This window comes from Saprospiraceae bacterium, assembly GCA_016716185.1.
GTDB lineage: Bacteria > Bacteroidota > Bacteroidia > Chitinophagales > Saprospiraceae > Vicinibacter.
Map to the genome: position 1 here is coordinate 288358 of JADJWV010000002.1, position 115343 is coordinate 403700.

At 40.3% G+C, this 115343-nt stretch carries 91 protein-coding genes and 1 tRNA gene (1 of these 92 running past the window's edge); 57 read left to right on the forward strand and 35 right to left on the reverse strand.

What is annotated here, in order from left to right; genetic code table 11:
• The 4 genes from IPM34_03010 to radC form a co-directional block, all read right to left on the reverse strand.
• Positions 1-453: the 5' portion of a glycosyltransferase gene (locus IPM34_03010; GenBank protein MBK8954511.1), read on the reverse strand. It extends 687 nt beyond the left edge of the window; only the first 453 of its 1140 coding nucleotides appear in the window; its start codon is at positions 451-453; its stop codon lies off the left edge, out of view.
• 6 nt (positions 454-459) lie between these two features.
• Positions 460-930: a hypothetical protein gene (locus tag IPM34_03015; GenBank protein MBK8954512.1), complete on the reverse strand. Its 471-nt coding sequence runs from the start codon at positions 928-930 to the stop codon at positions 460-462.
• Between the two features lie 74 nt (positions 931-1004).
• On the reverse strand, positions 1005-2654 hold the full coding sequence (locus IPM34_03020) for an ABC transporter ATP-binding protein (protein ID MBK8954513.1): 1650 nt from the start codon (positions 2652-2654) through the stop codon (positions 1005-1007).
• Positions 2655-2770: 116 nt separating this feature from the next.
• The gene (gene radC, locus IPM34_03025) at positions 2771-3472 is read right to left on the reverse strand and encodes a DNA repair protein RadC (GenBank protein ID MBK8954514.1); all 702 of its coding nucleotides are present in this window, start codon (positions 3470-3472) and stop codon (positions 2771-2773) included.
• A gap of 668 nt (positions 3473-4140) precedes the next feature.
• Here radC and IPM34_03030 point away from each other — a divergent pair.
• The 8 genes from IPM34_03030 (at position 4141) to IPM34_03065 (ending at position 13471) form a co-directional block, all read left to right on the forward strand.
• On the forward strand, positions 4141-4653 hold the full coding sequence (locus IPM34_03030) for a hypothetical protein (GenBank protein MBK8954515.1): 513 nt from the start codon (positions 4141-4143) through the stop codon (positions 4651-4653).
• Between the two features lie 97 nt (positions 4654-4750).
• Entirely contained in the window at positions 4751-6904 is a 2154-nt protein-coding gene (gene rnr / locus IPM34_03035) for a ribonuclease R (GenBank protein MBK8954516.1), read from the forward strand.
• Positions 6905-7011: 107 nt separating this feature from the next.
• Complete coding sequence (locus IPM34_03040; protein MBK8954517.1) at positions 7012-7815, forward strand: glycogen/starch synthase; 804 nt, start codon at positions 7012-7014, stop codon at positions 7813-7815.
• A 28-nt stretch (positions 7816-7843) separates the two neighbouring features.
• Positions 7844-9214 (forward strand): DUF4270 family protein, encoded by a 1371-nt coding sequence (locus IPM34_03045; GenBank protein MBK8954518.1) that lies wholly within the window; start codon positions 7844-7846, stop codon positions 9212-9214.
• 29 nt (positions 9215-9243) lie between these two features.
• Entirely contained in the window at positions 9244-11085 is a 1842-nt protein-coding gene (gene glmS, locus IPM34_03050) for a glutamine--fructose-6-phosphate transaminase (isomerizing) (GenBank protein MBK8954519.1), read from the forward strand.
• Positions 11086-11089: 4 nt separating this feature from the next.
• Positions 11090-11782 (forward strand): DUF4290 domain-containing protein, encoded by a 693-nt coding sequence (locus IPM34_03055; protein MBK8954520.1) that lies wholly within the window; start codon positions 11090-11092, stop codon positions 11780-11782.
• Positions 11783-11808: 26 nt separating this feature from the next.
• On the forward strand, positions 11809-12786 hold the full coding sequence (locus IPM34_03060; GenBank protein MBK8954521.1) for a KpsF/GutQ family sugar-phosphate isomerase: 978 nt from the start codon (positions 11809-11811) through the stop codon (positions 12784-12786).
• Positions 12787-12793: 7 nt separating this feature from the next.
• Positions 12794-13471, forward strand: a complete 678-nt coding sequence (locus IPM34_03065) for a rhomboid family intramembrane serine protease (protein ID MBK8954522.1) — start codon at positions 12794-12796, stop codon at positions 13469-13471.
• A gap of 140 nt (positions 13472-13611) precedes the next feature.
• Here the strand turns inward: IPM34_03065 and IPM34_03070 are convergent, their stop codons facing one another.
• On the reverse strand, positions 13612-14934 hold the full coding sequence (locus IPM34_03070) for an O-antigen ligase family protein (GenBank protein MBK8954523.1): 1323 nt from the start codon (positions 14932-14934) through the stop codon (positions 13612-13614).
• 52 nt (positions 14935-14986) lie between these two features.
• Here IPM34_03070 and pheS point away from each other — a divergent pair, with 52 nt between their 5' ends.
• The 3 genes from pheS to IPM34_03085 all read left to right on the forward strand — a co-directional run bounded on the left by pheS (position 14987) and on the right by IPM34_03085 (position 18928).
• On the forward strand, positions 14987-16009 hold the full coding sequence (gene pheS / locus IPM34_03075; GenBank protein ID MBK8954524.1) for a phenylalanine--tRNA ligase subunit alpha: 1023 nt from the start codon (positions 14987-14989) through the stop codon (positions 16007-16009).
• Between the two features lie 22 nt (positions 16010-16031).
• Positions 16032-17372 carry a histidine--tRNA ligase gene (locus IPM34_03080; protein ID MBK8954525.1) on the forward strand — a complete coding sequence of 447 codons (1341 nt, stop codon included), beginning with the start codon at positions 16032-16034 and terminating at the stop codon, positions 17370-17372.
• 248 nt (positions 17373-17620) lie between these two features.
• Positions 17621-18928, forward strand: a complete 1308-nt coding sequence (locus tag IPM34_03085; GenBank protein MBK8954526.1) for a transglycosylase SLT domain-containing protein — start codon at positions 17621-17623, stop codon at positions 18926-18928.
• A gap of 243 nt (positions 18929-19171) precedes the next feature.
• Here IPM34_03085 and IPM34_03090 read toward each other — a convergent pair whose 3' ends face one another.
• Positions 19172-19600, reverse strand: coding sequence for an Hsp20/alpha crystallin family protein (locus IPM34_03090; GenBank protein MBK8954527.1), 429 nt, complete (start codon positions 19598-19600; stop codon positions 19172-19174).
• Positions 19601-19626: 26 nt separating this feature from the next.
• The gene (locus IPM34_03095; GenBank protein MBK8954528.1) at positions 19627-20031 is read right to left on the reverse strand and encodes an Hsp20/alpha crystallin family protein; all 405 of its coding nucleotides are present in this window, start codon (positions 20029-20031) and stop codon (positions 19627-19629) included.
• Positions 20032-20221: 190 nt separating this feature from the next.
• Here IPM34_03095 and IPM34_03100 point away from each other — a divergent pair, with 190 nt between their 5' ends.
• Positions 20222-20929: a hypothetical protein gene (locus IPM34_03100; protein MBK8954529.1), complete on the forward strand. Its 708-nt coding sequence runs from the start codon at positions 20222-20224 to the stop codon at positions 20927-20929.
• 117 nt (positions 20930-21046) lie between these two features.
• Here the strand turns inward: IPM34_03100 and IPM34_03105 are convergent, their stop codons facing one another.
• Both IPM34_03105 and cphA read right to left on the reverse strand, forming a co-directional pair.
• The gene (locus tag IPM34_03105; protein MBK8954530.1) at positions 21047-22438 is read right to left on the reverse strand and encodes a vanadium-dependent haloperoxidase; all 1392 of its coding nucleotides are present in this window, start codon (positions 22436-22438) and stop codon (positions 21047-21049) included.
• A gap of 240 nt (positions 22439-22678) precedes the next feature.
• Entirely contained in the window at positions 22679-25330 is a 2652-nt protein-coding gene (gene cphA, locus IPM34_03110; GenBank protein ID MBK8954531.1) for a cyanophycin synthetase, read from the reverse strand.
• Between the two features lie 87 nt (positions 25331-25417).
• Between cphA and IPM34_03115 the strand changes: the two genes are divergently transcribed.
• Both IPM34_03115 and IPM34_03120 read left to right on the forward strand, forming a co-directional pair.
• Positions 25418-26278 (forward strand): cyanophycinase, encoded by an 861-nt coding sequence (locus tag IPM34_03115; GenBank protein MBK8954532.1) that lies wholly within the window; start codon positions 25418-25420, stop codon positions 26276-26278.
• 251 nt (positions 26279-26529) lie between these two features.
• Entirely contained in the window at positions 26530-27888 is a 1359-nt protein-coding gene (locus IPM34_03120) for a hypothetical protein (GenBank protein MBK8954533.1), read from the forward strand.
• Between the two features lie 163 nt (positions 27889-28051).
• Here IPM34_03120 and IPM34_03125 read toward each other — a convergent pair whose 3' ends face one another.
• The gene (locus IPM34_03125) at positions 28052-29077 is read right to left on the reverse strand and encodes a hypothetical protein (GenBank protein MBK8954534.1); all 1026 of its coding nucleotides are present in this window, start codon (positions 29075-29077) and stop codon (positions 28052-28054) included.
• A 264-nt stretch (positions 29078-29341) separates the two neighbouring features.
• On the opposite strand from IPM34_03125, the gene IPM34_03130 reads away from it, so the two are divergent.
• Entirely contained in the window at positions 29342-30127 is a 786-nt protein-coding gene (locus IPM34_03130; GenBank protein MBK8954535.1) for a class I SAM-dependent methyltransferase, read from the forward strand.
• Positions 30128-30308: 181 nt separating this feature from the next.
• Here IPM34_03130 and thiL read toward each other — a convergent pair whose 3' ends face one another.
• Together thiL and IPM34_03140 are read right to left on the reverse strand one after the other, a co-directional pair.
• Complete coding sequence (thiL, locus tag IPM34_03135) at positions 30309-31352, reverse strand: thiamine-phosphate kinase (GenBank protein MBK8954536.1); 1044 nt, start codon at positions 31350-31352, stop codon at positions 30309-30311.
• Positions 31345-31947 (reverse strand): RNA pseudouridine synthase, encoded by a 603-nt coding sequence (locus IPM34_03140; GenBank protein ID MBK8954537.1) that lies wholly within the window; start codon positions 31945-31947, stop codon positions 31345-31347. Before IPM34_03140 ends, thiL begins: the two co-directional genes overlap by 8 nt.
• A gap of 398 nt (positions 31948-32345) precedes the next feature.
• Between IPM34_03140 and IPM34_03145 the strand changes: the two genes are divergently transcribed.
• From IPM34_03145 to IPM34_03175, 7 genes are all read left to right on the forward strand, one after another.
• Positions 32346-35411: a DUF2723 domain-containing protein gene (locus IPM34_03145; GenBank protein ID MBK8954538.1), complete on the forward strand. Its 3066-nt coding sequence runs from the start codon at positions 32346-32348 to the stop codon at positions 35409-35411.
• Between the two features lie 6 nt (positions 35412-35417).
• Positions 35418-35849, forward strand: a complete 432-nt coding sequence (rpiB, locus tag IPM34_03150) for a ribose 5-phosphate isomerase B (protein ID MBK8954539.1) — start codon at positions 35418-35420, stop codon at positions 35847-35849.
• The gene (locus IPM34_03155) at positions 35843-37438 is read left to right on the forward strand and encodes a M28 family peptidase (protein ID MBK8954540.1); all 1596 of its coding nucleotides are present in this window, start codon (positions 35843-35845) and stop codon (positions 37436-37438) included. The genes rpiB and IPM34_03155 overlap by 7 nt, the downstream gene beginning before the upstream one ends.
• 359 nt (positions 37439-37797) lie before the next feature.
• Positions 37798-39474, forward strand: a complete 1677-nt coding sequence (locus IPM34_03160) for a peptide MFS transporter (GenBank protein ID MBK8954541.1) — start codon at positions 37798-37800, stop codon at positions 39472-39474.
• Positions 39475-39503: 29 nt separating this feature from the next.
• Complete coding sequence (locus tag IPM34_03165; GenBank protein ID MBK8954542.1) at positions 39504-41162, forward strand: peptide MFS transporter; 1659 nt, start codon at positions 39504-39506, stop codon at positions 41160-41162.
• Between the two features lie 64 nt (positions 41163-41226).
• A complete protein-coding gene (locus IPM34_03170) occupies positions 41227-43239 on the forward strand; it encodes an oligopeptide transporter, OPT family (protein ID MBK8954543.1) in 2013 nt (670 codons plus the stop codon).
• A gap of 129 nt (positions 43240-43368) precedes the next feature.
• A complete protein-coding gene (locus IPM34_03175) occupies positions 43369-44001 on the forward strand; it encodes a hypothetical protein (GenBank protein MBK8954544.1) in 633 nt (210 codons plus the stop codon).
• A gap of 892 nt (positions 44002-44893) precedes the next feature.
• Here the strand turns inward: IPM34_03175 and IPM34_03180 are convergent.
• The 4 genes from IPM34_03180 to IPM34_03195 all read right to left on the reverse strand — a co-directional run bounded on the left by IPM34_03180 (position 44894) and on the right by IPM34_03195 (position 51077).
• On the reverse strand, positions 44894-45856 hold the full coding sequence (locus IPM34_03180) for a MoxR family ATPase (GenBank protein ID MBK8954545.1): 963 nt from the start codon (positions 45854-45856) through the stop codon (positions 44894-44896).
• A 212-nt stretch (positions 45857-46068) separates the two neighbouring features.
• Positions 46069-49512: a hypothetical protein gene (locus tag IPM34_03185; protein ID MBK8954546.1), complete on the reverse strand. Its 3444-nt coding sequence runs from the start codon at positions 49510-49512 to the stop codon at positions 46069-46071.
• A 145-nt stretch (positions 49513-49657) separates the two neighbouring features.
• Positions 49658-50026: a CrcB family protein gene (locus IPM34_03190; GenBank protein MBK8954547.1), complete on the reverse strand. Its 369-nt coding sequence runs from the start codon at positions 50024-50026 to the stop codon at positions 49658-49660.
• Positions 50013-51077 (reverse strand): undecaprenyl/decaprenyl-phosphate alpha-N-acetylglucosaminyl 1-phosphate transferase, encoded by a 1065-nt coding sequence (locus IPM34_03195; protein ID MBK8954548.1) that lies wholly within the window; start codon positions 51075-51077, stop codon positions 50013-50015. The genes IPM34_03190 and IPM34_03195 overlap by 14 nt, the downstream gene beginning before the upstream one ends.
• 179 nt (positions 51078-51256) lie before the next feature.
• Here IPM34_03195 and IPM34_03200 point away from each other — a divergent pair, with 179 nt between their 5' ends.
• The 3 genes from IPM34_03200 to IPM34_03210 all read left to right on the forward strand — a co-directional run bounded on the left by IPM34_03200 (position 51257) and on the right by IPM34_03210 (position 53857).
• Positions 51257-51997 (forward strand): isoprenyl transferase, encoded by a 741-nt coding sequence (locus IPM34_03200; protein MBK8954549.1) that lies wholly within the window; start codon positions 51257-51259, stop codon positions 51995-51997.
• 210 nt (positions 51998-52207) lie between these two features.
• Positions 52208-52576 (forward strand): BlaI/MecI/CopY family transcriptional regulator, encoded by a 369-nt coding sequence (locus tag IPM34_03205; GenBank protein MBK8954550.1) that lies wholly within the window; start codon positions 52208-52210, stop codon positions 52574-52576.
• A 3-nt stretch (positions 52577-52579) separates the two neighbouring features.
• Entirely contained in the window at positions 52580-53857 is a 1278-nt protein-coding gene (locus IPM34_03210; GenBank protein ID MBK8954551.1) for a M56 family metallopeptidase, read from the forward strand.
• A gap of 271 nt (positions 53858-54128) precedes the next feature.
• On the opposite strand, the gene IPM34_03215 is transcribed toward IPM34_03210, so the two are convergent.
• A complete protein-coding gene (locus IPM34_03215) occupies positions 54129-55235 on the reverse strand; it encodes a Fic family protein (GenBank protein MBK8954552.1) in 1107 nt (368 codons plus the stop codon).
• Positions 55236-55492: 257 nt separating this feature from the next.
• On the opposite strand from IPM34_03215, the gene bamA reads away from it, so the two are divergent.
• From bamA to IPM34_03270, 11 genes are all read left to right on the forward strand, one after another.
• The gene (gene bamA, locus IPM34_03220; protein ID MBK8954553.1) at positions 55493-58018 is read left to right on the forward strand and encodes an outer membrane protein assembly factor BamA; all 2526 of its coding nucleotides are present in this window, start codon (positions 55493-55495) and stop codon (positions 58016-58018) included.
• 560 nt (positions 58019-58578) lie between these two features.
• Entirely contained in the window at positions 58579-60696 is a 2118-nt protein-coding gene (gene ligA, locus IPM34_03225) for an NAD-dependent DNA ligase LigA (protein ID MBK8954554.1), read from the forward strand.
• 74 nt (positions 60697-60770) lie between these two features.
• A complete protein-coding gene (locus IPM34_03230) occupies positions 60771-64409 on the forward strand; it encodes a T9SS type A sorting domain-containing protein (GenBank protein MBK8954555.1) in 3639 nt (1212 codons plus the stop codon).
• 185 nt (positions 64410-64594) lie between these two features.
• Positions 64595-65983 carry an MATE family efflux transporter gene (locus tag IPM34_03235; GenBank protein MBK8954556.1) on the forward strand — a complete coding sequence of 463 codons (1389 nt, stop codon included), beginning with the start codon at positions 64595-64597 and terminating at the stop codon, positions 65981-65983.
• A gap of 664 nt (positions 65984-66647) precedes the next feature.
• On the forward strand, positions 66648-68054 hold the full coding sequence (locus IPM34_03240) for a metallophosphoesterase (GenBank protein MBK8954557.1): 1407 nt from the start codon (positions 66648-66650) through the stop codon (positions 68052-68054).
• Between the two features lie 13 nt (positions 68055-68067).
• Positions 68068-69168 (forward strand): alkaline phosphatase family protein, encoded by a 1101-nt coding sequence (locus IPM34_03245; GenBank protein ID MBK8954558.1) that lies wholly within the window; start codon positions 68068-68070, stop codon positions 69166-69168.
• 283 nt (positions 69169-69451) lie between these two features.
• The gene (locus tag IPM34_03250; GenBank protein ID MBK8954559.1) at positions 69452-72751 is read left to right on the forward strand and encodes a SusC/RagA family TonB-linked outer membrane protein; all 3300 of its coding nucleotides are present in this window, start codon (positions 69452-69454) and stop codon (positions 72749-72751) included.
• A 21-nt stretch (positions 72752-72772) separates the two neighbouring features.
• On the forward strand, positions 72773-74239 hold the full coding sequence (locus IPM34_03255; GenBank protein ID MBK8954560.1) for a SusD/RagB family nutrient-binding outer membrane lipoprotein: 1467 nt from the start codon (positions 72773-72775) through the stop codon (positions 74237-74239).
• A gap of 110 nt (positions 74240-74349) precedes the next feature.
• Positions 74350-75048, forward strand: a complete 699-nt coding sequence (locus tag IPM34_03260) for an HAD hydrolase-like protein (protein ID MBK8954561.1) — start codon at positions 74350-74352, stop codon at positions 75046-75048.
• 102 nt (positions 75049-75150) lie between these two features.
• Positions 75151-76362 carry a hypothetical protein gene (locus tag IPM34_03265; GenBank protein ID MBK8954562.1) on the forward strand — a complete coding sequence of 404 codons (1212 nt, stop codon included), beginning with the start codon at positions 75151-75153 and terminating at the stop codon, positions 76360-76362.
• Positions 76349-77506: a TIGR03364 family FAD-dependent oxidoreductase gene (locus tag IPM34_03270; protein ID MBK8954563.1), complete on the forward strand. Its 1158-nt coding sequence runs from the start codon at positions 76349-76351 to the stop codon at positions 77504-77506. The genes IPM34_03265 and IPM34_03270 overlap by 14 nt, the downstream gene beginning before the upstream one ends.
• A gap of 63 nt (positions 77507-77569) precedes the next feature.
• On the opposite strand, the gene IPM34_03275 is transcribed toward IPM34_03270, so the two are convergent.
• Positions 77570-78523, reverse strand: coding sequence for a GSCFA domain-containing protein (locus tag IPM34_03275; GenBank protein ID MBK8954564.1), 954 nt, complete (start codon positions 78521-78523; stop codon positions 77570-77572).
• A 60-nt stretch (positions 78524-78583) separates the two neighbouring features.
• On the opposite strand from IPM34_03275, the gene IPM34_03280 reads away from it, so the two are divergent.
• From IPM34_03280 to IPM34_03320, 9 genes are all read left to right on the forward strand, one after another.
• On the forward strand, positions 78584-79924 hold the full coding sequence (locus IPM34_03280) for a hypothetical protein (protein ID MBK8954565.1): 1341 nt from the start codon (positions 78584-78586) through the stop codon (positions 79922-79924).
• The gene (locus tag IPM34_03285; GenBank protein ID MBK8954566.1) at positions 79921-81000 is read left to right on the forward strand and encodes a trypsin-like peptidase domain-containing protein; all 1080 of its coding nucleotides are present in this window, start codon (positions 79921-79923) and stop codon (positions 80998-81000) included. Before IPM34_03280 ends, IPM34_03285 begins: the two co-directional genes overlap by 4 nt.
• A gap of 102 nt (positions 81001-81102) precedes the next feature.
• A complete protein-coding gene (locus IPM34_03290) occupies positions 81103-82167 on the forward strand; it encodes a PorP/SprF family type IX secretion system membrane protein (GenBank protein MBK8954567.1) in 1065 nt (354 codons plus the stop codon).
• Between the two features lie 114 nt (positions 82168-82281).
• On the forward strand, positions 82282-82725 hold the full coding sequence (locus tag IPM34_03295; protein MBK8954568.1) for a polymer-forming cytoskeletal protein: 444 nt from the start codon (positions 82282-82284) through the stop codon (positions 82723-82725).
• Positions 82726-82740: 15 nt separating this feature from the next.
• Positions 82741-82956, forward strand: coding sequence for an AtpZ/AtpI family protein (locus tag IPM34_03300; protein MBK8954569.1), 216 nt, complete (start codon positions 82741-82743; stop codon positions 82954-82956).
• Positions 82953-83333, forward strand: coding sequence for a hypothetical protein (locus IPM34_03305; GenBank protein MBK8954570.1), 381 nt, complete (start codon positions 82953-82955; stop codon positions 83331-83333). The genes IPM34_03300 and IPM34_03305 overlap by 4 nt, the downstream gene beginning before the upstream one ends.
• A gap of 266 nt (positions 83334-83599) precedes the next feature.
• On the forward strand, positions 83600-83854 hold the full coding sequence (locus tag IPM34_03310; protein ID MBK8954571.1) for a 30S ribosomal protein S20: 255 nt from the start codon (positions 83600-83602) through the stop codon (positions 83852-83854).
• Positions 83855-83946: 92 nt separating this feature from the next.
• Positions 83947-84507 carry a TetR/AcrR family transcriptional regulator gene (locus tag IPM34_03315; GenBank protein ID MBK8954572.1) on the forward strand — a complete coding sequence of 187 codons (561 nt, stop codon included), beginning with the start codon at positions 83947-83949 and terminating at the stop codon, positions 84505-84507.
• Between the two features lie 9 nt (positions 84508-84516).
• The gene (locus tag IPM34_03320; GenBank protein ID MBK8954573.1) at positions 84517-85230 is read left to right on the forward strand and encodes a class I SAM-dependent methyltransferase; all 714 of its coding nucleotides are present in this window, start codon (positions 84517-84519) and stop codon (positions 85228-85230) included.
• Here IPM34_03320 and IPM34_03325 read toward each other — a convergent pair whose 3' ends face one another.
• Positions 85231-85971 (reverse strand): glycosyltransferase family 2 protein, encoded by a 741-nt coding sequence (locus tag IPM34_03325; GenBank protein MBK8954574.1) that lies wholly within the window; start codon positions 85969-85971, stop codon positions 85231-85233.
• A 7-nt stretch (positions 85972-85978) separates the two neighbouring features.
• Positions 85979-86416: a DUF5606 domain-containing protein gene (locus tag IPM34_03330; protein MBK8954575.1), complete on the reverse strand. Its 438-nt coding sequence runs from the start codon at positions 86414-86416 to the stop codon at positions 85979-85981.
• Positions 86417-86678: 262 nt separating this feature from the next.
• Between IPM34_03330 and IPM34_03335 the strand changes: the two genes are divergently transcribed.
• A complete protein-coding gene (locus IPM34_03335; protein MBK8954576.1) occupies positions 86679-87953 on the forward strand; it encodes an HlyC/CorC family transporter in 1275 nt (424 codons plus the stop codon).
• A gap of 202 nt (positions 87954-88155) precedes the next feature.
• Here the strand turns inward: IPM34_03335 and IPM34_03340 are convergent, their stop codons facing one another.
• The 8 genes from IPM34_03340 to IPM34_03375 form a co-directional block, all read right to left on the reverse strand.
• Entirely contained in the window at positions 88156-90207 is a 2052-nt protein-coding gene (locus IPM34_03340; GenBank protein ID MBK8954577.1) for an acetate--CoA ligase family protein, read from the reverse strand.
• A complete protein-coding gene (locus IPM34_03345; protein ID MBK8954578.1) occupies positions 90204-91592 on the reverse strand; it encodes a tyrosine phenol-lyase in 1389 nt (462 codons plus the stop codon). The genes IPM34_03340 and IPM34_03345 overlap by 4 nt, the downstream gene beginning before the upstream one ends.
• 10 nt (positions 91593-91602) lie before the next feature.
• Positions 91603-92991, reverse strand: coding sequence for a tryptophanase (locus tag IPM34_03350; GenBank protein ID MBK8954579.1), 1389 nt, complete (start codon positions 92989-92991; stop codon positions 91603-91605).
• 600 nt (positions 92992-93591) lie between these two features.
• Positions 93592-94035 (reverse strand): molybdenum cofactor biosynthesis protein MoaE, encoded by a 444-nt coding sequence (locus tag IPM34_03355; GenBank protein ID MBK8954580.1) that lies wholly within the window; start codon positions 94033-94035, stop codon positions 93592-93594.
• A gap of 7 nt (positions 94036-94042) precedes the next feature.
• Entirely contained in the window at positions 94043-95134 is a 1092-nt protein-coding gene (locus IPM34_03360) for a HesA/MoeB/ThiF family protein (GenBank protein ID MBK8954581.1), read from the reverse strand.
• A 9-nt stretch (positions 95135-95143) separates the two neighbouring features.
• A complete protein-coding gene (locus IPM34_03365) occupies positions 95144-95380 on the reverse strand; it encodes a MoaD/ThiS family protein (GenBank protein MBK8954582.1) in 237 nt (78 codons plus the stop codon).
• A complete protein-coding gene (locus IPM34_03370; protein MBK8954583.1) occupies positions 95377-95958 on the reverse strand; it encodes a molybdenum cofactor guanylyltransferase in 582 nt (193 codons plus the stop codon). Before IPM34_03370 ends, IPM34_03365 begins: the two co-directional genes overlap by 4 nt.
• Positions 95959-96071: 113 nt before the next feature.
• The gene (locus IPM34_03375; GenBank protein ID MBK8954584.1) at positions 96072-97205 is read right to left on the reverse strand and encodes a molybdopterin molybdotransferase MoeA; all 1134 of its coding nucleotides are present in this window, start codon (positions 97203-97205) and stop codon (positions 96072-96074) included.
• A 197-nt stretch (positions 97206-97402) separates the two neighbouring features.
• Here IPM34_03375 and IPM34_03380 point away from each other — a divergent pair, with 197 nt between their 5' ends.
• On the forward strand, positions 97403-98236 hold the full coding sequence (locus IPM34_03380; protein MBK8954585.1) for an FkbM family methyltransferase: 834 nt from the start codon (positions 97403-97405) through the stop codon (positions 98234-98236).
• A 199-nt stretch (positions 98237-98435) separates the two neighbouring features.
• Here IPM34_03380 and recO read toward each other — a convergent pair whose 3' ends face one another.
• From recO to IPM34_03395, 3 genes are all read right to left on the reverse strand, one after another.
• On the reverse strand, positions 98436-99149 hold the full coding sequence (recO, locus tag IPM34_03385; protein ID MBK8954586.1) for a DNA repair protein RecO: 714 nt from the start codon (positions 99147-99149) through the stop codon (positions 98436-98438).
• A gap of 35 nt (positions 99150-99184) precedes the next feature.
• Positions 99185-100405, reverse strand: coding sequence for an OmpA family protein (locus tag IPM34_03390; protein ID MBK8954587.1), 1221 nt, complete (start codon positions 100403-100405; stop codon positions 99185-99187).
• A gap of 75 nt (positions 100406-100480) precedes the next feature.
• A complete protein-coding gene (locus IPM34_03395; GenBank protein MBK8954588.1) occupies positions 100481-101668 on the reverse strand; it encodes an acyl-CoA dehydrogenase family protein in 1188 nt (395 codons plus the stop codon).
• Between the two features lie 70 nt (positions 101669-101738).
• Here IPM34_03395 and IPM34_03400 point away from each other — a divergent pair, with 70 nt between their 5' ends.
• The 9 genes from IPM34_03400 (at position 101739) to IPM34_03440 (ending at position 109961) form a co-directional block, all read left to right on the forward strand.
• Positions 101739-102128 (forward strand): dihydroneopterin aldolase, encoded by a 390-nt coding sequence (locus tag IPM34_03400; protein MBK8954589.1) that lies wholly within the window; start codon positions 101739-101741, stop codon positions 102126-102128.
• 190 nt (positions 102129-102318) lie between these two features.
• On the forward strand, positions 102319-103335 hold the full coding sequence (locus IPM34_03405; GenBank protein MBK8954590.1) for a T9SS type A sorting domain-containing protein: 1017 nt from the start codon (positions 102319-102321) through the stop codon (positions 103333-103335).
• An 83-nt stretch (positions 103336-103418) separates the two neighbouring features.
• Entirely contained in the window at positions 103419-104564 is a 1146-nt protein-coding gene (locus IPM34_03410) for a cystathionine gamma-synthase (GenBank protein ID MBK8954591.1), read from the forward strand.
• A 152-nt stretch (positions 104565-104716) separates the two neighbouring features.
• Positions 104717-105406 carry a succinate dehydrogenase cytochrome b subunit gene (locus IPM34_03415; protein MBK8954592.1) on the forward strand — a complete coding sequence of 230 codons (690 nt, stop codon included), beginning with the start codon at positions 104717-104719 and terminating at the stop codon, positions 105404-105406.
• A 10-nt stretch (positions 105407-105416) separates the two neighbouring features.
• A complete protein-coding gene (locus IPM34_03420; protein ID MBK8954593.1) occupies positions 105417-107417 on the forward strand; it encodes a fumarate reductase/succinate dehydrogenase flavoprotein subunit in 2001 nt (666 codons plus the stop codon).
• A 124-nt stretch (positions 107418-107541) separates the two neighbouring features.
• On the forward strand, positions 107542-107916 hold the full coding sequence (locus IPM34_03425; GenBank protein MBK8954594.1) for a four helix bundle protein: 375 nt from the start codon (positions 107542-107544) through the stop codon (positions 107914-107916).
• A 108-nt stretch (positions 107917-108024) separates the two neighbouring features.
• Positions 108025-108768, forward strand: a complete 744-nt coding sequence (locus tag IPM34_03430; GenBank protein MBK8954595.1) for a succinate dehydrogenase/fumarate reductase iron-sulfur subunit — start codon at positions 108025-108027, stop codon at positions 108766-108768.
• A 120-nt stretch (positions 108769-108888) separates the two neighbouring features.
• Positions 108889-108962, forward strand: a tRNA-Asn gene (locus tag IPM34_03435).
• A 60-nt stretch (positions 108963-109022) separates the two neighbouring features.
• Positions 109023-109961: a bifunctional hydroxymethylpyrimidine kinase/phosphomethylpyrimidine kinase gene (locus IPM34_03440; protein MBK8954596.1), complete on the forward strand. Its 939-nt coding sequence runs from the start codon at positions 109023-109025 to the stop codon at positions 109959-109961.
• 232 nt (positions 109962-110193) lie between these two features.
• Here IPM34_03440 and IPM34_03445 read toward each other — a convergent pair whose 3' ends face one another.
• The 3 genes from IPM34_03445 to rlmN all read right to left on the reverse strand — a co-directional run bounded on the left by IPM34_03445 (position 110194) and on the right by rlmN (position 112106).
• Positions 110194-110394, reverse strand: coding sequence for a helix-turn-helix transcriptional regulator (locus IPM34_03445; protein ID MBK8954597.1), 201 nt, complete (start codon positions 110392-110394; stop codon positions 110194-110196).
• Positions 110391-110858 (reverse strand): hypothetical protein, encoded by a 468-nt coding sequence (locus IPM34_03450; GenBank protein MBK8954598.1) that lies wholly within the window; start codon positions 110856-110858, stop codon positions 110391-110393. The genes IPM34_03445 and IPM34_03450 overlap by 4 nt, the downstream gene beginning before the upstream one ends.
• 201 nt (positions 110859-111059) lie before the next feature.
• Positions 111060-112106: a 23S rRNA (adenine(2503)-C(2))-methyltransferase RlmN gene (rlmN, locus tag IPM34_03455; protein ID MBK8954599.1), complete on the reverse strand. Its 1047-nt coding sequence runs from the start codon at positions 112104-112106 to the stop codon at positions 111060-111062.
• 84 nt (positions 112107-112190) lie between these two features.
• On the opposite strand from rlmN, the gene IPM34_03460 reads away from it, so the two are divergent.
• Entirely contained in the window at positions 112191-113216 is a 1026-nt protein-coding gene (locus IPM34_03460; GenBank protein ID MBK8954600.1) for a DUF3089 domain-containing protein, read from the forward strand.
• Between the two features lie 863 nt (positions 113217-114079).
• Here IPM34_03460 and IPM34_03465 read toward each other — a convergent pair.
• Positions 114080-115138, reverse strand: coding sequence for a proline iminopeptidase-family hydrolase (locus IPM34_03465; protein ID MBK8954601.1), 1059 nt, complete (start codon positions 115136-115138; stop codon positions 114080-114082).
• Between the last annotated feature and the right edge of the window lie 205 nt (positions 115139-115343).

Sequence of the window (115343 nt, forward strand, 5' to 3'; positions counted from 1 at the left end):
ATATGCCAATAGACCGCCCGCCCACTTTTCCTGAACCAGGCAATCGGCATCCGTAGTCAGTATAATTTCACCCTGGGCATGATTTATACCGTAGGCCAGAGCTTTTTTCTTGGAACCTTTGATAGTGGTTCTTTTGTAGACGCCCAGGCGCATGAGTTTAAATTGGGGATGTTCCAGATCTTTCAAAACATCGTAAGTGTCATCCTCTGATTGATCATCAACCACAATGACTTCCGGAGGAATTTGCAAATCCTTTTGCCGCAGGCAGGACTGAACACATGATAATATGTTTTCTTCCTCATTTCTTGCGGGAATGATGATGGAGCAGGTAAGTTTTTGGAATTTTTCCGGACCCGTTTCTTTTAGCAATTTCTTCCAGTGATGAATAAAATAGCCGATAACTGCAGCATATACAGAACTAATTCCTAAAAAAAATATTGAGAAGAACAGCATGCAGACTTATTCGAAAAGGTCGTCGTAACGATGGTCTGTTTCTGCCTTACGCAGCCGATTGGGATTGGATTTGTTCGGTTGGGATTCAACTTCTTCATAACTGGTGTAGGCATCATTGGAGAGGGCTGAATTATGTTCCTGGCTCAATTTTCCAAACTTTTTGAAAATCCATGATTTTAACAAAAGACCAATAAGAACAAAGGGAAGCCCCAGCAGATTGACCAAAGCTCCAGCCAGGCCTGCCAGGATATTATTGGAGATTTGATCTCCAATACTTTTGAAATGAGCCCAAAAGACTTTTCTGTCGAAGATCAGCAATGCAAGTATCAATAATGGAACGATATACCAAAGCATTACGTAAAGCTGGAAAAACAAATAAAACATTAAAGCGATCAGTCCCAGGAAGAGAACACTCCCCAAAAGCCTTTCCCAATAGGACTTTCCGGATGAATAATGATATGTTTTAAATGTGCCCATCTATGCAGCAAATGTAATAAAAATACATTAAAGAAAATAATAATATGAATTAATTAACGAAACCGTAGTTTTATTTAGTTAACGACCGGTTGAAAGTATTTTTCAAACAGCTTTCTATAAAAACCATCGGGTTTTTGAATTAGTTCATCAGATTTTCCAAATTCTTTGATTTCTCCCTGTTCCAATGCCAATATCCAGTTTGCTTTCTGTATGGTCGAAAGTCTGTGCGCGATCACGATGGCACTCCTGCCGCGGATGAGTTTTTCAAGAGCTTGTTGAATTATCGATTCTGTTTCGGTATCCAAAGAGCTGGTGGCTTCATCGAGAATGAGCAGGTCGGGGTCTGTTAATAGCGCTCTGACAAAAGAAATCAATTGTCTTTGTCCGCTGGAAAGATTGATCCCTCTCTCTGAAAGCACATAATCGTAATTGCCGGGTAAAGCCATGATATATGGATGTGCGCCAATTTTCTGACTGGCTTCGACAACTTTTTCAAAAGGGATGTCTTTATTTTTTAATGTTAAATTTTCGAATACGGTTCCCTGAAAGAGGAATAAGTCCTGAAGGACTACGGCTATTTTGCTTCGCAAATAATTCAACTCGTAATCGCGGATATCTCTTCCGTTTATAGTGACACTTCCATGACTCACCTCGTATAAACGATTGATCAGACTGATCAGCGTCGTTTTTCCGGAGCCGGTTGTACCCACCACTGCCATCATTTCGCCCTGTTTAAGTTTAAATGAAATGTCTTTGAGGATGGGACTGTTTTCGTTATAAGCAAAGCTGACCTGTTTAAATTCGAGATCTCCTTTCAGTCCGCCCGCTTGAATTTTCCCGGAATTCTCCTGTGTATCCTGGTTATCCATAAGATCCAGCACCCTCGATGCTGCAAGCAACCCCATTTGCAAGGTATTAAATTTATCGGCCAATGTCCGCACAGGCTGAAACAATCTGGTTAAATACATCGGAAAAGCAACCAGCTGGCCAAGAGTCACAACCCCTTCCAGGACACCCTGCGCACCCCACCAAACCATAAATCCCAGGGAAGCTGCAGAAATGATCTCCACAACAGGAAAAAACACGGCATAATAAAAGATGCCGTCTAGATTAGCCTGGGTGTATGCATGGTTTATGTTTTTAAATTTCTGGAAAACTCGTTGTTCTGCAGTAAAAATTTGTACGGTCTTCATTCCGCTGAGATGTTCTTGCAGAAACGCATTCATGCGTGCAACTTCATTTCTTACACGTTGGAATGATGCCTTGACCTTTTCTTTAAAAATATAACCGGCAACCAACAATAATGGAAAACTTACCAGGCAAATTAAAGTGAGTTTTACACTGGTGTAAAACATCAAAGCCAAAACAGTAACCAACGCCAGGATGTCGGCAATGATAGTTATCAGGCCTTCCGCAAATACAGAATTTACGGTTTCGAGATCATTAATGACACGGGTCGTATTGGTTCCAACAGGGGTGCGGTCAAAATAGCTTAATCTCAGCGATAACAAATGGTTGTATATGCGTTTTCGCAAATCCAGGATGATGTTTTGTCCAAGGATGTTGGTCATCATCGAAAATGCATAGCGGCATAATGATAGAAGAATTAAAACGATCAAATACAAACCAGCCAGGCTTTGCAAACCATCCAGGTCAGCAATGAGAATGTATTCATCGACCATCACATTTACCAAATAAGGCATCCAGGCATTCATTGGTGCCATCAATACAGCCAATATTGCGGAGCCCCACAGAAGCTTGCGGTATGGACTTGTAAATCCGAGTAATCTTTTTAAAACCTGGTAACCCGACACGGCTTAATTGCAAGAGGAAAATGTTTTCAGAGCATTCCTTCATCTGCAAAGCTAAAATATTTATCCTCCGTAACAATAAGATGGTCCAAAACATTCAATTCTAATTGTTGGCCGGCGGATTTCATCTTTCGGGTGAGTTCAATATCCTGCTGACTTGGCTGCAAGGATCCGGATGGGTGGTTGTGAGCCAGTATGAGTCCGGTGCATTTCCAGTCTAAAGCCCTTTGAAATATCAGTCTGGAATCGGCAACGGTGCCCGTGAGTCCACCTTTGCTGAAATTCTCAATAGCGACCAGTTTGTTTGCTCTGCTTAGAAACAAGACCCAGAATTCTTCGTGAACCAAATCTTCAATTTTCGTTTTGACCAACAGATAGGCATCCTTACTGGAAAGCACTTGTTTTTTTTCAAGGGCTTCGGCATGCTGACGCCGACGGCCTAATTCCAAAGCAGCCTCAATGATCATAGATTTGGCAGGTCCCAGCCCATGAATTTTACTCATTTTAAAATGATCCATTTTGCTCAATTCTATCAAATTGGAATTGCAGGTCTGAAGGATAAGCCTGGCCAATTCTAAAGCATCGTATTTCTTCGTCCCTGAACCCAAAAGAATGGCGAGCAGTTCGGCATTGCTCAATGCGGATTTGCCTTTCCGCATCAGTTTTTCACGCGGTCTGTCATCTTCAGCCCAATATTTAATAGGTAAATGTTCAGGGTATTTTTCTGCCATATTGAAAGGTATAGTTTTTTAAAGGCAATAAATGTAAATGGATCTGGGATCAACCTGTAAGTCAGGTAGTGAAAAATTCTTGGAGTATTTATTGAAAAAGGCCTATCGTTGATTGGAGTTGGCAACATTACCTTTTAACCTCATGCGACAACAGTGTTTTTGTATACAACGGCTTGCAGCATCCCGATCATCTTATTAGATTGGTTCTTATGGGAAGTCCGTTACAAATCGTAAGCCCTGGTTTGAAGTCAAAATATATACATTTTGGATCAGGATAAGCAAAATAAAAATGAAATCATCCGCATGAAATCAGGTTTTTTTATCAAACAAACTCAACCCGATCTGTGAAATTCTAAAAAATCAGCTCAAACTCTGTAATGTATTCATTCGATGTTGAAATTTATTTTTCTTGCGGTTGTAAGTCAGATCCAATGGACTCCCCGGGATGATGTGTGACGTCTGTTTAAATTTATGATATTTCAGATGGCTGAACCCAATTTGATCTTATTCAGATAAAATCAGATCTCATGTATTGAAAATGCTATGTTCACCTTAAACAGGATATATTTCACGATAGTATCTGACTCTTATTTTTAATTGGAGCTAAGCAGAATCGGGCTTTGATTTGAAATTGTGCCTTCAAATCATTTATCTTTGTATGATTATTCATGCCAACATCTACAAAACAACATAGTTTCCAGGATTTTCTTAGTTATTTTCCAATAGCAGAATTGCCATGTACACTGCAATACAACGACTTGCATAGTTATACAAAATCCAATGACCCACTTCCGGATAGTCTGCTGGTCCATTATCTTTTTCCTTATCTGGATTTTGAAGTAGATGAATTTACTGAATTTTTACCCTGCTTTCAAATCCAATATCGCGAAAATTGTTTTCAATTGGTGTTTTGGTCCGGGAGACTGATGCATTACTCATTTTACCTGATTACATTTGATCCTTCAGGCAACTTTGTAGCAATGACTGAAATTGCAGGCTTTTATTCTGAGCAGTCTGAAGTGTTTCAAAAAATGGCACATATTAATGAAGATTCTGAGATTTATATCGTAGAGACCAATCTTAGTAACGATGAACACAAAATTGTAACAGATCAAACAAAAAAATGGATGTTGAATATCTTGCCCGATGGCCAAATCCAAAAAATGGAAATTGAAGTTTAATTCATATTTTACCAACCAGTAATCATTCATTTCGGGAAAGAAAGATTTATTAATTATTCAGACTTACTTACCGGAATGGATTTCTTAACACCTCTCCATGAATTTCAAAAAAAAGAAGAAAATAAGTTCTAAAAAATCTACGGGTTCGCCTGCAAATAAGTTGCGTGAAAGCATTCTTGCTTTTTTTTATAAACATCGTACCAAAAAATACACAGCATTTCAAATCCTGAAAAAACTCAAAGCAAAAGATGCAGAACTGCTAATCCGTCAATTGGAGCTGTTGTGTGAGAAAAAAGTATTGTCCAAATCTTCCAGTCAAAAGTATGCGCTGAAAACTTCGGTTGCCGGTTCTTCAAGCTCAAGCCTGAGCGAGGGATATGTGGATTTGGCAAAGGCTGGTTTCGGTTACGTTATTTGCGACAAAGGCACAGGCGATATTTATGTTTCACAAAAAAACCTGCTGGGTGCCGACGATGGAGATTTGGTAAGTGTTGAACTTTTACAAGCAAAAGGGAGAAGGCCCGAAGGTCGTGTGGTTAAAATTTTGCGACGGGCACGAACACAGGTCGTGGGAATTGCGCGGTTTTTCAACCATCATAAGGTTGCTTTTGCCCAAAGTGGCAGAAGGATTTACGAAGTTCTGATTCAAATACCCGAGCATCTCGTCGTGGAAGAATACGACAGGGTGGTTATTCAGATTACCCATTACAAAGAGCGTCCAAAGGATTTACTGAAAGGCGTAGTGATTCAAAATCTGGGCCGCGAATCATCCATCGACGTCGAAATGCAGAGCATACTCGCCGACAAAGGATTTCCACTCGATTGGAATTTGAAAATTCTGGATCAGGTTCAAAAAATATCTACTAAAATTGAATTGTTACCGGGAAGAAGAGACATCAGAGCTTGGGACACATTTACTATTGATCCTTTTGATGCCAAAGACTTTGACGATGCGCTGTCGCTGCAAAAAAACGAAGATGGAATTTGGGAAATAGGTGTGCATATCGCTGATGTCAGCCATTATGTTGAGGAGGGGAGTGCGCTGGACCTCGAAGCGCGCTACAGAGGAAATTCAGTATATCTTGTAGATCGCGTTTTGCCAATGCTGCCGGAAAAACTATCAAACGAATTATGTTCGCTAAGGCCAAACGAAGACAAATATTGCTTTTCAATTGTTTTTTCAATGGACGAAGATTTTAAAATCATCAGACACTGGATCGGCAAAACAATCATTCACTCCAAAAGGCGATTCACTTATGAAGAAGCTCAGGAAATCATAGAAGGAAAAAAAGACAATTGGTCTCAAACCCTGCTTAAATTAAATACCGTTGCAAAGGATTTAAGAAAAAAAAGAATGCAGCAGGGAGCCATTGATTTTGATTCTGAAGAAATAAAATTCAGCCTGGATAAACTTGGATTTCCGGAAAAACTGCTTGTGAAGGAACGCAAAGAGGCAAACATGCTTGTCGAAGAATTCATGCTGCTGGCCAACAAATACGTGGCCGCATACATTTCAAAAAAGCAAAAAAATCAACTACCGATTCCTTTTGTATACAGAATCCACGATAACCCGGATCCCGAGAAACTTGAAATGTTCCAAACTTTTGCAAAAGAACTTGGCATATTGCTCGATTTTAGTACACCAAAACGCATATCCATTTCACTCAACAAACTCAGTGAGCTGGCCTCGAAAGATCCCAAGTTTAAAGTGCTTCAGCCTTTGGCCATCAGGGCGATGGCAAAAGCAGCTTACAGTACCGACAATATCGGACATTATGGTCTTGCCTTTCCGGATTATGCGCATTTTACTTCTCCCATCAGAAGATATGCGGATTTGCTGGTGCATAGGATCCTGTACGCAAATCTGGATGGTGTTTTTAGGGTTGATCCCAAAAATCTCGAAAGAATTTGTCTGCATATTTCCAATCAGGAAAGGAAAGCCATGGAAGCTGAACGCGAGTCAGACCGATATTTCCAGGTGCTTTTTATGAAATCTAAAGTCGGAGAAGAATTTACCGGCAGGGTTGTTGGAATGAGCGAAAGAGGATTATTCATCGAATTGGGTGAGACCAAATGCGAGGGATTTCTGCCTTATGATCAACTTGGAGAAGGAATCGGGCTCCACAGCAGCCGGCTTCATGCTTATTCAGAACAAAGTATCAAAAAATGGACCTTCGGTGATTCTATCCGGGTAAAACTTGAAGATGCAGATCTGGATCAGAAGGAATTGGTGCTTAGCACTTCCGTCTAAAGTTTTGGTTTTCAATTATTTGTCATCTAAATTGGCTGGAATCCCCTTTTTCCTTTTAATTTTCTTACCTTTGCACTCCATTTTTGAAAGCTAATGGTATTATAAGTATGAGTAAAACCAGGATTCTTTTCATAACCCAGGAGATGGAGCCCTATCTCGATCTCTCCGGAATCGGTTCTTTAATTCAAAAATTGCCAGCGTATGCACAGGACAGTGGAATGGAAATCCGGATCCTGATGCCAAGATTTGGAACGATTAACGAAAGAAGACACCGCCTGCATGAGGTAGTCAGGCTTTCCGGTATGAACATCATCATCAATGACGATGATTTTGCGTTGATTATCAAAGTCGCCTCTTTACCAGGGTCCAGAATTCAGGTTTATTTCCTGGATAACGATGAATTTTTCAAACGCAAAACTGTTTTTGAAGACGAATCCGGTAAATTATATGACGACAACCAGGATCGAATGATCTTTTTCTGTAAAGGGGCCCTTGAAACCGTCAAAAAATTTGGATGGCCACCCGATATTGTTCACTGCCATGGATGGATGACCAGTCTGATCCCATTTTATCTGAAGAGCAGTTATAAAAATGACCCTGTTTTTAAGCATTCGAAAGTGGTATTTTCGGTTTATGACCAGGAAATAGAAAGCAGTTTCACGGAAGATTTCTTAAAAAAGGCGGCGATCAATAATTTAAAACCCGAACAACTAACAGCATATAAAAATGGAACGGGAATCACACTCGATAAAGGTGCGATCCAGTATGCCGACGGACTGATTCAGGGAAGCCAAAATCTCAATGCCAATGTGATTTCCGCAATCCAGGCATCTGAAAAACCATTTATCAAAACGGAAGTTGAGGAATATTTACCTTCTTACGTCGATTTTTATAAGAATCTCGTTCAATAAGGCGTTACACTTAGAATTCTTCAATCAGATGAGCATTTTATCGAAGGGAAAATACTGGCTATTCGCACTGGGCAGTATGATCCTGTTGTATGGTTCCTGCAACGAATTTGATTCCTTCGGATCAGATATTCTGGATACAGGATGGCTGGAAGCGAAAGGCGATGAAATTTATGATTTTTCTATCGGACCTGCTGAACCGGATTCTATTGTCAGCTTTGCGGAACTTACCACCCTTGGTGCAGCGGGATTTCTAAATGCTGCTTTTCCTTTGGGTTCCATGAATGATCCTGTTTTCGGCCAATCATCAGCTGGTTTAGGAACGCAACTTCGATTTATCCCTACAAATAATCTGGATTTTTTACATAATGCGATTGATTCGATTGTGCTTTCATTGCGATTTGATACCAGCCTGTTTTACGGATCCTATGTGGACCCTATGAACATTTCAGTTTACAGGCTTTCAGAAGCATATGATCCACTAAAAACATACTACAGCACTTATACCTTGCCAGTTGATCAAAATACAAAATTAGGAGAAGTCAGAAATTATGAAGTCAATAAAAATGACAGCATAACCATCCGGGAGGATACCCTTGATAAAGTCTTGTTCCCTCAATTGAGAATTTCGATAGATACAGCAAAGTTTATGGGTATTTTGCGGACCTATCCGGATACCGTTTATTTTGTAAGTGATAGTTTTACCAAATTGTTTTTAGGCCTGGCCGTTATTTGTGAAAACGGCAATGGATATCTGTCTATATTGCCAGAACATGGTGATAGCAAACTTACTATCTATTATAAAGACACAACCCAGAGGCAAAGCAGAGTAGAACTTTTCATGAGCAATCTGGCTGTCAAAACACCTTATTATCAAAGAGATCCCGGGTCAACTGTAGTGAATCAGTTTTATAACGGAACCATCAGTGGCGATAGTCTGTTATTTATACAAGGTGCGGGTGGAAGAGATTTGCGCCTGAGAATGCCTTACCAAAATAAGTGGAATGGCAAATTCATCAATTATGCAGTTTTAAACTTTGAAGTGGCAGTTTTACCTGGTGACAATCTCGATTTATATAAATTGCCTGGTTTACTTCAGATTTTTGATATCAGTTCAGGTTCCAGGGTAGCCATAGATGATGTCATTTTGGGAACAGCCTCTCAAACTACATACAGACGTGTATTTGGTGGTTATCCTATAGTGGATTCAACTGGCAATCAGATCGTTTATCGGTACAAAATGAATTTAACCCGCCATTTTCAAAAAGCACTCCGAAAAAATGCGGATTTGGATTTGGTGATTTCTCCTTTTGCAAAACTTGAATCTCCGGCGAGATTGGTGTGGAATGGTCGAAACCTTCGCCCATCAGGGGCAAGATTGGAACTAACCTATTCAGAGTAAATTAAAAATACATTACATTTACACATAATATGTGTGGAATCATAGCATATCTTGGTCAAAAAAATGCCTATCCGGTTTTACTGGAAGGACTCAAACGACTGGAGTACAGAGGATATGATTCAGCAGGCATAGCTTTGCTCAATGGCAATCTGGATATCTTTAAAAAGAAAGGGAAAGTCCAGGAATTATGTGAATATACCGAAACTAAAAATCTTTTCGGAACAGTTGGCATGGGGCATACGCGTTGGGCCACACATGGAAAACCAGATGATATTAATGCGCACCCGCATTTATCGGGCAATGGAAGTCTGGCGATCATCCACAATGGAATCATCGAAAATTATGCGACCCTGAAAGAAGCCCTGTCGCGGCTGGGGCACAAGTTTACCAGTGAAACCGATACCGAAGTCCTCATTCACCTGATTGAGGAAATTAAAAAAAGAGATGAGCTGCCCATTGAAGAGGCTGTACGTAAAGCGCTCAAAAAGGTAGTTGGTGCTTATGCCATTGTTGTCATGGATAAAGATGATCCGGGTAAATTGGTTGGAGCCCGCAAATCGAGCCCTCTGGTTATAGGTTTAGGCGAAGGGGAGAATTTTTTTGCTTCAGACGCTACTCCCATTATTCAATATACCAATAAAGTAGTTTACCTCAACGATGAGGAAATTGCTGTCCTGACCAGAGAGAAGGGTCTGGAGATTTCAACCATTTCAAATGAAGAAGTACAGGAGCCACTAATCCAGGAGCTCGATATGAGTATGGATCAATTGGAAAAAGGGGGGTATGAACATTTCATGTTGAAAGAAATCAACCAGCAACCCCAAACCATTTCCGATTGTATGCGCGGAAGACTCAATGCCACGGAGGGCTGGGCAAAGCTGGGTGGTATGGAAGAGCACATCAATCGCATCTTAAAAGCGAATCGCATCATCATCGCAGCTTGTGGTACATCCTGGCATAGTGCCCTCATTGGTGAATATCTGATCGAAGACCTGGCCAGAATTCCGGTCGAAGTGGAATATGCATCGGAATTCAGATACCGGAATCCTATACTTACAGAAAACGATGTAGTACTTGTTCTTTCTCAGTCTGGAGAAACGGCAGATACACTCGCAGCAGCAGAATTGGCGAAAGAAAAAGGGGCCTTGGTCTATGGGATTGTCAATGTAGTGGGGTCGTCAATAGCTCGGATGACCCATGCAGGTTCCTACATCCATTGTGGCCCCGAAATCGGAGTTGCTTCCACAAAAGCATTCACCGGTCAGGTCACGCTTTTGACCTTGATGTCTCTGGTATTGGGACATCGCAATGGTTCCCTCTCCAATTCATACTATCATCAACTTATAGCAGAACTGGCAAGCATTCCGGATAAAGTTGGAAAAGTACTGCTGCTTAATGAACAGATTAAGTATTTGGCAAAGGAAATCCAACAAAACAACAATGCACTTTATTTAGGCAGGGGATACAATTTTCCCGTTGCACTGGAGGGAGCCCTGAAGCTCAAAGAGATTTCATACATCCACGCAGAGGGTTATCCTGCAGCCGAAATGAAGCACGGACCAATTGCATTGATCGATGAAAATATGCCCGTCATTGTCATCGCAACCAATGTAAGTTCCTATGAAAAAATTATTTCCAACATCCAGGAAGTCAAAGCAAGGAAAGGCATTGTCATTGCAATCGTTACGGAAGGAGATAAAGAAATCAAAAAAATTGCCGACCATTGTATTGAAATTCCATCAACGATAGATCCCTTGACACCTCTGCTTAGTGTGATACCTCTTCAATTGTTGTCTTATCACATTGCTGTATTGAGGGAATGCGATGTGGATCAACCAAGAAATTTAGCAAAATCTGTTACCGTAGAATAAATTTATGAATCGATTCGAAGACGTTCAATTCAGTTACAACACTTCACAAGTAGAACTGATCATGCCAGAATACGGCAGAAATATTCAAGACATGATCCTTCATTGTAAGTCTATCGAAAATCCTGTATACAGGCAGCATTTCGCTGAAGCCGTGATAGACCTCATGCATATCATAACCCCTTACAATAAAAATATGGATGAGCACCGCACAAAACTGTGGCACCATTTTTTTAGGATTGCCGGTTATGATATCGATGTCATACCGACCAGCGGAATTAAACCAACATCCGATGATGACAAACTGAATCCTTCTAAAATCGAATACCCGGGGGGTACTGACAAATACAGACATTACGGAAATTATGTCAACCAACTCATCAAAAAAGCCATAGAACTGGAACCAGGGCCCAAGCGCGATGCATTCTCACACATCATTGGGTCTTACATGAAAATGGCTTTTAAAAACTGGAATAAAGAACATTATGTGAGCGATGATCTTATTAAAAACGACCTGATTGTGATGTCCGGCGGACAATTAAAACTCGATGACGATGTACAGTTTAATACCCTCGTAGATTCACAGTCCAGAAGTCAGAAACGGACTTTCAGAGGTTCCCACAAGCAGAATTACAAAAACAAAAAAGGAAGTGGGGGAAATAAACACAGAAATAACAACAACAACAGAAGACGCGGTTGATTATAAAATTCCCGTGTTCATCAGATATGCTCACTGATCAACAACAACAGCTGATACGCGAAGCTGCGCGTTCTTGTGTAGAAATTGAACGTGCTGTACTGGATCAGTTACTGCTAAGCCTGGATGATGAATTTATAAAAGTTATTGAAGCACTTTTTAACATGAAAGGCAGAGTAGTAATCACGGGTATCGGGAAAAGTGCCATCATCGGACAAAAAATTGTAGCAACTTTAAATTCTACCGGCACGCCTGCATTATTTATGCATGCAGCTGATGCCATTCATGGCGACCTGGGTATGGTCAAAAAAGAAGATGTCGTTTGGTGCATATCTAAAAGTGGGGAGACACAGGAAATTAAAGTTCTGATTCCATTATTGAAATCTTTGGGATCTCAATTCATTGGGATGGTTGCCCATAAAAATTCGACTTTAGGAAAGCATGCAGATTTTATTTTACATACGCCCGTTCCGCATGAAGCCGAACCCAATAATCTGGCTCCCACCGCAAGCACTACTGCACAGGTTGCATTAGGGGATGCTGTAGCTGTTGCATTATTGGCCCTAAGGGGCTTTACACCGGAAGACTTTGCAGTACTTCACCCAGGAGGATCTTTAGGCAAACAACTTTATTTACGGGTGAGCCATATGATCCCTTTGCATGGGAAACCCCTTGTTGAACCCGATACAAAACTCAAAGACGTCATCCTTGAAATGACCACAAAAAGATTGGGTGTTACTGCTGTTTTAGATAGTGCTGGAAAAATAATTGGGATTATCACGGATGGAGACCTCCGAAGAATGCTCCAGAAAAGTACGGATATCAGCAATATATGCGCAAAGGACATCATGAGCATGCAGCCAAAAACAATTGAGGCAGATGCTTTGGCAGTTGATGCATTTCGGATAATGCGCGAAAACAATATATCGCAACTGTTGGTGATCAACAATGATTGCTATGCCGGTGTTGTTCATATCCACGACTTGATCAAGGAAGGAATAATTTAATAAAGACATGTTTTTCCCCATAGGCGATGACAATGTAAAAGGCGGGAGTAAACCCTTGTTTTCCTACAGCCTTATTCTGATGAATGTCCTGGTATTCCTGTATGAAATTAGTTTGCAACATTACGAAGCAGAAACTTTTGTCATCGAATTCGGAAACATTCCATTAGAGTTGCTTTCAGGGATAGATTTGTTCACTGTATTTACTTCCATGTTCCTTCACGGAGGATGGATGCACCTCATCGGGAATATGCTTTTCCTTTGGGTGTTTGCCGACAATGTGGAAGCCATTATCGGAACCTTCAATTTTATATTGTTCTATATTTTGGGAGGAATAGCCGCTACTTTGATCCATGCTTTGTTTAATCCGATCAGTGAAATTCCCGTCGTAGGAGCCAGTGGAGCCATATCAGCAGTCATGGGTGCTTACCTCATTATGTTTCCAGCGTCGCGCATCCGCGTATTTATACTTTTTCTTTTTACTTCGGCTTCTGTACCAGCTTTGCTTTTTCTAGGATTCTGGATCTTGCAGCAAATGATTGCCGGATTCGGAACACTCGGACTTGGAACTGAAGAACAAGGCGGTGTTGCCTGGTGGGCTCATATCGGAGGATTTATTTTTGGGATCATCTGCGGTTTTATTGCAAGAAAAAATTACTCTGGCCGATACAAATATGTAGATGATTGATGTTAGTCCGTTTTAATGAATGAATTTTCGACCTCCCGATATAATGTCCATGATTATTTCTATTATAATATGCAATTTCATTTTATCGGGACGACCTTTCGATCTTTCGACCTTTCGACCATCACTCCTCGCTTTCAGCTTTATGCTTTCAGCTTCTCGCTTCCCGCTTTCAGCTTCCCGCTTTCAGCTTCTCGCTTTAAGCTTCTTATCCATGCCCACGAAATCAAGGTTCCAAACACATAGAGACTGCATCCGATTTGTGTTCCCAAGGTATATTCTACCAGAAAAGAAGTCAACAGGATCAATTGTACTGAAAAAACAAGCGGATGTTGAAACCAGGCTTTTTGAAAAGCACTGTGCCAGATAATTGATAAAAGGCTCAATAAGCCAAATATACCCGTAAATGCCCAGGTAAATATGAATTGGTTATGTGGTAATTTAAAATCAGGATGGTTCAGACATTCCTGATAGACATTGGCAGTTGCAGTATTCAAATCTCCCATCCCAAATCCAAAAAATGTTTCCTGCTTGATCATTTCAATCCCCATAACAATAGAAACCCATCGTTCGATATCGGAATAATTCAACCATTTTCCACGGCTGAATTCGCCAATTTGCCACCAACTGTAATAGAATTTTTGTTGAAGGCTTGGAAATATTTGAAAGCACATCAACATCACAACAATCAGGAGTGCAAGGGTTATAAACTTCGATTTCCAGTTCCATTTTGGAATCCCGAAAAGAATATATGCAAATAGGGCCATGTACATGGCGATCAATCCCGTTTTTGCGCTAAGCAAATGGTTAAAAGCGAAAAAATAAAGAAAGAGAATAAATATGGCGGCGTTATTGATTTTACTTTTTGAGTTTCCAATAAAAAATGCATGAAGACAAATCAACGATGAAATGGCAATCATCATGCTGTAACGAATGTGCGAAATATGGGTGACAAATGGTTTTCCTTTCAGCAGTTGTAAATTGTAGGTTTCAGAATGCCGAAAATAATCTGCAAGGATGAAAATCGAACTGCCAAAGCAGCTCAGGATAAAAATGAAAAGCACCCATCTGATAATCCAATTATTCAAATAGGGATGTAAAAGAAATACAAATGGTAACAGCAGGAAGGGGAGCATCATCCTGCTGAACCAAATCCAGTCTTTTAATTGGTCCGACCAATAAATACTCATCACATGTGCAGAGAAAAACAAGATCATAGATAACAGCAATGGTTCCTTAAAAACCTTTCCCAGATCTACCTTCCAGGTTGAGTTTAGGCTGGGTACAAATTTTGATCCGGTGTGTATGAAAGGGATCAACAAGCTGAGTATAATAACGCTATTTGAAACAAGAAATACCGACCAGCTGATACCCCAGGCAAACAGACTCAAGCCTACGAAAAAGATCCAATGACAGAGCTTCCAGTCAGCCGTATTTATTCTCCAATCAGACATTAGTAGCTTCATTACTTAAAATACCAGAGTTTGAGGTTTAACTTTGCCGCGAAAAATAATAAAAATGTCGTCAGACAGGTTTGCAGAAGTAGAACGTTTGATCGAAGAAATAAATTCTTTCGAAATTCAGGATACGGCTTCGATGGAAGCGTTCAGACTGCTTTATTTGGGAACTAAGAACAAGATCAAACCCCTTTTTTCATCATTGGGGCAGATAGAGAATGACAGAAAACGAGAGTTCGGGCAACTTCTGAATCGAGCCAAGACCCTGGCAGAGGAAAAATTTGAGCAATCTCAGCAAAGCCTGTCCGGCTCTACAGTTCAAAATTTGGAAATTCCGGATCTGAGTCTTCCGCCGGTTCAATTGAATAAAGGCAGGAGACATCCGATTTCACAAGCCATGGACAGAATTGTAGAAATATTTTCGAAAATTGGTTTTGAGGTGGTCGAGGATAGGGAGATTGAGGATGATTGGCATAATTTCTCTGCCTTAAATACCCCTGAAGACCATCCGGCTCGCGATATGCAGGATACATATTACCTGAAAGATTTCGGTGGATTGCTTTTGCGTACACACACCTCCTCGGTTCAATCCAGGTTCATGAGTCAGAATAAACCTCCCATACGCATCCTTGCTCCTGGACGGGTATATCGCAATGAAACTATTTCTGCCCGGTCTCATTGTCAATTTCATCAGGTCGAAGGTTTGTACATCGATAAAAGAATTTCAATGGCCGACCTGAAACAAACCCTGCTTTTTTATGCCCGCGAAATGTACGGTCCGGATGTGCAAATGAGACTCAGACCCTCGTATTTTCCTTTCACTGAGCCTTCTGCGGAAATGGATATTTACTGGGGGCTGAAAGACGAAACCGATTACCGGATCACTAAAGGCACCGGATGGTTGGAAATTCTCGGGTGTGGAATGGTAGATCCTGCAGTACTTGAAAATTGCGGAATTGATCCGCAGATATATTCTGGCTTTGCTTTTGGTATGGGCATTGAACGGCAGGCGATGTTGCAACATAAAATCCCCGACATCCGGTATTTCTTTGAAAACGATACCAGATTTTTAAACCAGTTTTAAATAATTTGGAAGCAGATCTGTCATGAAAAAAGCTACGCTGGCCAAAGGAACAAGAGATTTTCTGCCACTACAATCCAGGAGGAGGAAATTTATTTTTGAGACCATAGAAAAGCATTTTGTGCTGTATGGTTACCAGCCTCTTGAAACACCGGCCATGGAAAATCTGGAAACACTCATGGGTAAATATGGCGACGAGGGCGATAAACTTTTATTTAAAATTTTGAACAGTGGTGATTTTCTCAAATCAGTCGACGAAGAATCTCTAAGCTCAAAGGATGTCAATAAACTCGCGAACACAATCTGCGAAAAAGGTTTGCGGTACGATTTGACTGTACCTTTTGCAAGAGTGGTTGCCATGAATCAAAATGAAATTCATTTTCCTTTTAAGCGATATCAGATCCAGCCGGTCTGGAGGGCAGACAGGCCACAACGTGGGAGATACCGTGAATTTTATCAGTGCGATGCCGATGTAGTTGGATCCCGATCCTTGCTCTACGAAGCCGAACTGATTCAGATTTACGATAAGGTCTTTGCAGAGTTAGGGATACCGGTCAACATCCATTTGAATCATAGGAGCATTCTGGAGGGTATTGCAATGGAAGCCGGTATTCCGGAGAAGTTTATGGAAATGACAATTGAGATTGATAAATTGGACAAAACCGGACCCGAAGCTTTGTTTAATGCACTAAAAGGAATGGGAGCAAGCCAGGCAAAATGCGAATGGATCCTGTCTGTGCTCAATAATAAAAATCTCGATGATCTTTGTTGCAATGAAGTTGCAGACAAGGGAGTTTCGGAAATTAAAGAAGTCTTGGAATTTAATAAAAATTACAAGGGGCATAACGCATTAGTATTTGATCCTGCTTTAGCCCGGGGTTTAAGCTATTATACAGGTTGTATTTTTGAAGTAAAGCCCAATAACTTTCAAATGGGAAGTTTGGGTGGTGGAGGGAGGTATGACGATCTCACAGCAGTTTTTGGATTGAAAGGAGTATCCGGTGTCGGAATTTCATTTGGGGCTGACCGCATTTACGACGTTTTGTCTGAATTGAATTTATTTCCATCCAGGTTGGGTAAAGAGCCTATGGCCTTATTTTGTGCATTGGATCAGGAATCCTTGCAATGTGCATTTGAGCAAGCGGGGATATTGAGAACTGCTGGTATACCCGTAGAAGTTTTTCCCGAGGCCCAGAAGCTCAAGAAACAATTTCAACATGCCGAAAAACTAGCAGTCCCTTATGTTATAATTATTGGAGAAGAGGAAGTGAAAATGCAATCGGTAAACCTGAAAAATCAGTCCAATGGCGAGCAATCCGTCCTTAAATTTTCAGAACTCATTGAGTTTTTTGTTAAAATGCTGTAAAAATCCCTCCTGGATATAAGAAAACCAGAAAGTTCTACGCTATTAGCGGACAGACTTAAATACATATTAAAAAATATCTTTATATGTATTAACATTGTATTTAGGCTGTTAACTTTTTATTTTAAGCTTATATCCGTATCTTTGTGATCCTTCAGATTTTAGATATAACTTTTTTGGCATATATTTAGGGAAGTTTTCTAAAGCTGAGGAAAGAGAATTGGTATAATCCTTTTCGATCCATGAACAACATGAAATCCATTTTCAGTATTCTCATTGTCGTCGCATATTTCCAACATGCGTCATCCAATTCTGGAGTGGTTTCTTTATTTTCCATCGGTAACTTAAATAACAATCCTGCTGTTTTAGAAGACCTGATCATTACCAGGCTTGAAACGATGCAATGTCTGGTTGATCCCAGGACCGACGATGATGTCATTGACCAGGTAAAAAGATTTGTTGGAAGAAACCGCAGCAGGGCTCTCGAATTGTTGCATCGAACAGAAACGTATTTTCCACTTATTGATAAAATTCTTGCTGAATACGGACTGCCTAATGAGTTGAAGTATCTTACGATCGTAGAATCTTCATTGGTGATCAATGCAAAATCATATGCAGGTGCCGCCGGGCTTTGGCAATTGATGCCTTCAACAGCCAGAATTTTAAATCTCAGGGTGGATGATAAAATTGACCAAAGGTTGGATCCGGTTTTATCTACCCACGCAGCTGCCAAATATTTTAAGACTTTGTATGGGATGTTCAATGATTGGTCATTGGTACTTGCTGCTTACAATTGCGGAGAATATAAGGTCAAGAGGTTGATGCAGAATTCAAATAAAAAGGACTTTTGGAGTTTGCGCAGCAGCTTACCGCGTCAAACTCAATTGTTTATTCCGGCTTTTATTGGAGCTACCTATTTTATAGAGTTTTCTGAGGAGCATGAAATGATCATTGATGAAGAGCATGTTGAATCGAAAAGGCTCACCTTCGCAAAAATTTTTAAGGAAGTCCGTTTAAAGGACCTTTATAAGAAAACAGCGATTACATCAGAAGTATTTAAATTATACAATCCGGGATATAAAAGGGCTCTCATCCCCGCGAATGTAAAAGGTTATTATGTCAGCTTACCGGATAGTCTGATGGTAGAGTTTATTGATTTTTATACGTATAGCAATCATAGCAATAAATCCATGAGCGATGTTCAACCGCTTTTGGAGGCATCTTCATTATCCGACGCTCAAATCATTTCTTTTTGCAGACCTCAAATTAACTATCCCGATAATATTGGTATTGTACAGGTTAATGAGCATAGCGTCGATTATAATTTCGAGCTAAAATCTATCGACGAAATTCCAATTCCGGCCATCGAAGAACAACCTGCATATGTTTATCATATCGTTGCAGCAAGAGAGTCTCTCTACGCTATTGCAGAATACCATCAGGTCGATTTAGAAGACCTCATCAGTTGGAATGAAATAAAGCAACCAAATGCATTACTTACCGGCACCGTTCTTAAAATTCAGGTCGTACGTCAACCGCTTATAGTAAGCAATCCTTAAACAATTTGTCGTCTGGGCTCGAAGAAAATTAAGAAGCATATAAGCTCTCCATAGGTATAGTGCCGCTTCCATTTTTTGTACGAAGCCAATAACCATTTATGAAGTAATGAATTTCAAATGAACAACGGATAGCCGGATGAACTGAATTCAGTTTTGACCTTATACAATCAAAAAAAAGAGGACCATACCCTCAGTATGATCCCCTCTTTTCAACTAATCCCCGTAATTGTTTAAAAAGACGATTTAAGCTATTTCAATTGTTTTGTTGGATTTCTGCTCTACCACAGATTTAGGAATTGAAATATTCAGAATTCCGTTTTCGTATTTGGCTACGATGGCATCGAATTGAACATCCTTGGGTAATTCCAGAGATCTTTTAAAACTTTGGTAACTGAATTCCCTTCTGCGATAATTGTCCTTTTCCTCATTCTTTTCTTCTCTCTTTTCAGCGGAGATCGTTAATAAATTGTTCTCCATCTGTATTTTAAAATCGCCTTTTTCTAAACCCGGCGCTGCAAGCTCGAGCCTGAATTCTTTTTCGAGTTCGAGGATGTTCATAGCCGGAGTTTGGTTGCGAAACATGGATCCACCGTTTAGTTCACCAAGATTTCTTGAAAACAAATCGTCTACGATTTGAACGAAAGGAGCAAGAGCATTGAAATTGTTTCTCATATGATTAAAATTTTATGGTTAAATAATTATTTTACTTCAATTGAAATTTTTGAAATGGGCTTTTTTGCAATTTTAATGTAAAGCACACCTTGGTCGAATTTTGCATCAATGGTTTGCATGTCTAAAGCATCTCCAATTTTGAATTCCGATTTAAATTTCCGGTCCGCGAATTCGCGATGTTTAAAGGTCATCCCTTCCCTGGACATTTTTCGTTCTGCAGTTACAGTCACCATATTTTCTTCGATATGTAACTTGACATTTTCTTTTAAAACTCCTGGAAGTGATATTTCAATTACCAATTCATTTTCCAAAACGCGCTGATTCATCAGGGGCACATGAAAATATTCACGGTTAACCGGTGAATTTATTCCAGATTTTGCTGTGGTTTTACAGCTTTTGGGGGAGCAGGCATAAAAATTTGTGTACATCATTTTTAATATATTTTATAAACTGCTGGGATCAATTGTTGTACCAGCTGAGAAAAAATAATAATTTGTCACAATTCTTTAAATAATATATGCCATAATGACAATATATTACAAAATAAGATGACAATTTGACATTAAATAAATTTACCTAATTCCAACTTGGCTTAAATTTGTATTCAAGAAATTATTTCGCATGAAGATTCTTCCTAAACTTCCCATCTTGGCATTGGTGCTTTTGATCAGTTTTCAAAACGATGCATTCGCACAAGCTACCGGATTTGGCTTAAAAGCGGGACCTTCTATGGGCTTTCAAAAGTGGGGCGGAGGAAACCAATTGGACCCTTTATGGAGATGGCATGTCGCTGCATTTTTGGATTCTGAAAGCTCCGACGGTAAAAATATTTTATATGGACACCTTGGTTATCATGTCAAAGGGGCTGCCATCCGATTCAATGCCATTTACGATATTAATGGCAACCGATATCCCGGTGCAAGTTTTGCAATGGAGTTCCACAATCTTTCTTTTGAATTGGGCATGAAAAGATTTTTAAAAATGAAACGATGGAAACCATTTTATGCAGTTGGCCTCCGCGGAGAATATACCCTGAGTACCAAGTTTGAAGTTTATCCCGAATTGCAGGAATGGACCAAAAAATGGAATTACGGGGTAAGCTTAAGACTGGGTACCGAGTATGCAGCTAAAAAACTGGTTCATTATGGACTTGAACTCAACATAGCTCCCGATCTTTCCAAACAAGTCTATGTCCCAGCTGCCATCAGAAGAATTGATCCCTGGACCGGGCAGGTCATTCCCGGTTACGAACAATCAACAGTGAACACAACCATTGAATTGAGCTTTTACGTAAGATTTAAAAGGATCATCATTTACGAAGACGAATAAGGTGTAGGGTCCTCTGGGGGGCCGCTTTTAGAGCTTTCGACCACTAGTTTGTATAGGTATAAAAAAAAAATGGAGCCCAAACGGACTCCATTTTTTCTTATGAGCTTAAGATGCTTTTTACTTCTTCCAGGGAAGTTCAAGGACTTTTCTGGCTGCCAGGGTACCACAGAAATTTCCACTGTCGTAATCCATTCTAAAATGCACGCCAAGAGGCAAGCGGCTGTATGCATTTTCATTTGCGAGATCGCGGAGTGTATTAAAAGATCTTGCCCTTCCTAGAAAATCGGTTCTGTTGGCATGACAATTATCTGTAAAAGGATAACTTCCACCTACGAAGGCTTCGAGTACCGCAACACCGGCAAAACCAAAGGTTGAATGACCTGAAGGATATCCGGGAAATGGTGGCGTAAAGCCTAACCAGGGAACAGTCCAGTTGGGGTCGATAACTCTATGAATATAACTGATGGGTCTCTCCACGTTATATTTGTATTTGTTGTACCAGGAAATCACAGCAGCTTCATTGAGTGCTATACCCAACTGCGCATAGAGTACACAAGTTTTTTCTAGATCCATAGTTTCATTTTCTACGATCTGGTCAGCAATTGCAACCAATCTCGTCGGCGGACTGAAAGTCCAACCAACGCGGTCATCGCTCCAGAATTCTGCCATATGTTCCAAATCACCATTGGGCTCATTTCTAGCGAGATTGGAGAGGATATAACACTCCTTCGCATGCAGGTAATAAATGGAGCCTGTATCTGCACTGCATGGGAATGGCGCTACCAGAGCATCCATATCGCTTTGGTTTATGGCAAATCTTCTTACTTTTCCCCATTGTGGATAAAGTGCTCTGTCTGTAACAGTGAGGGGGTCTGTAGGAACCCATTCACATCCTTGAGCGTTGACGGGATCCGGATACGGGTTTAAATGGGCGTTGTGTCCTATTGGATCGGTAATCGCAAATCTCCAAATTGCAGCAGCAACTTCTTTGCCATAAGCCTCAGAATTAATGAGGATGGTTTCAACTGCATATTTTCTATAAATGGACCGGAGTTCTACTTCCTTGTTCTTTATCAAATTCATAAACTGGCGGTGATCTAAATCATTTCCACTCTTGTCTTTAAATTTGACATTTTCAAAAAATTTGTTCATCAGATATCCATAGGATGCATTGATTACCGCTGGCCAATACAAATTCTTTTGAACTTCCGGCAAATCGTTAATCCCTAATCTGTATCGTAACGACTGGTATTCGGGCATTCCTCCTAAACAGGCTTCGTATGCACTGAGGCCCAGGTAAGCTAATGCCCTCGGAGCAGGACCAGGTCTGAAAAAGGAAGCATATCGCTCTACCTCCATAAAAACATTGTTCCACTCGTGGTAAACTTCGCTATCCTGAGATTTTAGCAATTGATTGCCTTCTTCGACGACCTCAGATTTATTACAGGAAGCAAATGTCAGCAAAACAAATGAAAAGCTGATCAGCAGCTTGTTCATGAGACTTTTCATATAAATCAACCTTTAGTTAAGTTATGTAAGTTTAAGTTTGTTTGGATATCGTTTAAAATCAGAGCGAAATTACACTTAAATTTATAAATCGTCCGGAAATTGCAATTTTCCAATCGAACATTGACAAATATTCAAAAGATAAAATGTATGTAAATATTTTTAAATAAATATTTTATACATAGAAAAAATACTACATATGATTTTTACAACCATGCCGGACGATTTTTAATATATTTTTTTCTAGGTATTTGGAATGTCTTCTTTTTTGAATTTGTAGAGATTTCCCGCTTCAATTTCTTTGTATTTCTGAACCTGCTCCAGAGCATCGGGTACCACATCGCTGCAAATTACGATCAGCGAACCTTCGGTTGCACTTTCAATAGCATGAGCAATTGCATCGCTCTCTTTCTTAATCACCGTTAGCTTCGTCTCTTTTCCTGCTTTTTGGATACCTGCTGTGAGCATATCGATAATCTCTTTATCTGACTTTCCTCTCAGATTTTTGTCCTGCCTGATGATGATCTCATCAAACATTTCAGCGGCAACCTTTCCGATTCCTTCGTTGTCTTCCTGTCTTCGGTCCCCTATACCTGCAATGATTCCAATTTTAGTATGGGCGTCAATTTTATCCACGAAGTTTTTCAAAGCTTGCAAGCCTGCCGGATTGTGTGCATAATCGAGCATTACTGTAAAGTTTTTAAACTCGAACATGTTGAGCCTGCCGGGAGTTTGAGCCGGAGAAGGAATGAAAGTTTCGAGAGCCGTCTTAATATCATCCAATTCAAATCCATGTAAATATCCGGTCAACACGGCAGGCAATATATTTTGGATCATGAAACTTGCCCGTCCGCCATAGGTCAGTGGTACGTTTACAGCTTTAACCACACGGAGTTTCCATTCTCCTTTACAGATGGTTATAAATCCATTTTCATAAAGTGCACAGATCCCATTGTTTTTCATGTGTTTTTTAACTCTGGGATTGTTTTCATCCATGGAAAATAATGCTATTTTTCCTTTGTGTAATTCCCGCATGGCATAAACAAGATCGTCGTCTGCATTTAGAATAGCATAGCCATCGGGAAGTATGGATTCGACTACCACAGACTTGACTTTTGCAAGTTGTTCCAAGGTATGAATTCCTTTCAAACCCAAATGATCTGGTGCTACATTGGTGACAATGGCAACGTTGCAATTTTTAAAACCGAGTCCGGCTCTTAGGATTCCTCCTCTGGCTGTTTCAAAAACTGCAAAATTTACGGTAGGATCCTTCAATACGAATTCAGCGCTGCCGGGACCGCTGCAATCTCCTTTCATCATCAAATGATTCTGAATGTATATTCCATCAGTGGTGGTATAACCAACGGTATAACCCATCATTTTTACCATATGGGCAATCAGTCTGGTTGTCGTTGTTTTACCATTGGTTCCGGTGATGGCAACAATTGGGATCCTGCTGTTTTTTCCGGGAGGATAAAGCATGTCGATAACAGGTGCAGCAACATTTCTGGGCAGCCCTTCAGCGGGAGCCAGGTGCATTCTGAATCCGGGTCCGGCATTCACTTCAATTACGGCACCACCGGTCTCTGAAACGGGCTTGCTGATATCGCGGGTCAGGAAATCAATGCCACAAATATCAAGGCCTACTATTCTTGAAATCCGCTCTGCCATAAATATAGTACCCGGATGAACAATATCTGTGACATCGATGCTTGTCCCTCCGGTTGACAAATTCGCGGTATCTTTTACGACCAGAATCTCACCTTTATCGAGTATCGTATCCAGGCTGTAATTTTTTAGTTCGATGAGTTTACGGGTAATATCGTCGATGTTGATATAAGTCAGTACTTTTTCATGGCCAAATCCTCTTCTGGGGTCTGCATTTGTTTGATCAATCAACTGTTGAATACTTGATTTTCCGTCGCCAATCACCCTTGCAGCCAGCCTTTTTGCCGCAGCTACCAATTTGTGATTGATCACCAATAACCTGTAGTCATCGCCAATAATATATTGCTCTATGATTACCGAGTTGGAAATTCGCTTTGCAGAATGAAAAGCTTCTAAAGCCTGATCCCAATTGACGACATTGGTAGTAACTCCCCGGCCATGATTTCCATCAATAGGTTTAATGGCCAACGGATACTTCAAATATTCGACAGCTTCTTTGAGTCCTGCTTCCGTGCGAACAATTTCACCTTTTGGAACGGGAATTTCTGCCTGACTGAGCAAGTATTTGGTGTCCTCTTTGTCACCGGCAATATCGACTCCAATAGAAGAGGTGTTGCTGGTTACCGTAGCCTGTATTCTTTTCTGATTATACCCATAACCCAATTGACAAAGGCTGTATTTATTGAGTCGGATCCATGGAATTCCCCTTGCTACGGCTTCGTCTATGATGCTCGCCGTACTGGGTCCAAGCCTTTCCGATTCCCTTAACTCCCTCATTTCCTGGATATCCGCAGCAAGGTCGTATTCCTGGTTATCGATGATCGCCTGAGCAATGCGAACGGCAGCTTTCGCTGCATAAACGCCCACTTTTTCTTCGAGGTAATCAAAGACCACGTGATAAACACCATCCTCACCATAAGTCCTGGTTCTTCCAAATCCAACCTCCATTCCGGCCAAACTTTGAATTTCAAGCGCAATGTGTTCGACGACGTGTCCCATCCAGGTCCCTTCCGTAATTCGGAGAAAAAATCCTCCGGGTTCGCCAACCGAACACCGGTGTTCATACATCCCAGGTAAAAGGGCTTTCAACCGGTCCAGAAAACCTTCAATGGTGTTGGTGGGGCGCTGTTCCAATTCTTCCAGGTCAAGCACCATTACAATGAGCTTATGCCGTCTTACAGACCAGTAATTCGGACCCCGCATTACATTGATTTCCCTAATACGCATTTGTCTAAAATTATGGCTTTAAGGTAATAATTTTGTGTTATTCTTTGTATTACTTATACATTTGTGCCCATTCAGAAAGCGTTTGGCATGGATTATAAAGGAACACTTATTCCGGTGGGGGGGAATGAAGATAAGGGTACCGGGCTCAATGAAATGTACACGATGGATTTTATTGAACAGGGAATTTTATCCAGAATTTTAAAAGAAAGTGGAGGTAAAGATGCCCGGGTCGTGGTCATCACGAGTGCTTCTTCCATTCCTGTGGAGGTAGGCGATAATTATTGTAAGGCGTTCAGTGCTCTGGGATGTGATCAAGTGAACATTATCGACATTCGCAGGCGAAGTGAGGCGCAGTCCAAGGCTTATTATAAAGCAATAGAAGAGGCGGATTGTGTCATGTTTTCCGGTGGAGACCAATCGAAAATAACGAAATACCTGGCGAATACCAGTATCCACGAGTTACTCCATTTAAAATTGAAAAGAGAATCATTTGTGTTGGCTGGAACAAGTGCCGGGGCTATGGCCATGTCACTGCAGATGATATCCGGTGGCAGTACCTCCGATTCCATGCAAAAGGGAAATGTCCGCATGGCACTGGGAATGGGCTTTCTGGAACAAGGTATCATCGATACCCATTTTATTCAAAGAGGAAGATTCGGCAGATTGGCAGAAGCTGTCGCCAGGTTTCCTCAAATATTGGGAATAGGCCTCGCTGAAGATACCGGTATCGTTATTAAGAAAGGAAATTTGTGCGAGGTGATTGGATCGGGCATGGTAATCCTCTTTGATGCCAGGCAATTGAGTCATAACCGATACGAGGACTTGGAACCGGGAACACCCATGTCTCTTTCAAATTTAACGACGCATATTCTTGCAAACGGCGATAAGTTTAACATCAGAGAACGAAGTTTAAAGATCCTTCCCCTGAACGTCGCTATTTCGAATTAGATAGAAATTTTTTAAAATTTTTTAGGAGTCCCATGTAAACAGATACAAAAATGTTAATATATAATTGTTTTGAAACCTTGTATTTAGTCGCAATTAAATCATTCAATTAATTTAAGATAAATAAATCTTAATTAACCATCAGAAAATTTTTGTGATTGTACCCCCTCTGAATTCAAAAAAACCCCTAACTTTGTTTCTGGCACTTTAATAAGTTACTGATTTTTAATCCCTGATAATTGGTCCTTGTGAGTATGAAATATCCCTCCGTATCATTTGTATTGTTACTGATTAGTATAGTATTTATTCAGTGCAGCCGCGAAGAAGTAATCCAGGATTATTCCCTTGATGACAAGTTGACAAAACTGCTGGAATCCAATTCTGCTTCTGGAGATATCCGGGATTTTGTATTGGTAGATGGGGAAAATTTATCTGAAATTCCTAATCAGGATCCCAAGAATCCTCTGAATCCTACTAAAATTCAACTGGGCAAAATGTTGTTTCACGAACCGGCTATTGGAGTTCTGCCAAATAAGCCGGAAGGGATGATGACTTTTACTTGTGCTTCTTGCCATATTGCTGAAAAGGGATTTACAGCCGGAAGATTTCAGGGCATTGCAGATGGTGCTATTGGCTTTGGGCATTTTGGAGAAGGAAGGGAAAAATCACCCTTATATCAAGGACATGAAGTTGATGCGCAAGGGGCCCGACCGCTGCCAACTATCAATTTGGCTTATGTCAGAAATGCCCTATGGGCTGGTTCCTTTGGTTCTTTTAGCATGAATGAAGGCACAGAAGCCGTTTGGAATCAGGATACCTTGACGGCAGTCAATCATTTAGGCCTGGAGGGTCTGGAAGCTAATAATATCAGGGCATTACAAGTCCACAGGATGACGATGAATGAAAAAATGGCTACCGATCTTGGTTATAAAAAGCTGTTTGATGAAGCATTTCCAGAAATACCGGTAGCTGAAAGATATAATCTAATTACCACTTCATTTGCAATAGCCGCTTATTTCAGAAGCGTTACGACCAACAAAGCGCCGTTTCAAAATTGGTTAAAAGGCGACCTCACAGCCATGACTGAAACCCAAAAACGCGGAGCGATTCATTTCTTTGGAAAAGCTGGATGCGTTCGGTGTCACAACAGTCCATCATTAAACAGTTTTAATTTCTTTGCGCTTGGAGTTTACGATCTGTATCAAAATCCTTTTGGGGAAACATTCAGGACCGGGCCCACTGATAAAAGAGTAATAGGGCGTGGTGGTTTCACTGAAAGACCAGATGACTTATACAAATTTAAAGTACCCCAATTATACAACCTTAAAGACGTGGGATTTTACTTCCATGGTGCCAGTAAAAAATCCTTACGTGAAGTCGTTGAGTATTTCAACAATGCGGTTCCGGAAAATCCTTTGGTTCCCAAATCTCAGATCAGTGGTTTTTTTACTCCGCTTAAATTGACAAATAAGGAAATGGACGAACTTACCGATTTCCTTGAAAATGGCTTGTACGATCCAGATCTGACCAGATACCTGCCAGACCATAACTTATCGTTTTTGTGTTTTCCAAATAACGATGAGCTTTCCAGAAAAGATATGGGCTGTAATTAAATCTTGAAAATTATCAATTAAAGAGAATAAACTTCTCATTCCTTATACGCGAGCCCGATATTAAGCTAAGCCAATTATCAGCTTGCAATTTCTCTCTCCATTTTTATTTTAATCAATACAACAAGTCCATGGCTGTTGTAAACAATTCAAGTGAATTATTTTTTCACGTTTCTTTTTTGGTATCCCAAATGCGATCCGGATATAAACTTTGAAATGCGGATCCAATCCAGATCGAACTCAACGGAATGGCTATGTAAAACATTCTACCGAGATCGCCGGAGAGTAATGCCTGCAGCAATACCATTGGAAAAAAAGTCCAATACAACCAAGTTCCATGGCTGCAAATCATTTGGAGAAATAAAGATTTGGATTTCCAAAATGCCCAAAATATCAATAAGGTCCAGACTCCTGTGACTGAAAACAGTTCGTATAATCCGTGAGCACTGAATAAACGGTTTAATGAATCCGGAATCGTAGAAAAACTGGAAAGGATTTCAAAAATGCTTTGATCCCATTTTTGTTCCAGCCGCCAATCCCACCAGCTCCTGAAACCAAAAATAAACATTCCGGAAATCGCGATGTAAAAAATTCGCTTTCGGACAAGAAGCCAGGATGCATAGAGTAACACCGGTATAAAAAATATATATGCTTCTTTTGACCAGGGCCCAATGAGGATAGAAAACAAAACCCAAAATTCGCGCTTCGCAAGGATGCCATATAAAGCCGTGGTAAGAGCCAGCAAATACAAACTATCAATTAATGGAAGAGCTGTGATTTCCAGAGTCCAGCGGTTCGTTAAAAAGGATATCAATAAAATTGAATTCGACAGCTTGTTTAAAGAAAAAACTTCGCCGATCTTATAAATGAATATCGAAACAATAGCCATCAGCATGCTGTTGACCAGCATGAAGGAGAAACACAAACTGAAATTTCCTTCAAAATTCCAGGGCTGTATTTTAGAGAGCAAAGGCTGCAAACAGTAATTGACTCCTGCTGCCAACATCGGTATAATTACCCTGTATTTTCTAATTGGATTTTGATCCCATTCGCCATCCGCAAGTCCTAAATAACTTTGGATATCCGGACTCATCTGCATGGGGAAATACAACATGAGTGTAAATCCTAATGAGACGAGGATTAAAAAAGAAATTACAAAAATAAAGGCAGTATTAAATTGATCACTCTTCATAATTGGATCCCATGCTTACAAAAATAGCAAAGCTTAACAAAGATTTCAGTGGAATTCAGGTTTACTTCTGAACTACTCTTTAATTTGGAATAAGCTGTTGGAATTTGAGCAGAATGATCATTAAAAGCTTCACCTGATTCCTGGAATTTTGAAATAATTATGAAAAGTTAAAATGATGTTCGTTGAAATTGAATTGCAATCTGAATGGAAAAACTCCAATCAAAAAAATTGCAACCCTTATCTTTGCCAATCTTGTGATTAACTATGGGACTATTTTATAACTTGTATACTGCAGAGCGTGCAGATGAAAATGCAGCATCTGACCAGCCGGTTTTTATGAGGCAATTGTTTGCCTACGTTACTGCCGCCGGAGAAGTGTCCGGAAATATACTCGAAATTGGCTGCGGAGAAGGTTATGGTATCAAATGGCTGGCGCCAAAAGCCAGTCGTTATGTAGCACTGGACAAACACATTCCTGTCAATCAAAAGAACTTTGATCAGGTTGAGTTTATACAAACCGAAGTTCCATGGCTCAAAGGAATGGATTCCAATCAATTTGACGTCGTTATTTGTTTTCAATTGATCGAACACATCCAGGAGGATCATATATTGTTGTCGGAAATACACCGGGTTCTGAAACCAGGCGGAAAGCTCCTGATGACCACTCCAAACAGCAGCATGACTTTGAGTCGAAATCCCTACCACATCAGAGAATACAATACATCTGAATTCAGAAGTTTCATCAGCCAAAGCTTTGATCCTAAGATGGTATTTTTTGGAGGTGTGTACGGGGATGCAAAAGTCATGGAATATCACGAGCGCAATCGCAAATCGGTTGAAAAATTTCGTCGATTCGACATTTTCGGATTGGAAAAGCGATTGCCGGCTTCCTGGTTTCAATGGCCTTATGATATTCTCAATCGCTTGAACCGAAATCGCTTAAAAGATCACAACGAAGCACTTGTTTCACAGATCACCACTTCCAATTATTTTCTGAAAGAAATGGACGGTCAACAACTGGATTTCTATTGCAGAGCGGTGAAGAAATAGTAGTCAGTACTCAGCAGTTAGCAATTAGTAGTCAGTATGTGCGGTCCGGCAACAAAAGGATTGGTATTTATCTAAAACAATCTTCATGTCGGGATCAGTTATTTGATGGTGGTTAACGAACGCATGTTAGTTGATTTCAGCTTTTCGCCTTAAGCCTTCCGCCATAAGCCTTTTTCAGCTTTCAGAAATGTACCCAACCCTGTGCCTTCATCGCATGCAGTCTGCCTTGATCCGTTTTTAACTGGACGCCAAATTCCTTTGGTTTGCATTCGCCAATATAATGGAATCCAGGAAGGTATTGAACTTTAGGAGCATCAGCGGGATTTATAGCCATGAGCAATTCATAGTCTTCCCCGCCATTAAGTGCACAAGTAAAAGGATCCACTTGAAATTTAAGTGCCAGGAGTTTTGCTTCTTCATTCATGGGGATAAACGATTCGGAGATTTCAGCTCCAATCTGACTTTGTTGGCAAATATGCATGAGATCTGAAGACAAGCCATCAGATAAATCGATCATTGCATTTGGAACTACTCCGGCTTTTTCAAGCCACAAGACCACATCTTTTCTTGCTTCCGGTTTCAGAAACTTTCCGACAGCATAGCGCTGATTTTCCAGATCGGGCTGTATGGAAGGGTTTTCAAGAAACAATTGTTTTTCTCGTTCGAGTAATTGCAATCCGAGATAAGCGCCACCCAATTCACCCGTCACAAAAAGATAATCTCCTTGCTTTGCTCCCGACCGGTAACAGATTTTCGGAAGTACTTGCCGGCCGATAGCTGTTATGGAGATCACCAACCCCCGCAAAGAAGAAGTGGTGTCACCGCCGACCAGATCTACATCGTAAACTTTGCAGGCTTCGCGTATCCCACTATACAACAGATCCAAAGCTTCCACTGAAAACCGGCTGGATACGGCAATGGAAACCGTTATCTGTTCAGCATATGCGTTCATCGCACAGACATCTGAAATATTGCAAACAACGGCTTTGTATCCGATGTGTTGTAATGGAAAATACGCGAGGTCAAAGTGAATTCCCTCCAACAAAAGATCTGTCGTAACAATGGTCATGGTATCTCCATGATTGATTACAGCGGCATCATCGCCAACAGCTTTGATAGTAGACTTTTGCACTGAGGTAAAATCCCGGGTCAGGTGGCGAATGAGTCCGAACTCACCCAGACTATTGATTTCGGTTCGTTGTAAAGGATCGTTTAATTCAGACATGATCAATAATTTTTTGTTGGACTATGGGCCAAAGATCGTTGGTAGGCAATTGAGCCTCGAAAAGCATGGCTTCACCACTGGATGGATGCTTAAATTGGTATTTCCATGCATGCAAACCTATGGACCTGTCTGGGTTTCCCCTTTTGGCACCATATTTAACATCCGCCTTCACCGGAACCCCGGCATAAGCCAATTGGGCCCTGATCTGATGAAATTTTCCGGAGCGTATCAGAACTTCGAGGATCAGATATCGGTCGAGTTGATGAATGACCTTGTATTCGAGTTCGCAAAGATTTCCTTGTTGTTCAGAATTGATATGTGATTTTTTTTGCCTTCCATCTTTTTGAAGAAAATTCTGCAGAATTCCTTGATCGGGAATTTCACCTTTTTCTACCAAAGCGATATAAGATTTTAGAAAAGTACCCGAAGATTGCTGATGTATAAGGTTCTCATGTGCTTTGGAATTTTTGGTCAACAACACCAAACCCGAGACCGGACGGTCGATCCGGTTGATCAAATGCAATTCTGTTTTGCAGTATGATTTTAAATATTGAAGCAATGACCTATCGCCTGTTTTGTCATTTTGGACAGGCATACCCGAAGGTTTATTGGCCAAAACCAGATAATGGTCCTGAAAAACTAAATAATCTTTAATGGAAGTAGTCAGATAGATTTCAGTTTATTTCTTCGTAATCACTATACTTGCTTTTGTCGTTTTTGGGCTTACGGGGATCAATTACAATGATTTTATCTTTAAGAAAAAGAGCATAAACTGCGTAAATCGCCAAACCGAAAATGATAAGTCGGATCATGCTGTAAATTTATTAGCTTTCAAAGATACATCGAAATTATACGTTAAACAAAGAGTTTGCGTTATGTAACAACTGCCATCCCACCACCGGTTTGGCTTTGACGGAATTTGCCTACTTTTACATGCAGAATTTTATTATATTAATATATTATTATTTATAAATTACTGAATATCATAATCATATGAAATTTAATAAAACCAATCTCGTAGGATGGGTGGTTTTCGCAGCCGTTTTCATCATCTATTTTTTCTCTGTAGAACGCACCGGAAGTCTTTGGGATTGCGGTGAATTTGTTGCAGGCGCATATAAATTGCAGGTAGTGCATCCCCCAGGTGCTCCGCTTTTCCTGGTCATCGGCAGACTTTTTACCTGGGTTGCTGAAATCCTGTCAGACAATCCGGCTTACATCGCTTTTGCAGTAAATATCATGTCTTCTCTGTGCTCAGCGTTTGCGGCCATGTTTATTTGTTGGACCACGCTGATCGTAGCAAAATTATCCAGTATTGGACGTAATGATCAACATCATGAAAACGAAAGTTGGCCCATTCTGGGAGCAGGACTCATCGCAGGTTTGGCCAGTGGTTATATTTCAACAACCTGGTTTTCAGCTGTGGAAGGCGAGGTATATTCCATGTCAACTATGTTTACAGCGATGACCATTTGGGCAGCATTCAAATGGTATTATCTGGAAGATACCCCTAAAAATGACAAGTGGCTGATCTTTGCTGTTTTTGCAACGGGTTTGTCTACCGGTGTTCACTTGCTTAGTCTTTTATCCTTTCCAACCATCGCTATGCTTTACTACTATAAAAGGTATAAAACACATAGCTTTTTTGGAACCCTGCTGGCGGGTTTTGTTGGAATCGTAGCCATCTTTCTATTTCAAAGCATTATCATCACCGGGATCCCGCAATTGTGGATGTTTTTTGAGTTGAATATGGTGAATTCATTTGGTCTTCCATTCCATTCGGGACTCATTCCAACACTCATTGTGATTGTTTTGGCAGGCTACTATGGACTTCGTTACTTTAAAAACAAAGGAAATGATTTGATGCACAAAGTGGTTTTTACCATGTTGCTTTTAGTGGTGTCTTATTCGACTGTAGGTGTAGTATTGATCCGTGCCAATGCAAAACCCCCAATCAATATGAACGATCCTTATGATGTAGTCCGGTTGATCCCTTATTTGAACCGAGAGCAGTATGGCGACCGGAGTTTGATGAAAGGTCCTCATTTTGAAGCAAGACCGGTGGATACTAAATCGGAAGACCGTTGGGGTCGTGTCGGAGATGAATACAAAGTAGTCGACCAGAAATTTGATTACATTTTCAGAGATAAGGATAAAATATTATTTCCACGGATCAGCCACCAGGATCAGGGAAGACCGCAGTTGTACAGAATGTGGATGAAACATCTGAACGAAGACAAAGCGAAAGTACCGAGTATGTCATTCAACTTAAAATTTATGTGGTCTTATCAGTTCGGATGGATGTATTGGAGATATTTTATGTGGAATTTTGCCGGCAGGCAAAATGGCGAACAGGGATTTTATCCTTGGGTCAATAAAGATGGTAACTGGTATTCAGGTGTCAGTGCAATCGACGGTTCCAGACTCTATAATCAGGACAGACTGCCCCGGGTGATTAAAGAAGACGAATCGAGAAACTCTTATTATTTTATTCCATTAATCATAGGACTCATCGGTGTGTTTTACCATTACCGGAAGAACAAAAACGATTTTATGGCTTTGCTGGGATTTTTTATCCTGACAGGTCTTGCGCTTTGTGTGTTTAACAATTCACCACCCAATGAACCCCGCGAAAGAGATTATGTTTTGGAAGGTTCATTTCTGACCTTCTGTATATGGATCGGGATGGGTGTTTTGGGAATTGCTCAATTCCTGAAAAATCGATTCAAGCTTTCTAACAACATTGGTGGCATGGCCGCAACCTTGATTGGCATGGCTGTTCCCATAATACTTGTTACGGAGAATTTTGATGACCACAGCAGGATGCGATCTACCGGAGCCAGAGATTATGCCTCCAACATCCTCGAATCCTGCAGGCCCAATGCAATATTATTTACTTATGGAGATAACGATACTTATCCCGTTTGGTATGCCCAGGAAGTAGAAGGGATCAGAAAAGATGTGCGCGTAATAAACCTGAGTTTGATTGCTGTGGATTGGTATATTGAAAATCAAAGAAGAAAATTTAATGAATCTCCTCTCGTAAAGATGTCCATTCCTCAGGAGAAATTGAGAGGAAGCTTGAGAAATCAGGTCTTTTATTACAATCCTTCAAATATGGATGGAAAAAATGTCGATCCACCCATGTCAGCTCTTCAATTTTTGAAATTTATTGCGGAAGAACATCCTATAGAAAGTGGAAGTGGAAAAGTTTTTGAGACCTACATGCCAAACAATAACGTATACATTGAAGTCGACCGCGAACGGGCCATACAGGCTGGTTTGTGCAGCCCTGATGACAGTATGTTTGTCGATAAAATTCCAGTGGGCATAGCGGGTCCGTATATAACCAAAGACGATATCGCCATTCTCGACATCATTCAATCTAATTTGTATGATCGTCCGGTTTATTTCAGTGTAACCTGTAGCCAGGAAAAACTTTTAGGATTGCAGGATTATATGGAATTAGAGGGTATGGCCTTGAGAATAATCCCGGTCAAATCGCAAAGTGATCCCAGTTTGTACATCTATGGATCCGGACGAATCAATGCAGACAGAAGTTACGAAGTGATCATGGACAAATTTAAGTGGGGCAATTTTGATAAAGTGGACTTGTTTGTGGATCATAGCTTTGCACCAAGTGTTCAGGCCAAAAGGATGATCATGATGCGTACCGCTTTAGCCATGATCGACAGAGGCGATAAAGACCGTGCTGCCAAAATGGCCAACAGGTTTTTTGAATCCTTTCCGAATATGAATTTCCAATACGATGTTCGAATCATGCCCTTCATCCAGGTACTTATAGATGCAGGAGATTTTGAATCTGCTAAAAAGCATCTCCGGATATTGGCAACAGAAACATTGGACATGCTGGAGTTTTACGATAGCCTGAAACCGGATGAACTCGAAAGTGGATTCAGTCAGGAAAGAGGATTATCGATGTCTGCTGTACGCGAAATTATAGAGCGAAGCAAAATGGTCAACGATCCTCAATTTCAAACTGAGATGGAAACATTCCTGAATAAGTATCATAACGCCACTCCGATCCTGCAAAAATAGCCAGGCATGAAAATTTCTATTGGATCGGATCATGCAGGTTATGAGGTCAGGCAAATGGTCGTTAGTCAGTTGGAACAACAGGGTATCGAGGTAAATGATTACGGCACTTTTTCAGCAGATTCAGTTGATTATCCGGATTTTATTCATCCTGTTGGACAAGACATTGATCGAGGGCTGGTTGATTTTGGCATCGTGATCTGTGGAAGTGGTAATGGTGCAGCAATGACAGCAAACAAACATCCGTTAGTTCGTTGTGCCCTCTGCTGGAATACAGAATTGGCCGCACTTGCACGCCAGCATAACAATGCCAATGTTCTTGGAATCCCAGCCAGATTTGTTTCAACCGATATGGCAATGCAAATGGTCCAGATTTTTCTGAACACTGGTTTTGAAGGCGGCCGACATCAGAAAAGAGTGGATAAAATAAGTCTATGTTGAAGGCAGTATTTGTTGTTTGGTTTATATATTTTTTAAGCCCGGTATCTGCTCAACAGGATTATTTTGATGGGGTTGTCAGACCAGATTCAAATCTTGCACCTTTAGATGACAGTCTGAAAAAATTTGCAGACAGAATTGAATCAAATCAACTCAGAAAACATATCGAATTTCTGGCATCCGATACCTGTGAAGGAAGAGAACTTGGAAGCCATGGAAATGATCTGGCAGCACAATATATATCCAGTGAATTTGAAAAACACGGATTGGCAAAAACACCGGGATTCCAAAATTATTACCAGGAGGTGGTTTTTAAATGGATCTATTGGGATAAACTCATTTTTAAGATCAGAGATGTGCCCTACAAACAATTATGGGATTATCTGATCATCCCTGCAGAGAATGGCGACCTCGAGTTGAAAACTTCTGAATTTGTTTTTCTGGGTTATGGGATCGATGATGAGTCATACAGCGATTACAAAAATATGGATGTCCGTGGCAAAATTGCACTCATTTATAAAGGAGAACCCAGAAATAAAAAAGGTATTTCTTTTTTAACCGGAAGCAAAGAACCATCTGCATGGTCGAATGACCTCAAGAGGAAACAACAAACAGCAGCAAAAAATGGAGTCCGGCTGTTGTTGGTTATTGAAGACCAATTCAAGGAATGGGTAGACCAGAACAGATCTCAGGTCATATCACCGCAAGTTTATCTCCATGATGGAAAGGAAGATACTACAGTGCAATGCAACCTGATGTATTTATCATCAACCACAACTTCCATGTTGTTGGGTGATCAAATCAAAAAAGTCGTCAAAGCCAGGAACCGGATACACAAAACTGGTAAACCACAATCGCTCATCGTAAAGAGCCAACTTGAAATTCTTCATAAGCGTACAGTCAAAACTGAGCGTGGGCAAAATGTTTTAGCCTATATCAAAGGGAGCACAATACCGGATGAATTAATTGTCATTTCTGCCCATTACGATCACATTGGAAAAAGAGGCAATGAAGTTTTTAACGGAGCCGACGACAATGCCTCTGGAACTGCAGCTGTGGTGGAAATTGCAAAAACGTATCAGTGGATGGCCGATCAGGGTGTGAGACCAAAGCGATCAGTTTTGTTTGCATTGATGACAGGCGAAGAAAAAGGCTTATTAGGTTCCCTTTATTATGTGAATAAACCTCCCATCAGTTTAGAAAAAACCATAGCCAATATCAACACAGACATGATTGGGAGGACCGACGATTTTTACAAAACCGACTCCAATTATGTTTATGTTATTGGCGCTGACCGGATCGATTCCGGTTTGCATGTTCTGAATATCGATATCAATCAGAAGTATGCTCAATTGAAAATGGATCACAGGTTTAATTCAGAAAGCGATCCCAACAGATTTTATTACAGATCCGATCATTATAATTTTGCTGAGAAAGGTATCCCTGTGATTTTTTTCTTCAGTGGTGTCCACAAAGACTATCACCGGATCACCGATGATGTGGATAAAATAATGTTTGGAAAAGCTGCGAAAATTACCAAACATATTTTTTGTTTGTCGTGGGCATTGGCTAATCCATTCATGAGCCAATAAAAAGAGACCGGGAGTTTTTCTTCTGAACAACTGAGTACAGCGCACCGAAGAGCCTATTAAACTAAATTAAACGGTACGATGGATGCTGCATGCGAAACTACCATCAGCACATTGAAACCCGCCGATTCAAGAAAAATTAATGTTCCAATCTTCTTATGAGGCTAAAATTCATTAACCCGGTTAGATATCCAAATTTTACCAAATTTAATCTTTAAATGGATTAAAATTAATTTAGAATACGAAATATAATTCTGTGGTTATTTAATATTTCAATTTTCTATAGGCATTGCAGCCCATTTGGTGGAATCCCGTTATATTTAGGCGCAGAATTCCTAAATTAAAATCAATTCAAACGAAACATGGAAGCTAATAAACAGACCGGGAAGCACCCTAAGGCCCTGATTGCATTATTTTTTACAGAGATGTGGGAGCGGTTCGCTTACTACCTTATGGTAGGGATCCTTTTAATTTATATGACAGATACCGCAACAGGTGGAAAAGGATTTCCAACGAAAATTGGTGCAGATATCGTAGGGAGTTTTATCGCATTGGTTTATCTAACACCTTTTATCGGTGGCTTGATTGCAGACCGCTATCTGGGTTACTTGAAATCTATCTTTATCGGCGGGTTGCTTATGGCGAGCGGGTATATAGGGCTTGCTTTGCCTGGAAATACAGCAATGTTTATTTCATTGCTGCTCATCATTGTGGGTAATGGCTTTTTCAAACCAAATATTTCCACCTTGCTTGGGAATATTTACAATCGCGAAGATTTAAAACCGCTTAAGGATAATGCGTATAACATATTTTACATGGGGATCAACATCGGTGCCTTCGTATGCAATTTCGTCGCGGCTTACCTGCGCAACCAATATGGTTGGGGATATGCTTTTGCCGCAGCGGGTGTTGGGCTGTTGATTGGTCTGGGTATCCTGGCTATGAATTTAAAGAACCCCGATATTGTGAATGCCAATGTCAAAAAACCCATTCAGCCAGAAGACATGCCTCTTTCTCAAATATTTATGAAGGTATTTCTTCCTGCCATTATTGCTGCAATCATTGGATGGATTGTTCCGGCACAGATTTTTGGATCGCCGATCATGGGAACACAAGCCAACGATGCCTTTATTTTTGCCTGCTTACCGATTATTTCCTTTTACATATCTCTATGGCTTAATGCTACCGGACAAGACAAAAGAAGTATTGGAGCCTTGCTGTTCATATTTGCAATCTCAATTGCATTCTGGACCATTTACAATCAGAATGCTACAGGCCTCACTTTATGGGCAGAACGCCATACCGACCGGGTGGCCTCAGAAACAACCGCCCAAATAACCGGCGCCATTTTCCCAATGCAACAGGTCACAGATAGTTTGCGAATGGTGAATAAACTTGACCCCTACATGCGGGAAGTTAAAGATGCAGAAGGTAAAACAATTCAGGAAATGGGACCGGATCCCTATTTTGTCAATGTGCCAAAAGAAGAATGGCCAAACGGAAAGACAGTAAAACTTACCAATACGGAACTATTCCAGTCCATCAATCCTTTGTTCATTGTATTGCTCACCCTCATCTTCGTTCCACTTTTCAGTTGGCTTCGAAACCGGGGCAAAGAACCGACGACCATGTCAAAATTCGGAATGGCTTTGTTCATTTCGGGTTTATCTGCATTAGTTATGGTATTTGCTATATGGTCGGTTCCTTCTATATATACTCACAAAGCATCACCTATCTGGTTGTGGCTGACGTATTTTGTTTTTACGATCAGCGAGATCTTTCTGAGTCCAATGGGATTGTCTTTGGTATCTAAACTGGCTCCGGCCCGCTTAACTGCATTAATGATGGGAGGATTTTTCTTGTCGACTTCCATTGGAGGGAAGGTTGCGGGGGTCATGACTTCTTTTTGGGATGATTTCACAGATAAGAAAATGTTTTTCATGATCCTGGTTGTTGCTGCTTTTATTGGAGGTACACTGATCTATTCCCGGATTAAGTTGCTCAACCAGATCGTAAAGGACAAAACAGGATTACATTGATGCGCGTGTAAATCAGCATCGTTATCCTTATGTTTAAGAAGCATCCAAAAAGTTTGCCCTACCTGTTTTTTTCCGAAATGTGGGAAAGGTTTGGCTATTATCTCATGATTGGGATTTTTACCCTTTACCTGAAGGATGTGAAAGAGGGCTTTGGGATGACTGAAGCAGAATCTGCCGATTTATATGGGACGTTCATTGCATTGGTATTTTTCACCCCATTCATTGGTGGATTGTTAGCAGATCGTTACCTGGGATACAGGAGATCCATTATTATGGGTGGACTCATGATGGGTGCAGGATACTGCCTGATGTTTTTTCATTCGCTCACCATACTTTATATCGCCATGACGCTGGTGATTTTAGGGAATGGTTTTTTTAAGCCGAACATCTCAACCATGTTGGGCAATATATACAACCGTCCGGATTACGTCCAACATAAAGACGAAGGTTACAACATCTTTTACATGGGTATAAACATTGGTGCTTTTACCTGTAATTTTTTTGGCGCCGCATTATACACCATGCTGGGTTGGGGTTACGCTTTTTTAGCAGCCGGTGTCGGAATGTTTATAGGGGTGATCGTTTTTATATTGGGAATCAGGCATTATCAAAATGCAGATCTGAAAAAAGGAGTGAAGGAAGGCGACATGAGCATGATGAGGATTTGTATGATTATTTTATTACCCAGTTTGCTGGCAGGTATTTTAGGCTGGCTGCTGGGTGGAATCACAACAGATGCAAATCCAAATGGTAATTTTTTTGGAAGTGACAGCAATGATGCCTTTCTGTTTGCATGTATACCTGTTGTATATTACTATTTCAATTTATGGTATAAATCTCCGGCCCATGAAAAAGGCCCGGTGGCGGCCCTTCTTGCTATTTTTGTGGTTGTTATTTTGTTTTGGGCCGTATTTAAGCAAAATGGTTCGGCACTCAATACCTGGGCAGATCGTTATACCGACAGGCAGGTTACCGGTGCTACCGGTGAACTGTTTACCACACTGAAACAAGCCAAGCCATTGGTTTATAAGAAGGATACGGTTGCATTGTACGATGCTTTGTTCCGTATTCAAAAAGAGAATGGAGTAGTTTTAAAGGATTACAACTATCCGGTATATTTCAGAAATATGGACCCTGTGCAACTACCTGCAGAAGGGACCTCTATAAATTTGTGGATCACCAGCCTGAGTCAATCGATAAATCCGGGTTGGGTTATTTTACTGACTCCGCTGCTTGTAGCTTTTTTTGCTTATCTGGGGCATAGAAATAAAGAACCCAGCACTGCTTCGAAGATAGCAATGGGTTTGCTGGTTTCATCTTTGTCTGTTTTGATCATGATAGCAGCGGTGAATGCCGGAAATAATGGAACAGAAAAAGTAAGTGTCTGGTGGCTCATCGGTAGTTATGGAGTAATCACTTTGGGCGAATTGTTATTAAGTCCAATGGGCTTATCCATGGTATCCAAATTGAGCCCACCGCACATAACGAGTCTGATGATGGGCGGGTGGTTTGTATCTACATCAATGGGCAACAAGTTATCCGGCGTACTGGCAAGCAGCTGGGATCGTTATGAAGATAAAAGTGGTTATTTTTGGGTCAACTTTGCACTTTTATCGGCAGCTGCCGTGGCAGGCTTTATACTGCTGCGCTGGCTAAACCGGATTCTTAAAGAGCATAAATTAAACTAACGTATGTTAGTTATTAAATAAAAAAATGTATTATATTTAATCATTAACGGAGTATCAATTAAATATGGAAAACCAAAGCAACACATTCAAACCTTACGTGCCGGACAATGCGTCTGTGGCAGAATTCACGATTAAGAGTATTATTCTTGGAATCTTTTTCGGAATCTTGTTTGGAGCAGCCACGGTGTATCTGGCGCTCAAGGCTGGATTAACGGTATCCGCATCCATACCTATAGCAGTTCTCGCGATCTCCCTTGGTCGTAAATTTTTTAAAACGACCATCCTGGAGAATAACATCATTCAAACCACAGGATCAGCAGGAGAATCCATCGCTGCCGGTGTTGTGTTTACGCTTCCCGGATTTTTGTTTTTGTCTGCAGAAAGTAACGGTGTTGATTCTTTTAATTATTGGACGATATTTACCCTCGCAGTGTTGGGAGGAATACTCGGAACTTTGATGATGATTCCTTTGCGCAGATCACTGATTGTGAAGGAGCATCAGACTTTGCCATATCCTGAAGGAACGGCCTGCGCAAGCGTATTGGTTGCAGGTGAAAAAGGCGGTGATTTTGCAAAAACCGCTTATATGGGTCTTGGGCTTGCTGTCTTGTATGCCATGCTGCAAAAAGTTTTCCATCTGATTGCAGAAGTGCCAACTTATGTAACTCAATTAAGCAATAAATACTGGCCTGCCGGACGTATCCAGGGCGAGATCACTCCTGAATACCTTGGGGTTGGGTACATCATCGGACCCAAAATTGCCGGTGTATTGGTTGCCGGTGGGGTATTGAGTTCATTTGTGCTCATTCCCTTGTTGGCTACCCTGGTTCCGGGCGATATAATCTATGCACAGGTGATGAAACTTGGTTTCAATCCGGATAGATTTGGATGGGACGGAACTTCTCAAACTTTCGCCAACAGTGCAGAAGCCATATACCGCTGTTACATTCGCCAGATTGGTGCAGGTGCTGTGGCTGCAGGCGGATTCATTACACTTATAAAAACGATACCAACGATCGTTAGTTCTTTTAAAGAATCCATTGGTTCGGTGAAGCTTGGAAGTGATCAGGCAGTAAACCGGACGGAGCGCGATCTCAATATTAAAGTGGTTCTATATGGAAGCCTTGGATTAATCTTACTGGTTTCTTTATTGCCCATCATACCCGGGCAAGGGCTCTTTTCAAAATTATTGGTTGGCTTGTTGGTCGTGATATTCGGAGCATTTTTTGTAACCGTTTCATCCAGAATTGTAGGGATCATCGGATCCTCAAATAATCCAATTTCCGGGATGACTATCGCTACCATTATGGCCACCTGTCTTGTTTTTATTGGTGTGGGCTGGACCGGTAAATTATACGAACCTATGGCCTTAGTAGTTGGAGGTATGATCTGTATTGCTGCTGCCAATGCGGGAGCGACCAGCCAGGATTTAAAAACAGGATACATTGTTGGCGCAACCCCCAAATACCAACAATTAGCTTTATTTATTGGTGCTATCTTTTCATCGATTGTAATTGGCTGGACTGTTAAACTACTGGATACCCCGGATTCAAGCATGGTGGCTCAGGGAATTCAGCATGCGATTGGAGAAAAATACAATGCACCACAGGCTACTTTGATGGCCACATTGATAAAAGGGATTTTGTCTTTCAATCTCGACTGGCAGTTTGTGATCGCAGGAGTATTCCTGGCCCTGGTTCTAGAGCTTTGTGGAATCAAATCTTTGTCTTTCGCGGTGGGTGCTTACCTTCCTCTGGCCACGACGTTACCTATTTTTATAGGAGGAGCCATCAAAGGCATCGTGGATTGGAATATGGAGAGAAAGCAAAAAGCAAAAGAAAATGAAGATCTGGGTAAAGGAGCCCTATTTGCGACCGGATTGGTAGCAGGAGGTGCTCTGGCAGGGGTAATCGTTGCCTTGCTGAATGTAAATGAAGGCATAGCGAAAAGCCTGGCTTCCATTTCATTGGAACATGGCATCACATCCGCTTTTGGTGGAGGATTTTATCAGATTCTGGGTGTATTGTTTTTTGCTTTGTTGTGTTTCATTTTGTATCGCACGGCAACCAAAGACTAAGCAGGGTAATTTTTAATCAGCAATTTCACTTTCGTGATCCCTGAAATTGTGGTATCAATTTCTGGAAGGGTTGCTTTATTAAATTTGAAATACCTACTAACTTTACGAGAAATATCTATTTTGAAAAATATGAAATATTTAGGTCTATTTGCTTTGCTATTATTAATAGCTGCTTGCGCTCCGACTATTTATGTTGCTCCTGACTTTGATAAAGTTAAAAATAAACATAAGGTGGTGGCCATTCTTCCTTTCAATGTCCAAATCAGTGCAAAGAATTTACCCAAGAACGTCACCCAGGAAATGATTCGCGAAGATGAGCAAAAAACGGGTTATGCCATTCAGGGGCACTCGTATACTGCTTTTCTCAAAGAATCCGGCAAACGCAATTATACCGTCAAGTTTCAGGACATCGATAAAACAAATTCTACGCTGGCCAAAATGAATGTTGGCTATACGGATCTGAAAGCCAAAGGCAAAGAAGAATTGTGTAAATTGCTGGACGTGGATGCCGTCATATCGGGTGATGTGCACATGGAGAAACCCATGTCGGAGGGCAGTGCCATTGCCGTTGGTCTGTTGTTCGGATACTGGGGAAGTACCAATAAAGTAAATGTCACCATGAGCATTCACGAAAAAACCCAAGGCGATTTGTTGTGGAAGTACGACTGGGTGGCTGAAGGCGGTGTAGGCAGCAGCAGCGAGCAACTGGGCAAGAACCTGGTTAAAAACGTCTCTAAGAAATTTCCTTACCAGAAACAGTAGGCAGTAGGCAGTAGGCAGTAGGCAGTAGTCAGCAGTTAGTGGTCAGTAGTGAAACGATGGTGATTGGGAATGTTGTGCAGTTATCAACTATTGGTTGTGAAATGAAAAAACTAACAACTGTTCGTTCTCATTAACGGTATTCAACATTTAAGCTTTCAATAGAGTGAAGTATGATGATATTAATCGTATAGACCATACCCAATTTTTTTAGTTCTACATATAATAGTATGGGGACCTCGATTAGAATCTGAAATGGATTTTTTAATAATGACAAAGGCTGACGGATCAACAAATGATGGAAATCCCAACACTTCAGGAAAAGCAGTCATTAATTTTGTCCTGCTTCAAATATAAAGCTTTCATTTTCTATTGAACATTTAAAGAGTCCCGCAGATCTCGCAGATTGCGCAGAAATTTTGATTTCGTTTTAATAGGGAATTTGGGTTAGCTCTTGGTCAAATCAAATCATTTTGGAAAGCAGAATAAGATTCTGAAAAAAATTTTACTGATGGATTATTTTCACCCTAATAAGTGTGTAAAAATTGTTGAAAAGCAAAATTGAACATTTAAAGAGTCCCGCAGATCTCGCAGATTGCGCAGAAATTTTGATTTCGTTTTAATAGGGAATTTGGGTTAGCTCTTGGTCAAATTAAATCATTTTGGAAAGCAGAATAGGATTCTGAAAAAAATTTTACTGATGGATTATTTTCACCCTAATAAGTGTGTAAAAATTGTTGAAAAGCAAAATTGAACATTTAAAGAGTCCCGCAGATCTCGCAGATTGCGCAGAAATTTTGATTTCGTTTTAATAAATATTTGTTTTTGCCTAAAAGATGCTTGTAATATTTGCCTTTTTAACCTTCAGACTTCAACCTTCAGCCATCAGTCATCTTTACAGCAGTTGCCTGATAAACTGATCGATTTTGAGTCCGTCCGCTTCTGCTTTGTAGTTGAGAACAATTCTGTGCCGGAGAACCAAGCCTGCTATAGCCTGTACATCTTCAATGTCAGGAGAATATTTACCAAATAAGGCAGCATGACATTTGGCACCTAAAACCAGATATTGAGAGGCTCTGGGTCCGGCTCCCCAACTGACGTACTGATTTACTTCTTTAACAGGGTTGTTGGCATGAGGACGGGTGCGGCTTGCAAGAGAAACCGAATACTCGAGAACATTATCTGCAATGGGTATTTTTTTAACCAGTTTCTGGTAATCCGAAATCTCAGCTGCATTGACAACGTTTTCAACTTTTGCCAAATGATCTGAAGTCGTTTGTCTGACGATCTGCAATTCTTCTTCATAATTCGGATAGTCCAGTAATATATTGAACATGAAACGGTCAAGCTGTGCTTCGGGTAAAGGATAGGTTCCTTCTTGTTCAATGGGATTTTGGGTTGCCAATACAAAAAACGGACTGGGAAGCGTATGTTTGACTCCACTCACGGTGATATTTCTTTCTTGCATGGCCTCGAGTAGAGCAGATTGGGTTTTTGGAGGAGTCCGGTTGATCTCATCAGCTAAAACTATGTTTGCAAAAAGAGGACCCCGGTTAAATTTGAATTTTCTGTCCTCATCCAGGATCTCCGAACCTGTAATATCTGAGGGCATGAGGTCCGGCGTAAACTGAATGCGTTTAAAACTCAAATCCAAAGCTTCTGCTATCGTATTGATTAATAAGGTTTTAGCAAGACCAGGTACGCCTACTAACAAACTGTGACCGTTGCTGAACAAAGAAATCAGGGTGGCTTTAATAACATCGTCCTGACCAACAATGATCTTTCCAATTTCACTTTTGAGTTTCTTATAAGACAGTGCCAGGCTGTCTATTCCTTCTACATCTGATTTAAACTGCATTCTTTTCCTAATTAAAAGGCGCAAATTTAAACATTAAGACCTTTAATTCCGGCCGTCCCGTAAATATTAACGCCATGAAAACAACAAGCCCCAATCAAATAAGCTGCCCGGGATGGAACAGGCATGTTCGTAGCTTTACATTCCGCATGCGTTGGCTGCTGTTATTCATGAAACCTACTTGCAGGTACTATCTGCTTTTGCTTCGGGTAGTTTTAAAAATTCGCCTGTACCTGCATCCTGACGGTGTGTATGGATTCAGATCGGGCTGCTTTTCTGGCCTGGTATGAAATCTGGAGCTGGATCACCGGACTTATTTTGTAATCGGACTGAAGACTCCATCTGAAATTATGGCCATCGCCAAAACCTTCCAGTAATGAATATTCTGCCAGACTGCCCTTTATGCCATTATATTCTGCCATCAAATAGTAGAATTGCAAGCGTAGAGTCCATCTTTTTTGCAGATAAGCAGACAACTGAAAGTCTGTATCATAGGTGTTACTGGATGCTTGTGAAAATTGCTGTTCGTCAATTTTTTTATAACTCACGACGACTTGAGTTCTCAGATTTTTATGGATGCGAATTACGGCTCCGGGGCTCAGCACAAAAGTCCTTGTTTGAAAATTCTGATCTGCATAAAATTCACTGTTGCGCCTCTCTTTTTTCGAACGCATTTCGAGAAGCAGATCGATGTTGTTATTCAAACTGTATCTGGCTTTTAGCTGAGGGTCTTTTACAGACTTTTCGTCGGTACCTGAAGTAGTTAAGATCTTCTGTCTGTTTTCTGCAAAAGCGAGTTGCATCTCAAACTTATGATGTCCTCTGTTGTAATAAAGGGATTGCCGGAAAAATGATTGATAAGAAATGGTTTGATCCGGATGAACTAAAAAAACAAATGGATTTATTCTGTCGCCGGTGGGGCTTTCTTCGTTTACCTTGGAAGAAAACCTCAGGGAGGATTCAAAAGAGATGGATCGCAAAGCGTTTTTCCAAATTTCTCCGCTTTTCTTGAATGACCTGAAATCAAATTGAACGACTTGGTTAAAACTGTTTTGGTAGCTTTGTTGGTATTCCGAATTAAATAACTGAAATCTGACAAATCGCGCCGTATCGATATTTGGCGCATAGACGTATTCCTGGATTTGCCTGATTTGGTCTTTGTTGAAATCTATATAGATGTAATTGCCTTCTCCCGGTTTTCGTTCTTCAAACACGAATTCCTGAACAGGCTCTACTCCACTTTGCAATTCGTAATAATTCCGGATTTGCACTGCATTTTTAAACAGACTCAGACGGTGATCGAATAGTCCGAGAAAATAAAATTGCGCCAGCGAATCATCCAAAATCCGGTTCTGGAAATTCAACTTTCTGCCGCTGAATTTAAAATCCCAGCTACCAGACGGGCTTTTCTGAATTTGAGTTTCCAATCCGATTTCGAGCGAACGACTGTGTGCCGCAAAATCAGGACCGTCTATACGTTTATCTTCGCGGTATTTCAATACGAGGCCGGAGCTCATAAATGGATGGAAGTTGTTGCGGATCCTGCATTCATATACATCAAAGGAAAAACTGCCTGCGGACAAGCTGTCGGATGGAGACGATTGGATTTGGTTTTGATCCCTGAAAGCTTTGAATTCTAAAGCAAAACGATCGTTGAATTTTCTGTTGAATTCAAGAGCAGGCCTGAAGAAAGAGAAAGTCCGGGTGTTTTCTGTTGAATTCATCTGGTTCAAAAACAAACGAACGTTTGTTAGTTTGTCCTTCCACCGGCCTTGAGCGGTATGCCGGGTTCCTTTATAAAAATCGGTCCGGTAAAGGCGGCTGTGTGTATATTCAAAATGTGAATTCGTTCCGATGCTCATCTCCACTGAAAGTTCCGGCAAATGTTCTGTTCCGGCCTTCAGAGTGGATAAATTCCAATCTCGATTGAATTCGACAGAACGGAACGGTTGGATGAAAGAAAAATTTTGATGTACAAATTCATAGTGGAATTTGGATTTCAGGATGAGCAGTGAATCAAATAATTGCAGTCCGGGTGTATTCATTTCTATCCTCGCAGCTGCAGCTTTGTTGTCGTCGTCTTCCAGCGATGACAATCTGTTTTTATCTTTCGAAGAATATGCAAGCTCCAAGGAAAGGCTTGCGTCATTTATAGATTTTATCTGCATGCCGCCGGTGATCATCCATTGCGAAACAGGTGCTATTAAGCCAATGACGGGTTCGTAATTTCCTCGGGGCAATCCGCTCACGGGATCGGGGCTTAACCATTCGTACACCCTGCCATTCGCTGTTGTTTGTTTGAGAGTATAATGACCTTTTCCGGGTCCAACTTCGGAGAAATTTACTTGCAATGCTGAGCTGTCTGCTTGCGCATCGTAATACAGATACGAAAAAATTTGCGGGTTGCCCTGGATGGTTGCGATCGTATCCCGCTGCCGGTAATAAACTCTGTTGATGTTGTATTGCAATCCGGCCTTTTGAATTCCGGATCGGACAGCGAGTTCGGGCTGGTCACCGGCAGATTGCAGGATGCTTTTATCGAGGGAATCCAGGTCAGACGAGATTGCGCTTTGTTTGCTATCCTGTTCGTTGAAAATGTTGAAGTAGAATTTGGTATTCCCTTTTTGAATTTGACTTTGGTGCAGAACCAAACTTCTCGTATAATTTTGATCGAGATATTCGAAATCGACCTGGATCCTCGATTGATCTGTGATCAGTCGACCGGACATAAATTTGATCTCCGCAAGATTGTAATCGATGATATAGTCATCAGTTTCACCTCTTTGTAACAGTTGTCCGTCAAGCCAGACTTTTTCACTTCCGGATAGAATAATTATGAATGTTTCGCCTGAATTTCCGAGTAGACGGTAAGGTCCCTGGTTTCCATTTTGGGTGATCAGAGTTTGCCTGTTGGATTTTCCTTTTGAAATGGCAAGGGCAGTTTTATTTTGGAGCTTCCATTTCTTCAAGGGCACTTCCGTTTCAAGTAAGCCACCTTTATTTTTTTTGAAATAATTCATAAAATATCCGAAAGGCTTTTCAACCTCAAAATCACCTGCAGTAAGCGATTGGTTCTTCCTGGTAAGTTTGATAAAAATTCTGTCAAACTCCTGAATTTGACGAGTATTACCATCTGCCTGGAAGGGAATTTGCTGATCGGATATGGCCCCACTGATGGTGATTCCATCGCCTAAATCTCCGCTCAACTGAAGATTTAAATTTGAGTTCAAAACCAGAGATTGGCTGTTGCCACTGCTGATGCCCCGGGTGAAGTTACCACTGTACTGAATACCCGGAGTTTTCCATGCGGTTTTTTTGACGGGATTGTTTGGAGATTGCAAGGCGTATTCAGGAGTTAATGGAAAAAGTATGGATTGCGTATCGTATAAAAAAATTCGGTGATTTTCTTTAAATGGGAAAACCCTGTAACAAATTCTGAGACTGTCTGATGAAAGACGATGGTTCAGGAAAATTTTTTTTGAAACAGAATCATAAATAAAATCTGAATTCAATCGCCTGTTGTTTTCAAAAATAATTATAGACGAGGGTTCAATGATATAAAATTCATTGATGCTGATTTCCTGATTTGTTGGGACGACTAAACAACGCAGTGATTGAATTTGTGAATTGGATATATTAACAGTAATTAGTCCAACCAATACGGCAAAATGCAATCTGATGAAATTCCAATGGGCTCGAACTAATTTTAAAAAACGAAAGGCAAGAGAAAAATATAGAAAATCCGTATGCGGGCTCGTAATCTTCTTGCAAAACGGAGCTGAAATTCCAAATCTGAAAAGTGAATCAGTGATAAACAAAATTGCCAATTCTGAAAGCAGATAAACAGAATACAATACTGACTATACAATAAATACCGAAGAGTAAAAACTCCGATTGTATAAGCAATCCCATGTTCTCACCACTGAATGTTGAGAAGGTTGACAGGCCGCCACAAAAACCGATCATGAGAAAAAAGGAGATCCAGTTTTCTTCTGGAAATTTATGATAGGCTGTAAAACAAATCCCCAAAATAAAACTTGCAGAAACATTGGCGATTAAGGTGGTTATTGGAAATTTACTGTAGGGAAATATAGTCAGTAAGCTAATCCAATAACGGCACAGGCTACCCAGTCCACCCCCTAAAAAGATCAATAAACATTTATAAAGGGTCATGTTTTATTTTCGATTTGAATTTTTTCAAATAAATTAAGGCAGAAGTCAGAAAAATTCCGAAAGCCACAATGCAAACCAGCAATAAAAGATTTCCGAGATTTTGTGCAATCAAAACAAAGAGCATCATCATGGCATTGATTCCTACCAGGACAATTGTTGCTTGAAGGTGATTTAATCCCGAATCGACCAACAAATGGTGTATGTGCCTGCGGTCAGCGTTAAAAGGGGATTGTCCGGTAAGGATCCGAACCACAAAAACCCGAAGCATATCAAAAAGGGGCAAAAATAAAATTCCAATAGCAATGGCAGGTGCGGCTCTGAATTTTGAAGCAGGGTCATCAGAATGGTATGATAATTCAATAAAACTTATTGTGAGTATCGAACAAATCATTCCAATCAAAAGCGACCCTGTATCTCCCATAAATATCTTAGCGGGCGTGAGATTAAATTTTAGAAAAGCTATGAGCGAACCAACCAATGCGAATGAAATAATAGCAAGTACAATTTGGTCGGCCAGATAGAACCAGGCCCCGTAAGCACTTGCGATGAGAATACCCATACTGCCGCCGAGTGCGTTGATCCCATCAATAAGATTGAAAGCATTGACTATGACGACTATAGTAAATAAGGTAATTATCAAACTCCAGATATAGGGGAGGTCGTCTACAAAAAAAATTCCATAAAAACTGGTAATGCGGATGTTGGCTTTAAAGATTAAAATCAAAGAAGCAAAGACCAACCCAAGCATTTTTTTATATGGAGTTAACGGAATGATATCATCCTTGGCTCCTATAAGGAATATAATTATAAACGAACAAAGAATGTATTGTAAATCACCAAATAAGTGAAATGGCGTCCAAAGAACAATTGAAAACAAAACCCCGGCAAATATCCCGATTCCGCCGAGTGTTGGGATGCTCCGCTTGTGGGCTCTGCGTTCATCAGGCTCATCGGTCAAACGTTTGATCTTTGCGATATTAATGATCGAAGGAATGATCAGATAAGTAAGAATAAAAGCAGTTAAAAAGCTAAGAACCAGGCGATAAAACATTAAAAATGTTATATTAGTAAAGCAAAATAAAGACATTTCATCAAATTTTTTCCCAGTTTCTTGGGAATATCTGATAAAACATGCCAATGGCTGAGTAATTCCTGGCTTCGCTTTCGTCGAAAATCGATGGGGTAAATCCATATAGCTTGACTAATTTCCAATTAATTTTACCCGTTGGAATGAGCGAATCAATCAGAACACAAATCGATCAGCAGAAACTACCTAAACACGTGGCCATTATTATGGATGGCAATGGCCGTTGGGCAAAACGCGAAGGCAAACCTCGTTTAATGGGGCATCGCGAAGGGGTGAACAGCGTTAAGGCTATTGCTGAAGCTTGCGCTGAATTGGGAATTCCCTATTTGACTTTGTACGCGTTTTCAACCGAAAACTGGAACAGGCCCTTGCTGGAAGTTACGGGGTTGATGGATTTGCTGGTGGAAACTTTGCGACATGAATTGGAAAGTCTGAGTCGCAATGGCATTCGGTTGCAAGCGATCGGCGATTTGGGTCGGTTGCCTTCCAAAACCCGGGACGTATTGATGGAGGCAGTGGATGCGACCCGGAATAACAAACGGCTGACTTTGGTGCTAGCTTTAAATTACAGCGCCCGCTGGGAGATCCTTCACGCAGTAAATCAGCTTGGCAGCCAAATCAGAGATCGTGAGTTGAATTTGCCCATCAGCGAGGAGCAGTTTACGGGAGCACTCAGTACGGCAGGGATACCCGATCCCGAATTGTTGATTCGCACCAGTGGAGAACATCGCATATCCAATTTTCTTTTGTGGCAACTGGCCTATACAGAATTATACTTTTCAGAATTATACTGGCCTGAATTCCGCAAAACCCAATTGTTGGAAGCCTTATCCAACTACCAGCAACGCGAGCGAAGGTTTGGCAAAACTTCCGAGCAACTCTAAGGAAACAATACCCTGGAAGTTCATTTATCGGTAAACGCAGCTATGGGGCGGTCTAAGAACATCCCTTCCGTATTGTCGAATAAAATAGATATATGGTTATACTACAGCTATTTATATATTATAATTTTATTTTTATGATTATTTGTAACTAATAAATTAGTTAATTAGCGTAATACTTCGTTAATTTGTACGTTTAAATTCTGATCGGGTATGAAAAAATTAACTGCAGGCGAAGAGATGATCATGGCGGTTCTTTGGAAAATCGGACCGGCAACGATTGGGCAAATCATGAAAGAAATGTCTGCGCAGTCTATGGAGCACATGCCAGCACAAAGTACCGTATCTACTTTTTTGAGGATACTGGTAGATAAAAAATTCTTGCGATTTAAATCCTATGGAAAAACCTACGAGTACTTTCCTTTGGTGAGCAGGGAAGAATACAGCAATCAATCTTTGAATCACCTGGTTTCGTCTTATTTTAATAACAGTCCAATTGACCTGGTTTCTCAGCTCATCGATCAGGAAAAAATTGACTCCGCCGAATTGCTTCAACTCATTGAAAAACTTAAACACAAATAAACCGTGATTGCCTTGTACGTCGAATTGACCCTTTATTGGTTTTTGTGCTGGTGCATTTACCACATGTGCTTTTCTAAACTCAGTTTTTGTTCACTGAATCGTTTCGTATTAATCGCGTTCATATTTTGTCCGGTCCTCATTCAATGGATACCACAGGATTGGTTAATGACTTCAACTTCCGGCTTCCACGAATTTAAAATCCAATGGCATGAAATGGTTGTTTTGCCAGAACAATCGTTTGCGCCTGGTTTATCTGCAAATTTTATCTACCTGGCTATGGTTTGTATTGCAGGGCTCTTTTGGTTCAGATCATTTTTACAACTCAGGGGCATCACCCGACAAGCCGTTCGAAAGTCCGGTGATTCTGGGATTGTTTATTATCTCCCCGGGAATACCATACCTTTTGCATTTTTGAATAGAATTTATTTACCCTTGAATTTGAAAGATTCGCCAGACGTTGTCTGCATCATTCGTCACGAGCAAGAGCATATCTCAAGAATGCATTATATTGATCTTTTGGCGCTTTCGTGTTTGCGAATCATCTTTCCATTTAACCCCATGCTCTGGTTGCTGGGAAGATCCTTGCGCATGGTTCACGAATATGAAACCGATCAGCGCATGAAAAAATTTGTCGAGCCAGATAAGTATGCAAGACTATTGGTTCGCACTGCTGAAAAATTCACACCCGTGAATGCTCAACTCGCACATGCATTTTTTTCAATCACCATTAAATCAAGAATCATGATGTTATTTTCAAAATCTTCAAAAATTCAAACGCTCCGCTACCTGATGTTGCCACTTGCCCTGGGCTTGGTTCTGTTTTTGCACGCTCAAAGCACTGCCGTACTCGAAAAAATTCCCTATTCGGTTGATTCCGGAACCGATACCGAATCCGCAATGGATGCTGACTCCGGAAGCCAATCAACCAAGATCATAGAAAGCGATGGACCCAACTATTTAAAAGCAGAGAAAGAGCCCAGCTTTCCCGGAGGTGTGTCAGAACTTATAAAATTCATCAGTAAGCATTTGAAATATCCGGAAGCAGCCAGGAAAAAAGGCATAGAAACCACCTGTTACGTCGAATTGAAAATACACCAGGACGGGCGCGCGGAAATCAAAAACCTGAAAGGCAATCAACATGAACATTTTACGGCATGTATTGAAGAAATAGTGGGCCAAATGCCCAAATGGATTCCCGGACAGGCCGATGGAAAAAATGTGACCTCCACGGTGACCTTGCCCATTAAATTTAAATTGGACGAAAAGAATGTGGATAGATGACGGGAGATAGAGGATAGTGGTCAGATATTGATAATGATGTTAACATTTGTTAGTTTATTGATTTCTAAAGGCGTAAAGCATAACCATTATGCATTATACCAATTCATGCAATGGAATCCGGTTTTTTAGCTTAAAGGCTAAAGTCTCAAGGCTTAAGGCTTAAGGCGTAAGGTTAAAGGCTGAAGGCGTATGGCTAAAGGCGTAAGGCGTAAGGCCAAAGGTGTAAGGCGTAAGGTATAATCATTATGCATTAACCATTTTTCATTATCCATTACACATTTTTTTCTCCTCCCAATTCGTATTGAGTAAGCAAATCAATGGATTCATCAATCGTTGCTATAAGCCGGTCTATGATCAAAAGATAAAATGGACCTGGATAGCCTTCTGATTGTACGCGTTGTAAAGCATCAAAGTAAGATCGTCTTGCAGATTGTTCCCCTTTTAATATGGCGAGTGGATATCCATTCATTATTAGAATGAGATTCATAACGAGACGCGCTGTGCGCCCATTGCCATCAATAAAAGGGTGAATGGTAACCAGTCGTTCGTGTAATTCTGCAGCTAAAATAACGGGATGCAGTGATTTGACATTTTTCTGGTAAAAATGAAAATAGTCTTCGATGAGTTTGGGTACCAGGTAAGGCTCAGAGGGTACATGTGCAGATCCTAATATTCTCACATTGACATTTCTGTAACGGCCTGCATTCATGCGATCAATACCGCGGAGAATCAACGCATGAATTTGTAAAAGCACGGATTCAGTAAAAGGAGCTTTGCGCAAATAAACATCTTTAATGAATTCAATGGCTTCACTGTGGTTAATGGCCTCAAGATGTTCGTTCATCGTTTTTCCACTAATGGTGATTCCTTCTTTGATCACCATCATGGTTTCATGAAGGGTCAGGGTATTACCTTCAATTTTATTGGATTCATGGGTATAGCTCAGTGAAAAGTATTCTTCAATTTTGGTTTCGTGAATTTTATTTTTAGTATGTATTTTTTTCCATAATAGTCGTTTCTCATCCAGCTTTAGAAGTTGGCTGCGAATTTCAGGGTCAATGGTTAGAATTCTGTTCTGCTCCTTTTTTAAAAGGTACTCAATACGGGATTCTGCAAGATCGATGACTTCATTGGGGTTTACTTCCAGAGAAAGTAAGCGATACACTTTATCTGCAAGATAAAACTTGCGAAGTTGGGAATATTCGAGTTTATAGGCTTTGGAAAGCAATGACAACTGATCTTCGGTTGGTAAACGGCTTCCATTTTCAAACTTGCTCACTAAAGCCTGATCAATACCGGACCATGAAGCGATGTCCTTGATTTTAAGGCGAAGGGACTGCCGTTGGGATTTTAATAATTGATGGAGTGTAAATACCATAAAACAAAATTATTGCCTTTTTGAAGAATGACAAAAACTGTCATGAACAATTTATTCATTTATTTTGATTTTTAAATATATTTAATAAATTATACATCTTTAAAATATGGATAATCAATGTTTTAATTAAATCTTATGAATTTTTGGAATCTAAAGAATTAAAGCATACACACTTCTACCTTTCCGGAGAATACTTAACTTTGCCGCCGCAATTTTAAACCCTCCCTGACGTTTATTAAATTTAGTCTGGAAACAACATGATCCGATCCATTATTTTATCAATTCTTTGCTTAGCTATTTCAAACCTTTTGTTTGCACAGGAACAAGTATTTGTACCTTATGATGCAAAGGTTTACGAGATTACAAGCATCCGGGTTTCCGGAAATGAATTCAGCGATGGGAATGCGATCATCAACATCTCCGGATTAAAGAACGGGCAAAAGATATCAGTGCCGGGGCCGGAAATTCCAAATGCAATTAAAGCCATATTTAAGCAAAGGTTGTTTACGCAGATTGACATCCGTCTCGAGGATCTGACAGGTCAACAAGCTGCTTTGCATATTATGGTCACTGAAAAACCAAGATATTCTTCCCATTCTTTTAAAGGTGTCAAAAAATCAGCACACGACGATTTAAATATCATTGTCTCCAATCACCTTCCTAAAAATGCAGTCTTTACCGAGGAACTCAAACTGGCCTTATCGGAAAGCCTGGAAAAATTTTACATTGAAAAAGGTTTTTTCGATGTAAAGGTTGGTATATTGGAAATACCGGATGAAAAAAAGACCAATGCGGTAAAACTTGTCATCGACATTCAAAAAGGGGAACGGGTGAAAATTGACGATATTACTTTTTCAGGAAATAAAGAAGTTTCTTCACGTAAACTCCGCAAACAACTGAAAGAAACCAAACGCAAAGGCAGAATTTTTTCCAAATCGAAGTTTGAAGAAGAAAAATACAAAGAAGATCTGGAGCTTCTCATCGCTTACTACAATAAAGAAGGCTACAGGAATGCAAGTTTATTAGGAGATACCATATGGCGTGATGAAAAAGGCAGGTTGCGCATTCATATTGATTTATACGAGGGAAAGAGATTTTATTTCCGCAATATTTACATCAAGGGCAATTCCCTTTATACCGAACAGCATATTAAAAATGTGCTTGGTATTCAAAAAGGGGATGTCTACAATCAGGAATTGCTGCAAAAGCGTTTGAGTTTTTCAGATGACGGGCGTGATGTAAGTAGTTTGTATATGGATGAAGGCCATTTGTTTTTCAGAGCAGAACCCATTGAAACCGGCATAGAAAATGATTCAGTTGATATCACCATTCGAATCACAGAAGGTCCCCCGGCGACTATTGACCGCGTTGTGGTCAAGGGAAACGATCGCACCAATGAACATGTGATTCGCCGGGAACTGAGAACACGTCCTGGCCAGAAATTCAGCAGATCGGATATCATCCGTTCGCAAAGAGCCATCATGGCCCTCGGATACTTCAATCCGGAAACGATGGACATCGGGACTCCGGTCAATCCGAGAAGAGGAACAGTTGACATCGAATACCAGGTGGAAGAGCGTCCATCGGATCAGCTCGAATTATCAGCCGGTTGGAGTGCATTCGGATTGATTGGTACTTTGGGTGTGGTGTTCAATAATTTTTCAACAAGAAACATTTTCAAAAAATCAAGCTGGAGTCCGTTGCCCCAGGGAGACGGGCAAAAACTTTCTTTACGCGCACAAACCAACGGTCGATATTATCAGTCTTATAATTTTTCTTTTACCGAACCCTGGCTGGGAGGAAAACGGCCGACATCTTTTACCCTGGGAGGTATCTTTAGTCGCACCGATAATTCTGCATTTTCATCCTCTTTGGATGGTGGACTGAGTATTTTCCGGCTTTCAGGAGCTTTGGGTACGCAATTAAAATGGCCTGACGATAACTTCGCAGTAAGCACCGGACTCAATCTGGAGCGAATCCGTCTCGACAATTATACCGGATTCAGAGCCGGATCTGCCATTGTCAATAATGGCGATTTTTATAATATTTCCTTAAAAACTACCTTTATACGGAGCACAGTTTCTGATCCGCTTTTTCCAAGATCAGGTTCTCGTTTATCTCTCTCTGTACAGCTGACTCCTCCATATTCTTTGTTCAGAAGTGGATGGAATCCCGATTCAGTAAGTGTTAGTGACCGCTACCGTTGGGTTGAATATCACAAATGGAGATTTGATGGCGACTGGTATCTGAATCTTGCCGGCAAACTGGTACTCGCTTTCAATGCAAAAATCGGATTATTGGGTTATTACAACAAGGACCTCAAAGCACCACCTTTTGAAAGATTTGTCGTAGGTGGTGACGGACTGAACAATCAAACATTTACAGTCACCGGGCGCGATATTTTTTCTTTGAGGGGGTACGAAGTTGAAGAAGTAAAAGCCAAAACCGTCGATGAATATAATTTCAAAGACCTCACCGAAGATGCCACGATGTTCAGTAAGTTTACGATGGAACTTCGATATCCTTTATCGCTTAACCCAAGTGCAACGATGTATGCATCTCTTTGGGCACAGGGCGGCAACTCCTGGAATTCTTTCCGCGAGTTCAATCCATTCCAACTCAAGCGTTCAGTAGGTGCGGGTATCCGTATCTTTTTACCGATGTTTGGATTACTCGGATTCGATTATGGAATCGGATTCGACAAACCCTGGCTGGATGCCAAAACGACGAGCTGGAAGGATTATGCGAAATTCAGCATTATCCTGGGATTTGAGCCGGAGTAGGGTGGAAGTCTTTAAGGCTTAAGGCGAAAGGCCAAAGACCAAAGGCGAATGGGAGAAGCTTAAAAAGGGGAAAGAAACAGTTGTTAGTTTATGTGAGCTTAAAGCTCAAAGCGGAAAGCAAAAAGCTTTGTCCATTGTAAGTGAAAGAAAAATTTTGGAGATCGAAAATCATGAAATTGTGCAATCCTCGACTGAACGATTTGAATCATAAAAAAAAATGGATCAGTTGAGTAGGGAGCGTGCTGAAATTTCATTTCGTTTTATTTCCCGCACCTGCCCGACTGATATTTTGTTTTAAAATAAAGGAAAACTTATTCGGTCAGGCGGGGATGGCGCAGATTTTTAATCCTTCTAAATTTCTGTAAGCTATATTTTCATTTAATCCAACTGTGTAATCTCTGGTTAAAAGCGAGAGGTTAATAATATTGGCAAATATTAGAACCATGCAGGAAAACGCATCCAATACTACAACCTTTTAACCTTTTCCCCTTCAGCCTTACGCCTTCAGCCTTCTCCCCTTCCAGCTTTTGCCTTATTTTTGCAGCCCACAAATTCAGAACATGAAATACAGTGCTGCCGAAATCAAGGAATTCAACCAACAGACCCGCGAATTTTTGCAGCATTCAGCCATTACCAGCCGGAATTCTGTGGAGCAATTGCGGGAACTGATCCGCTTTCACGAATGGCAGTATTACGCACAGGACAATCCGCTCATCAGCGATTTTGAATACGACCAGTTGTATAAATTGCTGGAACATGTGGAATCCGAACATCCGGAATGGTACGATGCTGATTCTCCCACACAACGGGTATCCAGCGATCTCACCGAGCAATTTGAAACGGTCGTGCACCTGACTCCCATGCTTTCGCTCGAAAATTCTTACAAATTGGAAGACCTGGAGGCTTTTGATGCCCGGGTTCGGAAACTTTGCGAACTGGGTGATCAGGAACCTCTTGAATATTTTGCAGAACCCAAATTTGATGGCGGTAGCATTGCCCTGGTTTATGAAAACGACAGTCTGGTGCGGGCCGCCACGCGGGGCGATGGAGCTCAGGGCGACGAAATCACCCGAAATGCACGGACGGTAAAGTCCATTCCGCTGAAAGCCGCATTTTCCAAATTTGGTCTTCACAGGGTCGAACTGAGGGGAGAAGCGGTGATGAGCCATAAAAAATTTGCGCAGATCAACCAGCAAAGAGAATCCGATGGACTGAGTTTGCTGGCGAATCCACGGAATGCAGCTACCGGAGTCCTTCGCGTGAAAGATCCTTCCGAAACGGCAACGCGCGGACTGGATGCCTTCATTTTTCAGCTGTCCTATGCTGAAGACAAGGATGGAAACCCCGCCATGAATAAAAGAGCTTCGCATGCTGAATGGATGCAATTGCTGGATCAGCTGGGTTTTAAGGTGGCTTTGGGCGGCCGGAAAATTTGCAAAAACATCTACGAAGTGGAAGCCTTCGTTCAGCAATGGGCGGAACGAAGGGATCACTATACCTACGATATAGACGGGGTTGTGGTAAAGATCAATGATCTGTCCTTGCAGGAACGCTGCGGTTTTACCTCACACCACCCGCGCTGGGCAGTCGCCTATAAATTCCAAGCCAAACAAGCCACTTCTATCCTGAGGGATGTGGAATTTCAGGTTGGTAAAATTGGGTCCATTACCCCCGTTGCGAAAATTGAACCCGTACAATTGGCAGGAGTGACGGTGAGTTCTGTGTCTTTGCACAATGAGGATTTTATACGGCAAAGGGATATCCATTATGGCGATCAGGTTTTGGTAGAACGAGCCGGTGACGTCATCCCTTATATCGTTAAAGCTTTTCCCGAATTGCGGACCGGGAAAGAAACGCCCATCCATTTTCCGAAAAATTGTCCGGTTTGCGATACAGCTCTGGTTCGAGAAGAGGACGAAGCCGCCTGGCGTTGTCCGAATTTTCAGTGCGAAGCGCAAAAAGTACAGCGCTTGATCCATCACGTCTCCAAAGACGCCATGGATATCGACGGACTGGGAAAATCTTTGGTTGAAAGATTTTATGAATTGGGCTGGCTGAATGATATGTCCGATATCTACGATCTAGACTATGATGCGATATCCCAATTGGAGGGAATGGGCGAAAAATCAGCAACAAAACTCAGGAAATCCATTGAAGCCGCAAAAGATCGTCCTCTGTATCGCCTGTTACACGGCCTGTGTATCCATCATCTGGGCAAAAAAGTCTCAAAACTTATCGCCGAACATCTCAGCTACCTTCCCGATTTAAAAAATTGGGAACTCGAGCGCTTCACTTCGATTAAGGACGTAGGCCCGGTGGTGGGACAAAATGTAATCCAGTTTTTTCAGGATCCCGAAAACCTAAGAATGATCGCCAGAATGGAGCAATTGGGGGTCAATATGAAACAAACAGATGAGGACAGACCTAGGGCAAAGGTCGAAAATGCTGTTTTGTCGGGCAAAACCATATTATTTACAGGCACTTTGAAGCAATTGGGAAGAAAAGAAGCTCAGGAACTGGCCGAAAAAAACGGTGCAAAACTGCTTTCAGCCGTATCCGCTAATCTGAATATACTCGTGGTGGGTGAGGACGCCGGATCCAAATTGGCAAAAGCTCAAAAATTGGGGACGGTTGAAATTTGGTCAGAAGAGGACTTCCTTTCCAAAATTCAGGCATAATTTTCAAAAGAATAGCAAACGTTTAAAACTTTATAACGTTATATCTTGATAACCATTTTATAGCAGGTCAAACGATGAAAAAAATACTAAGTTTTCTCTTTATTAGCAGTCTCTGCATTTTCCAGATTACGGCTCAGAATGCTTTCTGGAAACCCATAACAAGCAACCTGGCTCCCAGAAACGGTAGCGATTGGAATAAAATCAGCAATTTGAGTTATTTCCAATTGGATCGCGAAGCGTATGCCCGGCATCTCATCAATCTTTCTAATTCAGCCGGTCAAAGCGAATTTGAACTGGAGTTGCCGATGCCCGGAGGAGTTTGGAAGACTTTTAAGGTCAAAGAGTCGCCCGTCATGGAAGCAGAACTGGCTGCCAAATTTCCCGAAATTAAAACCTATGCGGGGCATCACGGCGAATTGTACATGAGGTTGTCCATATCACCCTACAGTTTCCAGGTGTACATCCTGACCCCAGAAGGAGATGTGGTCATCGATGCACCCGATAGAAAGCGCGATGTTTATGCCATGTTCAGGGGATCTGACATTCAGTTTGACGAAGCTTTCAATCTGAGTTGTGGTACAAAAGATCTGGATGCGCTTGATAAATCGGAAGAACACACACATGAAAAAACCTTGCAACCGAGAAGTCCGCAGGGCGCACCGGTCAATTTGAGAACCTATAGACTGGCCCTGGCTTGCACTGCAGAATGGGCATTGGATGGAGGCCGTGGTGGTGGAAGCGTCCAGACTGCACTTGATAAAATGGTGGCATCCTTGTCTTACATCAATGCGGTTTATGAAAAAGACGTAGCCGTACACATGAACCTCGTTGCCAACAACGATAAACTGATTTTCCTTGATCCCGTTTCAGATCCTTACGGAAACCCAACTTCCGGAGGTTCCACTTTGGGACAGAATACAGATGTCATTACCGGGATCATTGGGCGGGCGGCTTATGATATTGGCCATGTATTTACAAATACCTGTACAGATGTGGGCGGAGTTGCTTTTTTGGCTTCTGTATGCAATGCCAATAAAGGTGGAGGAGTAACCTGCTGGTATAATACGGATATTGCCTACGTGACTCAAAGAATTGCATGCCATGAAATGGGACACCAATTCAGCGCATCTCATACATTTTCCAATTGCAATGGCAATGAATCTGCGACTTCCTATGAACCAGGAAGTGGAACGAGTATCATGTCTTACAGTGGACTATGTGGAGCAGGATTAAATGTGGAAACCGGAAATTTGCCACATCCCAATTATTTTCATACCAATTCAGTTGAGAGAATTTACAACTATACGAGAACCGGAGATGGAAGCCGGTGTGGAGTGCAGACTACAACCAACAATAGTTTTCCCGATGCGGAGATTTCATTTCCCTCAGGTCTTTATATCCCTATTCGTACACCGATCTGGTTGAAAGGCAGTGCAACGGATATGGAAAATGACAATCTGACCTATAACTGGGAACAATACGATGCCGCAGGATATGGACCTGTTCTCGGAGAACCATTGCTCGATGAAGAAGGGCCTTTATTTAAATCGGTATTTCCTGGCACCAGCCCAAATCGGATCATTCCAATCTGGAATACCATACTTACAAAAAAGAATTTCGAACGCACAGAAGTCCTGCCTACCGTAAATCGTAAAATAACCTTCCGGTTTAATGTTCGCGATAATCATGCGGGTGCGGGAGCTACTACCACTAAGCAGACTTTTTTCTATGCCATCGATTCTGCCGGTCCGTTCCAGCTTACTTTTCCGAATGTAGATACAAAAGACACCTTGTACAGTGGTGGATGTAATCTCATCCGTTGGGATGTTGCCAATACTAACAAATCTCCGGTCAATTGCAAGAAAGTGAATATATATCTGATGCCCAATCGTACCAATCCCAATGTGATGGTTCCATTATTGATGGGTACTGAAAACGATGGAGATGCGATTGTGGATATTCCCGATACTTATGTGGGGATGATCCGGTCCAGAATCGTTATCGAAGCCGCAGATAATATATTCCTGGACGCCTCCGATAGCGATATCCGGATTTTATCCAATGCCAATCGGAATGGTGTGTTGTTTGGTGTTGCGCCTTCAGATTTTGTGTTTTGCATACCCAATTCTATTGATCTTGACATTCAGGCTTGTACGTTTGGTTCAGCCAGTGGAAATTTAAGACTTTTACTTGGAAACGGTTTGCCTGATGGCGCAGTTTATCAATTTGAAAACGACCAATTGCCGGGTTCGGGAAGCACAAAATTAAAATTGGATTTTACGAATGTAGAAGCGAGTGGGATCTATAGAGTAGAAGTGCTTGCAATAACAGATGCGGGCGACACCTTGAGAGAGTGGATAGATATGGATCTGGTTAATGTAAATTTTACAGATTTGAAGACGATTTATCCAGCCAGTGGACTTGCCGGCCTGCCTCAATCTGTCGAGTTTAAATGGACTGCAGCCAGAAATGCCTTAAGTTACAGACTGGAAATTGCAACGTCTCCATCATTTGGTTCATCGCTTGTATATAGTTTGGATGGCATCAAAGACACAGTGATCACTCCTATTGTATTTTTGAACGAAAGCACCTTGTATTACTGGAGGATCATTCCTGTAAACCGTTGTGGTTTGGGTTCTCCCAGTGTGCCTTCTCCATTTCAGACCGTCAATAAAAAATGCGAATTGACCGATTATCCCGGAAACGTGTTGGTGCGAAGTGCCAATAAAACAGGATATATGCCCGTACCGATAAGAGGCTCGGGAATTATCAGCGATGTCAATGTCAATGACGTGTATGCCAACGCCATCGGCGTCAACAGCATCACCCTAACACTTGTTAGTCCGCAGGGAACCCGCGTCAAATTATTTGACAGAAATTGCGGGGTTACCGATTTGTTTGATTGTTCATTTGACGATGAAGGGCTTTTAAATATCATGAACGGTTGTCCGCCAGCCCAGAAAAAAATCATCAAACCATTGGAATCCTTGTCGAAGTTCAATGGCGAAGACCAAGCAGGTGACTGGACTTTGGAAGTGGTGACTGACCGATTTCTCAGTGGCCAGGCGAATTTTTACGGATTTAAATTAGACATTTGTTCAGAGATCAAAGTCAACAATCCATTTTTAATTACGAATCTTGGCCTTCAGATGAACCAAGGCGAACTGCGCAATATAGGGCAGGATAAATTGGAATCAGCGGATGTGGATAACACAGCGGCAGAATTGATCTATACCATTGTGGTGATTCCGCAGAGAGGTGATCTCATGCTGAACGGAGTGAAACTGGATTACGGATCAAAATTTTCGCAAAAGGATATTAATGATGGCAGATTGAGTTATAAACATACCGGTGGCCCGATGGAAACAGACGGATTTTTATTCCTCGTGGAAGACGGTGTCGGTGGTTGGTTTGGTACTGATTTTTTCAAAATTCAGATCGGGCCTGTAGATACCCGTCAGGAAGATGAATTTGAGTTTAACGTATTTCCAAATCCGGCAAAAAATAAAGTACAACTTACTTTTTCAGAAACACTTGAAAAGGATGCGCAACTCAGCGTTTTCGATCTCAACGGCAGGGTTTGTATGAAACAAGGACTTCCTTCGAGAAGAGCAGAGCTTATCGATATTGCCAATTTGGAAAATGGAATTTACGTATTTCAGATCAGATCTGGAAAACAATTTAAGACTGTGAAGCTGGTTGTTCAGCGTTGATGGTAATAGGGGTACAAGAGTTTTCTTAACAACCCTTCGAGTTGATTCCTTCTGTACTGCACTTTTTTACCTTAGCCCTTTTATGCGAACTTGGAGAAGGGCTGGGGATGAGGCAGACAGTTTAGTTTTTAAAAGATAGAGTGCTGAAAAAGCTGCATTTTTGCGGCCTTAAATCAGCCTGATCAATGTCGGTGTGGAGTAGACTCAAGGAAATTTTTGTTTTATTTAAACTTTCATTAAAGGGAGAACATATCGATTACACCCAGGGTAGTATTCCCAGGGCTGTATTTCTCTTGGCGGTTCCCATGATTCTGGAGTTGAGTCTGGAAAGTGTATTTGCCATTGTCGATATTTTTTTTGTAAGCAAGTTAGGTGCAGCAGCCATCGCAACGGTGGGTTTGACGGAGTCAGTGATCACGATTATTTATTCGGTGGCCATTGGATTGAGTACTGCAGCTACTGCGATCGTAGCCAGGCGCATTGGCGAAAAAGATCCCATCCGAGCTGCGGAGGCCGGGGCCCAGGCATTGTGGATCGCTATGGCCGTGAGCGTGGTGCTCTGTATTGCCGGAGCATATTTTGCAGGAGACATATTGAAGCTGATGGGAGCCAGCGAAGAAGTTGTCGAGACCGGGACTCCATTTGCACGCATCATGTTGGGTACCAGTTTTGTCATCATGTTGTTGTTTTTGATCAATGGAATCTTCAGGGGCGCGGGTGATGCGGCGATGGCGATGAAAAGTCTCTGGTTGGCGAGTCTCATCAATATTATTTTATGTCCATTGTTTATCGAATGGTTTGGATTGAAGGGTGCAGCGATCGCCACGGTCGTAGGACGCACAGCAGGAGTGGTTTACCAGTGTTATCATTTGTTCAGAGGGGACGGCATCTTAAAATTTATTCCATCTTATTTTAAGATCAATTTAGAATTGATCAGGTCGCTGGTCCATATTGCATGGCCTGCGACTTTTCAATTTATCATTGCGAGTGGCAGTTGGATTGTAATGGCTAAACTGGTTGCTGAGACGGGAGGGACCGATGCATCGGCAGGTTATCAGATCACCATTCGGAATATTGTATTTTTTATTTTACCGGCCTGGGGATTAAGTAATGCAGCAGCCACTTTGGTTGGACAAAATCTTGGTGCCGGGCATCCCGAGCGCGCTGAGAAGAGTGTATGGCTGACCGCCAAATACAATGCTGTATTTATGGCCTTAGTGACATTGTTGTTTATGATTTTTCCCGAATTGATTATTTCAATATACACCCGCGATCCGGAGGTCGTGCACTATGCAGTCCAATCATTGCGAATCATCGGATCGGCTTATATTTTTTACGGAGTTGGAATGGTGATGATTCAGGCTTTAAATGGAGCCGGGGATACCCGAACCCCGAGCTGGATCAATTTTATTTGTTTTTGGTTGTTTCAGATTCCGCTTGCTTATTTTCTGGCGAATGGAATGGACCTGAAAGCAACAGGTTCTTTTCTGGCCATTCCTATAGCTGAAACGGTGATTGCCATTGTGGCCTGGTACTATTTTAAATTGGGCAAATGGAAGAAGGTAGTGGTGTAAGGAAGTTGGCAGTTTTCAGTTGGCAGTCTTTAGTTGATAGTTGTTAGATGTTGGTTGATAGTTTTCCAGTGTAAATTTCTAAATTTGTAATACTAACACATGGATGTTAGCTAAGACTGAAATTAGGTACCAAAGGAATGGTACTGGGATATTAACGTCAATTATATTTTTTCAGGATTAATTCCCATCCAAACTTCAAACCTGATATCATCTTCCATTTAGTTTTTTATTTTTTTTTTCATTAATCTAATATTAATTTTAGCTAATATGTTTTTACGTTAATTCATTTCATACGAGTGGCCTTGGTACATTTCCATTCAACCATGAGCTATCTAATACCATAAAGTTATTTTGTAAATCTGAATTGAATGAACGTAAAAAAATGGTTAAATAATACTTGCTTTTCTGACAACTAACAAATCTCCTAAATGGCAACCTGCTAAAAGAAATTAGCAAATTAGATAAACAATTATTTAACTAAATCCTAATGTAAGTATTTCTGAAGCATGGACAAAAATCTCATACATTTCGTTCTAATAAAAAAAATATGAATACCTATTTTCTTTACGATTCATTTATAATCCATAAACATGGGGTAATCCGTTATTAGGTTTCAGCAGTAATTGTATTGACAAAATTATAGGATCATGCATTTAGATAATCTATGAATATTAATTATTGCGTTTTATCAATTTTATACCTGAGTTTATGCTATGGAGCATATAAAATTCAGTTCTTTAAGCCTCTTGGAAATCAGGCAGATTTAGAATTGGCCGAAATTCACAAAAAAGAATATAAGGTCTATTGTGATACAAGTTCATGGTATTTTCGAAGTGAATCTGAGTTGCAACTATCCGATTCAAGCCACATAGCAGAAACTGAAATGATCAATATACCCTGTTCATTACCACATCGTTTATTGTTGCCCAACAGCGCGATCTGGTATACGAGAAAGTTTTTACTTTCAGATACGATAATACTTGAAGTCAATGCAGATGATGGTGCACAAGTTTGGCAGGACGACAGGCGTGTGAAATCATTTTATGGAGATAATTTTATTTTATTTCCCAAAAATGGATGCTCCGTAATAAGGATCCGCGTATTAAATAATGCAATGTTCGGCGGTCTACAAAGGGTTCTTCTGAAAGTTAGGAAAGGAAAGCTTTTTGAATTCTTTGAACGAGGGGCCAATAACAATACCAGAGCAACATTTATTCAAGCTAAAAGAGATTACCAGATCAATCCTGAAAATGATTTAAATATTGATCCAGCCCAACCCATATCATTTACATTTTGGGGTGATAGTCAAGGTGGTTGGCAAACATTCAATAGATTAATTGAAAGTATGAATGCCATACCCCAACATTTTACAATAGGGCTAGGAGACCTGACCGCAAATGGCAGTAATTATAATCAATGGAGTAGTTTTCTAAAATGTTTGGGAAATATGCCAAATGATCTTGCAAAATATTTAATTGCTGGTAACCATGATTACGATGGTTATTATGATGACTTGTTTCCGGAATTGTATCATCTCATTACAGGCCATATTGAAAATCCAAAGCCCTATTTTAGTTGGAAAGTAAACCAATGTTTATTTATTGGATTGGATGGAAACCGAAATTTCCCGCTTGCATTAGATACAGCCCAACTGAATTGGTTGGACTCGTTGTTAGTCTCCAATGCGGGCAACTCCGTCAGATGGAGATTTATTCTACTTCATCAACCCCCTTATGCTCAAGGCTGGTTTGGATATGAAGGAGATGAATTTATCAGAAACTGGGTTGACAAATATGCAGAAAAATATAAAATAGATTTTGTATTGAGCGGGCATGTGCATAATTACGAAAGAATGAGCAAACAGTATGGCAACCACACTACAAACTTTATTGTATCCGGAGGAGCTGGAGGAAGATTGGAACCCCCGGAATCTAATTCCAACCCCAAAATGGATATAGTGATTAAAGAACATCATTTCTGTCATATTTCTATTAATGATAGCATCGCACATCTAAAAGTATATGGAATTGATGGTAAACTTTTGGATGAATTTATTTACAATAAGAATTAAATCTGAAAATCATATGAAAAAATACAAATTTGTTTTACTAATTTTTATAAGCTGCATACTTGCTTCAAACTTACTCTATACTCAGGAGATGAAAACCCAAAATGTAATTTTTATAACCCTGGATGGATTGCGATGGCAAGAGTTGTTTGGAGGAGCTGACGATTCATTGGTCAGAGATTTACGTTTTGTTAAGGACACAACTTTGTTAAAGGCCTCTTATTGGGATGATGACCCGGACGTGAGAAGAAGAACTTTAATGCCCTGGATGTGGAATACGGTTGGCGTTAATGGAGTATTACTTGGTAATCAATGGAAAGGAAGTAAGGTTCAGGTTACAAATATGCATTGGTTCTCCTATCCGGGTTATCAGGAAATTCTAGCTGGTTTTTCTGATCCTGGTGTAAAAAGCAATGATAAAATTTGGAATCCTAACGTAACTGTCTTGGAGTGGATTCAGCAGAAAGAAGGATTTCAAGAAAAGGTAGCAGCTTTTGGAAGCTGGGATGTTTTTCCATATATTATTAATCAACAAAGAAATGGAATGTACATCAATGCAGGGTTTGATACGGCTTCAGGGGCATCTTTAACTGTCAAGGAAAGATGGCTCAACGAGATCCAGTTTCAATGTCCGAAGCTTTGGAATGGAGTGCGATTGGATGTGATGACGCATCAATATGCTATGGAATACATACAAAAGAATCATCCAAGGTTGGTTTATATATCATATGGTGAAACTGATGATTTCGCTCACGATGGAAAGTATGATTATTATTTAGATGCCGCTCACCGCACAGATGCAATGATAGCTCAATTATGGGATTATTGTCAGCAGGACCCATTTTATAAAAATAGAACTACGTTTGTGATTACCACCGATCATGGAAGAGGCGATTTGAATAAAAGAGAATGGACATCACATGGTAAATTAATTAACGGATCAAATTTTATTTGGATTGCAGCCATAGGTCCTGATACGCCTGGAAGAGGGGAGGTGCAAAATGCAAAACGCTATTTTCAAAATCAGGCTGCCAAATCTGTTGCTAAATTTTTAGGATTCGATTATTCCAACCGCGAAGAGGTCGGGGAAATAATAGATGTTCTTTTTAGTAAATAAGGGGACTACTAAAAGCCTCTTAGACGAGGCGAGTGAACTTTTTAAATCCGGAGTCACGTTGGAGTGTGATGGGTAGTTTAAATAATTTTCACAACGAAGTATCAGAGATTTTTAGAAGTACATAAAATTTAATTTAGAAATTGTTTGGTGATTGTTTTATTGATGTAATATCTATATACAGATAATATTATCTGATTGTATAATCAATCAAATTAACAATAAGGACACATTCGAAAAAATAGCAGCTCATATTTTTATTCCGTAATTTAAATCTAATAGAAGTATGAAACGAACTATTCTAAAACTTACACTATTCCTAATCGTATTAGCAGCATTTAATGCTAAGGCCGTAGCGCAGATTTCCATCAATGGGAAGATCACAGATAGCAAGGGCGAAGCATTGACCGGTGTTACAATTATGGAGGAAAATACCAATAATGGTACAACCACAGATGAAATGGGGAATTACTCGTTGCAAGTAAGCAATGGTAACTCGGTACTAATCATTTCATATGTTGGATACAATACGCAACGCAAAAGTGTTGGCGGACAGCGCGAAATCAGCCTTTCTTTAACTGAAAACAGTATTGGTTTGAATGAAGTAGCGATCACGGCATTGGGGATTAAAAGAGAAAAAAAGGCATTAAGTTATGCAGTCCAGGAAGTCAAAGGAGATGATCTGGTCAAAGCGCGTGAAACCAACGTATTAAATTCTCTTGCTGGAAAAGTGGCAGGCGTAACTGTGGTAGGTAATCCTAGTGGGATTGGTTCATCAAGCAGAATAATAATCAGAGGAGAACGATCGCTTAATATAAATAATAATCAACCACTGTTTGTTATTGATGGTGTGCCCATTACGAATCAGTTTAATGGTTCATCTGGTAGAAGTTTCCAGGAAACGGATTATGGCAATGGAGCCGGATTTGTAAATCCTGATGACATTGAGTCAATGACTGTCTTGAAAGGGGCCAATGCTACAGCCTTATATGGTTCCAGAGCCTCCAACGGAGTAATACTTATTAAAACTAAGGCAGGTACCAAAAGGAAAGGGGTTGGTATCAGTTTCAACTCCACAGTAAGTTTTGAGGATGTGCTCATACTTCCCGAATATCAAAATAAATATGGACAAGGATTAAATGGTGAATTCAATTTTGTCGATGGAAACGGAGGTGGTTTGCGCGATGGGGTAGATGAAAATTGGGGTCCTGAAATGACAGGTCAGTTATTGGATCAATTCGATTCACCAACGAATAAAGGATTTAGAGGAGGAGATGTCGGGAATTTGTTTACCAATATTGGTCCGGTGAATTTAGCTGATCAATTAGCCAACAGAGGAACCATTCAAGCAACGCCATTTGTAGCTTTGGAAGATAATGTTAGAGACTTCTTTGAAACAGGGGCAACCTACACGAATAATATTTCTTTTGAGGGTGGTAATGATCAATCTGATTTTCGATTATCACTGACTGCTTTAAATCAAACGGGAATTGTCCCAAATACAGATTTGAATCGCTATACAGCTTCCTTTAATGGTGGATATAATTTAACCGATAAATTGGGTGTTCGATTGAACTTGAACTATTTGAATAACTCAAGCAAAAACAGACCGAATTTAAGTTACGGTACTGAAAATATCATGTATCTTTTTAATTGTTGGTGGCCGCGTAGTGTGAGCGTCGTGAATTCACGTGAATACTGGCAAAGAGGCCGGGAAGGGCTAAATCAGTTTAACTTTAATTACAATTACCACGACAATCCGTATTTTAATGTCTATGAAAACACAAATGGTCAAGCTTTAAATCGGGTATATGGAAATATTGCATTGAATTATCAATTTACATCCGAATGGAAAATTATGCTTCGGAGTGGAACTGATGTGAATAATGAATTCCGCGATCGAAGGAGAGCGTATAGCACACAACGCTTTAAATTGGGAAGTTATCGGGAAGAAAAAATCTATAGTGAAGAACGCAATACAGATTTTCTGATTTCATTTAATCCGACCATAAATTCTGATTTATCTTTTTCTGTGTCTGGAGGAGGCAATCGTTTGGATCAGGAGTTTAAACTTTCCGATATCAGTGCACCGGAATTGGCGGTTCCTGGAATTTATTCACTCAATAACAGTCGTGTAGCTTTGCAATATTTCACATTTGGATCCAAGAAAAGAATAAATAGTTTATACAGTTTTGTAAACTTGGGTTATAAAAGCAAAGTATTTTTAGATCTTTCACTTAGAAATGATTGGTCTAGTACCTTGCCTTCAAACGAAAACTCATACCTCTATTATGGAATTGGTAGCAGTATCGTTTTAACTGATTGGTTCCATACGAATGAAGATATTCTCTCTTTTGCGAAGTTGAGATTGGGTGTAGCTCAGGTGGGAAATGATACAGATCCCTATCAGTTAATCGCGACGTATGCGGCCCAGACGGCTGCCAATGGACTTCCTACTTATGAAGAATCAGCAGCACTTGCCAATGCAGACTTGAAACCTGAGATCAGCACATCTTTTGAAATTGGAACTGAATTGCGATTTTTAAAGAATAGAATTGGTTTGGATTTTACTTATTACATAACGAATAGTGAAAATCAGATTTTACCTATTCAATTATCCAGTACTACCGGATATACGTCTCGGGTTATTAATGCTGGATTGATTCAGAATAAGGGAATTGAAGTGATGTTAAATCTCCAGCCATTGAGATCAAGTAATGGATTCAACTGGAACATTGATCTGAATTGGTCTAAAAATGACAGCAAAGTGAAAGAGTTGTATCAAGATCCAATTTCAGGCCAGACCATAACCAGTTATGTAATGGCAAATCGTTATATTACCGTTGAAGCAAGAGTTGGTGAAGAAATGGGAGATATGTATGGTATAGGTTTTATAAGGGTTTCATCCGATCCAACAAACCCATATTACGATCCATCAGGCAAGTATGTTGGCCAGGTTGTGTATTCAACAAATGGAAAACCACTTGCTACTACGGACCGTATTAAATTAGGAAATTACAATCCAGATTGGTTGGCTGGTATCAGAAATACTTTCAGTTATCATGGGTTGAGTTTGAGCGTTTTGTTTGATATAAGATCGGGAGGTAAGTTATATTCTCATACGCAAACAGTGGGACGCGAAGGAGGAACCATTTTAGAAACTTTGGAAGGCCGCGCAGATGGATACGATTTGAGTAAAGATGGAAACGGGGTGATCGGATCAGGTGTAGTTCAAAATGCTGATGGAACATTTACACCAAACACTGTTAAACTTCCTGCAAGAGAATGGCATACAACGATCACTCTTGGACGTCGTTTGGTAGAAGGCATGATTTATGATGCCAGTTTTACAAAATTGAGAGAGGTCCAATTATCATATACATTACCTAACCGTTGGTTAGGTAATGCAAACATCAGGGATTTAACCTTATCTTTTGTGGGTAGAAATTTGGCTTTGTGGTCGGATGTACCTCACGTGGATCCTGAGACTTCTTCAACGGCTGGCGGTACAATTATACCTGGTGTTGAATCGGTGGCCATACCAAGCACCAAATCTTTTGGATTTAACATAGGACTTAAATTTTGATCTCTTAAATATTTAAATGTCATGAAAAAAATATTTTTCTATAATTTTTTAGTCATTTGCGCATTATTATTTGTAGGATGTACAGATGAATTTGAGGAAATCAATACCAACAACAATTCACCTGTCAGGGTTACTCCTCAGTTGTTGTTACCCGATATTCAAAGAGATGTTATAAACACATTACTGGGAGAAACCTGGGGAATCGGGAACATTGTTATACAACATACTGCCAAAAATCAATTTGTAAACGAAGATCGTTATTTGTGGGGCGAGTTTAATAGTATCTGGACAAATGGATATGGTAAATTAAGAGACGTTTATAATATAATTCGGTTGGCGGAAGAAAACAATGATCAACCGACTAAAGCCGTGGCTCTGATTATGAAATCATGGATATACTCTTTGATAACAGACACTTATGGAGATATACCCTACTCAGAGGCAATAGCAGCAAAAGCCGGGATAAATTATCCCAAGTATGATACTCAAGAGGAGATTTATAATGGGATCATTAGTGACTTGAGTTTAGCCAATGATTTATTAGCCAATTCAAGTGGAGTAGTAGGTGGTGATATTGTTTACAATGGGAACATAACGAAGTGGCGTAAATTGGCCAACTCATTAAAGATACGATACCTGATAAGGATTTCAAAAAAGAAAAACCCTGGATCCGCCTTAAGTGAAATGATTTCAGATGCATCCAAGTTCCCTCTATTCAGCAGCAATGATGACAATGGAGTATATAATTTCAAAGAATCTTCACCAGATCAATTTCCTTTATACAGTGCGAGAGTTGGATCTTTCAATGAGTTTCGGGCTAGTAAAACCTTACTGGATACATTGAAATCGATGAATGATCCCCGTTTGAAAATCTACTATAGAGCTACACCTGCAACAGAAGGAACTGCACAGGAAGAATTTATTGGTATTCCCAACGGGTTGGATGATGTTACCTCACAAACTTATGCTGGTGGGCAACAAAATCATTCACGCATTGGTAGTTTATTTTTTGAAAATTCAATAACCACCGAAGGACTAAAAATTGCAAAAGGTGTAATCATGACTTATGCAGAATTGCAATTTTTATTGGCAGAAGCGTCTGCAAAAGGCTGGATAAGCGGAGATTCTAAAATGTTTTATGAGAATGGAATTAAATCTTCATTTGATTATTATGGGCTTTCTGTTCCAACTGGCTATTTTGACCTTCAGACTGTAAAATGGAGCGGCGATCAGCAGGAGAATTTAAATAAGATTGGATTTCAGAAATGGATTTCATTTTACTACCAGGGAATGGAAGCTTGGTTTGATTGGAGGAGAACTGGTATTCCTGTACTAACCCCGGCTGTAAGTAATCAAAACGGAGGCAAAATCCCGGTTCGGTTTATTTATCCATTTATTGAGCAAGCTCTTAACGGGCCAAACAGACAGGTAGCCGTGAGCAGGCAGGGTGGAGATGATATCAATACAAAAATGTGGTATTTACAATAAATGGCAAGTTTTGTTATCGGATAAGATCAATGGCTCGTTGGGATAGTCCTGCGAGCCATTATTTATTATTTCAATGACGGTTTGGCATTTCATTAAATAAATTAATATTTATGAAACAGGATAGAATCCGCATGATCGTATTCGATATGGCAGGGACGACGATACAAGAGAATAACCTGGTGTATCGATCTTTGCAGTTTGCACTTCAAATGCACGGGTTCAACCTGGATCTGGATCAGATACTTATCCATGCTGCAGGAAAGGAAAAGGTAACAGCTATCAGAGATTTATTGAAATTCACATCACAGCAAGAAGCAGATGATGAATTGGTAAGCGATGTATTTATCGATTTTTCCAAACAACTTAATGAGCAATATGCAATAGTTGGTCAGGTAAAGTTATTTCCCTCCTATACGCTCCTATGTAATTATTTGAGAGAAAATGAAATCATAATAGTGCTAAACACAGGGTATAGCAAAGTGATTGCTCAAAAAATCCTGGATCAGGTTGGATTATTACCTGGGGAAGGATATGATTTATTGGTATGTTCAGATATGGTAAACCAAAGCCGTCCTCATCCTGCCATGATTGATTATGTAAGTAATAAGTTTGAGATTCAACCAAGACATATAATTAAAGTTGGGGATACAATTGTGGATATTATGGAGGGTAAAAATGCCAATGTTAAGTACTCCATAGGCGTGACAACTGGTGCCCAGACCAGGAAACAACTCGAAGCCTGTCAACCTGATTTTATCATCGATGATTTATTGGAATTGATTCCAATTATCGAAAATGTAAATAAGTAAATGAACTTCCGATTCAGTATTACTTCATATTTAATACGGAATCCTTTACTATTGATAATATGGGCTGGTGTTGCTACAACCCTCGCTTATTTTTGTATGTATATGTTCCGCAAGCCTTTCACCGCAGGATTTTACGAGGGTATTGAATGGTTAGGTCTTGATTACAAGGTGATTTTAGTAATTTCTCAGATTTTGGGGTATGCAACTTCTAAATTTGTTGGAATCACTTACATTTCGGGAATGGAACCTCAGCAAAGGGCCAAAAAATTTATTAGCTTAATATTATTTTCCTGGATCGCATTGGTCGGCTTTGCGCTGACTCCGGTTCCTTATAATTTATTTTGGATGTTCTTGAATGGTTTACCCTTGGGGTTGATTTGGGGAATAGTCTTTCAATATATCGAAGGTAGGCGGTTTACCGAAATTCTAACAGTGCTGTTGTGTGTGAATTTTATTGTTTCATCCGGTGTGGCCAAAACATTAGGCACCTTTGTAATGCAATTGGGAATTGAACCATTCTTCATGCCTGCGATTTGCGGTTTCGTTTTTATTCCTGTTGCATGTTTTGCTGTTTGGGCACTCACCTGTATACCAGGTCCGGATGCGAATGATGTAAAATACAGGAAGGAACGAATTACAATGAATGCAATGATGCGTAAAGAAACAATCCGCAAATATGGTACTATCATTTTTTTTATTACGGTTTGTTACATCTTGCTTACTATAGTAAGGGATATCCGTGATAATTATATTGTTGAAATATGGAAAGATTTGGGATTTTCAAATAATTCTGCCATTTATACAACAACAGAATTGCCAATTGCTTTTGGTGTTTTGCTCTGCCTTGGATCTCTTTTTATAATCAAAAACAACACAAGAGCATTTTATCTCAATTTATTATTGATTGGAGCGGGATTTTTGATATTGTTGGTTAGTACGTTTTTATTTCAGCTCCATATAATTTCTTCGTTGACTTTGTTGGTTTCCAGTGGAATTGGTTTGTTTGTACCCTATATTTTATTTAATGGTATTTTATTAGACAGGTTTTATGGGAGCTTTAATATTGCCGGCAATGTAGGATTTATCATGTATATAGCCGATTCATCGGGTTATCTCGCCAGCGTTGCAATTATGATCATTAAATTATTTAATAATATCGAAGTTTCCTGGTTATCGTTTTATACAAAAATATGTTGGGCAGTTAGCATCATTGGAATATTCACCTTATTATTTTTAACCTTATCAGTATATTTCAAGCAACTGCAAGAGAAAAAACAAGGTCTTTTAAACAGAAGTTCTTATGAAACTATATGACATCATTGTAATTGGTTCTGGCATTATGGGCCTTGCGCATGCTTATCATGCTTCCAATTTAGGATTGCGGGTCCTTATTTTAGAAAAAAACAGTAGGGCAGCGGGATCCAGCGTCCAAAATTTTGGCCAGGTCGTTCCCTCTGGATTTGGAGTTGAATGGCAACGTATTGGTAGGGTTTCATTGGAATATTACAGAAAAATCCAAAGTGAATGGGATATTACAGCCCGAAATAATGGAAGTATATATTTCGCAACAGATCCTCAGGAAGAGCAACTCTTAGAGGAGTTGATGTCTATAAACCGGATTGAAAATTATTCCTCTGTATTGCTAAATAAAGAGGAGTGTTATGCCAAGTATGCAGGAATAAATATGGATCATATTCGGTGCGGACTTTTTTTTCCTGAAGAAATTTCTTTGGACTCCCCAATTGCCATAGCTTCTCTGTCTGCCTATTTGCAGATTAGAAGAGGAGTTGAAATGCAGTTTCAAACAGTTGTTAGTAATGTTGAATCTGATACGAATCAAGTATTATTAACAGACCATTTTGGCAGAACATACCAGGCCCAGATTGTTATCATTTGTAATGGCTCTGAGTTTAAGTTGCTTTATCCCAAATATTTTGAAAATGCTGATCTTGAGATGGTCAAATTGCAAATGATGCAAGTGAGTGATCCCGGTTTTAAAATCGGTGGTAATTTGCTTACAGGGTACTCCATCAGGAGGTATGAAAGTTTTCATGAATGCCCTTCATATATGCAAATAAAAAAGGAAGAAAATCCCGATACTTTTGCAAAGCAATTTGGTATTCATTTACTTTTTAAACAGAATTTAGATGGGAGTATCATTTTAGGAGATTCTCATGAATATGCTCCTCCGGATCGTTGGGAAGAAATACAAGCCCATGTAACACAGCAATGCATAAATCAATTTATGATGGATGAAGCAAATAAATACATCAATATTAAACAAAGCCAAATAATTAAAACGTGGATTGGAATTTATTCCCAGGTAAAAGATAAGGGATTAATAAATGTAGAAATAGAACCCAATGTTCATATTGCATGTGCAATCGGCGGAAAAGGTATGACGGCTTCTTTGGGTTTTGCCAAAATGAATATGGATCAAATTTATTCGAATCTTTGATTCATAAGTCTCATCCTTCAAGCGAGAAATGAATTTAAAGAAACCTAAAGTGCCTTAAAATTATCATTTGAATGCTGGATGTAGTTTATGTATGCTTTCCTTTTCGCATTGAATTTTATGATTTAAACTTTTCATGGAATGAGCGTCCGGGTGTGAAATATTATGAGCCAGAAGTTTGAAATAATTATTCATTTGATGAATCAATTTTTGAGTAGTTTCATTAAAGTAGGATTGAATAAAATAGCTCCAAATGTAATCAATGGCCTTATTGCTTGGATGCACTAAATCATCTGCTGCATATCGATAATCTCGTAAATCATCCATAAATATTTCATAAGCAGGAAAATATTCAATTTGAGAATTCCATTTGCAAAGGCTATCACAGCATAATATAAGAGTGGCTTTACTCCGGTTGTTTTCCACAAAGCCATCACGGAGGTATCTTACAGGGCTCACGCTTAATATAATCCTGACATTGGGGTTTAATTTAAATAAGTTCTCTAAAGCCTGTTGCAAATACGTAATGCTTTCTTCCAGGCTTGCCCGTTTTTTAAGGAATTCTGTTGGAGGAATTTTATGGCAGTTTGCTGCTACCCGATTTGAAGGAAGATGCAAATAATAATGGGCTGAACCTAAGGTTAAAATCAGACAATCTATTTTCTTGATTAGTTTTTTTCCAAATTCTAATTCAGCATTAATGGAATTCAATAATTGATCCTTGTTGGCGTTTGAATATTTCCCATGATGGTCCAATGAGTGGTACAGGCCATCATTTAATATAAATTCTTCTGTTTGGTAATGATCATCGGACAACAAGACCATGAATTGGCGCGAAAGGCTAATTGGATTAAAACAAATGCCAAAGGGGTGTTGGATTTGCGGGAATTGGTAATTCCGCAGTTTTTTGTTAAATTCTTCTGCAAAGCAACTCCCGGCGGTATAAAAGAGATTCTTATAATTGAAAGTCTCATTTTTATTAAATGAAGGAAAAATGGTGCGGTCTTTAAAAACATTCATTTCCCAAAATTATAACGATTGGTTGATTATCCCAAAAAGCCGTTAGAAGATAGGATAGACATGTTACCTTTAGGATTTTTATCCAATATGGCATTTTGGAACAGATTTACCGGTAAAAAATCGCAAAATCCGGAAATTTCCTTCGGAAGGTATTCGGATGCCTACAAATCAACCAATCAGTATGCCGCCTGGGATAAAAGTCTTAAACTTTATGAAGAGGGCAAGTATCTCGAATCCATACAAGAATTTGTTTATTATCTCGAGAATAAAGGCGCAGGGAATATTACCGTTTCAGAAAGCAGCAAGAATTTATTTGAATTTAGCCTTTATCAAGGTTCCAAACAAGTGGATTGCGTTGTCAACGGATCTTTATTCAGAGCTGAATCAAAAATTGCCCACTGCAAAGATTTAAATGTTGGATTCTTGCGCAAAGCGGTGGAATACAATTACGACCTGAACTACGCACGGTTTGCACTGGATCCCGGGAATAACCTGTGCATGTTGTTTGATAGTCTGTTGTCTGAGTCTTCTCCCTATAAACTTTATTATGGATTAAAAGAGCTTTCTATTCAATCTGACAAGGAAGATGACCTTTTGCTGAGTGAATTTGAGCATCTTGAGCCCTTGAAGAATCAACATATCCGGATTTTGGCTCCGGATTTGATCAAAGCAAAAACAGATTTTATCAAGGCAAAATTGGAGGCCCTTCATTCGAAAGACATCATAGGCAGTTTGAATCCAAAACGTTACCAGGGGGCATTGACCTATGTCTATCTGGCAGCTATATATGGTTTGGATTATCTGGTCAGACCTGAAGGTAAGTTTATGGAGCAAATTGGGAACATCCATATCAATTATTTTAGTCTGCCAGCCGATCGGATCGATGAGAAAATCAATATTCTTCTAAATGGAATCAAAGAACTGGAAGAAATATCTTCTGCGGAAATTGAAAAAGAGCTGTACGAGGTCATATCGACTTTTGGGATCACCAGTCCTGCAAACCAACAAGTAATAACACAATTTATCGACTCTGAACTACAGGCAGTTAAATGGTACGAAGAGAACAAGCACGATGAAGTTGTTATGGCCATTTGCAATTACGTGGCCGGTTATTGCATGTATAATTTTGCCTTGCCCGGTCCCGATCACGATCTCATGCATTTGTATTTTGAAATAGCAGAGCAAGACTATTTTAACAAACTTGGATTTGATTTCAATTACAGAAGTAAAAGTGGAAACCGGATCTTAAAGGATAAGGTGATCGAACGTGTTGAAAAAATAATGGAGAAGCATAGGAAGGCTTTTCCAAATCTGCCTTTTACCATCAATTTTGAGCAGGATACTTTACCGGCTGTATTGAAATCCTTGTTGATGTTTGTGAAATCATTATCCCTGACATGAAAAGTTTAATCGAACGGTATAAAGACATCGTCATCCAGATCGCGACTCCGTTTTCGGTTGGAACCGGATTCTATTTGAAGGATTATGGGCTGATCATAACCAACGAACATGTTGTCAGGAATAATAAAGAGGTGGTCATAGAAGGCATGGGCGTGAAGAGATTGAAGCGGAAAGTGAAATATCTTGATCCAAAGTACGACCTGGCATTCATCCAGGGAACCGACCATCATACAGAAATCCGGGTACCCTTGCACGTTGCCGATGATTACCAGCAGGGCGACGCGGTACTTGCTATCGGGCATCCCTTTGGATTAAAATATACGGCTACCCAGGGCATTATTTCCAATGCAGTCCATCAGCAGAATGATCTGTACTATATTCAGCACGATGCCGCACTCAATCCCGGAAACAGCGGGGGCCCCCTGATTAATGACCAGGGTGAAGTACTGGGGGTCAATACGTTCATCATACAGAATGGCCAGAGTATCGGGTTTTCACTGCCGGCCAGGTATTTACAGCAAGCCTTGGATGAATTTGTAGCTGGCAATAAGGAACTCGGGGTGAGATGTACCTCCTGTGCCAATATCGTTTTTGAGCCCAATACCGAAAAAAAATATTGTCCGTTTTGTGGTGCCCGGATTACCATGATCTCTCAGATCGAAGATTATTCACCTTCAGGCATCCGGTTGGAGATTGAAGAGGCATTGGGCCAACTCGGATACGATGTCAGCCTTACCCGGAGAGGGCCGTTTAACTGGGAAATTGAGCGCGGTTCCGCTAAAATTTTGCTTTCTTATCACGAAGATTCGGGAATGATAGCAGGCGATGCATTGATGTGCTCTCTACCCAAAGAAGGCATTAAAGAAATTTATACCTACCTCTTGCAGCAGAATTACTTTCTAGAGGGTCTTAGCTTTAGTATTCTAAACCGGGATATTGTTTTGTCTTTGCAGGTATTCGACCATTCTTTCAAACCCGAGAACGGCCAGCAAATGTTCAATCTTTTGTTCGATAAAGCCAATGAGTACGACGACATCCTGGTCAAAACTTACGGAGCGGTAGCCCGTGTGGATTAAGACTTTAGGTATATAAGTTTTTTAAATTTATTAAAAATTATGAAAATGGGAATATTATTTGCTGGAAAGGCCGTAAATTTATCCTCTTATATTGTAGTAGGTATGATGCGATTATTGGCTTTATTTGTCTTATTGATCAGCCTGAACCTTAATGCTCAGGACATCCACTTTTCTCAATTTTACATGTCTCCAACCAATTTGAATCCGGCGATGACCGGCGTTATGAATTGTAAAATGAGATTTGTTGCAAATTACAGAAACCAGTGGGCCCCTATTTTGGGGTTTGCAAATTCATTTAACACCTATAATTTATCATTTGACCAGAAGATACCCGTAGGCAGGTACGATTATTTCGGATTTGGGGGCACATTTTGGGGTGATAAAGCAGGTTCACTGGATTTCAGCACCATTCAATTCAAATTGTCGGGTTCTTACAGTAAAAGAATGTCGGGAACAAGGACATCCTCAAACTATTTGGTTTTTGGAGCAGAAGCCGGCCTGAATCAAAGGGGTGTTAAATTTCACAACGCCATCTGGGGGAACCAGATCACGACCAATGGACCCGATCCCAATATTCCGGGAGATCCGGCAATTTTTGACCCCAGCTTTTTATTTGCCGATGTTTCGGTCGGGGTATTGTGGTTCAGCGTATTGGATAAACACAACAACTTTTATGTAGGGGGGGCTTTAAGTCACTTGAACGAGCCTCTGCAGAACAATATTGAAGAAGGCACACCGGGTTATATTCCTGCTCCGCTTTATTCAAAATTAACCATTCATGGGGGTGGAGTTTTCCGGCTCAACAGAAGAAGCGCTATCATACCTGGTTTTGTTACATTTTTTCAGGGCCCATCGTTTCAGCTTAATCTCGGAACCAGCTTCCGTTTTGGCTCCGGTCAATCCAGAACAAACGAAAGTTCTTTCCAGTTAGGATTATGGTCCCGTTTGGCTAATAAATATAAAGATCCCGCTTCTACCGGCATTCACATGGATGCATTAATTCTTTCCGCAAGATTTGATTACCAGAAGTATGGATTTGGATTGAGCTATGATATCAATACTTCCAGTTTGCGCAATGCCAATGCAGGAAACAACTCATTTGAATTGTCCTTCATTTATAACATTTGCGGACCTGAAAGAAGAGGAATTTATTGTCCGAATTTTTAAAGAATTCAGTAAAATATTAAATACAAAGCCCTTTTAATCGAAGGGCTTTTGTTTTTATACACGGCAAAAGTGTCATTTTTTAGTACTTTTGTTATCTACCAAAAGCAATAGATTATGTTTGGGAATAAGAGTTCAAAAGAAGAAGCTGCGAGAACTGTGACCGGAAGTCCAACTCCACAAGGGGCGCTCAACAGCCTGGTTACAGGCACTGTTGTAGAAGGAAGTGTACAAGCCGAAAGCGACATTCGCGTTGATGGCTATTTAAAAGGTACCTTGATATGCAAAGGAAAGGTTATTATTGGCCCTAAAGGAACCATTGAAGGGGAAATCAAAGCCCAAAATGCAATGATTGAAGGTCGTTTTAAAGGCGTTCTCCATATCGAAGATCTTTTACAGGTGAAAGAAACGGCTTTGGTCGACGGTGAGATCAATACCGACAAACTCGCTGTAAGTCCTGGTGCGAAGTTTAATGTAACTGCTAAAATGCATTCGTCACCTAAAACAAGTCCTTCCAATTCGGTCAATCCGGTGATCAAGCCGGACACTATAAAAATGTAAGTTAGCAGACCGGAAATGAGTCGATACGATCTAAAAGGCAACAAAGTATTGAGGTATTCCGGTTTAGCCACTCAAATTTTTATTTCCATTGCTTTGGCTGCCTGGCTCGGAAAATGGTTAGATCATAAAATGGAATTAACCAAACCTCTGTGGTCTGCAGGCCTCAGTATGCTTATGTTGATTATGCAAATAGTATGGTTGAATTACGACCTCAAAAAACTGGATAAATGAAAGCCGGAAAATTTTATTTATGGCTTGTCATTACTGCTGTTTCCAGTTTTGCAATTAGCAGTATATTAAAAAGACCGGAACATCCCCAAAACATTATGGCTGCCCAAATTATCCTGGTTGTTTTTTTTATTCTATTCACGTTGAGCATGTTTTATATTGCCAGAATCGCCATTCAGTCAACCAATCCTTACCTGTTTACCCGGGTGTTTATGGTTTCCGTATTTTTTAAAATTATACTCTTGTCTCTATTGGTTTTTAGCCTGGTCAAGCTATTGGTTTTGGTTCCGAAACAGTTGGCGGTTCCTTTGGGAGTCAGTTATCTCTTGTTTACGATATATGAAACCTGGGTTTTGATGAAATTGTCGAAAGGAGGGTAAGATGTCCTGGAACATGGGCGATAGCTGGATGAAAAAATAAGCCGGAAGCTGAAAGCCTAAAGCCCGAAGGGACGCAGAGAAGGATGAAGTCCGGAGGGTTTTTTGGTTATGAACTGTATTTGAAAAGAAAATAATTTTCTAAATTATACAATCCCATTTTTCGAGTTAAACCTAAGAAAATGAGCTATTTATATTATTTTTTTGTTTAAGAATTGAAAAATTAAGTTGCTTTTGTTATCTTTGCGCTCCTTAAAATTCAGGCATTTATGGCAAATCACCAGTCGGCATTAAAGAGAATTCGACAAAATATCGTAAGAAGGATAGCAAATCGCTATTTCAAGAAGACAACCCGTACTGCAATCAAGAAGTTGAGAGATATGCAGTCCAAGGCGGAAGCCAGTAAATTCTTACCCAGGGTTGTAAGTATGGTTGATAAACTGGCGAAAAACAATACCTGGCATAAAAACAAGGCTGCAAACATTAAAAGTAGCCTTATGGGACATGTCAGTCATTTAAAATAATGAAATTATTAGCCAATTTGTAAAAAAATCGTGCATTGAACACCAATGCACGATTTTTTTTTAATAAGTTTGATCTTTATTAAATCTGAAATATGACCAGGCAACGAATTAAAGATGCAGCTATACTCTTGTTCAACCAGAATGGGTTTGGCGGTGCTTCCATGCGAGATATAGCTCAGAAAGCAGGAATCGAAGCTGCAAGTATATATAACCATTTTGCGTCCAAGCAGGACTTGCTGCATGGCATCTGTTCTGAAACCCTGAAGCCATTGATACAAGGTCTTCAGGAAAGTATGGCTGCTCAAAAAAATGCGGCTGCTCAGCTGGAAGCCTATCTGAAATATTTTGTATCCTACCAGACGGAGAACTGGTCTGCCATGCAGGCTACTTTTACTGAAGGTCGTCATCTCGAAGGCAATTTTGACAAAGCGTATAAAAAGCAGATCAAATCTTTGGAAGACCTTCTGGCAGATGTCTTGCGTAAAGGTGCGTCTGCAAAAAAACTCAATAGTTTTGATACTGAAATGGCCAGCCAATCGATTTTGGGTGCTTTGCGCTGGAAACATCAGACAGCAGCTAAAGGATCTAAACTCATGGGCGACCAGGCCCAGCATGTTGTGCGTCTGATCCTGGATGGTTTGCATAAAAGATAAAAAATTTTATTGCATTCCCATACTGGTTTTCTCACTCTTGAATCTTTGGCCAAAGCCGGCCGATTTAATCGGTGGATGTATGATTCCATACACCCATGGGTACAATCCCCTGTGCTTGAAATTGGAAGTGGAATCGGCAATATTTCATCCTGCCTGCTCGAAGAACATACGGATGTTAGCCTTTCCGAATTTGACCAGACTTATATAAACACCTTACAAAAAAGATTTCAGGGACATCCTGGCCTCAAAGCCATCATGGAACTGGATTTGGTTCACCCCGATTTTGATACATGGTACCATCCTCTTTTAGGTCGATACAATTCATTGGTTGCAACCAATGTGCTTGAACACATTTGTCAAGATGAGGAAGCCATTGTCAATGCATTGAAATTATTAAAGCCGGGCGGACATTTCGTCATGTTGGTACCTGCTATTCCTGCTTTATACAACCGGCTAGACAGCCACTTGGGGCATTGCAGAAGATATAGAATGAAGGAAATTGTTTCCAAATTTAGGGGCCAGAATGGAAGCATTCAGAGTGTAAGCTATTTTAATAAAACCGGAACTTTGGCCTGGCTGGTCTCCGGCACTTTATTGAATAGTAAATACATTAAACCCTGGCAGGTAAATTTATTCGATAAAATGGTGCCTTTCAGTAAATACCTGGAAACCATACTCCCGTTAAAGTTTGGTCTGTCTATTCTCGTTGTGTTCCGTAAATAATTAACTGTACATTTTAAACCGGGCAATTCCTTTTCTTTGTAAGAAATGTTGAAAACTCACTTTAAGGACTCCCAGACCATAAGTCACACTTCTGCTGAAATTGATGGACGATGCTTCTTCAAAATATTTTGTTGGACAACTGATTTCAGCAATAGCGTATTTTTTATAAATAATCTGAGATAACATTTGGTTATCAAAAACGAAATCATCTGAGTTTAAATTGAATTGAATATTTTCCAAAACGGCTCTGGAAAAAGCTCTGTACCCGGTGTGATATTCTGAAAGTTTGTAATCGACCATCCAATTTTCGAATAGGGTAAGCATCCTGTTAAAAATATATTTATAATAAGGCATACCCCCTTTTAAAGCTCCCTTTCCAAGTATCCGTGAACCTAAAACAACGGGGTAAAGTTCATCGCCAATGAGATTAATCATGCTGGGAATCAGTTTTGGAGTGTATTGGTAATCGGGATGCAACATAATGATGATATCAGCGCCAAGTTCAAGCGCTTTATTGTATAAAGTTTTTTGATTGCCTCCATAGCCTAGATTTTTTTCATGCCGGATGCAATGATGAATGTCCAGTTTTTTTGCAAGCTCGAAAGTTCCATCATGACTGGCATCATCGCATAGAATGAGTTCATCGACAAGATTCATCGGGATTTCCGCCAAAGTCTTTTGAAGAGTCAGCGCTGCATTGTATGCAGGCAGGACTACAACAACTTTTTTTTGATTGTACATGAATAAATTAATTCTGTGGTGTTTCCGGAATGCTGTTTGATTCTGGTTCGGTTTTACCTTGTTCAATCATTCCAAATCTCTTCAGTTGTCTGTACCACTTCAAACATTTTTTCATATCTTTTGCATGCACCCGATATCGGTCGTATTCAGGAATCAGCAATTCGAAATAAGATTTATACTGGGCATCTGCATCTTTTTCTTCAGGCAGTGGAGTGTTATGTTCTGCATCTAAAAACCGCTGATATACTTCCTTCAGGGGAATATTATCCGACAATGTATAAATTCCAATGGATTCCAGCGGTGAAAATTGGTGGGTTCTTGAAGAGAAAAAGTTGGATTTACCGGATTCAAGGTCTTCCAAAATCAGTCCGTTGGATTTCGAAGCTATCATTTTAAATAAGGAACCCGAACCACTTACTGCAACTATATGATCAATTTGTACCATGGTATAAATTTGTAGGTGCAAATATCCTTTTTTTGGATTAATTTGAATGATATTTAATAATTCGATAAGATAGTTTAGCCTTCATATTGAAATAATTGGAAAAATTCACATGGAATTATCTTAAAATTATTCAAATTCACCATTTATCAGGATATTGACCAGTTTAACAAACCGATGTTTCTTGATAATTTCGTTTGGAATTGACGATATTTGCCTCATCATTGCTGACATCGATTCCTAAATTTCAGCAAAGGTTACAATTATGGAATTTGCAATTATTATGGGTCTGATCCTGTTAAACGGGATATTTTCACTTTCTGAAATGGCCCTTGTATCATCCCGGCGATTCAAACTCGAGCAAGCAAAAAAGAAGGGAATACCTGGCGCACAGGCAGCCCTTGCACTCTCGGATAATCCAACGCGGTTTCTTTCAACAGTACAGATCGGAATAACTTTAATAGGGATATTATTGGGTGTGTACAGCGGTGAAAATCTGACCCGGGATGTTGCTGAATTTATTGCAGGCATTCCTGTTTTCCAGCCCTATGCTTATCAGATTTCGATAGGACTCATCGTTATTCTCGTGACGTATCTTTCTATTGTTTTCGGAGAATTGCTTCCCAAGAGAATTGGAATGGCTTATCCTGAAACGCTTGCTGTCTTTTTTGCGAAGCCCATGGGAATTGTAGCCAGTATTACTGCGCCATTTGTCTGGTTGCTTGCTGCTTCGAATGATTTGATACTAAATTTGTTTGGGATCAAAAAAACCAGCGACAGTAAAGTATCCGAAGAGGAAATAAAATCCATCATCAAGGAAAGTGCACAGGGAGGTGAAATACAGGATATCGAGCAAAATATTGTTGAACGGGTTTTTGAATTGGGAGACCGGAAAGTAAATACTTTATTTACGCACCGCAGCGATATGGTTTATTTCGACTCTCGGGACGATTGGGAAACTGTAAAGTCAAAAATAAATGAAGAAAAACACTCCGCATATCCCGTATGCGATGATAATGACATTGACAACATTGTCGGTATTGTTTTGTTGAAGGATTTATTTTTACCTTCATCGGATAAGAAATTTGATCTGCGCGATTACCTGAAAGAACCTCTTTATTTCAACGAAAATATGTATGCCTATAAAATATTAGAGTTCTTTAAACAAAAGCAAATGCATTATGGGATCGTTGTAGATGAATACGGCGCTACGATGGGAATTGTAACTATGGATGATGTTGTTGATGCATTGGTTGGCGATGTGACCGAACTGGACCAGGAGGAATATCAGATCATTGCCCGCGATGAAAAAAGCTGGTTGGTTGATGGCCAATATTCAGTAATCGATTTTATTAAATATTTTGGACTGGAACTCGAAGATAATTTTTTGGATCAATACACAACCGTTGCTGGTCTAATTATTCATCTCAGTGGAACCTTGCCTAAAGTTGGAGATAAATTTGTCATCGAACCATACGAAATGGAAGTTATTGATAAAGACGGACAGCGGGTAGATAAAATACTGGTGACGAGGAAATAGATTTCAGTTTTCAGTTTTCAGTTCTCAGTTAGCGGTTGTTAGTTTGCAGATGTTAGTTGTTCGTTGTTGGGTGAAAATATTTTTGATTTCAGGGATCAATTCTCTTTTAATCGAACTTTACCAAAAGCCCAAAAGCCCAAAAGCCCAAAAGCCTACAAGCCTAAAAGCCTACATGCCTAAAAGCCACCTTTCTCTCAGCCCCTTATTTTTCAATTCTGATCCTGGCATCAACAGCAATCAATCGCGCACCATTGCCTTTGAGGGGGTTTACATCCAATTCTGCAATTTCGGGCGCTAGATGGACCAACGACGCTACCCTTTTAATGACGTCTGCAAAAACATGTTCATTCACTCCGGGTCTGTTCCTGTAACCTTTAATTATTTTGTAAGCCTTTAAAGAATGTATCATTTCATGAGCTTCTTCATCGTTTAGTGGAGCAAGTCCATTCGCTACATCATTGATCACTTCAAGGAAAATACCACCAAGGCCGCATAGAACGAGATGCCCAAACTGACCTTGTCTGACTGCTCCACAAAATAATTCTTCGCCGTCAATCATTTCCTGAAGCTGAACAGCAATTACCTCCCTTTTCGATAATAACTTTTCGTATCCGGCAGCCAATTGTTCTTTTGATTGTAGATTTAACAGGACTCCTCCGGATTCTGTTTTATGGACTGGGCCTACGGCTTTGAGAACCATGGGGTAATTCATTTTTTCTGAAGCTGCAAGCAAAGTTTCCAGGCTGTAACATACTATGGTTTCGACCATTTGAATCCCTGCGGCCATGAGTAATTCCCTGGTTTGCAGAGGATCCAGATATCCATTGTCCAGTTGTGAAACCAGACTTCTGATCGTTGCCGTTTCCATAGGAACCAGATGAGTCATACCAAAGGTAGGTTGGGGACTGAAATAAGCAAAAGGTAATGCTTTTCCAAGGGTTACTTCATCCGGAAAATTCACATGATGTTTTGATAAAAATTCTTCAATTTCAGATTTTGCATTGATCAAGGATGGTAAAACGGGATAGATGGGCTTATTGCATCCTTCAATTTTTTGATGGATACGCATGTAAACGTCACTAACACTTGTTAGTAGTCCCGGACTTCCAAAGACGACGATCATCCCATCAACTTCCTTTTCATTTTCACAATAATCGATAATTGCCGAAAGTTGTTCGCCTGTTCCGGTTGCTAAAAAATCTATGGGATTGGATACGGAGGATCCCGGATTCAATTTGGAGAGCAACTTTTGTGTATCTTCATTGGCCAGCCTAGGTACTTTTAATCCGCCGGATGTGAGTGTGTCGGTAAGCATGACGGCACTCCCTCCCGCATGTGTAATGATAGCCAGATTTGGTCCATTCAGATGTTTTGTTTGAAAAATACAACCGAGATATATCAACTCATCCCTGCTGCTGCAATAAACGACTCCTGATTTTTTGAATAACGCTCTTATCAAAATGTCTGAAGTTGCCAGCGCTCCGGTATGCGATGATGCGGCCCTTTGGCCTGCCTCGGAGTAACCCGATTTAATGGCAGCTATTTTACAACCCTTTCTCACCAAAGATGCAGCATGTTTCATGAATTTGAATGGATTGTTGATGCTTTCCAGGTAGAGCAATTTTATGGGCGGACTATCATCCTGATGATTCTGGTCCATGTGCTCCAACAAATCTTCAGCGCTGGTTTGTCCGCCGTTGCCAATGGAGTATATATTTGAAAAACGCAACCCGGCAGCCATGCCGGCTTCCATGATAAAGACTGCGGTGGCCCCCGAGCTCGAAATCAATTCACATCCACGAGGATCAAATTCCGGAACCGGTAGTGTAAAAACAGCTTTGTAATAATTATTGATGACGCCAATGCAATTGGGACCAATCATGGTTCCACCGGCTTCATCTACAGCCTTTGCGATTTGAGCTTCTAAAGCTTTTCCCTCGGAATCACTTTCTGCAAATCCAGCAGAAAAAATGATAAAAGCTTTTGTGCCCTTGTTCAGAAGCTGGGTAACCACATGCAAACAATTGTTAGCCGGGATTGAAATAATCGCCAGGTCTACCGGAGGTAATTGTTCTACCTGTTGAATGTGTTCGACACCTGCTATATGGATCGGGTGCTTGTTGACCCCATATAGCTTTCCTTTAAAATGGCCATTTATTAAGTTGGCAATGACCTTTCCTCCTGGTTTTACAGTATTTTCAGATGCACCAATGACGGCAATACTTCTGGGTTCAAGGAGCTGTTTGATGATCATAGATGTTCAAATCTTGCCTGAAAAAAACGCAAATATTTTGGTTCGTAAACCATTTTAAGACCTTTTACCTTCTTCCTTCTCTCAAAAACAGCTGCAGCAGATTCGGCAACGACATCCATGTGGGCCTGGGTATAAACTCTTCTGGGGATGGTAAACCTAACCAGTTCGAGTTTTGGGAAATATTGTTCACCGTTTGCTTTTCTTCCGGCAGATACTATACCTCGTTCCATAGTTCTCACGCCGGAGTCCATATAAATTTCTGCTGCCAGAGCCTGTGCCGGAAAATTGGACTGTGGAATGTGTGGCAGAAACGCTTTCGCATCGACAAAGATCCCATGACCTCCAATTGGTAATACAATTGGAATTCCATAGCCTTGCATTTTTTCTCCTAAATACAGCACTTGACCGATTCTTGCTTTCTGGTGATTATCATCCAGACTTTCCTGAATTCCTACTGCCATAGCTTCCATATCGCGACCGGCGAGACCACCATAGGTGTGTAAGCCTTCGTATACCACAACGAGGTTTCTCGCTTCTTCAAAAACATGGGGGTCGTTGGTGGCCAAAAACCCACCAATATTTACCAGTGCATCTTTTTTTGCACTCATCGTGGCTCCATCCGTGTATGAACAAATTTCTTTGACGATTTCCCGGATCGTTTTTTGCTGATAGCCTTTTTCTCTTTGTTGAATGAAGTATGCATTTTCTGCTACGCGAGTCATGTCGTGAATAATGGAAATTCCATGTTTTCGACAATATTTTCTGAGGGCTTTCAGATTTTCCATGCTGAATGGCTGACCTCCGGCCATATTCACATTAGAGGCCAGTGTGATGTATGCAATCTTTTCAGGTCCGTGTTTTTTTACCAACTCATCGAGTTTCTGAAGATCCACATTTCCTTTGAATGGGTGCAAACTTTCAGGATCATGTGCTTCATCAATGATCACATCCACAAACTTCCCACCAGCCAATTCCTGATGGACGCGGGTTGTTGTGAAATACATATTGCCAGGGACATATTGCCCTTTTTTGATCATGATCTGCGATAAAATATTTTCTGCACCACGTCCCTGGTGCGTCGGTATGATGTATTTATAGCCGTAGTATTTTTGAATAGCTGCTTCCAGTTTGTAGTAACTTTTACTTCCGGCATAAGCTTCATCCCCAAGCATGAATGCACTCCATTGACGGTCGCTCATGGAATTGGTCCCGCTATCGGTAAGAAGATCAATGTAAACATCCTCTGAGGGCAATAAAAAAGTATTGAAACCCGCTTTTCGTATAGACTTAATTCGTTCAGCTTTGGTGGTGGTTTTCAACAACTCCACCATTTTCATTTTATATGGTTCGGCCCATGATTTATGGTCCCTCTTTATTCTTTTCATGAAAGTAGTTTTACGATAACGATTTAAATCTTGCAGTAAAATGCCTGAGAAACGGAGGTTCATATATGATTTCATAACCTCGGTCCAATTCTGTCAATTCAAGTATATGATCGAACACTTCAAGTACGTAATCTATATGACTTTGTGTATAAACTCTTCGCGGAATGGCAAGTCGAACCAATTCCTGTGTCGCGGGAATTAACATTCCAAAATCATCGTATTTTCCAAACATCACACTACCCACTTCCACACTCCGTATTCCTCCGATCTTGTACAATTCACAGGATAACACCAGACCGGGATATTCTGCAATAGGAATTTTTGGAAATAGTTTTTTAGCATCGATATATACGGCATGTCCTCCAATTGGCCAGATCACCGGAATTCCTTTTGCTCTCAGGTGTTCGCCCAAATAAGTGGTACTGCGAATTCTATAGTGTAAATAATCGGGATCAAAAACTTCTTCAAGACCCACAGCCATTGCTTCCATATCGCGTCCTGACAATCCTCCGTAAGTTGCAAAACCCTCAGAGATGATCAATTGGTTTACACATTTTCTGCTAAGCGATTCATCTTTAAGACTGAGCAATCCACCCATGTTGACCATTCCATCTTTCTTCGCACTCATGATGAAGGCATCTCCAAGTTGCAACATTTGTTGGGCAATTTCCTTATAGCTCTTTTCGCCATATCCATCTTCCCGATGTTTTATAAAATAGCTGTTTTCTGCAATCCGGCAACCGTCAATCACCATCATGATCTGGTACTGATCGCAGATTTTTCTCACAGCCATTGCATTTTCCATGCTGACAGGTTGTCCGCCGGATGAATTATTAGTTACCGTGAGAATGACTGCTGCAATTTTGTCCGGTGAGTGGAATAGTATTTGTTGTTCCAGTTTTTCCAGATCAATATTTCCTTTGAAAGGCAAATACAGATCGTTATTCAGAGAATTTTCAGGCATCAGGTCAAACGCCTGTGCGCCTGTAAATTCGATATTTGCACGCGTGGTATCGAAATGGGTATTGCTTAAGAATACTTTTTCAGGACCACCAATAAGGCTATAAAGTATTCGTTCGGCGGCTCTTCCCTGATGTGTAGGAAGAATATAGGGCATTCCAGTGAGCGTTCTGACAACTTGTTCAAGTTTGATCCAACTTTTAGCTCCTGCATAGCTTTCATCGCCAATCATCATTCCGGCCCACTGATTTTGGCTCATTGCACCGGTACCGCTATCGGTCAGCAGATCGATGAAAACGTCTTCTGAATTTAACAGGAATGGATTGTAACCAGCTTTTTCAAGAAGATCCAACCTGCTTTCCCGTGAGGTCATTTTTATAGGCTCCACCATTTTAATGCGGAAAGGCTCGGCAAGTGTTTTTATAAAAGGGTCTTTCATATTATGGATATTTTGAAACGGGAATTCAAATATTTTATACCGTGGATTTTGAGCGCGAAAGTAGAGAAGCTAATTATTGTATGGATTGATAAATGTTGTTGTTCCAGATGACATTGGTCAACGGTGTATCAAGAAGTCTGAATTAATTAGAATAAATTATATCCCGGTGGTTGGAAGCTGAATATGAATCCCAATCTCTGCAATGGAATTGAAAATATACTATATTGTTAATTGTCAATATATAATTTCCAATATATTGCAATAGAAAAGTGATTTACAAGAATACTAAACAAAGCTTATTGCTTATCAATTTAACATTCAGCCTAAACATAAAATAAATGCCATTTTACTCGAAGCATATTACGATGGAGTAAAAAGATACAACGGGAATATTTTAATTGACAAGATGTCGAACATTTATCTGGCATCATGTCCTCGCACACAAGATTAGCAGACATGCTTGCGATATGACTGAAGAATGCACCTAATCAAATGGACGAAATGTATTATGAATTTTAATTCTTTGGCAATATTTTCATGCGAGACTCATCTTCTCATTTCATCATGGATATATGAATCAAACAAAAAGAAAGAAAATGTTTAATTTTTGTTTTCTTTCCATCTATGATTTCCAGCTTTTAAAATTTCTCGACCCCAAATTGGTAATTCACTTTTTATCCTCTCTACAAGCTCTTCACAAGCCATGATAGCTTCTTTGCGGTGGGAAGAGGAAGTAAAGACAAATAAGCAAATTTGACCTGCGAGTACATGACCCAGGCTATGATAAATATGCATGCAGTGTAAGGGATATTTTAAAAACAGCTCCTCCCGGATCTGATGAGCTAATTCCAGAGCCATTTCTTTATAACAGCTGTATTCAATCGATTGGACCTCCGCTCCATCTTTTACATCAGCCCTGACTTGACCCAGAAAAATGCTATGTCCGCCAATCTCAGTCATAGAACTGTGTTTGCTGATGGAAGCTGAAATAAAATCAGGACTAATGGGCCCTTCAACAAAAATGTTTTTATATTTTTTTTCCATGGATGGTTTATTTTATTGGACTATTAGAATCTTGAATGCCTCCATGAATGGAATAAATATGTTTGTCAGGATATCGTGATTTTAATTTTGTTGCTGCTTTATAACTTCTGACTCCTGTCTGGCAAAATAAAAATATAGTGTCGGCTTGCAACATTCTGGAATTTACCTGATCGATATGATCCAGTGGAATTTGTAAACAGTTTAAGGTCTCTGAAGATGGCAGTTCTTTTGCATCTCTGACGTCGATCAGAATTGCATTATTTTCACTCTTATAGGCACTTAAGGCGTCCGCCCAGTTCAATGTTTCAACACCGGCACAACTTGTGATGTAGTCGGTACATTCAAATTCTTCAATCGTTTTGGGTCTGTTCAATTCAGCGGATGGATGTTCGGTTAATTCTAATTCGTAAAATCTTGTATCCGCTAAATTGTAATAGAGCAATTTGTTTGCAAATGGAGTTCCCAGCCCAGATAAAATTTTTATAGCTTCTGCCGCCTGCAGTGTTCCCATGATGCCAGGTAATACGCCCAATACACCCAGTTCGTTGCAATTAGGAATTTGGTTTGCATCAGGGGCGATTGGAAACAGATCGCGGATATGGATATTTCTTTGCGAATACTTTTTGAAATTCAATACTGAAAACTGTCCTTCATTCTGAAAAATAGAGGCAAAAATATAGGGTTTGTTTAAGAGAACACATGCATCGCTGATCATGTATCGCGTTGGGAAATTATCTGTCCCATCGATCACTAAATGGTAATTCGAAATGATCTCAATAGCATTTGAAGGCTGAATGTATTCATTATGGATATTGAAATGGATATCCTGATATTTTTCATGAATTCTGCCTGCAGCTGTAATCGCTTTATGTGCTCCAATGTCCTGACTTCCAAAAAGGATTTGCCTGTTGAGATTAGACAGACTTACCAGATCTCCGTCTGCTATTCCAATCGTGCCTACTCCCGCAGCAGCAAGGTAAAGCAAAGCAGGACAGCCAAGTCCGCCTGCACCTGCAACCAAAACCCGGGCTTCTTTCAGTTTTCTCTGACCAGAGGGACCAAAACCTTTGAGTATTTCCTGCCTTTCAAACCGATTCATTCTGATCTATTAACCGCCAGAAAATGGTGGCAACAAAGCTAGTTCACAGCTTTCTGGTAAAATTATATTTTCATGTGCCAGTTTTCGATTCACTGCAATAGCATAGGGAGTTTCTTTGAGTTTGGGATACCCAGATTCCAGCCAGGCTTTAAATGATTGCAAATCTGTAAACGGATCTGTTTCCATGTCAGTCGCTCCAAGAGTTTCAGCAACAATACCAAATGCTTTGATCTTTAATTTATTCATTGCCATTTAATCTTGCAATGTATAACATCTGAAGGACTATTGATGTTGTAAAATTCCAAGGGGTCTTCCAAAATAAATTCTTGCATATCGATTGTAAGGTGCGGTTGAGATTCGATAAAAGTAGTCATTTTTAACTTGTCTTCATGAATGCATTCTTGCAACCGATTCAGGACGGAGACAGGATAAATGGCAAGTAATGGATTCATCCTTTGTTCGATAAGAGCCACGCTAATCATTTGACCGGTTATGCTTTTAATTAATTTTTGAATGGCATTTGTACTCACAAACGGACTGTCGCAGCTTAATAAAACCAGATGTGATGACCTGCAGTTTTGAAGTGAAGTAAGCAAACCACCCATTGGACCTTTATCTGCAATAGAATCTTTGAACACACGAAAGCCAAAGATTTGATATTTTTCATTTGGAGTCACGATGTGTATAGGAAATCCAAAAGAAGAGAGGGTATCCAGCAAGTAACAGATCATGGGTTTAGACCCCAGGGGGATCAATCCCTTATCACTTCCCATCCGCAAACTTTTGCCGCCTGCGAGTATTCCAAATTCAACTGAAGGGTTCACTGTTTGAATTATAATTTTATTTATTTATATTCATGCAGATGATCTGGGTAAAAATCCAGGTATCAAGATTTGCATTTATAAAGTAAATGGTCTTCTATTAATCCTGTTTTAAATTATTCAAAATATGCTTTTACGAGATCCCCTTTTTCAACAATATCAACATCTTCTTCCAGCACAACAAAGGCATTACATTGATTAAATGGAAGGAGATTAAATGACTCTTGTCCTTCCAGGATTGCAACCTGGTTTTCTTCAATTTTAGCTTTGAGAATATGACTTAAGCCAGATTTTTTTTTCCAGGAGTTCTTTGCCGGCAAGAATACATATTTATTAAACATATGGGGATCCCCGCTCAGACCCGAAATGCATGGTTTGATATATTGGTTCAGACATGCCAGGACAGATGCCGGATTTCCAGGGAGTCCAAATATCCAGCGATGCTCTTTGATACCGCAATAAATCGGTTTTCCGGGTTTTTGTTTGACTTTATGAAAAAGTTTGATAACTCCTATTTCTTCAAGAACTTCCGGCACAAAATCATAAGCTCCTGCCGAAACTCCTCCGGTAATGATGAGCAAATCACTTTTTTGAAGTGAATTATCTAGTATGTCTCTAAGGATTTTTTTTTCATCCTTGGCCGCAAGGGTGTTCTGGATTTTTATCCCGCATTGCAATAGAAAAGCATGTATTGCCGGTCCGTTAGAATTGTATATGTTGTCATCACTTAAAGTGGATCCCAAGTCTTGTAGTTCACTTCCGGTAATGATACAGTCTACCACGGGTTGCCTGTAAACTTCTATATGTTTTATTCCACAAGAAGCAAGTAAAGCGATAAGGCCATGACCCACCCGGGTACCTTTTTTAGCAATACAATCTCCCTTTGAATTTTGGGATGCTTTGTTCCGCACATGCATTCCTTTGAAAACTACATCCGGATCAAATTGAATGACTCCTCCGGATGCAGACACCTGTTCTACGGCAATTACCGTATCTGCATGTTCAGGCAATGGTGCACCTGTAAAAATTTGAGCGGTCTCCCCTTTATTAAGTGCGATTTTTAAATGAGAACCCGCAGCAATGGATCCAACAATTTTATACGATTTTAAAGATGCGTCATAGCAAAATGCATACCCATCCATTGCAGAATTATCAAAAGAAGGTACGTCGATCTCAGCGTATACATCTTGTGCAAGAAATTTTCCAACCGCCTCAATAAGCAAGCAGTTTTCAGAGGATAAAGGCCGCATGTGAAACTGAATAATGCTTTGAGCCTGACACAGTGATATCATAAGGTAAAGTTAGTTGATTGAGGAGATATTATTCCTGAAATTCACAATGAACCTCGTGAAATGAAGCCTGTTGCCGTTAGGCAGGTTTGAATGTGATTCAATTATGCTAATTTTGCAAAACGGAGGCTTAACAGAGCCTGTTAATTTTACAAAACATGCTTAATTACATCATCAACTCAATCAGACGTAAAATTGCGAGAAGAATAACGAGACAATATCCAACATCCATACGAGAATTTTACATTCCGGAAATTGGAAAATTTCATTTTGCAAATTGGGATAATCCATTAGTAAGTCCGAAAAAAATAACAGAAAATCAAATCAGGTTTTTCGGAAAATTTTTAAAAAAGGGAGATGTAGCTGTTGATATTGGTGCAAACATCGGAGCAACAACCTTGCCCATGTCGTTTGTTGTAGGGAAAGAAGGTGCTGTGATAGCTTTTGACCCCAATCCATTTGTATTTAAGGTGCTGGCACAAAATGTAAATTTAAATCCGGGCCTGTGCAATATCCGGGCATTCAATTATGCAATTACAGATTCGGAGGGTGAATTTTATTACAATTCTTCGGAAGCTTCATTCAACAATGGTGGTATTTCATCTTCGAAAACAAACAGGCATGGCAATTACAGTTTGGATCATAAAGTAAGGGGAGTTCAGCTTAGCCATTTTTTAAATACTTTGGATCCCGGTTTTCTTCCTAAATTGAAGCTGGTTAAGATTGATACGGAAGGATATGATAAAGAAATTATCAAATCCATTTCCGAAATTTTAAAAGTCTATAAACCGGTTGTTATTAGCGAATGTTTTGGAAAGTCGGAAATTCATGACCGCCATGAACATTTTAAGTTGCTGCATGATTTGGGTTATTCGCTTTTTTATTTTTCTGATTTTGATCATGAGGCTGAAATTATACCCATACAGAACATGGAAGCTATGATGAACTGGAAGCATTTTGATTTCTATGCCATTCCAAAATCGGGGGACTGATTTAAAAGAATTGTAAAAAAAGTAAATCTTTGTTTCAAATCTGAATTTTCAGGCATCCTTCTCAATGCATTTACATCCATTTTGATTCAAGTTCTATAAACTTCAAACAATCAGGGACCTTATAATTCTTATATAGGCAGCAATAAGATGATTGAATTATTTAAATTCAATTTAAAAAGACATAAAAAGAAAACCAGCCTCACAATATTTCATGAAAAACATCCAATGACCTGATCTTTCCGAAATTTTCAATATGCAGTTGAAAATAAATTACCAAAGCCTGTATCATTTGACGACGTTGTTGGCTGTTGTGAAACAAAGTATGAGATGGCAAACCTGAAAGTAAACCTGAAAAAATTTTACTTGATTCATTCGACAAATGGTATAAGGTCTCACTGCTTGCCGATGAAAATACTCCATTCGCAAGGTCAAAACAAGAAAACTCATCGGAATAGTTATTTTGAGGTTGAAAACCGAGATAGCTCATCAGGTTTATCATAAAGCATATATGGAAATTGGGATCGAACGGTTCTTTTTGATCCAAATCTACAAATGCATTTTTAATAAATAAGAATAGCGAACTATTCTGTTGATGAGATCTGATGCATTTTCTGCAAACTTCCAACAGAAACATTCCAATCGCCGATCTCCTGATATCAAAAGGTAAATTCTGATAGATTATGGTGCGGCTGACTTCTTTAATCCTGTGCAGATCTTTATCCTCCCTGTAGTAGGCAACCAGGTCAATGATATTCATGAGTTGCAGGGTAGAGGCTAATTTTTGATTGGATTTACTAAATACTCCATTTGAAATGAAGCTTTGTAATCCAGCCTCTTCCGTGTAGATATCAAGGATCAGGCTGCTTTCTTTAAAGCGTGTCTGACGAAATATAATGCCGGTTGTTTTAATCACCAGATGAACTTGGATTTACAATGGAAATGACTGCATCAACCTGTAATACTAAGGATCTTGATTTCGACTCTTTGGTTGAGTTTGCGTCCATCAACAGTTGAATTGGATGCGACCGGATTTTTCCGGCCATAGCCTTTGCACATAATCCTGATCGGATCGATCCCATTTTCAACCAGGTATTCTTTAACTGCTTCTGCCCGCTCTAAAGATAATCGCTCACAAAATTTTTCAGAGCAACGGTTGTTGGTATGCCCACCAATTTCGATTTTGACTTTTTTATTTTTATGTAAATATTCCAACAACTCGTCAAGTACTTCAAAAGATTCTTGTTTGATTGTTGCGGAATCCGTCTCAAAATACAATTTTTCGATTTTAAAGACCTGGCCTACTGCCATTTTATTGTCCAGATATTTGAGAATTCTTTGTTTGGGTTTGGAAGAATTTGTCGGTGTACTTGTTTGAGTTTTAGGCTTTACATTCTCTTTTACTTTGCTACTTCCATTTGCCGTTTTTTGGCTTTCTTTTTTGTAAGCGGCATATGCAACGGCATCAGATGGACAAGGAATTACAGAAAGGTGAGAAGCATTGTCGAGCAGGATATTACCATTGTAAGGAAAAAGAACCGGAGTTTTATAGAAAGCTTCTAATTCAAAATACCACATATCCTGTTTGACTTCTATTTCAAACTCGTATTTTTTCCAATCGGTGTTGTGAATCAAAGGTGACTCAGCCAGCAATTGTTTTTGATGGCAATATGCATCGCCGCCCCAAATCCTAAGCAAAATGGGTTGTGTAAATTCTTTAAGTTTATCGGGTTCATTTCTGTTGGATGCACTCAGGTAATTGTCGGATCTGCATAAATAAATACTGAAACTATAACAGTGATCTTTTTTTAGAGGCTTCAATAATCTTTGCGCGACGCGTTCATACGTGTCGTTTTCGCGAACGACCATACCCAAATAAGTATTTCCGGCAAAGGCCGTTTTCGTTACATTAAAAAAGGGGCGGTTGGAATCATCTAAAGCTGGCTGGACATCTGGTGGTGTTTCGCCTTTAAATCCGCAATCCTGCCATCCCGCCGGGGGTTTACAACAATCGGGAATGTCTTCAAAAGAACCATTTTGAAGGAAAATGTCCTGCGGCTGTTGTGCAAACAAGAACCCACATAAAAACCAACATACAATCGTTGTAAAAAATCTCTGATCGGGATTGAAGTTGGGGATAATTTTGGATCGGTAATTTTCTTCTGAATTCAATTAAGAATGGTTTTCTGTTAAACGTTTTAGATCATTGAAAGTTATTAAGAAAAACTTAATTGTTGTCTGTTTTTATTACATTCCAAAGGCATTGATCCCGGTGACATCCATGCCCGTGATCAGTAAATGAATATCGTGGGTCCCTTCATAAGTCAGTACAGTCTCCAGATTCATCATATGCCGCATAATCGGATATTCATTGGTGATGCCCATACCTCCCAATATTTGTCTGGCTTCTCTGGCAATGACCAGGGCTGTATGCACATTGTTTCGCTTGGCCATGGAAATTTGGGCCGGACTTGCTTTTCCCTGATTGGCCAGGGTGCCCAGTCTCCAAACCAATAATTGTGCTTTTGTAATTTCAGTAATCATTTCAGCCAACTTCTTTTGGGTGAGCTGAAAGGCTCCAATGGGCTTCCCAAATTGAATTCTTTCTTTCGAATATCTCAAAGCCACGTCGTAACAATCCAATGCAGCTCCCAGAGATCCCCAGGCAATTCCATAACGGGCTTTCGACAAGCACGACAAGGGTCCTTTCAGACCTTTTACGTTTGGAAAAACATGGGATTTTGGTACCCGGACATCTTCAAAGATCAGTTCACCCGTGATGGATGCCCGCAATGACCATTTTCCGTGTATTTCTGGCGCAGAATAGCCTTTCCACCCCTTTTCTACAATCATTCCCAGAATGTCGCCGTTTTCGTCTTTGGCCCAAACGACGGCAATGTCGGCCACCGGAGAGTTGGTAATCCACATCTTGGCGCCATTTAAAATATAGGAATCGCCATCGTCTTTGACATTGCTGATCATACCTCCTGGATTGGAACCAAAATCAGGTTCAGTTAAGCCAAAACACCCAATAAATTCTCCAGATCCCAGTTTAGGAAGGTATTTTCTTTTTTGTTCTTCCGACCCAAACCGATATATAGGGTACATGACCAGCGAACCTTGAACAGAAGCCATTGACCTGATTCCGGAGTCACCTCTTTCCAATTCCTGCATAATCACTCCATAAGCAATTTCATCCATTCCTCCTCCGCCATACTCAACCGGCAAACTGGGGCCAAAGGCTCCAATCTCTGCGAGTCCCTTAAACAGGTGTTTAGGGCATTCGGCTTTTTCAGAATACTCTTCTATGATGGGGCTTACTTCTGATTTTACCCAGGCTCTGACGGCATCCCGGGCCAGCAGATGCTCCTGCTGAAGCAGTTCATCTAATCCATAATAATCGTGTCCTTCATAACGGTCTATACCAGAACTCATCTCTTTTTACCAATTTTGCGCAAAGTTAATAGCCGCTCCAAGCGAAGCCTAAAACGGCTTGTTAATAATCATGGAAGATACGAATTTAATGAAAATCAGTCTGAGTAAACTTAGGTTTTTCGGACAATATGGCCTGTACGAGGTTGAAAAGAAATGGCTTGGCGAACTGGAATTGGATCTGGAAGTACTCATACCTGCCCCTCATTACATGCCCATGAAATTGGCAGATACGGTTGATTATCAATACATCTACGATCTGGCGGCTCAGGTATTTTCCAAAAAGGAAGAGCTTATTGAAAATCTGGCTTATGAATTACTTGCTTTGCTCAAAATCCAAATTCCTCAGGCCATTGCACTAAAAATTCAGGTTTACAAAAAGCCGATCCTGAAGGGGCCAAATGCTGCCGTTTCGGTTTGCTTTTCCTGGAATTCCAGGCAATCCGGAGATGGTTTCGAATAATCAATTGCAGTTAGCGAGACTCGATAAGGAGAACTGCATTAAATATACGAAGGTTAAAGTTGCGATACTTTGATTCAATTTACTGTGAAAAACCCCTATTTTTATTTAAGTTTTTGTTATTGAAGCCTTTATTTGTAATCAAATCAAGGGGATTTCTTTCTTTTGTTGTGAAATAACTTAATTATTGCCTATGAAAAATTTATGTACACTTTTATTACTGATTTTTATCTCTGGCCTGAATGCACAGATTATTTATACTGAAAACGATGGTCCTAAAATTGGAACCAAAGTAAAGGAAGAATATCTCGAAGATATCACTGGATACGACCTTCAGGATTTTATAAAAACAGGGGGAAACCAAGACTGGGAGATCAGCGGTTCCACTATTTCAGACGATCCTTATGAATACATTTCTGTGAACGACCTACCATTCAGAAGCATGTTTCCAGGTTGTAACATGGCCGAACAGATAGTGCCTAATACTGACAGCAGTTATTCCATGTACCAGACTACCACCAATGGACTTTATTTGGTGGGTTCTTATGCTCCGGGTACAGCCATTGTTTTTAGTCAGCCTTTATTGCTGGTAAAGTATCCATTGATGTTTGGCGATACGTATCAAAATGACGTAACGGCCACCTTTGATGCCGGCGGATTTCCCGCACAGCTGGAAATGAAAACCAATACTGTTGTGGATGCATGGGGGACTATGAAAACTAAAAAAGGTAGCTTCCCCTGTATCAGAGTTAAAAATGTGCAGTTGCTGGAATTTTTTGTGGCTGGTTTTCCCTTTGGGAGCCAGACCTTCACCAGTCATTCATGGGTCGCTAAAACTTATGCTCAACCGGTGGCCAGCTTGTCTTTTATCGAAATTGAAGACAATAATGGAATTTCCAGCGATACTTCCATATCCATCTTGGATGAACAGGAAATTGTAGCAAACGAAGATGTTTTAAAAGAAACACTGTCTTTGAAAATCAGCCCCAATCCGGTCACAGATATCCTGTATGTAGCTGTACCCGAAACAAAATACAATGAAGCGGTATACTCCATTATTGACGCTCAGGGAAAAGCCTTAATCCAGGGAAAAGCAAAACAAGGTGAAGAAATTGTAATTAATGTACAGCAGCTGATACCCGGGAATTACCTGGTTCAACTTGTTTTAGATCAAAAGACATCTTTATTCGATATTCTGACTAAACCCTAAACAAATTTTTACTTCTATTGCAAGACCATAAAGTTGAACTGCTTTATGGTCTTGTTTTGTAAAAGGATTTAATTTCAATTTTCATGAAATTTAATACAAAAGTCATTCATGCTGGCGTCCATCCGGATCCTTCAACCGGTGCCATCATGACCCCAATTTTTCAAACATCCACCTATGTGCAGGAAGGTCCGGGAAAACACAAAGGATTTGAGTATGCCCGTACACAAAATCCAACCAGACAGGTACTGGAAGAAAACCTCGCCTCACTTGAAAACGGATACGGCGGTATCTGTTTTGGCAGTGGTTTGGCTGCTATGGATGCAGTCATCAAATTATTGAAAAGTGGCGACGAGGTCATCGCAACAAATGACCTTTACGGCGGATCATACAGGCAATTGGTAAGAATTTTCGAACCGATGGGAATTCACAGTAAATATATTTCCATGCAAGATCCATCGAATCTCGAGCAAGCCATTACCGCCCAAACGAAATTGATCTGGATAGAAACTCCTACAAACCCGCTACTGGGAATTGTCGACATAACAGCGATTTGTAAAATTGCTCATGAAAAGGGATTGTTGGTATGTGTCGATAACACATTTGCATCTCCCTATTTACAAACTCCTCTGGATCTCGGAGCTGATCTGGTCTTGCATTCCGCCACCAAATATTTAGGAGGTCATTCGGATGTTGTGCATGGGGCAGTCATCGCGAAAAGTAAGGAGCTTTACGAGAAATTAAAATTTATTCAAAACGCATCCGGGGCCGTACCAGGCCCAATGGATTGTTTTTTAGTACTGCGCGGAATTAAAACGCTTCATGTACGGGTCGAACGGGCCTGTCAGAATGCTGCTAAAATAGCAGAGTTTCTAATCGGTCATCCAAAAGTATCTCGGGTCCTTTATCCCGGTTTTTCCTCTCATCCCAACCACCTGATCGCAAAAAATCAAATGAGGGGTTTTGGAGCCATGGTTTCATTTGACCTCACGAGTCAGGTTTTGGAAGATGCAATCAAGCTTATGGCTTCAACCAAAATTTTTGCCTGTGCAGAATCCCTTGGCGGCGTAGAATCTCTGATAGGGCATCCGGCAAGCATGACCCATGCCTCCATTCCGAGAGAGGACCGCATAGCCAACGGACTTACGGATACACTGGTCCGCCTGAGTGTAGGAATCGAAGACGCGGATGACCTCATTGAAGATTTGCGTCAGGCACTGGCAGTTATCTAAAGAATTAATTTTCAGGACTTTTTGTATTGATATTGAGGTGAGAATTTAAATTCATCTTTATGATTCATATCAATCCTTTTAATTTTTAGGGAATCTCTTAGCTTTTATAACATCCTGTTATAGCTTTGCCGCAGTTTCAACGAAGCTATATTATGAATTGGTTAATCGATTTTCTTTTTCGCTCCTCCATCGGACGAAAAACGGTCATGAGTTTATCTGGCATCTTTCTCATCTTGTTTTTAGTGGTCCATCTTGCGGGTAATTTGCAATTACTGGCAAATGATGGAGGTAAGCAGTTTAATGTGTACGCGCACTTTATGACGCAAAACCCAATCATCAAATCCATTTCGTATATCCTGTACTTCACGATATTGTTGCATACCGTTCAAGGCATAGCACTGGCTATTCAGAACAGGAAAGCGAAAGGAGGAGCTTATAAAGTATCTTCGGATGCAACGGTATCGGCATTTTCTAAATACATGGTTCACCTGGGAATCATTATTTTCATTTTCCTATTGATCCATCTTTATCAATTTTGGCTTCAAGTGAAAACCGGAAATGTTCAGATGGTGAATTATCCAAATTCCGAAAAACAGTATCAGGATCTTTACATACTCGTGATTGAAGCGTTTAAAAGTTTGTCGTATGTGATTTTTTATGTGGTGTGTATGATTGTTGTTGGAATGCACCTGTGGCACGGATTTCAATCGGCTTTTCAAACACTGGGACTGAATCACAGAAAATACAATGGATTGATCCGGGGGGCTGGCATGGCCTATGCAGTGCTCGTTTCATTAGGTTTTGCGATCATTCCAGTGCTCATCTATTTACGTCAAGTTTGATTTAATAATTATGAAATTTGATTCGAAAATTCCTGCCGGACCCTTAGAAGAAAAGTGGAAACAATACAAATCCAAAGTTCCACTCGTGTCTCCGGCCAATAAAAGAAAGTTAGACATCATTGTTGTTGGATCTGGTCTTGCCGGGGCTTCTGCAGCGGCAAGTCTGGGAGAATTGGGATACAATGTTTCGTGTTTTACTTTTCACGACAGTCCTCGGCGCGCCCATAGTATTGCTGCACAAGGAGGAATCAACGCGGCAAAAAATTACATGAATGACGGCGATAGCGTCTATCGTTTGTTTTACGATACCATCAAAGGCGGGGATTACCGAGCACGCGAAGCCAATGTTTACCGATTGGCTGAGGTCAGTGCAGCAATTATTGATCAGGCCGTCGCTCAGGGAGTTCCTTTTGCCCGGGAGTATGGCGGATTGCTCGAAAACAGATCGTTTGGGGGAGTTCAGGTCAGCAGAACCTTTTATGCCCGGGGACAAACCGGACAACAATTATTGATTGGAGCTTACCAGGCACTGAGCAGACAAATATCCCTGGGTTCTGTTAAAATGTACAACCGTCACGAAATGCTTGAACTGGTCATGGTTGATGGAAAAGCCAGAGGAATTATTGCCCGAAATCTTCTCGATGGTAAAGTGGAGAGGTTCGGGGCACATTGCGTGGTCCTGGCTACCGGTGGCTATGGGAATGTATTTTATCTTTCAACGAATGCCATGGGTTGCAATACAACAGCCATCTGGAAAGCCGTTCAAAACGGGGCACTCCTGGGCAACCCCTGTTATACGCAGATCCATCCAACCTGCATTCCCGTTTCAGGCGACTACCAGTCAAAACTTACTTTAATGTCTGAATCTTTGCGGAATGATGGTCGCGTTTGGGTTCCTGCGAAAAAAGAAGATGCAGAAGCCATAAGACGTGGTCAGAAAACGGCAAACGACATTGAAGAAAAAGATCGCGATTATTTTCTGGAACGCAGGTATCCTGCATTCGGTAATCTGGTGCCGCGCGACGTGGCTTCCCGTGCAGCTAAAGTGGAATGCGACAAAGGGCTGGGTGTGAGTCCGACGGGCCTTGCGGTATATCTGGATTTCAGTGCAGCGATCAAACGTTATGGCAAATCGAAGGCAAATGTTCTGGGTTTGCACGATCCCGACGAACCAACAATCATCAAATTAGGTCAGGCTGTGGTTTCCGAAAAATACGGCAACCTGTTTGAGATGTACGAAAAAATAACCGGTGAAGATCCCTATAAAACTCCCATGAAAATTTATCCGGCTGTCCACTATACCATGGGTGGATTGTGGGTCGATTATAATCTGGAGACCAATATTCCCGGATTATTTGCTTTGGGCGAAGCCAACTTTTCAGATCACGGAGCAAATCGCCTGGGGGCTTCCGCTTTGATGCAGGGTCTTGCTGATGGTTATTTTGTATTGCCTTATACCATCGGACAATTTTTATCGGGAGAGATCAGAACACCAAAAATTGATACCCAGTCATCAGCATTTGAAGAGGCTGAAAAAAAAGTAAACGATAGCATCGCACGTTTCTTCACAATCAAAGGAAAGCAATCCGTTGAATCATTTCACCGGAGATTGGGAAAACTCATGTGGGATTATTGCGGTATGGCGAGGAATGCAGAAGGATTGAAATTTGCAAGAAATGCCATTCGCGAACTCCGCGAAGAATTTTGGCGCGATGTCTATGTTCCGGGCCAGGCCAACGAATTCAATCCTGAATTGGAAAAAGCGGGCCGCGTCGCCGATTTCCTGGAACTGGGAGAATTGATGGTCATCGATGCATTGAATCGAAATGAATCCTGCGGCGGCCATTTCCGGGAAGAATACCAAACAGAAGAAGGTGAAACCTTACGCGATGATGAAAATTTTAATTATGTCTCCGCATGGTCCTGGACCGACCTCTCCAAAGATCCCGAGTTATTTAAAGAAATACTCGAGTACGAGAATGTGAAGATTGCGAGCAGGAGTTATAAATAGTTGGCAGTTGGCAGTTGGCAGTTGGCAGTTGGCAGTTGGCAGTTGGCAGTTGGCAGTTGGCAGTTGGCAGTTGGCAGTTGGCAGTTGATTTTGGGAGAATATAAAGATATGGTTTTCATAAAATATGGGCGATTATAAAAGTTTAATTGTTTATCAAAAGGCTTTTGATTTGGCTATGCAAATTTTTGAACTAACGAAAAAATTTCCTACTGAAGAGAAATATAGTTTAACGGATCAGATGAGAAGGTCATCCCGGTCTGTAAGCACAAATATTGCGGAAGCTTATCGAAAAAGAAAGTATCCGGCGCATTTCGTTTCTAAATTATCTAATGCAGATATGGAAAATTCGGAGACTTCTGTTTGGTTGGAATTTTCTAAAAAATGTATTTATATTTCAGAGAGTGAATTCCTCAATTTAAAAACTACAAATGATGAAATTGGCAAATTGTTACAATATATGATAAACAACCCGGGTAAATTTGGAACAAACAATACTTAAATGGATTGAGTTCTAATTTTTCTGATAAATTGTTATTTGAGTCTATCCAAAAAAATAATGTAATTTTTACTGCCAACTGAAAACTGTGAACTGAAAACTATCAAAAAGATGAAGTTAAATTTAAAAATCTGGCGTCAACCTGAACCGAATGCAAAAGGAGGATTTGAAAATTATCAGGTGGAAGCCAATGAGCACATGTCCTTTTTGGAGATGCTCGACGTGTTGAATGAGCAATTGATTGCTGAACGCAAGGAACCCGTTGCATTTGATCACGATTGCAGAGAAGGTATCTGTGGAGCCTGCAGCATGGTAATCAATGGAAGACCACATGGGCCTAATTCGGGAACCACAACATGTCAGTTGCATATAAGATTTTTTAAAGAGGGAGATCAGATAGTGATCGAACCTTTCCGCGCAAGAGCATTTCCTGTAGTCAAGGATTTGGTGGTCGACAGGTCCGCATTTGACCGGATCATTCAGGCAGGAGGTTATATATCGGTAAATACCGGACAAGCCATCGATGGCAATGCTATACCGGTGCAGAGAGAGATGGCTTCCAAGTCTTTTGACGCGGCAGCCTGTATTGGTTGCGGTGCCTGTGTTGCAGCCTGTCCCAACGGATCAGCCATGTTATTTGTAGGTGCGAAAGTTTCCCATCTGGGGCTTCTGCCGCAGGGAAAAATCGAACATAACCGTCGGGTACAAAACATGGTTAAACAAATGGACGAAGAAGGATTTGGAAACTGCAGCAATGTGGGAGCCTGTGAAGCTGAATGTCCTAAGGAGATCAGTCTTGAGAATATTGCCCGTTTAAACCGAAGTCTGCTTGGATCGGTATTGAGTTCAGATTAGAATTAATACCGTGGTTCCCAAAGATATACACATGAGATGACCTTAAAAAATACGGCTGGATTGAATTTTAGCTTTAGGGATTCGGCCGAAGAATATATATTTGCAGTCCGTTTTGAAAACGCCTCCTTAGCTCAGTCGGTTAGAGCGTCGGACTGTTAATCCGCAGGTCCTTGGTTCGAGCCCAAGAGGGGGCGCAAAAAGCCCGGAAGCGATTGTTTTCGGGCTTTATTTTTACACCAAAGAATTTTATTCTAATGAGTATATTGACGATAGGTACGATGGCCTTTGATTCCATCCAAACGCCATTTGGCGCAGTTGAAAAAGTCATTGGAGGTGCCTGTACATATATCAGTTGGGCAGCATCTTACTGGTACAAGGATATAAATCTGGTATCTATAGTTGGAGAAGATTTTCCTGAAGAAGAGGTATCGGCGCTTCGCCAAAGAGGCGTGAATATGGATGGGCTTGTTCGGGTTCAAGGAAAAAAATCATTTTACTGGGCGGGAAAATATCATGCAGATCTCAACAACCGGGATACGCTGGTCACCGATTTGAATGTGCTGGCAGATTTCAACCCGGTTTTGCCGGAATCTTACAAAAAATGTGAGTACATCATGTTGGGAAATCTGACTCCCGACATCCAGTTGTCCGTTCTTGATCAACTTGCACAAAAGCCAAAGCTTATTGTATTGGACACAATGAATTTTTGGATGAATAATTCCATGGATACCTTGAGGAAGGTTATAGCCAGAACCGATTTATTGACCATCAATGATGAAGAAGCGCGTCAGCTTTCAGGTGAGCACAGTCTCGTTCGGGCAGCGAATAAAATTCACGAAATGGGACCCGCTTTTCTGGTTATTAAGAAAGGAGAACACGGCGCTTTATTGTTTCACAACGGACAGATCTTTTTTGCACCCGGCATTCCTGTTCCTGATGTTGTCGATCCAACGGGTGCCGGTGATAGCTTTGCCGGTGGAATGATCGGGTATCTTGCAAGAACCAAAGACCTGAGTTTTTCCAATATGAAAACGGCAATTATTTATGGTTCTGCGATGGCCTCTTTTTGTGTTGAAGATTTCAGTTTGAGCAGGATCCGGAATTTAACTCAGGAAGAAATTTACGAAAGAATCAGACAGTTCGAGCAGTTGTCAACTTTTGATGTCAAGGAATTGCCTGTATTAAATGTATAATTATATATATCCGGCCAAAGAAGGAAACCGGATTTTACTGATTATTAGTTTTTCCCGCAGAAGTCGCAGATTTTGCAGAAATAGCCTCTCATTTTAATTTCTTTTCACTGTCAGTTTATTTTCTTCATCTGTGTCATCAACGCAATCCCCGTCTGCCAGCTATGTGTATTTTATGGTAGTCGGGCAGGTGCGGGAGACAACAGGCTGACTTTGATTAACGAAAAGCCTCTCTTTATTCCCCATCTTCCATTTCAAACAACTCTTCCACCGAACACTTAAAATATCTCGCCATCCTCAATGCCAATAATGTGGACGGAATATATTTCGACGTTTCAATGGCATAGATACTTTGCCTGCTTACGCCCAGAGCCTGTGCCAGCTCCTCCTGAGAGATGTTGAACATCGCCCGGTAGACCTTTACTTTGTTTTTCATTCTGCGTTGTTTTGGCTTTGGTGATACAGGTAACTGAACCTTAAAATATAGATGCACGGAATGGAAAACATATTGAAGATCATGCAATAAAAATACCCCGAACCATAAAAGAAGAGCATTGTAAATATCAAGAGAATGCAACTCGCCAGGGCAGCCCACATCAAAGCATTGTAACGCATCTGGAGCGTATATTCATCTTCCTGTTTCATGCGGGAAAAACCAAGAAATAAAATGCCCAAAACGAAGAATACCCCGATGAATTCAAGGGTAAGATTGTCTTCGATGATCCCCAGCCAGGTGTCTTGCCCAAAAAGTACATCGCCGTAGATTGCAAATGTTTTCAGCTTGAGGAAATCGAGCTCCCACTCGAAGCCAAGACAGGCTATACCTGCGATAAATGAGCAAAAGAACAGGATCCATCCCGGAGTTCGGAAAGATTGGGGAAAAATCAGCAAATTTTTCATAATGTAAAGTTTAGTTGTATAAATGTAAAGTAAAATTTACATTTATATTGTACAAAGGGCAAAAATTTTTCTTTGTGGTCCTTCGTGCCTTAGAGCCTTTGGGGCATCATTGCACTATCATCAAATGAAAATCAAAAATTATTTAGAAATGGAATTTAATAGGATGCCAATAAAGATGTGCATACTCTCCATAAAAAATGCTCATTCTTTCACGGCCAGTTGTCCGCAAGCTGCATCAATATCTTTACCCCTGCTCCGGCGGAGTGTAATCATAATTCCATGCTTTCGCACTTCCTGGGCAAAAGTATTGATGCGGTCCTCAGAGGATTTAACAAATTCCATTCCGGCGACGGGGTTGTATTCGATGATATTGACGCGAACCGGAAAGTGCGAACATAAGCGGATCAAATTTTTTGCATCCTGAATGGTATCGTTAAATCCTTCAAACGCGATGTATTCATAACTGATGCGGTTGCCGGTTTTTTTGTAAAAATATTTCAATGATTCCACCAAACTGCTCAGATGATTAGACTCATTTATGGCCATCATGCTGTTTCTCTTTACATCATCGGCAGCATGCAGGGATAAGGCCAGATTTACCCGGACCTCATCATCGGCCAGTTTTCGGATCATTTTTGCGATTCCTGCAGTAGAAACGGTGATGCGTTTTGGCGACAATCCGGGACCTGCTTTGGAACTGAGCCTTTCGATGCTGGCTATAACCTGCCTGTAATTTAACAAAGGCTCTCCCATACCCATGTAAACGATGTTGCTGATGGGTTTTCCATAGCGTTCGATACAGGCCTTATTGACCAGCATGTATTGGTCAAAAATTTCGGAAGCAGTCAGATTTTTTAAGAGTCCCATCGTGCCGGTAGCACAAAACGCACAGGACAAACTGCAGCCGGATTGAGATGATACACACACCGTAAAACGCTCCTCTTCTTCCACGGGAATAAGAACCGATTCAATTGGATAACCATCGAAAGTCAGGAATTTGAATTTCATGGTTCCATCGGAACTCAATTGCTGCTTTTCCAATTGTAGTGCCGGAATGAAGAAGAGATCCGATAATTGCTGCCTTTGTGCTTTTGAAAGGTTGGTCATTTCTTCAAAACTACGCACTGATTTTTTCCATAACCAATCCAGAAGCTGGGCGGTCCGGTATTTTTCCCATCCCAGACCTGTCAATTCCGTTTGTAATGCCACGGGGTCTATATTGAGGAGATCTTTCTTTTCAATTTCCATGATCAAACACAAAAATAACCAGCTATTGCTGCCTGATTCAAAACAATATGTCAACTATATTCGTATAGATATGAAACCCGGATAATGACTGCGATGCGTTTGATGACTTATGGTGTTTTAATGGTGTTCCTGATGAGCAGTTGTGCCTCAACCAAACCAAAGGAAGCTTTCGAAAAATATACGGTTCCACCAGAACCCGATTATTCTGAGATCGAATCCTGGGCGGCCTGGCCACATCGCAAAGACCTGGCCGACTCCACTCCGGCCGGATTAAAAGATCAGCAACAAATCTCACAGGCAGATGTATTTTTTGTACATCCGACCAGCTTCCTCAATAAGAGAAACCACAACCAGTGGAACGCACGTCTGGATAATCAAACAGTAAATAAAATTACAGACGAAGGGGCTATCTTATACCAGGCCAGTATTTTTAATGGAACCGGCAGGGTATATGCTCCCCGCTACCGGCAGGCACACTACGAAGCTTTTTTCACTGAAGACACTTCTTCTGCCAGAAAATCACTGGAATTGGCATATAACGATGTTAAAGCGGCATTTGACTATTTTCTAAAATACGAGAATCAAGGCAGGCCTATTGTTTTGGCGGGGCATAGTCAGGGGGCCTTACACCTCATTTGGTTGCTCAAAGAATATTTTGATAAACCAGACAGCATGAACAAAAAACTGGTTGTCGCATATGCAGTGGGTTGGCCGATTCCAAAAGGTGAATTTAAATATCTGAAAGCTTGCGAAAGTCCACAGCAAACCAATTGTATCTGTAGCTGGCGAACATATAAAATCGGGCACAAACCCAAATTCATCCAAAAGGAACAGGATATCATCATTACCAATCCGTTGAATTGGAAAACAACTTATGAATATGTCGGTAAAGAAAATAATCTCGGCGTTGTGCTGGACGGATTTGATAAAGCTCCCGTTAAATTCATGAGCGGGGCGCAAATCTATAAAACCATACTTTGGGTCGATAAACCCAAATTTAAGTTCAGTTTTCTGTATCCGTTTGCCAACTTCCATCGCGGAGACTTTAATATATTTTACATGAACGTTCGGGAAAATGTGAAAACGCGTCTGAATGCATTCTGGAGATAGGATTTAGTTGATAGTTGTTGGTTGATAGTTGTTGGTTGATAGTTGGTTGTTAGTTAGTTGTTGGTTGTTAGTTTGTCTATGCCTGAAATAGGTTTAACTATCTTTTTAATTCATTGCGGCATCAATTTTTACCCTCCACTCGGATTTGCACATCAAGTTAATTTTTACTGATTTTACCTCCGCGATGTGCTTAGCACATTTCTGGAATTCCATTTTATTTCCAGGATATTCCGGGATCATTTATTCAAATTAAATTTTTTTAACATATAACTAACATATGTTCATATTATTTTAATATTTAATTTAAAAAATATCATTATATAACAAACATATGTTAGTTTAAAACTAACAAACGTTAGTATTGTTAAAAATACTGAATAATTGCATTTCATTTTATAAAAATTACACATCAATTTGTCGTTTATTTTTGGCGTTCATTTTGAAGTAATAACGGTATTTAAATGGATCCTTAATGCGCACCAGGAAAGTGCCGCTAACCCTTATTTATCAGGCATCACAGGAAGATTCTTTGGGCAATGTTATGTTCATTCTATGGCTCAGAATATTGTTTGCAAATTTTTATTATCTCCAATTTCTATTGCGCAGGACTTGTTTTTTAATCCAGGCACAATTCAAATGCAATTAATCAGACTACAAATTTTATTCATTTCTCATACCACATGTAATCCCGCATTTATAAGCATACGATGCTTTAAAACTGCAGTTGGTGGAAAGAACTGTATTCAGTAAATATTAATTTCTACTGCACCAGGATCTAATATGCGTTCCAATGATAACAAAGGAACATTGCCAATGGAATTCATATTTGGCTTAATTTAAATTACCATGAAAACTGCAGTCTGTTAGTGAATATTTTTCTTCTCTCCGCGAGCAACAGCTTTTATGAATTTGATCAGTCCATTCATATAAGTCTGCTGATCATCGTATAAACTCATGTGACTGCCATGCTCACAATACAAATAGCTTCCATTTTGGACCTGTTCAGACATCCATTTTAAATGTGCCGGATCCATCGTATCGTATTTTCCAGCGATGACCAGGGTTGGTGTACTGATATTTTTCAATTGATTTCCAATATCCCATTTTTCCAGATTTCCCGACATTCCGAATTCGCTTGGACCTTGCATCATCACGTAGATCTGATGATTAAGATTTTTAAATGCGCGGAGTATCGGATCTGGCCAGGAATCCAGGGGCAATCTGCATATAAATTTGTTATAAAAATGGGGCATCAGCAATTCCATGTATCTTGGATTTTCAAAATCACCCCGTGCTTCAATCTCCCGGACTTCTCTAAGAACCAAGGGGTCCATTTGAGGACCTAAAACTTCTTTGGCATAATTGCCATAGGCAGGCGAGCTACTCATTGCATTTGAAATGATCAGGCCTTTGAGATGCTGGTCGTATTTTAATGCATACTGTTGTGCCAACCAACCACCCCAGGAATGCCCCAATAGATAAAAATTTGAATGATCCAATCCCAGTGCCTGCCGGACCTGCTCTAATTCATCGACAAAACGATCGATATTCCAAAGCGCAGTATCTTTTGGCTGGTCCGAATAAGCAGAACCTAATTGATCGTAATAGATGAATTCAATATTTTCTGCTGGAAAAAAATTCTCCACGCACTCGAAATATTCATGCGTGGCTCCCGGTCCTCCATGCAATAAAAGTACTTTTATGGCAGGATTATTTCCAACCCGCTTGGTCCAGACATTAAAGGCACCCAGTGCAGTATTGATTTTGACGATTTGAATTCCTCCGGTTTGAACGCCAGGATCGTGTTTCGCAAAATAGGTGTTGGCTTGTTTACCAGAGTGCACATAATTTTTCTTCGCACAACTGGGATTAAATAAAGCGATTATAACCACGATTGGAAAAAGCAGAATTCTAGTTTTCATATAATACCTGGTAAATTTCAACTAACAAATTATCTAATAAATATACGAAAAAGAGACGAACTGGAAATGATGGCGAAATAATTTGATCTGCCATTTTTCATAGGATGTATGAGTTGTAAGTTTTTAGAGGCGGTTGAACCTGTTAATTATTCAGGATTTCGAATCGGCCACAGGCGTTTAGCAACAATCCTGATCATTGAATGAA

Coding starts and splice junctions, on each gene's coding strand:
- IPM34_03015 (MBK8954512.1), bottom strand. CDS start 930: ATGGGCACATTTAAAACATATCATTATTCATCCGGAAAGTCCTATTGG.
- IPM34_03020 (MBK8954513.1), bottom strand. CDS start 2,654: ATGGCACCAATGAATGCCTGGATGCCTTATTTGGTAAATGTGATGGTC.
- radC (MBK8954514.1), bottom strand. CDS start 3,472: ATGGCAGAAAAATACCCTGAACATTTACCTATTAAATATTGGGCTGAA.
- IPM34_03030 (MBK8954515.1), top strand. CDS start 4,141: ATGCCAACATCTACAAAACAACATAGTTTCCAGGATTTTCTTAGTTAT.
- rnr (MBK8954516.1), top strand. CDS start 4,751: ATGAATTTCAAAAAAAAGAAGAAAATAAGTTCTAAAAAATCTACGGGT.
- IPM34_03040 (MBK8954517.1), top strand. CDS start 7,012: ATGAGTAAAACCAGGATTCTTTTCATAACCCAGGAGATGGAGCCCTAT.
- IPM34_03045 (MBK8954518.1), top strand. CDS start 7,844: ATGAGCATTTTATCGAAGGGAAAATACTGGCTATTCGCACTGGGCAGT.
- glmS (MBK8954519.1), top strand. CDS start 9,244: ATGTGTGGAATCATAGCATATCTTGGTCAAAAAAATGCCTATCCGGTT.
- IPM34_03055 (MBK8954520.1), top strand. CDS start 11,090: ATGAATCGATTCGAAGACGTTCAATTCAGTTACAACACTTCACAAGTA.
- IPM34_03060 (MBK8954521.1), top strand. CDS start 11,809: ATGCTCACTGATCAACAACAACAGCTGATACGCGAAGCTGCGCGTTCT.
- IPM34_03065 (MBK8954522.1), top strand. CDS start 12,794: ATGTTTTTCCCCATAGGCGATGACAATGTAAAAGGCGGGAGTAAACCC.
- IPM34_03070 (MBK8954523.1), bottom strand. CDS start 14,934: ATGAAGCTACTAATGTCTGATTGGAGAATAAATACGGCTGACTGGAAG.
- pheS (MBK8954524.1), top strand. CDS start 14,987: ATGTCGTCAGACAGGTTTGCAGAAGTAGAACGTTTGATCGAAGAAATA.
- IPM34_03080 (MBK8954525.1), top strand. CDS start 16,032: ATGAAAAAAGCTACGCTGGCCAAAGGAACAAGAGATTTTCTGCCACTA.
- IPM34_03085 (MBK8954526.1), top strand. CDS start 17,621: ATGAAATCCATTTTCAGTATTCTCATTGTCGTCGCATATTTCCAACAT.
- IPM34_03090 (MBK8954527.1), bottom strand. CDS start 19,600: ATGAGAAACAATTTCAATGCTCTTGCTCCTTTCGTTCAAATCGTAGAC.
- IPM34_03095 (MBK8954528.1), bottom strand. CDS start 20,031: ATGATGTACACAAATTTTTATGCCTGCTCCCCCAAAAGCTGTAAAACC.
- IPM34_03100 (MBK8954529.1), top strand. CDS start 20,222: ATGAAGATTCTTCCTAAACTTCCCATCTTGGCATTGGTGCTTTTGATC.
- IPM34_03105 (MBK8954530.1), bottom strand. CDS start 22,438: ATGAAAAGTCTCATGAACAAGCTGCTGATCAGCTTTTCATTTGTTTTG.
- cphA (MBK8954531.1), bottom strand. CDS start 25,330: ATGCGTATTAGGGAAATCAATGTAATGCGGGGTCCGAATTACTGGTCT.
- IPM34_03115 (MBK8954532.1), top strand. CDS start 25,418: ATGGATTATAAAGGAACACTTATTCCGGTGGGGGGGAATGAAGATAAG.
- IPM34_03120 (MBK8954533.1), top strand. CDS start 26,530: ATGAAATATCCCTCCGTATCATTTGTATTGTTACTGATTAGTATAGTA.
- IPM34_03125 (MBK8954534.1), bottom strand. CDS start 29,077: ATGAAGAGTGATCAATTTAATACTGCCTTTATTTTTGTAATTTCTTTT.
- IPM34_03130 (MBK8954535.1), top strand. CDS start 29,342: ATGGGACTATTTTATAACTTGTATACTGCAGAGCGTGCAGATGAAAAT.
- thiL (MBK8954536.1), bottom strand. CDS start 31,352: ATGTCTGAATTAAACGATCCTTTACAACGAACCGAAATCAATAGTCTG.
- IPM34_03140 (MBK8954537.1), bottom strand. CDS start 31,947: ATGCCTGTCCAAAATGACAAAACAGGCGATAGGTCATTGCTTCAATAT.
- IPM34_03145 (MBK8954538.1), top strand. CDS start 32,346: ATGAAATTTAATAAAACCAATCTCGTAGGATGGGTGGTTTTCGCAGCC.
- rpiB (MBK8954539.1), top strand. CDS start 35,418: ATGAAAATTTCTATTGGATCGGATCATGCAGGTTATGAGGTCAGGCAA.
- IPM34_03155 (MBK8954540.1), top strand. CDS start 35,843: ATGTTGAAGGCAGTATTTGTTGTTTGGTTTATATATTTTTTAAGCCCG.
- IPM34_03160 (MBK8954541.1), top strand. CDS start 37,798: ATGGAAGCTAATAAACAGACCGGGAAGCACCCTAAGGCCCTGATTGCA.
- IPM34_03165 (MBK8954542.1), top strand. CDS start 39,504: ATGTTTAAGAAGCATCCAAAAAGTTTGCCCTACCTGTTTTTTTCCGAA.
- IPM34_03170 (MBK8954543.1), top strand. CDS start 41,227: ATGGAAAACCAAAGCAACACATTCAAACCTTACGTGCCGGACAATGCG.
- IPM34_03175 (MBK8954544.1), top strand. CDS start 43,369: ATGAAATATTTAGGTCTATTTGCTTTGCTATTATTAATAGCTGCTTGC.
- IPM34_03180 (MBK8954545.1), bottom strand. CDS start 45,856: ATGCAGTTTAAATCAGATGTAGAAGGAATAGACAGCCTGGCACTGTCT.
- IPM34_03190 (MBK8954547.1), bottom strand. CDS start 50,026: ATGACCCTTTATAAATGTTTATTGATCTTTTTAGGGGGTGGACTGGGT.
- IPM34_03195 (MBK8954548.1), bottom strand. CDS start 51,077: ATGTTTTATCGCCTGGTTCTTAGCTTTTTAACTGCTTTTATTCTTACT.
- IPM34_03200 (MBK8954549.1), top strand. CDS start 51,257: ATGAGCGAATCAATCAGAACACAAATCGATCAGCAGAAACTACCTAAA.
- IPM34_03205 (MBK8954550.1), top strand. CDS start 52,208: ATGAAAAAATTAACTGCAGGCGAAGAGATGATCATGGCGGTTCTTTGG.
- IPM34_03215 (MBK8954552.1), bottom strand. CDS start 55,235: ATGGTATTTACACTCCATCAATTATTAAAATCCCAACGGCAGTCCCTT.
- bamA (MBK8954553.1), top strand. CDS start 55,493: ATGATCCGATCCATTATTTTATCAATTCTTTGCTTAGCTATTTCAAAC.
- ligA (MBK8954554.1), top strand. CDS start 58,579: ATGAAATACAGTGCTGCCGAAATCAAGGAATTCAACCAACAGACCCGC.
- IPM34_03230 (MBK8954555.1), top strand. CDS start 60,771: ATGAAAAAAATACTAAGTTTTCTCTTTATTAGCAGTCTCTGCATTTTC.
- IPM34_03235 (MBK8954556.1), top strand. CDS start 64,595: ATGTCGGTGTGGAGTAGACTCAAGGAAATTTTTGTTTTATTTAAACTT.
- IPM34_03240 (MBK8954557.1), top strand. CDS start 66,648: ATGAATATTAATTATTGCGTTTTATCAATTTTATACCTGAGTTTATGC.
- IPM34_03245 (MBK8954558.1), top strand. CDS start 68,068: ATGAAAAAATACAAATTTGTTTTACTAATTTTTATAAGCTGCATACTT.
- IPM34_03250 (MBK8954559.1), top strand. CDS start 69,452: ATGAAACGAACTATTCTAAAACTTACACTATTCCTAATCGTATTAGCA.
- IPM34_03255 (MBK8954560.1), top strand. CDS start 72,773: ATGAAAAAAATATTTTTCTATAATTTTTTAGTCATTTGCGCATTATTA.
- IPM34_03260 (MBK8954561.1), top strand. CDS start 74,350: ATGAAACAGGATAGAATCCGCATGATCGTATTCGATATGGCAGGGACG.
- IPM34_03265 (MBK8954562.1), top strand. CDS start 75,151: ATGTTCCGCAAGCCTTTCACCGCAGGATTTTACGAGGGTATTGAATGG.
- IPM34_03270 (MBK8954563.1), top strand. CDS start 76,349: ATGAAACTATATGACATCATTGTAATTGGTTCTGGCATTATGGGCCTT.
- IPM34_03275 (MBK8954564.1), bottom strand. CDS start 78,523: ATGAATGTTTTTAAAGACCGCACCATTTTTCCTTCATTTAATAAAAAT.
- IPM34_03280 (MBK8954565.1), top strand. CDS start 78,584: ATGTTACCTTTAGGATTTTTATCCAATATGGCATTTTGGAACAGATTT.
- IPM34_03285 (MBK8954566.1), top strand. CDS start 79,921: ATGAAAAGTTTAATCGAACGGTATAAAGACATCGTCATCCAGATCGCG.
- IPM34_03290 (MBK8954567.1), top strand. CDS start 81,103: ATGATGCGATTATTGGCTTTATTTGTCTTATTGATCAGCCTGAACCTT.
- IPM34_03295 (MBK8954568.1), top strand. CDS start 82,282: ATGTTTGGGAATAAGAGTTCAAAAGAAGAAGCTGCGAGAACTGTGACC.
- IPM34_03300 (MBK8954569.1), top strand. CDS start 82,741: ATGAGTCGATACGATCTAAAAGGCAACAAAGTATTGAGGTATTCCGGT.
- IPM34_03305 (MBK8954570.1), top strand. CDS start 82,953: ATGAAAGCCGGAAAATTTTATTTATGGCTTGTCATTACTGCTGTTTCC.
- IPM34_03310 (MBK8954571.1), top strand. CDS start 83,600: ATGGCAAATCACCAGTCGGCATTAAAGAGAATTCGACAAAATATCGTA.
- IPM34_03315 (MBK8954572.1), top strand. CDS start 83,947: ATGACCAGGCAACGAATTAAAGATGCAGCTATACTCTTGTTCAACCAG.
- IPM34_03325 (MBK8954574.1), bottom strand. CDS start 85,971: ATGTACAATCAAAAAAAAGTTGTTGTAGTCCTGCCTGCATACAATGCA.
- IPM34_03330 (MBK8954575.1), bottom strand. CDS start 86,416: ATGGTACAAATTGATCATATAGTTGCAGTAAGTGGTTCGGGTTCCTTA.
- IPM34_03335 (MBK8954576.1), top strand. CDS start 86,679: ATGGAATTTGCAATTATTATGGGTCTGATCCTGTTAAACGGGATATTT.
- IPM34_03340 (MBK8954577.1), bottom strand. CDS start 90,207: ATGATCATCAAACAGCTCCTTGAACCCAGAAGTATTGCCGTCATTGGT.
- IPM34_03345 (MBK8954578.1), bottom strand. CDS start 91,592: ATGAAAAGAATAAAGAGGGACCATAAATCATGGGCCGAACCATATAAA.
- IPM34_03350 (MBK8954579.1), bottom strand. CDS start 92,991: ATGAAAGACCCTTTTATAAAAACACTTGCCGAGCCTTTCCGCATTAAA.
- IPM34_03355 (MBK8954580.1), bottom strand. CDS start 94,035: ATGGAAAAAAAATATAAAAACATTTTTGTTGAAGGGCCCATTAGTCCT.
- IPM34_03360 (MBK8954581.1), bottom strand. CDS start 95,134: ATGAATCGGTTTGAAAGGCAGGAAATACTCAAAGGTTTTGGTCCCTCT.
- IPM34_03365 (MBK8954582.1), bottom strand. CDS start 95,380: ATGAATAAATTAAAGATCAAAGCATTTGGTATTGTTGCTGAAACTCTT.
- IPM34_03375 (MBK8954584.1), bottom strand. CDS start 97,205: ATGCGGCCTTTATCCTCTGAAAACTGCTTGCTTATTGAGGCGGTTGGA.
- IPM34_03380 (MBK8954585.1), top strand. CDS start 97,403: ATGCTTAATTACATCATCAACTCAATCAGACGTAAAATTGCGAGAAGA.
- IPM34_03395 (MBK8954588.1), bottom strand. CDS start 101,668: ATGAGTTCTGGTATAGACCGTTATGAAGGACACGATTATTATGGATTA.
- IPM34_03400 (MBK8954589.1), top strand. CDS start 101,739: ATGGAAGATACGAATTTAATGAAAATCAGTCTGAGTAAACTTAGGTTT.
- IPM34_03405 (MBK8954590.1), top strand. CDS start 102,319: ATGAAAAATTTATGTACACTTTTATTACTGATTTTTATCTCTGGCCTG.
- IPM34_03410 (MBK8954591.1), top strand. CDS start 103,419: ATGAAATTTAATACAAAAGTCATTCATGCTGGCGTCCATCCGGATCCT.
- IPM34_03415 (MBK8954592.1), top strand. CDS start 104,717: ATGAATTGGTTAATCGATTTTCTTTTTCGCTCCTCCATCGGACGAAAA.
- IPM34_03420 (MBK8954593.1), top strand. CDS start 105,417: ATGAAATTTGATTCGAAAATTCCTGCCGGACCCTTAGAAGAAAAGTGG.
- IPM34_03425 (MBK8954594.1), top strand. CDS start 107,542: ATGGGCGATTATAAAAGTTTAATTGTTTATCAAAAGGCTTTTGATTTG.
- IPM34_03430 (MBK8954595.1), top strand. CDS start 108,025: ATGAAGTTAAATTTAAAAATCTGGCGTCAACCTGAACCGAATGCAAAA.
- IPM34_03440 (MBK8954596.1), top strand. CDS start 109,023: ATGAGTATATTGACGATAGGTACGATGGCCTTTGATTCCATCCAAACG.
- IPM34_03445 (MBK8954597.1), bottom strand. CDS start 110,394: ATGAAAAACAAAGTAAAGGTCTACCGGGCGATGTTCAACATCTCTCAG.
- IPM34_03450 (MBK8954598.1), bottom strand. CDS start 110,858: ATGAAAAATTTGCTGATTTTTCCCCAATCTTTCCGAACTCCGGGATGG.
- rlmN (MBK8954599.1), bottom strand. CDS start 112,106: ATGGAAATTGAAAAGAAAGATCTCCTCAATATAGACCCCGTGGCATTA.
- IPM34_03460 (MBK8954600.1), top strand. CDS start 112,191: ATGACTGCGATGCGTTTGATGACTTATGGTGTTTTAATGGTGTTCCTG.
- IPM34_03465 (MBK8954601.1), bottom strand. CDS start 115,138: ATGAAAACTAGAATTCTGCTTTTTCCAATCGTGGTTATAATCGCTTTA.